The following is a 111,902-nucleotide window of genomic DNA, read 5'->3' on the forward strand; positions in this document are numbered from 1 at the left end:
AGTAAAGCCAGGCGGCGCCGGTGCCGAGCGCCACCAGAGTATCCATGGTGGCGCTGCCGTTCATCAGCGCGCGCCAGGCGTTGCGGTAGAAGTGTCCGCCGGCGAACACCATCACCGCCAGGGTGATGACGCCGACCAGCAGCCAGGGGCGCTGGGTTTCCGGCGTCAGCGTCATGCTGCCGCCGAACAGCCCCCAGGCCATCAGCGGGATCCCCAGCGCCAGACCGAGCGCCGCCTGCCAGCTAAAGCGCTTCATGTTGGCGCGAGCGGTCTGCTGCTGGCGTTCGCGACGTTCGGTTTCGTCCTGGATCATCTCGGCGCCGTAGCCGGCTTTTTCCACCGCCGCCACCAGCGCTTGCGCATCGGCGGCGCCGGTCACCAGCGCGCTGCGCTCCGCCAGGTTGACGCGGGCGTGCTCCACGCCGGGGACGCTTTGCAGCGCCTGCTGCACTTTATTGACGCAGCTGGCGCAGGTCATGCCGCTGAGCAGCAGCTGTACGCTGTCGTCCGCGCTGTCGGTTGCCGGAAGGGAAGGTTGCGCCGCTGGCTGAACGTCCGGCAACGAAGGTGTTGCGTCAGTCAACGGCTCAGTTTTTGGGACGACGGCACCCGCCACGCTGGCGTGATAACCGGCGTGTTCTACTGCGGCGATCAGCGCCTGCGGATCGGCATCGCCGTACACTTTCGCGCTGTCGATCTCGACCTCGGCGGCGAACACGCCCGGCACCGCTTCCAGCGCCTTGCGGGTGGTGCCGACGCAGTGCATGCAGCTCAGGCCGGTCAGCTGCAGTTCGGTATCGGCGTGCGGCGCGACTTCGGCCTGATAACCGGCGGCGATCACGCTGTCGATCAATGCGCTGTCCGGCGCTTCGCCGGTCACTTTGGCGTATTGGACGTTAACCTCGGCCTGTTCGACATCGCTGCGACTTTCCAGGGCTTTTTTCACCCGCTGCGCGCAGTTCATGCAGGACAGCCCCTGCAATGCCAGCATAGTGGTGTGTGACATGATTGGACTCCTTGCTTAAGGGCGGTGTTTAAAGGTTAACCGCCTGACCTGTTTTCACTAAGAAGGGAGCTTAAACCTTCCAGCAAGGGTAAGGTCAAGGCGGTTTTTACTTGCGCGGGCGTGACGGTCGTTTTGTGTTGTATAACAAGGTGTTTTATCGGCGGCAGCGCGGTCGGCTTGCCCGAACCGCGCTGCCGCGTTGGGGTTACAGCACGAAAGGAATGAAACATTTAACCTGACGTTTATAGTTGCGCCAAACCTCACCGTAGCGCTTCTCTGCCATTTTCTCGCTTTTGGGAATGGCGTCGGCGAAATACTGCACCAGGTTAGTCAGCGGTGCGATCAGGCCAAACAGGTTGCCGGCAAGCAGCCCGAAGCTGACGAAAATAAGAAAGTCGCCGAAATAATTCGGATGGCGCGCCAACCCCCAAAAGCCACTGTTCAGCAGCCGGCCTTTATTGTTCGGATCCTGTTTGAAGCGCCGTTTTTGATAATCGCTGCCGAAGTGGAACAGCGTGCCTATCAGGTAGACCCCAATGGCCAGCCATTGCAGCGCGCCCCACGGCCCCTGCAGCTGGCTGGCCCAGTAGAAGGGCAGGCAGTACAGGCCGCCGAAGATCATGACCATCATCACCGCCAGCCATGGCACCTGCTGCGTGGGCATCACGTCCTTGAGTTTGGCCGCGGCGGTGTTGCCGTACCAACGTGTCAGCACGATGTTCATGCGCAGCAGGTACAGGCCGACCATGACAAGGATCAGGGCTTTGTGGCTCAGATCGCCCTCGCCGAAATAGCAATAGACCAGGGTAACCGGCCCCATGGCGTTGAACCCCCACAGAAACATCGGGCGAGTGTCCTGAGCGCCGCGGCTGGTAATAAACGCCAGCAGGGCAAGGATCAACAAAACAGCGGCCAAAGCAATCCATACGTTCATTGTGTTCTCCTCAGCGGATTAGGGGAAATCGTTCCCCGGGGGCGCGCATTCGCCGGATGGCGGCGCGGTCAAAATGCTTTGCCAGCTGCGTCTGGGTGCTGCGCTGCCCCATTGTTGCAGGTGGCCGAAGCGGGCAAAAAACACCGGGGGAGCGCTGAGCGCCAGGGTTGCTGCGAGCTCGCGACGCGCCTCGGCGTGTTGCACCAGAACGCTGATCGGATGCAATCCCCAACCCCAGTGTTGCAGCGTGAGCCACAGACGTCCAAGCCGCATGCCGGTGGCGAACAGGTGCTCGGCACTTTCGTCGTTCAGACACAGCGCCAGGTATTGCGGGCCTTCCGCGACGCGTTGCGCCAGCCCTTGCGCCATATAAGCCGGCAAGCGCAGCCCGGTCGCCAGCCGGCTTAAGCGAGGATGAAACGCCACTTGGAAGAAGCGCTTGAATGCTGGGGATACCGGGCCAAACAGGTGGTGCAGGTGAAAACCGTCGTCGGTAGGCTGCCGTTCGTTGAAGCGGATGTATTGATAGGTTTCGCGCCAGGCTTGGCGATCCGAGAAATCGAGCGCGGCGTGACGAGCGGTGAGCTGCGCGACCCGACGGCGAGCGCGTTCGTCACCTGCGATACTGAGCGAACTCGCCGTTCCGTCGAACAGGGTCTGCAGCTGCATCCGCTGCGCTTCATTGATTGGCGTAGGCTGATAGGCCGCTCGTGCGGTATGCCGCTCGCCGATCAGCTGCGCCAATTGGCGATGGGCGGCGCGATCGGGCGCGGCAGGCGCGGCGGGGGCAAAGCTCAGTAAATGCGTGGGGCCATGCTCCCAACGCCAGGCGAGAGGCGAGCCTGCACAGTTGAGCAGCGCGCTGAGGTACTCGAAGAAAATCCCGCAGCTCATCAGCATCTCGCGTTCCAGCGAAGGCAGGCTCTGCAAGGCGCGACGGCGGTCGATAGCCAACCGGCCACATCGGGCGGCGGCGTTATAGTGGAGAGACCAGGGTTGGCAGTTGTGTGAAGAGGGCGCCTGCCGCGCGATGTCCACGGCCTGTTGCAGCGCCGCGGCGAAAAGGTCTTGGGTCATGATAAGGCTCCGAAAGCGGAAGGGGCGGGCAGGGAAAATACGGTAACGTTCGCTCTGAACGACATGCTCTCCTCCGCCGGAAAGCAGAGTGCGCATGCCCAGTCCAGGCTGCGCCACAGCCAGAAGCGTCTGCTCGCCAAACTGCCGTCGGCGCTTGAGACCAACCCGGTGTGCCAGTCGATGCCGATCGTCCGCAATTCGTAGGGCAGGCCGCGGCCGTGGCTTTTTAAAAATGCTTCGCGAATGGCCCAGACGGCGCAGGCCTGTATGCGTCCCAATCGCTGTTCCGCCTCGCCAAAGGCCCAGCGCAGCGCCGCGCCGGAGAAGGGGCGATAATGCTGCAGATCGATGCCGAGCGGGATATCGCCGGTGGCGCTGGCGTACCAGGCATGCGAATGGCTGAGAGAAACGTGGCGGCGTCCCAGCAGGAGGTGTTCGCCGAACGGTTGTCCACTCGCCTCATGGCGCAGCGTAAAGCCGGTCGCGTCCCCCCGGCACCATGTCCGGTTCAGCAGCGCGATGGCCTGTGCCCGCGCGTGGTTTTTCACCGCCGACAGATGCCGCAATCCCCGAACGGCGGCGCAGCGGTGGGAGCCGCCCAGCGCGATGACGATACGTGGCGCCACGCTAAGCTCGATAACCATCGGCGATGCGTTCTCCGCTGATTTCGTCAACGACTTCCGCCAACTGATTAAAGCGTTCAACCAGGCTTTGAAACAGCGGGGTTTGCATCTCGCGCTCGAACATTTTCAGCGAGTTCAGCTGAATGATTTCGATAAAGTGAAACGGCGCCTCCGCCGAAGGGCTGACTTCGATGACATCGAAGGCGCGTACCGCATCGAGGTGGCGGCAAGCCTGGTAATCGGTCGTCTCCACCCAGTCGCGAAACGCGGCGCGGTGGGCGATGTCTTTTAGCCGAATCTTATGGACGATAATGTGCATCTGGGCGGCCTTTTTAAATGGGTTGATGGATAAGCAAATGGTAATTGATGCCACCGGTGCCAAAGCCGTTGATCGCCGCCCGACGCCCGTCTTCACCCTGTGGCCAGTCGAGCGCGATTTGTGGGATTTCGGCCGGGATCGCCGCCAGCGGCAGTTCGGCATTCAATGTCGCCACCGGCGTGGGCGGGATTTGACCGTGTTCGAAAGCGCTCAGCACTTTACACAGGCTGAGCGCACCGGCGCCGGCGAAACAGTGGCCGAAGTTGTACTTCACCGAACCGATGTACAAAGGGGCGCGTGCGGCGCGGTGATACCCCTGATGCAATGACGCGACTTCTGCCCGATCGCCCAGTTCGGTGCCGGTGCCGTGCGCTTCGAGATACTGTATCTGGCGCGCTTCGACGGCGCTCAGGCTCTGGGTTTTTTCGATTGCCAACGCCTGGCCCTCGGGATCGGGCGCGGTCATGGAATAGCTGTCGCAAGATCCCGATATCGCTTCGATGGTGGCGATGGCCCGCGATGTCGCCTGGCCGGTCAGAATGAAGAAGCCGCCACCGTCGCCGGGAGTAAAACCGTCGGCTTGTCGGGCGAAAGGTCGCATACGCGAAGCGGAAAGCATCATTTGCGCGCTGCACAGCACCATATCGCGTTCGAGCGTCGCCGTTTCTATGCCGCCGACGAGCACCGCATCGTAGCGGCCGGCCTGTAACGCCCTGACCGCATTGTGCAAGGCGGCCAGCGAACTGGCGCAGGCCGCCTCGACCGCGTAGCAGTCCGCCTCGACGCCGAGCTGTTGCGCCAACAGCTGCGCGGTGCCGAGGCCGCAGGCGCCATGCCAGCTCCAGCGGTTGATCGCGGGTTGGGGCGGTGGCGAAAGGGGGACGTCGGCGGAAGGCAATGCCGGCCACAGCGCGCTCATGGCCTGTTGTCGATCGGCGCTCAAAGACAGGTTGCTGGCGACGATAATGGCGATGCGTTCAAAGCGTCGCAGGCTGTCGGGCCACGCCGCGCAGCCGTTGAGGGCGTGCAGTTGTGTGACGTCGAGGCGCTGCTTTTTGGCCGGCATCATAGGCCGCGTCAGCTCAAGCCGCACCGGATCGTGCGTTGGGAAGCACATGGCATGAGCGGTGTAGGCGCTGAGCTTTTGCGGCGTGGGTCGCACGAAGGCGCCGGGGTGCAACTGCTCGGGGCTGTGATCGCGCAGGGCGTCCTCACCGTTGCGCAAGGCCTGCCAGAAACGCGCTTTATCCAGCCCCTGCGCGGTGATGGGCTGATAGTCGATGATGCTGATGCGTGGCGAAGCCGTCGGTTTTAATGAGGGGGGAGACGCCGCGTCAATCCGCCAGCGGTAGCCGGTGAACGAGTGGCCGGCGCACGTCTGTTGCCGTTGCAACAGCATGTCGAGGAGATGGCAGAAAACCTGATTGGCGCCGGCAAAATAGCCGGCGCTCGGCGCGGCATCCTGTCGTTCGGCGATCAGGGTCGACAATTGCGCTATCGCTGGCCATCCCTGTTCCTGAGCGACGTCCAGCGGGCAAACGACCAGGCTGATCGCCCCCTCCAGCCAACAGGCCGAAGAGGAAACGCCCTGCGCCAACAGCATGTCCGCCTGGGGTTGATGGTGGAAGCATTGTACGGCGGTCAGCACCGCCATGCGGCTGTCGGCATGGCGAAAACAGTCTTGCGCCAACTGCAGCAAGCGCAGGCCGCCCAGATCGGCGCCGTCGAGGGTTTGGCATTTACCGCGCGTGCGGGCGAAATGGGCGATGCGCGCGGGAATGCTGGAGGCCATTTCCCCTACGCGATCGTGGGATGAACTGCCGAACGCCTGGGCCAGCGGCTGTTTGTAATCGTCAATCCGGCGCATGACCGCTGCCGGTGAGAGCCCCTGAGCGTCAAGCCGTTCGGCCAGCCTGCGCAGCGCGCCGATTTTGGTGGCGTTGCGATAGGCCGCATCACTGCCCAAATGGGTGGCGCAAAATTGATCGCAGCGGTCGCGCAACGCGTCGGATAACGTCAGATGCTGCATGGCGGCGGAGGCGGCCTGCAGCGCCAGGCGGGTCTCGCGGCTGACCGCCAGTCGAAACAGCGGCGGGATGGCGAATTTTTTGAAATCAAACGCGGCGTCGTCGATCTGGCGACCGCGGATCGGCGCGGCCGCATCGCTCCACGGCATCGGCGGCGGGGCGTCGAACAGCGCCGGCCAGGCGGCGCCGTTGGACAGATCGATACGATCGATGCCGGGCAGTGCGCAGCCGATGCCGACCAGCGCCAGCGGCGCGGCATGAATTTCCTGGTTCATCGCGCGTTCACCTCGGACAAACGTCCTCTGTCCACCTTGCCGTTGGCATTGGTGGGCAGACTGTCGGCGACCACCAGTTGGCTGGGGAGCATATAGGCGGGCAGCCTGGGCTGCAGGAACTGCTTGAGCTCCAGCAGGTTGGGGCGGAGCGCGCCGGGATGGAGGGTGATCACGGCGATCAGTCTTTGCTTCAGCTCGCCGAGCTCGACATACAGTGCGGCCTGGCTGACCGAGGGATGGTGATGAAGGATCGATTCAATCTCACCCAATTCCACCCGGTAGCCGTTGATTTTCACCATGTCGTCCAGCCGGCCGCGGTAGACCAGCCCATTCGCCGTCGTCTCCACCCAGTCGCCGGTCGCGTGACATTGGCGCGGATGCCATTGCGCTTGCCGCGATGAGGCGACGTTGCTGTAGCCGGGGGTAACGCACGGCCCGCCGATCAGCAATTCTCCGCGTCGGCCCGGCGTACCGTCAATCGGCTGCAGGCGCCCCTGTTCATCGACCAACTGCGCCGTCAAGCCGGGCAACGGATGGCCGATGGGGATCTGCTCCAGCGTCGCCAACTGCGTTCGATCCAGCGCGTAGGCGGTGCAGACATTGGTTTCCGTCGGGCCATACCAGTTGCTGACGCGGCACCGGGCCGGCAGATGCGCAACCAGACGCCTCAGCGCGGCGGCCGGATAAGGCTCACCGGCGAACGTGACCTGGCGCAGCGTTTTCACCGTCGATGGCGCCAGCAACGCGCTCTTTTCCAGCATGGCTAAAATCGAAGGCACGCTGTACCACAGAGTGACGCCGTGCGTTTGCAATCCGCGAACGAGAGCCTGGCAATCTTTCTGTTCATCTTCGCGCACGATCCAGGTCGCGGCGCCGGCGCAAACGCCGGCGAACAGATCGAAGGTGCTCAGATCAAAGGCGAAACTGGCATGATTGGCCAGCACGTCGCGCGCCGTCAGTTGTGTATCGCTGACGGCCCAGCCGATGAAAAACGTCAGCATGTCATGGGTGATTTGCACCCCTTTCGGGGTGCCTGTGGAGCCTGAAGTATAGAGAATGGCGGCGAGGGGGGAGCCGAGCGCGGCGATCGCTTCCGGCCAGGCGCCATCGAGATCGGTGCGGCCATCGAGCGCGCTCAACCAGCCCTCATCGACGATCAGCGCGGGTGAGGCGGCAGCGATAATGCGTTCGATGCGCGCCGTCGGTTGGCTGAAATCGATAGGGACATAGTGGTTGCCGCTCAGCCAACATGCGTACATGGCGGCGACGGCGTCGGGCCCTTTCTGCAGGTTGAGCAGCACGGCCTGCTGCTTTAACCCGGCATGTCGCAGCGCCGCCGCCATCATGCAGGCGCGATCGGCCAGGCGACGATAGCTCCAGCGCCGATCGCCGCACAGCAGAGCGGTGCTTTCCGGCGCTTGGCGGGCGTGCCGGAACAGGGCCTCCAGTATCGGTGAAATGAAGGTTGCCATGATGTCAGACCTCGGCGGCGCGTGCGCGCTCTTCCCGTCGGACATCGCCGTTGACCGGCACGCCGGTCTCCAGCGCCGCCGCCACCAAAATGGCGTAGGCTTCATCCAGATCTTCACGCGTGTGTTCACTGGTCACGCTGATGCGTAAGCGGGCGTCACCCACGCTGACGCCCGGGAAGACCACGGTCTGGCAGAATAGCCCGCGCGCCCGGACGGCGCGGCCGAACAGCAGCGTTTTGGCGTCGTCGCCCACCACCACCGGAATGATGGCCGAGTCGGAATGCTCAAGGTCAAAACCGGCGTTAAGCAGCAGCGTGCGGAAGTAGTAGATGTTGTCCCACAGCTTGGCCAGTCGCTCGGGTTCACGCAGCATCACGTCGATGGAGGCGATCACGCCGGCGGCGACTGCGGCGGGGATGGTGGCGGCGAAAACATAGGAGTTGGAGTAGAAACGCAGGTATTCGACCACTTCGCCATCGGCGCAAACGAAGCCGCCTAACCCCGACAGCGCCTTGCTCATGGTGCCCAGCTCGAGATCCACCCGGCCTTTCATATTGAAGTGTTCCGCCGTGCCCGAGCCGGTTTTGCCCAAGACGCCGGTCGCGTGCGCGTCGTCGACCAATACGCGTGCGCCGTAGCGTTCGGCCAGCTTCATCAGGCGCGGCAGATCGACGATATCGCCGTGCATGCTGAAAACGCCATCGGTGACGATCAGCTTGCCGCCGGGGTGATCGGCGTATTTGGCCAGCGATTTCTCAAGGCTGGTCAAAGAGTGGTCATAAATTTTCCGCTGCGCGCCCGCCAACTTGCAGCCGTCCTGGATGCTCATGTGGTTGATGGCGTCGGTGAACACCAGGTCGTGTCGGCTGGTCAGAGCCGAGATGCATCCCAGGTTGGCCGAGTAGCCGGACGGATAGACGATGCAGTCTTCGCGCCCTTTGAGCTTGGCCAGTTTGCGCTCCAATTCCAGATGCAGCACGTTGCTGCCGGCGATGATGCGGCACCCGGTATTGGTGGCGCCGTACAGGCCGGCGGCGTCCTGGATGGCGTGGATCACTTCCGGATGGTTCGACAATCCCAGATAGCTGTTGGAGCCGAACATCAGAAATTCGCGGCTTTTGCCGGTGATCTCGTCGAACATGACCGCGCGGTTTTTGCACGGCGTTTCAAGCGGCATGCCGTACCAGTAAAGCTGACGCTGTTTTTTATCGCGATAAAAAGCGCCAAACTCACGCGTTTTATGGAACAAATCCGGGTGCTCGATGCCGACGAAGTCCCGCATGGTGCGCGGATCGCCGAGCTCATCGCGCGCGTCCGGCGACGCGGGCGCTTTGGTGGGCTGCGGCGCAGCGGACGCGGGGGTGTGCTGGCCAAAGCGGCTGAACCACGCTTCGCCCTGTTCCTGAACCAGCCGCGCCGCCAGGTTGTGCTCCAGCTCAGCCAACGTGCGGCACTCCGCCAGCGCTGCGTTATCGTCCAGGCCCAGCGTTTTGAGCAGCTCGTTGCGCGCCATCACCACCGCGACGGAGTCGATGCCCAGGTCGCCTTCGATGGCGGCGTCGGGGGACAGATCACGCACTTCATATCCGCTGTGGGTGGCGAACACCTGGCGCACGAGAGCACTCAACCAGGCCTGAGGCGTCTCGGGGGCAGGTTGCGCGGCGGCGTTCGGCGTCGGCAGCGTGAAACCGCGCTGCAAAATACCGTCGAGCGCATCCTGAATGGTTTTGATCTCCTGGATCTCCAGCGGCGTATTTAATTGAAACTGACGGTTCAGCACCATGGCAATTTCCGCCAGCGCGATGGAGTCGACGCCCAAATCGTTTTCCAGATGGCTGGTCAGGGCCAGTGCCGACGGTTCATACTCGGTCAGCCGGGCGAAGGTGTGCAGCACCGACTGCCGGACGGCTTCATGCGCGTTTGCGGCGCTATCGACGGCGTGAACGCTCATGCGACACCCCCTGCGGCGACTTGCGCTTGCAACCGTTGCACCAGCGCGACCATCGCCTGCACCGAGGCGAAGTTCGCCGGATGGATCTCATGCATGCCGATGGCGACATGAGACTCCTGACGCAGAAAATCCACCAGATCGAAAATGGAGGCGGAATCGACGACGTTCAGTTCAAACAGCGGGGTTTGAGCGTTCAGGCCGTCGTGATCGCCATCCAGATACTGGGTGGCGATATGCTGGATCAATTTGCTTTCTAACATTGCGAGCTCCCGTTGCTAACTGGTTATTTTTCGCCGACGATCAGGGTGCGTGGGCCGGCAATTTTCATGATGCGCGCGTTGCTGAACCCCGCCAGACGGAATCTGTCCAGGTATTCCTGCGCGCTGCTCTCTATGCCACCGTCGGTGGAGACCAGCATGTTCAGCGACAGCAGGGCGGTAAATTCCGGCCCTGATTTGTCTTCGTTCAGCGGCGTTTCGGAAGCGATGAAGCGGCCGCCGGCCGGCATCGCCCGATAGATGTTGCGCAGGATGGTCAGTTGGGTTTCCGGGGCGTAGTCGTGCAGCATCCATCCCAGGTGGATCAGGTCATAGCCGCCGATCGGCAGATCGCCGCTGATGACATCGCCCTCCACGACGTCAATGCGTTCGCCATAGCCTTGCAGCGTCAGCTTGTCGCGCAAAAACGCCGAGGCCTGCGGCAGTTCGCAGATCGCCAGTGCGATCCCCGGATAAGCGTCGGCGATCGCCATCGGCAGGCTGCCGATCCCGCTGCCGATATCCAAAAACGCACGGTGTTGCGAGAAGTCGTAATCGCGAACAAAGCCGGCGATAAAGGGCGCGGCGAATTTACCGAGAAACTCCTGGAAGTCCGCCACGTCGTCCGGATTTTGGTACAGGATGTCGAACCAACTGCGGTCATCGCCGAATACCGTGCGGCGCTGGTGGGCATCGTTTCGCACCGCCGTTTTCAGCTCGCCCCACAGCGGATACAGGAAGGTATCGATGTGGCGGCCCAGCCATCCCAGCCACTGCGGTTCGTCGCTCAACAGAAAAGCCCGGTGGGCGGCGGGCAGATGATAAAGGCCGTCTCGTTGGTCGAGATACCCCATGGCCCGCAGCGCGATGAGCAACTGCTCGGTCGAACGCGCCGGGCAGTCAAGCCGCGCGGCGATGTGCGCCGCGTCGGCGTCCCGATCGCGCAGCTGATCGAACAGCTTCAGCGCCAGCGCGGCGGTCAGCGCCTTGGCCTGGAAAAAGCCCATCATCTGATTGACGGCATCTTGCTTGGTTAAAGGCATTGCTGGCTCCCTAGTCTAAAAAGGTGGAGAGTTCCTCGCACACCGTGGCAAAGGCGCCGACGAAACGGTCGATCTCGGCTTTGCTGATGATGAGCGGGGGTTGAATACGGATCACCGTCGAGCTGTTGGCGGTAATGAAGGTCAGGATCTTGTGGTCCTGGCACAGCTTGGTGACGAATTTCATGCAGAACATTTCGCCGAGCGCCTGTTCCATGCGATCCATCGCCGCCCGCAGATGGGCTTGCACCGGATCGGGCAAGAATTTCCAGGTGGTGTGCCAATCGCCCGGCAGCCGGGTGGCGAATTCGCGGGCGGAGGCGTTGACCGCGCCGGTGAACGCCTGGTCGAACTGGATCCCCAGCATCAGGCCGCGGCCGCGCACCTCGCTGACGAACGGATAGCGGGCGGCGATCTCGCTCAGTGCCTGCTTAAAGTAGGCGCCCATCCGTTCGGCATGGCCGACCAAATCCTGCGCCAGGATCTCGCGCAGCGCGCTGAGGGCGACGACCGAGGCGAGGTTGCCGCCGCCGTAGGTGGAGCTGTGCACCAGGAAGCGATCCGCCGTGCCATAGGCTTTTTGCCAAAGATCGGCTCGGCACAGCGTGGCGCCGATGGGGATCAGGCCGCCGGACAGGGATTTCGACAGCATCAGCACGTCCGGCTCGATACCGTCCCATTCGCAGGCGAAAAGTTTGCCGGTGCGCCCAAGCCCGGTTTGCACTTCGTCCACCATCAGCAGCACGCCGGTCTCGCGGCAGAGCTGCTGCACCGCCTGCAGGTAACCGGCGGGCGGGATATGCACGCCGCCTTCGCCCTGGATCGGTTCGATCATCAGCGCGCCGACGTCTTCACGGTTCAGCGTTTCCCGCAGCGCGGCGAGATCGCCGAACGGCACTTCCACCATCGCGTCCAGCAGCGGTGTGAAATAGCGGCGGTGTTTGTCTCGTCCGGTGATGGACAACGCGCCCAGCGTTTTACCGTGGTAACTGTTGCGCAGATAGGCGATGCCCGGCTTGCCCGTCGAGGCCTTGGCGATCTTCATCGCGGCCTCGACGGCTTCGGTGCCGGAGTTGCTGAAGAACACCCGGCCCATGTTGCCCGGCGCCAGACGACAGAGCACTTCGGCCAGCTTGGCGGTCTGTTCGGGAATGGAAATGTATTGAATGAAGTTGGGGCCTTGAGCGTCGAGGTAGTTTTTCAGCGCGTTGACCACTGGCTGCGGGTTGTGGCCCAGGTTTAGGCACCCGTAGCCCGCCACCATGTCCAGGAAAGCCTCGCCCGCATCGTCATACAACTGGGTGCCGGCGGCGCTGCGGAAAACGTTGTCGCAGCGCTGCAACTTGAGGAAGTCCACCATCATGGGGTTGATGTATTGATGATAGCGGTCGAGGGTGTCTTCCCTGGCCGGCGTTTGGGCGATGACCGCGTCGATAAACGCCAGGCGCGATGCGGGCAACGCCGCATCAGCCGATTCCACGGCATAGATGTCATGGTGGTAGTAGCGCTTGAGATTGGTCACGCTCTGCCGATCGATGCGCTCGCCGTACGAGGCCAGCGGATAGGCGAAGAACCCGTGGCGCTCGGCGATTTCACCGATCTCCAGCACTTTTTCCGGCGCCAGATAGCGGCCCAGCGAAAAGTTTTCCCGCCGGTTTTCCAGCGCCAGCACAATGGTTTCCGCCATGCAGCCGTTCAATTGTTGCTTGATGGTGACGTTGAGCGATTCTCCACCCAACTTGACCGCATCGGTGGCGGTGACGCAGCCGCCGTCGATGATCAGAATGTCATCCCGCGCCGGGCGCGTTTCCGAAGCGATATCGCGCGGCAGCGCCACGTCGATGAAGATCGAGCCGGGTTGCAGTCTGGCGGGGTCGATCACGCCGCCGGCGGAGGTCGCGGCGGCAAACAGTTTGCAGCGCGGGTAGAGATCTTCGGGATCGCTGGTCAGGGTAACGCGCGAGTGATACTCCTCGGGCAAATGGCTGAGCAGTTCGCTGCGATCATGGTTGCCGGCGCGGTGCAGCAAATGGAGAGAGAAACCGTGCGCCAGCAGCAGACGGCTTAGCGCCAGGCAGATCGATCCCGGATAGCCGACGATGGCGACGGGTTCCTCCTCCGGGCGGATTTCCAGCCAGGACTGGATCTGCATCAAGGCCTTGTAGCCGGCGTAGGTGGTCAGCGAGTTGCCGGAGGTGACCGGCACCGGCGACTTTTCCGCAGTGGCTTCGCCGCGTCGCCCAACGATAGAGGTAAAACCGCCGAGACCGACCAGTTCGGCGCCATCGCCGGCCAGCTCTTCGATGCCTTGGACCACCCTGGCGGCGATACCGCGTGCGTCGGCCAGCATTTCATCCGCCACCAGCGGCATGTATTTGATCACCCCTTCGCAAGTGGCGCCGGTCGCCGAGGTGATCCTGGCGAAGTTCATAAAGGGAACCAGGTTTTGTCGTTCCCACAGTTCACGCGTATAGCCGCTGTGCTGCTCGGTCGAGTTGCGTTGCAGCAGATCGAGCATTTTGACGTAACGTTTCAACCCCAGCGAGGTGGGATGAGCGATGAATCCGAATTTCATGAGGTGGCTTCCTGTGTAGGATCTTGGTCGAAGGCGGTGCTGGTCGATTCGGGCTGTTGGGCCGCCCAGGCTTTGCGCTCCTGCAGGGCGTCGTGGTCGCTCGGATCGCGCTGCCAGCCTTTGGCGGTGGCCAGCGAGATACCGTCGCCTTCATTGTTGTGCCCCAGCACCACGGAGAACAGATTGAGTCGGTGCGGCGTGGTCAGCGCCTGGCGAATGACGTCTTCGTCGAAATGCGTAAGCGTTTTGCTCTGGATATGGAAGTTATTGACCGTTTGTTCGACGTCCGGCTGTTCGACGTTCACCAACCGCATTTGCCGTGAGGTGCGGTTGAACAGAATGCGTTCCTGATAGGTATTGATGACGGACAGCCCGCCGTTGCATAAATAGAAGACGGTGATGCTTTTATTCAGCAACTGTGGATGGGTAAGAATGTTGTCGATAAAAGCCGGCAGGATGTCCGGTACGATCCCTTTAGCGCCGTCGCCGATAAACGCCATCACGTGGCTTGGGCTGGTGTAAGCCAGGTAGCCGGTGGCCAGCAGAGCGTCGCCCATCAGGGCGCGGCCATACCAGCCGGAAAAGCCGCGGCGCGTTTTGGCGACGTTGCGCGCGGCGGAGATGCCGCACCGGCCGACGTCATATACGCCGGTAAAATCGAACCCCTCCGTTTCGATCAGCTCTTCAATCACTCGGTTCAACTGGCAGAAGAAGTAGTTGGCCGACATGGGCAGACTGGGAAGCTGGCTGACCACGTCGGAAGGCGAATCGAGATAGGCGGCGATCAGCGCGCGGCGTCTTTCCCGCAATGCCGGATCGACGTCGAGATGCGCTTTCACCGTGCGCAGGAACGCCAGACAGTTCATGTGCAGGTGCAGATCGGCATAGGGCGACAGATGGCGCTCATCGTGCGTAAGCTGCACCAGGTGAACCTTGCGCTCCAGCCTGCCGTCGGAGAAGGGGGTGGTGATCTGAGCGACGCGGCTTTTGATCATAAACAGGCTCTGCTCGCTCATGGCGTTGAGCTTGTCGTTGGTGTGCAGGAAGTTGTAGACGCGCGGGCTGTAGCCGTAAATCGCCAGGGTGCCCAGGTAGTGGGGATTGCGCCGACCCTGATAATATTTCGGCGCCGAGCCTGGATGGGCCAACGAGTCCACCAGGGCGATGCCGGCGGCGTCGGCGATGTCATGGATCAGGGCGTATTCGTCGTCGCTGACCGGGCCCAACTGCCACACCAGCCGTTCCGGCCCGCGGTTGATCAGCGCTATCGCCTGGGCCAGGCTTTCGCTCATCGGCAGCGGATCGTCCGCCGACAGAACCGGGATCGGCGAGGGATCGCAGACGGCGCCCTCCAGCGACAGGGTCGACTCCAGCACGTTTTGCGTCGCCAGAATCACCACCGGCCCCTGGCCTTGATGATAAAGGCGGAAGGCTTCCGTCAAACCGGTGCCGATCGTTTCGACGTCATCGATATAAACGAACGGGATGCGGCGGGCGACGAGCACTTCACGCATGTCTTCCGTCGGCGTCAGCGTTCCCTGGAAGCTGTACCATTGATTGCCGCGGTTTTCCGCCGCGACGATGATGCCCTGGGCGGCGGTTTCCTTGAGGTTGGCCAGCGTCCCCTTGAATTCATCCATCATTCCGGAGGTCACTACGCCGAGGAACGGCATGCGATACAGCTGCCAGTTGGCCATGGCGCCGCAGGCGATGGCGTGTTCGTTAGGGCCGCGCAGGATCAGCGCGCCGCGCGCCTCCGCATGCCGATCCAGATAGCCGATCAGATTGGAGATGATCGACCCGGTGTAATAGGACACCAGCCAGCGTTCGGCGGCGGTACGCTCGAAAAATTGAATCAACTGCTCACCCAGCGTGTTGTGCAGCGCCAGCGCGCCGATCGGCTTGACCCGGCGGTTGGTGTAGTTCATCTCGAAGAAGTCCATCCACAGGCACAACAGCTCGGTTTGGAAGATCGCCGGATCTTCGCTGCGCACGATTTCGCGGTATTGCTGCGGCAGGTAGCGGAAGGGCGATCGCAGCTGGCGAATGAACGCAACGGTGGAGAAGGTGGTGTAAAACGCGGGAATGCCGCTGCGCTGCAAGGCGCTGTAAAAGGCGTCCAGATCGCGATCGATCTGTTCGATGCTGTCATCGACGCCGGCCGGCGTGGTCTGATCGTAGAACAGCATGCCCAAATGAAATTCGGGACGCTGTTCCAGCGCATGGGTATAGATGATCTTGCCGGTGGCTTCGGCCAGGCTGGCGCATTGGATGATGCGAACGTTGATAGCCTTGTTTTGGCCTTTGAGAAAGTGCAGCGCCTTTTCGCGCGCGGCCTGATAAAGCGAGTCCGCCGCCAGATCCAACAGTTTCAGCGGCATCTCGGACTGGATATGCACGCGGTTGAAAACATAATCGCGGATATCGTTCAGTACGCTGAGCCCGGTTTGGAAAAACGCCGGGTTGCGCGTCACCACCACCACGCCGACCGTCAGAGTGTCGGGATCTGCGTCGGTGCGGCAGGCCTGGCGCTCCGCTTGCCACACTTGCTCGTAGGCGGCGGAGTTGGTGAGTCTTGCTTGTCCTGTCAGGGTCGTCATGATGAGTTCCTTGTGCAGCCAAAATGGAGTGACGGCTTCAGCCAGGCGGGCAAATTCGGCACGACAAAGCCCGCGACGGTCTCTGCAGGCGGCGGTTGCCGCGCGCATCACCTTCGTTGAATTGTGCTGTTTTCAGGCGGATGGTTTACCTTCGCCGGATGTGGTGCTGACTAGCCATCGGCACGTTCTCCGCGTTGAATAATGACCGTCCCGCTGTCGCCGTCGAGAATCAAGGTGTCGCCGCTGTTGATCAGCTGGGTGGCGTTCTTGAGATTGACCGCCGCGGGGATGCCGAATTCGCGTGCGACGATGCAGCTGTGGGACAGCGCGGAGCCGATATCGGTGACGATGCCCGCCGCCAGCGCGAAGAGCGGGGTCCAACTGGCGTCGGTAAAGCGCGCCACCAGGATTTCGTTGGGCTGCAGCTCGCCGGCCTGCGCCAGCAGATCGGTGATGACGCGCGCCTTCGCCACCACTTTGCCAGGGCTGGCCGCCAGGCCGGACAGCATGCCGGCGGCGTTTTCCGCCGTGGGGGCTTTCATCCTGGGCTGATACCCCCCGACGATCGCCATCGGCGGCTCTTCCGCATGCAGGTTCAGCAGATGCTGGTGGCGATTGCGCTCGATCAGATCGGCGGCGAACGCCTCCTGCGCCGACTGTTCCCCCGCCATAAACGCGCGGAAGCGCTCGAAGTCCACATAGGGCAGATCGGCCTGTTTGACCAGGCCTTGCGCCTCCAGGCGCCGCAGCACTTCCAACATGATGCGGCGGTAGAACCAGGTTTCGGTGACGAAGGTTGGCCGGGTCGCTTCGCGGCGTTCGGCCATCACGCCATACAGTTTGGTGATGAACTTCAGCTTCATCCGGCCAAACCAGGGCATCGCTTTAAGCAGCGTCGCGCTGTCTTCATGGCGCAGCCGCTCTGTTTCCCGCAGTTTCGTGTGCAGATCCACCGGATGTTGCAGATACATTTTCATCACTTGCAGCAGGTAGCTGGGATCGTCGTTCCAGCGCGGAAGACTCAATTCGAACTCCTGGCGGCCACGGGCGCCGAACTCGAACAGGAAGGCGCTGAAGTCGCTTTGCCAGAAGGCGCGCGATTCGGGATCGGTGGGCAGGACGGTGACCAGTTCCTGTGCGCTGTGTCGCTCGAACACGGCCTTCAACGCCGGTTGACGATTGACCGTCTCCACCAGGCTGAGAATGCCCAGCGTGACTTCGATGGTGCGCAGGTTGTTCATCGACGCCTTGATGCGATTTTGCAATCCGTTGCCGCGGCCTTTGAGGTAACGTTCGCAGGTCAGCGCCAGCGCATCGTAGAGCGCGAACGACTGAAGGAAGAAGGGCATATAGGCGGCGCAGCTGTCGAGGAAGTAATCGTCGATGCGGCTGAGTTCCCGCTCCAGCCCCTGATGCGTCATGGTGGTCAGATCCAGCGCCAGAAAGCGGCGCGTCTCGCGCTGGCGCAGTGCGATCATGGCATCGACGGTCGCGCCGGCGCTGCGCAGGTTATGCCTCTGCTGTTTCAGCCAATGCCAGGCGCTCTTGAGATAAGCCCATCCCTGTACGCCGGGGCCATAGGGGTTTTTGTACCCGCTGAAATCGATATCGGCGGTGGCGTAGCGGGTCGTGAACTTCATTTCGTCGCGGGTGGGCGGGCATTGGCGGAGCATGTAGGCCGATCCGGAGATATTCAGATAGACGTAGCCTTGCAAATACCCCATATAAATCTGCCAATCGCCGATATCCGCCAGCCCCATGGTTTTGATCGCCGGGCCATGAATATGCTTTTGGTAGAACTGGCAAAACGACAGCCCCAGCGGCGTCATCAAGCCGGTGACGATCTCGCCGGTGTCCATTCGGGAGAAAAAGGCCCGTTCCTTGATCGTCGGATCGCTTTCCCACGGGTTAGCGTAAAGCATCTGAACCGGTTTGGCCTGCGTGGTGATCGGCCGCGCCTGCAGGAGCCACACGCGATCGTCTTTCACCGCCCATTCGATATCCAGTTCCGCGCCGTAAATCATCCGCGTTTGCCTGGCCAGCCTGGCAAGCTGTTGCAGCTGTTCCGGGGTTAGGCTGGGAGCGTCTCGCCTGGCTTCAGGCGTTTGCAGCAGCGTGACCTGTCCCTGCGGATCGCGTTGGCAATAGTGCGGTTTGTGACGAATTTGCTGCTCGCGGATCTCGCCGCTCGCCTTATCCAAAATGAAGCTGTCGGTGGTGACCTGTCCGGAGACCACGCCTTCCCCCAGTCCCCAGCAGCTGTCGATGACGATGTGGTTGGCATCGCCTGTCAGCGGATCTTGGGTAAACATGACGCCGGCGGCGTCTGCATCCACCATGATTTGCAAGACGACGGCGATATCGCTCTGCGCCGCCGATGTCCGGCTATACTGGGCGGCGCGTTCCGCCCAGAGCGACGCCCAGCAGGATTGCACCTTGCGCACCACCTCGTCATCCCCGCGCACGTGCAGGTAAGTGTCGTATTGCCCGGCGAAAGAGTGGGTCAGGCCGTCTTCTTCCAGCGCCGAAGAGCGCACGGCGAGCGAGGCGCCGTCGCCCAACTGTTTGCAGGCGTGACGGATCGCCAGATCGAGCGGGGCGGGGATGGCGGCGCTCAAAATCATATCGCGCACGTTGCCCGGCGCGCCCGTGTCGAGCAGCGCTCCCGGCACGGCGAATTCGATAAACTGCCGGTAAGCCTGCGCGGTGATGCAAAACGCCGGCGGCACCGGCAAGCCCGCCTGAATCAAATGATTCAACGAATGGGCTTTGCCGCCCAGGCGATGGGGTTCCAGCGTTTTATCGCCGGAAAGTTCAACCACCAGGGTAGGATTCATGACATCACCTCCGCAGGCGTAACGGGCATTGCGAGGCGTTCTCTCACCGCTTTGGCGGCGTTCAGCCCGGCTAACACCGCGCTTTCGATATTACCGATGCCCACGCTGTCCTGATTGGCGAAGTGAATATTCTCAAACGGCATGCTGGCCTGGTGAAACACGCCCTGAGCCTGTTGTCCGGCGACCGAGGTCACCAGACCCGCGGGCCAGAACCAGATTTGAATGTCTTCAATGATGTCGGCGTCAATGCCCATGTTGCCCAGCACTTTGGCGATTTCGACATAGGTCTGTTGCTGCAGCGCCGGGAACTCGTTCTGCGCGGTGCGACCTTGCCGCTCTGGGCGAGTGGTCGGTTTGAGCAGGGTTAATACCCCGGTTTCCGCGCTGAGGTGATTGTCCATCCAATTGGCGATCAGGCAGGTGCCGGCTTTGCTCCAATAGTAAGGTGTGCGGGTGTTTTCCGGCTCGATCAGATAGCCGCCGAACGAGTGTTCGAGGATCGGTTTTTTCAACAGCACGTTCGCCAGGTAGTAATCTTCATGGCGGATCTGACGGATCGCCGCCAATTGCTCTTTGGGCAGGGTGGGCAACCAGGTGGGCACATGCGTTTTGGGGGCTGCCCAGATCACTTGTTTGGCTCTGATTTCGCTGGCCGCGCCATTGACGCTGAACCGGATCACCGTTTCGTCGCCGCCGGGTGTGATGCTTTGAAGCTGTACGCGGCTTTGCAGCCTGACGTTGTTTTGCTCCTCAAGATAGTCGAGCAGCCCGGCGCTGATGCTGCCGTTACCGCCCGGCAGCGTGACCAGATTGCCGCGTAAATACCCCACCAGGAAGTGCAATCCGACATAGGCGGAGACTTCGCGAATATCGAGACATTCCACGCGCAGCGTGGTGCTGACGGCATTCTCTACCAGCTTGCCGAATTTTCTCGGTGGCCGCAGATCCGCCGGGATCTGATCCAGTTTGTGCGGTTCGAACAGATAAGTGTACAGCGGGATAGTGTCGAGCAGCGCCATATTCGCCTTGCTCCAGGCGCTCTGCGGCGTCCAGGGCAGGCTGGGGTACCGCTCGCCGCGCGGCGAGAAGGTATCGAGGAAGGCGTACAGATCGGCAAAGATCGGATCGCCCAGCTGTTTTGCCGCGATAACATAAGGTTTACCGATCAAGGCATGCAGGAATAGTTGTCCCGTCAGGCGCCAGACGGCGGGTTTCAGCAGGTAGACCGGCTGTTTGAGAAAACCAACGACGACTTCACCCAGGCATCGGAGCAGCAAGAAGGTATCGAAAAACACCAGCGTGTCCTTTTCATTGGACTTGTAGGCGCCGCTCAGACCGATTTTCTTCAGCAGTTGCAACATGAACGAACCCGGCAATGGCTCCTGGAAGCAGACGCCGGCGATGGGAAACTTCAGGCGATTCACCGCGCGGTAGCGCGCGTTGCCGCCAAAGGAAGCGCTTTTTTCCAGCACCAGAACCCGGCGTTCGGTCAGTTCGCTGGCCGCGGCCAAACCGGAGACGCCGCCGCCGATGATCACCACGTCATACTCGCCGTCCAGCGTGGGGGTTACCGAGCCGGCTGACGCCGGCGTGGGCGTGGAAAAGTCGCGCGTGGGGAACGTGCGTGGCTTGGGTTTGCGGTGGTGTTGCTGCCGCAGCATGTACAGCGCCGCCAGCGCGAAAATCGCATCGAGCAATATGACCTGCGGCTGGGCGCGGTGCAGGATCGTGACAAATCCCGCCATCATCAGCAGCTGGCAGTAGATGATCAATGTCGTCCAACGCGGGTTGAACATCAAGACCGCACCGGAGGCAAACAGCGCCACGCCGATCAGCGCGTTAACCGCTGTACCCTGCGCCGCCAGCCAAGCCGTCGCCCCGGCGTACCAGGTGCCCTGGTTCGCCACGGCCGCCTGCTGCAGAATATCGGCGACGTTTTCCAACTGAGGGAAGGCTTTCGCCAGGCCGGCCAACATATAGAGCACGGCAAAAACGCGTTGAACGATCATCATGCGCCTCCCCGCAGACCCAGCTTGCGGGCGACAATTTCTTTTTGTATCTCGTTGGTGCCGGAGAAGATCCGGCTGGGGATCACGTTCAGCAAGTGGCGCACCAGACCGAGTTCTTGATCCATGCCGGCTCCGCCGAAGATTTGAATCGCGTCCAGCGCGGACTGCACGGCATATTCGGAAATCAACAGTTTGCTCATGGCGATGTCGATCTCGGCATCCTGGCCCCGATCGTGTTTCCAACAGGCGCGGTAGAGCATTAGCCGACACTGTTCCAGACGCAGTTTCATCTCGATGATGCGGTTGGAGACGGACTGAAATTGGCCAATCGCTTTGCCGAATTGTCGGCGTTGTTTGGCATAGTCCAGCGCGCTGTCGAACACGCGCTCCATTGCGCCGATAAACAGAGCCGACAGGCAGCCTTTTTCCCAGATCATTGAATCGTGGAAGATGGCGCCGCCGGCGCCCGGCATGCCGAGCCGTTGGGCCTCTGGAATGAAGACGTCGTTGAAGGTCAGTTCGCTCCACGGGCAGTTGGAGAGGCAATCTTTCGGGCTGACGGCGCCTACGTTTAAGCCTGGCATCCCTTTCTCGAGCACAAATGCGGACACGCCCATAAAGCCATGTTCGGGATGGGTTTTCGCATAGACGATGAAGATGTCGGCAATCGGCGCGTTGGTGATGAAAATTTTGTTTCCGTTGAGCCGGTAGCCGCCTTCACAGGGTTGAGCGGTTGATTTCATGGCATAAATATCGGAACCGGCGTCCGGCTCCGTCGCCGCATTCGCCGCGATCAGTTTTCCGGCCGCCAACGCTTCGAGATACTGCGCTTTTAATGCCTCGGAACCGAAGCGGGAAAGCGGGATCACGCAGGCGCACAGATGGGCGCAGAGCGAAAAGGACATGCCGATGTCGCGGCTGCCTTTACCCAGCGCCTCAATCATCAGCGCAGTATCGAGCGCGCTCATGCCCAATCCGCCGAACGCGGTCGCCACGGGGGCTCGGGTAAAACCATAGGCGGCGGCTTGTCGCCACAAATCCAGGCTTAATACCTGCCGTGAAAGCCGATCATGCGCATCCTGATCCAGCACCTCGCGGGCAAAACGCTGAGCGGATTCGCTTAGAGCCTGCTGCTCGCTTGATAAGTTAAAATCCATGACGAACTCCGCCATCGGGTTGAGAGATTAAATTAGCTAATATTTCTAGTTTGGAGGTGGCCAAAACTCAAACAGGCGCAGTAATGGCAAATGTAAATAAATGTTTATTTATGTGGTCTATTATTACAATTTTGTTAACTTGTGTTTTTATCTTGTTGTTTTAATTGTGTTTTATTTTGTGTTATTTATACACAAAAATTTACATATAATAAAAATCTTAATTTGATCAAATTTTAATAGGTTAGATTGTCTATTGTTTTTTGATGAATACTTTGCAAGTGAAGTATCTATCTTTTGGCTGTGGCTATCGGTTTCTCATCGCTATCGACGGTAGGGCGTTGAGGCTTGGTGAGTGGCGGAAAGCGGCTTAAGATAGGAGGTGAGCAGGAGCATTCCGGAGGAAAAAATGAATATTAGCGACGTCGCGAAAAAGACCGGGTTAACCAGCAAGACGATTCGTTTTTACGAGGAGAAAGCGCTGATTACCGCCCCGATCCGCAGCGATAACGGTTATCGCCATTATTCCGCCAGGCACGTTGAAGAGCTGACGCTGCTGCGCCAGGCGCGGCAGGTGGGCTTCAACCTGGACGAGTGCCGTGAGCTGGTGGCGTTGTTCAACGATCCGGCCCGCCACAGCGCCGACGTGAAGGCGCGCACGCTGCAGAAGGTGGCGGAGATCGAAAGGCACATCAGCGAACTGGGAGAAATGCGCCAACGCCTGTTGACGCTGGCGGAACAATGTCCGGGCGACGAGGGGGCCGAGTGCCCCATCATCAATAATCTGGCGGGATGCTGTCGTTCGAATTAACGGCTGATGGCGCGGATCACCAGTGTGACCCCTTCCACCGCCACCACTTCCACTTCGGTGCCGGCGGGCAGATCTTCCGCCGCCTGCGCGCGCCAGCTGCTGTCGCCGATATTGATGCGCCCCATGCCGTTGTGCATCGGCTCCGTCAGCGTGGCGCGGGTGCCGATCAGCTGACGGTTGCGCTGGTTGAGCACCGGTGAACCGCCGGACGCGGCCGCCGGGCGCCGGCGCAGCCAGTACCACCACAGGTAGGCGACGACGACGGTCAGGACGGCGAAGATCACGCCTTGCCATTCCCAGGTGAGCGTCGGCAGCAGCCAGATCAAGGCGCCGACCAACAGCGCCGCCACGCCGCTCCACAGCAGGTAGCCGCCGGCGCCGAGCATTTCCGCCGCCAGCAACACGCCCCCGAGGGAGAGCCAGAACCACAGCGGATTCGCCGCGATCAGTTCGAGCATGATTATTTGCCTTTGCTTTCTTTCAGCAGTTCGGTAATGCCGCCGATCGAGCCGAGCAGGCTGCTGGCGTCCAGCGGCATCATCACCACTTTGCTGTTGTTGGAGGAACCGATCTTCTGCAGCGCGTCGGTGTATTTCTGCGCCACGAAGTAGTTCACCGCCTGAATGTTGCCGCTGGCGATGGCGTCGGACACCAGCTGGGTGGCGCGCGCCTCGGCCTCGGCGGCGCGCTCACGCGCTTCCGCCTGCAGGAACGCCGACTGGCGTTCGCCCTCGGCCTTCAGGATTTGCGATTGTTTCTCACCCTCGGCGCGCAGAATGGCCGCCTGGCGCACCCCTTCCGCCTCCAGGATGTCGGCGCGCTTGGTTCGCTCGGCCTTCATCTGGGCGTTCATCGAGGCGATCAGTTCCGCCGGTGGGCGCACGTCGCGGATCTCGATACGGGTGATCTTCACCCCCCAAGGGTTGGTCGCTTCATCGACGATGTGCAGCAGGCGGCTGTTGATGCTGTCGCGCTGCGACAGCATTTCGTCCAGCTCCATCGAGCCGAGCACGGTGCGGAAGTTGGTCATGGTGAGGTTGACGATCGCCTGTTCGAGGTTGCTGACCTCGTAAGCGGCGCGCGCCGGATCGACCACCTGGATAAAGCACACCGCATCGATGGCCACGTTGGCGTTATCGCGGGAAATCACTTCCTGCGAAGGGATGTCCAGCACCTGCTCCATCATATTGATTTTACGGCCGATGCGGTCCATGAACGGCACCACCAGGTTCAGGCCCGGCATCAGCGTTTTGGTGTAGCGGCCGAAGCGTTCTACCGTCCATTGGAACCCCTGCGGCACAATTTTGACGCCGGCGAACACCACAATCAGCGCGACGACGATCACGATGGGAATAAAAGTAAGCATGCAAACCTCCTGTCAGACATATGTAAACAGATATTACGCCAGCGCAGGAAAAATGCCTACCGATACCGCGACTTAATCCAGGGCGCTGACCAAACCCGCGATTAACGGATCCCGCGTCTGGAACAGGCTGATCAGGGTGCGCACCGCTTCGCCGCCGCGAGCATCGGACCAGGCCAGCGACAGGGGTGAAGGTTGGCGCGGATATCTGAGCTGCTTGGCCACCAATTCGCCGCTATCAAGATAAGTTTGGCACAGCTGGCGCGGAAGGAAACCGATCCCGAGACCGCGCAGATGGCATTCCAGCTTGGTGCGCAGATCCGGCACCTTGATCTCCTGCTGGCCGGACAGCAACCAGGCGGTACGCTTGGCCAGATGGCGCGCGGTATCTTCGACGTTGATTGCGGCATAAGGGCGCAGCTGCGTTTCGTTCAACGGATCGGCGGCAGCGGCCAGCGGATGCGTCGGCGAAATGGCGAACACCCAATCGATCTTGCCGAGCGGCAGCACCTTGATGCTGTTTTCCAGCGATTCATTGCCCGCCGCGCCGATCGCCAGATGGCAATCCTCATTCAGCAGCGCGTCCCACACGCCCATGTACACCTGGCGGGAAATGTGGAATTGGGTGAACGGGTATTTGTCGTGCAGGTGAGTCAACAGCCCGGCTACGGCGGCGGCGTCGTACAGCAGGTTGTTGATCACGATATTCACCTGATGCTCTACGCCATCGTTGATTTGCCGCAGTTCGCCCGGCATGGCGTCCAGCCAGGTGTGCCACTGGCGGCAGCGCTCCAGCAAATACTCCCCGGCCGGCGTCAGGTTGACGGTGCGGGTGGTGCGGATAAACAGCTGCGTGCCGATGCTCTCTTCCAGCGTTTTAATGCGGTAGCTGATGGTGGCGGTGGTTTTATGCAGCAACTCTGCCGCGCGCGAGAAGCTTTGGCACTCGGCAACTTTGATAAACGAACGAATGGTTTCGTGATCCAGCATGTGGGGTCCTTGGCTGACACCGCCTTTTCGGTTATCGGTGAGAAGAATCTACTGATGTTGCGACACGATAGGCAGCGGCAAAGCCCAACCCCACGATCCCGGTCACAGAATCACCGGATAGCGATGAGCATACGCAGCCCTATTCTTGTCGATCGTGGATCAGGTGTTTTTTTAATTCATTGATTTCAAGCAATTAATATGGGCTTCCGATCGTGAAATGTGCGGACGATCTTGTTATGGAAAAATTTTCCAAAAAATTGCTGTCAAATTTGCCATGCGCTGTCTAGAGTGAAGGCGTTGGGTGAAATATCGCCGTTTAATCGTCGTCTGGGTCATGCGCTTTGGAGAATCACATGGATTTAGTCATCGAAGAATTAACGCCGGCGGCCTTTGCGCCTTATGGCGATGTATTGCAGATAGAAGGTTCGCGTTTCTTTCATATCAATGACGGAAAGACCGAGCGTTATCACGATCTCGCCAAGATTGAGGTGTCGGACGGCAACCGGGTGCTGGCCAGCATCAACCGGGCGGAACCCTGCGAGCTGCCGATGACCTTTTCCCTGCTGGAAAAGCATCCGCTCTCGTCGCAGGCCTTTGTGCCGATGAACGGCGAACGCTTCGTGGTGATCGTCGCCGAACCGGGCGAAACGATCCCCGTTGGCACGTTGCGCGCCTTTATCACCAACGGCAAACAGGGGATCAACTATCATCGTAACGTCTGGCATCACCCGCTGTTCGCCTATGCGAAAGTCACCGACTTTTTCACCATCGATCGTGCAGGCGCCGACAACTGCGTAGTCAGCCGCTTGCCGGAGCCGTATCGCATAGTTTTGGCATAGCGCTGGCCGCACGCCGCGCAGGGCGTTTATCATAGCGTCACCCATGCCGTCACTGACAAAGGAAGCTTGAATGACCGAATTACGCAGGAAAGGACGACCCGCCACCGAAGCCGGCGCGACCAAAGGGGCGCAGGCGTTGGATCGCGGGCTGGAGATCCTCCAGTATCTGGCCAACGCCGGGGGAAGCTCGTCGGTTTCCGTGCTGTCCGAAAAGCTGGAGTTGCCGCTGTCCACCACCTTCAGATTGTTGAAAGTGCTGGAGAAATCGGAATTCGTCTTTCAGGATCCGCAGCTGGGCTGGTGGCATATCGGCATTCAGTCGTTCACCGTCGGCTCCGCTTACATGAACGATCGCGACGTGGTATCGGTAGCCGGGCCGTTCATGCGGCGGCTGATGCTGTTGTCCGGCGAGACCGCCAACCTGGCGATCCGCAACAATTTCGATGCGGTGCTGATTCGCCAATGCGAATGCCAGGCGATGGTGCGCATGTGCGCGCCGCTGGGCAGCCGCTTGCCGCTGCACGCATCGGGCGCCGGCAAGGCGCTGCTGTATCCGCTGGCGGAAGAAGAGATGCTGGATCTGATCGTGCGTTCGGGGCTGCAATCCTATACGCCGAAAACCCTGACCAGCGTGAACCTGCTGCGCAAGGATCTGCATCAGTCGCTGGAGCAGGGCTACACCATCGACGATGAAGAGCACGCGCTGGGCCTGAACTGCCTGGCTTCGGCGATTTTCGATCGCAACAACAACGTGATCGCCGCTATTTCCATTTCCGGGCCCAGTTCGCGGGTCGGTAAAGAGCGGTTCAAAGAGCTGGGTGAACTGGTGGGGGAAGTGGCCAGAGATATCAGCGCCGCGCTGGGTGAATCGCGCAGCAAGGCGTAATCGTCGCGTGCCGGGGTGAGCCGGCGCGGAACAAGACTCCCCGTTTGATGAGCAGACGGGTTTTTTTGACGGCATTTCAAAGTTGGAAAAATTTTCCAATAAATTAAGGAGAGCATCACATGGCAATTATGCGAGCGGTAGACGCGGCAATGCACGTGCTGGAAAAAGAAGGGATCACCACCGCGTTCGGCGTGCCCGGCGCGGCGATTAACCCGTTCTACGATGCGATGCGGCGACACGGCGGCATCAAACACTATCTGGCGCGGCACGTGGAAGGGGCCTCGCACATGGCGGAAGGTTATACCCGCGCCGCCGCCGGCAACATCGGTGTGTGCATCGGCACCTCCGGCCCGGCGGGCACTGACATGATCACCGGCCTTTACTCCGCCTCCGCCGATTCGATTCCGATCCTGTGCATCACCGGCCAGGCGCCGCGCGCGCGTTTGCACAAGGAAGATTTTCAGGCGGTGGACATCGAGTCGATCGCCAAGCCGGTGACCAAGATGGCGGTCACCGTGCAGGAACCGGCGCTGGTGCCGCGCGTGCTGCAGCAGGCGTTCCATCTGATGCGTTCCGGCCGGCCGGGCCCGGTGTTGATCGACCTGCCTTTCGACGTGCAGATGGCGGAGATCGAGTTCGATCCGGACACCTACTCGTCGCTGCCCGCCTATAAGCCGGCGGCCACCCAGGCGCAGATCGACAAAGCGCTGGATCTGTTGTGCGCGGCGAAAAAGCCGTTGATCATCGCCGGCGGCGGCATTCACAACGCCGATGCGGCGGATCTGCTGCAACGGCTGGCGGAGATCTGCAATGTGCCGGTGATCCCGACGCTGATGGGCTGGGGCGCCATTCCGGACGATCACCCGCTGATGGCGGGCATGGCGGGCCTGCAAACCTCGCACCGCTACGGCAACGCCAACCTGCTGGACTCGGATCTGGTGTTCGGCATCGGCAACCGCTGGGCCAACCGCCACACCGGTTCGGTGGATAAGTACACCGCCGGGCGCAAGGTGGTGCATATTGATATCGAGCCGACGCAGATTGGCCGGGTGATCTGCCCGGACCTGGGCATCGTTTCCGACGCGCGCATCGCGCTGCAAATGCTGGTGGACACGGCGCAGCGCCGTTTCGAACGCGGCGAGTTGCCGAATCGCGACGCCTGGTGCGCCGCCTGCCTGCAGCGCAAGCAAACGCTGCTGCGCAAGACCCATTTCGACAACGTACCGGTCAAGCCGCAGCGGGTGTATGAAGAGATGAACCGCGCCTTCGGCCGCGACGCCTGCTACGTCACCACCATCGGGCTGTCGCAGATCGCCGCCGCACAAATGCTGCACGTTTTCGAACCGCGTCACTGGATCAATGCCGGTCAGGCCGGCCCGCTGGGTTGGACGCTGCCTGCGGCGCTGGGCGTATGCGCCGCCGATCCGCAGCGCAAGGTGGTCGCGCTGTCGGGCGACTATGATTTCCAGTTCATGATCGAAGAGCTGGCGGTCGGCGCGCAGTTCAAGCTGCCGTATATCCATGTGCTGGTGAACAACGCCTATCTGGGGCTGATCCGTCAGGCACAGCGCGGGTTCGATATGGATTACTGCGTGCAGCTGTCGTTTGAAAACATCAACAACGCGGAAATTGGCGAGTACGGCGTCGATCACGTCAAGGTGGCGGAAGGCCTGGGTTGCAAGGCGCTGCGGGTGTTCAAACCGGAAGAGATCGCGCCGGCGTTCCGTCAGGCCCAGGAACTGATGCGGCAGCACCGGGTGCCGGTGGTGGTGGAAATCATCCTGGAGCGCGTCACCAATATTTCCATGGGCACCGAGCTGGATAACGTCAACGAGTTCGAGCCGGTGGCGGCAACGCCGGAAGACGCGCCGACCTCGGTCAACTTCTTTGATTACCGCTGAGGAGCCTTACCATGCCGAAATTTTCAGCCAACCTGTCGATGCTGTTCACTGAAGTCGATTTTATGCAGCGTTTCCGCCGGGCGAAGGAGCAGGGCTTCAGCGCAGTGGAATACATGTTCCCTTACGACTATCCGATCGCGGCGCTGCGTGATGCGCGGCGCGATAAATGTGGGGAAAAATGCGTGATAAATTGGGGTTGCGAAAATTTCACAATGTGGAAATGAATTACAAAAATGAGCCTCCATGCTCTTTTTCTTATCCTGGAAATATTATGCCCTGCGAGTTAGGAGCTGACTTTGGTTTATGCTGATCCAATCATGTACGATTTGATATCAGTGCAGCGGCAATATCGTTACAGATAGAAAACGCACGAACCCTGCCAATTCCGCCATACGCAATCTTCTCGCCAGCCTCTTCATTAGAATATCGAGCACCGAGGGTAATTGTTGCCCTGATCCCCGAAATATCCGGCGGTGGGAACGTTGAGGATTCTGAACTGAACAGGCCGTGGTCGTATGCTGTCAGCTTTTTGTCAGCATGGCTAACCAGTGCGGCCGATTTACCTATTGTTCCATTCCACGTGCCGGACGCGCTGGCACCACCCGCGCCAGTAGGGGGATTAAATTGGTCACATGAGTAGAACCAATTAAATTTTTGGTTATTACGATAAACGCTCCAGTAGATGAAATGTGGCCAGTTTGGGCCATTGAAACGCATGGCAATGCCCTGATTATCGGTAGTGTCATAGTCCAGGCCACGGATAGAAACCAGATACGGTAACTCTGAGGCCGCTTGCAATACCAGGTCTCCGCTGACGAGTTGACTACCCCCGCCGTCGAGCCGAATAACGGCCAGCGGGATTTCTTTTGTGGTATCCAGGATAACGGGGTGAATAGCCGTGCCTACTTGTGTCGCCCTGTAATCTGGCGTTTTACCCAATCCATAGATTTTTACAACATTGCCCAAGCCATCTTGCTTAACCCCCCACTCAGGGGCTGCAACAGATGCCATCGAATCCCACAATCCCACGCTGATGATGAATGCAATTTCATCACGGCACGATGACTCGTTGAGTATTTTCCCTCCATCTGCGAGTACACGTGCTTTGTGGGCATCAAACAGTCTATCTGCATCTAAATACGCGGTTGATAGATCGATTGCAGAACGTGAACCTGAGTAAGGTCTCATAGTGTTTAACGCTAAGTTGGACATTTTTACTTTCCTTTTACGCAGGAATGAAGATGCGAGAGAGAACGCACCAATTTGTTAATTTCAGTCCAGAGACATACTCACTTTGAACCTGTGAGTCATCGCTAATATTGACGAGTGGGTGAATGAAAGTGACGCCGTTAATCGTTCTTTCATCCGTAGCATTAAACCCGAATCGGAACCAGTCGCCAGCAGCCGGAGGGGCATCAGTGACAACTCGAAATACTTTGTCAGCACGTTGTGTGACTGATGTTACGTTAACTGATGCCAGCCCCAGATCTATGCCGCTGTTGGGTGCACTGCCAACGGAGGTGTTAAAACGCAATGCTCCTCCAAATGGAGAGTGGAAACCGATGTCGAACGTATTTTCGTTGATTCGCGTGATTGTTTCCGGCTGAACAGGCTTCCATCGAGACCCCGCTGGGTCATAAATGGTAAAGTCCCTGGCTTGGCCTTGATATTCCCCCTGCAAGGCATAACCAATATTTGTCAGATGTTGAAAGTCCAGCGGGAACATCCGATTCAACGGGAATTGGGTGTGCGACATAATTACGTCTGGTCGGGATAGTGAAAATTCCCACTGATCGATTGATACGATATCACCATAAACTGTACGGCCAGTCGGTGGCCAAACAGTACGTATCCAACCACCCATTTGGTCGATATCCCAAATAATCGTTTCTGTCTGCCCGGTAATAGCCATGAAGTCTTCGTTCGAATCATTCACCCACTCTTCGAGCATGGCAAAATAATCCCCGAACTCTGTTACTGTTCCACTCCCGGCATCATCCTGCCCATGTGTAATACCCCTACATTTCACGATAGGTTTCTTTCCTATCGCACGTGCACGGTTCACGAATGCTTGGCACGACGTCAAACCATCAATATAAGGCTGTGTGCCGCGTTTGAGTCCTGCATACCCCGTTCCAGAACGCGCATCCATACGTGTTACCATAATTGGCAGGTTCTCAGGTAAAACTCCGCGCTCGAGGTGACGTTTGGCGATATGGTAAAGCGCCGGGGCCATGCAGCTTTGCCTATAGGGCAATGGTTCGGCATCCATAAACCCAGCGAGTGTAGAGTCCGACACAGGCCCATCAGACGGAACCCCAGCGCCACGGTCTTGCCCTGCACCAGAAAATGTCAGTACATGCCCCGCATACACAGGATTAAACTCTGATACCCGCTCCCCTCCGCCAACAACCAGCGACTGCCCTAGGCTGTGAGTTAGATGCATTTCATCACCTGATACGGGAATTTCTCGCAGCTCGCCGTACACTCTATTCGCCGGATATCGGACAGGGATCAGCCCTGTTTTTAAACTCGTATTTTCGTCAAAAATAAACACTACTCCATCGCGAGTAATGGGTGTTGCACTCACGACTGGTGTACGATCCCAGATCGGCGTTGCCGCGTTGCTATCCGCAAACAGCGCCGGGACACCATTATAGGGACGTATTAACGCAGGCCCTGTCGCACCAATCGCATCTTGTACCGGCTCGCTCATACCCGGTAGCCAGCAACCGCCATCATCATCAATTGCGAATAATGCAGTTTTTAAATCTTGGGCAAAAATAACGACTTGATAGCCTGATATTTTCCCGGAAAACGATGACGAGACAAGGTTATTTAAATAACTTTGTAATTCACCTTGCATTCCGGCAACTTCAATGCCTCCGTCGTCGTTCATTCCGAGCAGGCCCTTCTTACCACTAACATCGGTTATCATAAATTGATAACCACTCAATTTGTTGGCTTGCTCCTGAGGGAAGATGAACTTTAAGAAGCGCAGTTCTTTGTCCACTTTTTCAATGTACGCCCCAGATGGCAATGTTTCTCCAGTCGGCGTAGCAATACCGTTAACGTTCTCGTATTTTTCAGTCCAAAACTGTGAAAGAGATGACCACACAGTAAAGAATCGACGAGTTTCAATACCCGCATCAATTGCCTGCTGCGCCTTCTCCCGGCTTTCATATGTCGCTGTCGCACTCATCGTGAGATCATTCAGACGACTGATTTCATATTTTAAATATTGAGTGCGGTTTGCAAGCTGCTGCGCCTGCCAGTTGTCAGGACCGTTATCGCCGCCCAACACTGGAGTGTCCAGCTCAACCTGGACGATGTTATCTACCCACGTAGGTGACTCGGGTAATGACTTTGCCATAATTAATTTCCACCGTGTTGATAGCGACCATCATGATAAATTTCGCCGTTGTGTGTAATACCACTGAGTTCTGATATTGTGACGACCTTTCCGAACTGACCTAAAACGTCATCTCTCGCTTTCGTCGCGTCATACAACAACTCAGCATTCGTTGCTACTCCAGCCAATGAGGTGTCGTTATTTATTAGTTGCAGCGTGGTTAAAGGGTCAAATGACAATCGATAAATCTCAACCAATGTCTTTTTCTTGCTCTCAGCCAAATTTATGCCTTCAAATCGAAACGCAAACTCACGGGGTGATTGAGAGAAAATACCGACACTGACAAGTCCCGTCCGGCAATAATCTGCGAATACGGGTTGGTTAGCCGGTGTCGTAATAAATTCAATCGCGCCCCACAACGCATCAACGCGATAATCTATTCCCTTGGTCAAACCTGACAGCTCAACTCCCCACACATTCTGAAATGCCAGAGCGATACGGTCTCCTGCCTTTATATTGGGAGGAAGTTCTTCATGCTCTATGATTTTTGCTCCATCAGTGACGGGCGATGAGTCAAGAAGTAACGCCAAGTTTTCAGGCGAAAAATCATGCCATGTTGATGTCAGGGCTCCGCCACTAGAGATTAAGTGGCGTCGAGTTTTTACCAGTCTTCCAGACCGAGATAATTTACCTTCCTTTTGTTCGAACGCTAGCGTGACTACCAATTGAGAAACATCCCCAACCCAGCGCCATGCACCGGGTCGTCCATTTTCATCACGACGAGCCAAATAAACTTTACCTTGGCCATAATAGTACGTTTCATTCATGAGGCGGTACTCCGTTCACGCAGCGTCAGCGATATTTTGCCCTCGTTCAAAACAACGCCGGACGATGTAAATAATGTCATGTCATCAGCGGCGCGATAAATTCCAGCTGACCAGACTACCGGCGCAGCCGTTCCCGTGACGGACTCAATCGCAAACGCGCTGGCATCACCGGCCAGCGCCAGCACGGTCAGTGACGGTTCTTCGGCGTAACTGGCCAACATCAGTACCTGATGCGTACCAAAGATGTAGGGTGAATCGGGCCAGGTTCCCGCAGGGTAATTGATGTCATCCGCTGGGATGGACAGCCCGTGGGCCACAAACGCCGGGGCTGCGCCGTCGGTAGCTCCCGCAACTTCAGCCAATGCGATAAATTCAGGTACTGCGCCGGTGGTGGTATCCGACGGTGTCGACGCAGCCCAGTCAGCGCCCGAAACGATATCCAACTCAGGAATAATGACCGATATAGGCGGTGGAACCGGAATATAGCGACCGGCCGGAAGAATGGCATGGTAGCGATACAGCGATTCTATGCCGCTGCGTGTACTGCTGAGCGTCAGAATATGCACAGCAGCATCCACGCCATCTGTGTGATACGGCAGCTCGGCTGTATCAGCGCTGGTGTTATGTGTCCAGACAACCTCGGACGTGTCCTGGCGCATGAGCGTGACTTTATATTCCACCCCTGGCTCCGGGCCGATGCTCGCTTCAGTACAATCAATCAGACGGTCCGCCTGCAACACGCGGTCACGATGTGCGAACGTCAGCGTGTAGCCCGCTGCAGGGGCCACTTCAGCAGGATATGGAACACCGTTCACCCGAATGTTGCCTGGCAGGTACGGGCGATATTGGCGCTGGGCCATAGTGATGTTGATGACAGGGGCCAAATTTGCGGCCAGCGTCTCGGTGCCGGTCCGCGTCAGCAGACGCACATCCACGTTCTCGCCGCCCAGGTACTCCTGGCCATCGGATTCGATGGCATCCCGGTAGAATCGGATCTGTGTCCCTGCAGCATGTTCAGCGGGCAGCGTGTCAGCACAGGCGCGCCCCACTGATAGGGTGCCAGCAGACACATTCACCTGGTCAATTCGGACAATCTCGTTGCCCACTATCGCGCCGTCGCCTACGGCGGGCGGGAACGGCATCACCACGCGCAATGTGCGATTCAGCGGACCGACGGCCGCCAGCAAACTGCCGGATGGCGTCCAGTCACCTTGGTTGCGATCGACAAATCCGGCACCGGCGGCGCGGCTTTGGATCTGGTAGTTGATTGAGAGCGACGTCGGTGCGCTGGCCATGATCCCAATAAACCCGGAGCCAGGCTTAACATAGGCCAGTTCAGACTCGGATAGCGTGCCCGCCAGCACCACATAGGGCAGCTCAATCAGCTGCATATCCGTCACCGGCCGCGCGGTCTGGTCGGGTGGCGTCCAGCCGCCGGGCTGCTCGCCGGTGCTGTAGGATGTCGACGGTAGTCCGAACACATCCTGCACCACAGTGATTTTCAGGGAACCATCATCGCCTTCGCTGATCTGGCCAACACGCAGTACCATGCTCGCGATATTTCTGTCGGGCAGGCTCACGCGGAATACGCCGCCTGGCTTCAGAATGCCGCCGCGTCGGTCGACGTTGATCACGAGCCGCGTCAGCCCGGATGTCCCCATTTCCAAATCGCGCTGCGCGACGCGAGCACCCAGGTCATGGGTCGGAATAGCGCGGTATTCGACCGTGCTGCTGATAAGCCCCACGGCCTGAATCGACCCCAGGTTTTGGGCCTTGACCTCGCCATCGCTGTTGGTGACCGGATCGTGATAGGTCACGACCACTTCATTCGGTGCCGTGTCTGCGCTGCTGCTGTCATCATCCTGTACACTGATGATGCCGTTGTCATACGTGAACAGCGGCAGATCATCGACTGCATAGTCATCACGCAGCAGCTTCAGTGCCATCTTGCCGGTTTCCAGGTCGCCATATTGCACAGCACCGATGTGATCGAGCACCTGCTGTACAAACGTATCCAGGCTGTCCTGGCGGTTATAACGGAAACAGAGGCCGAACTGCTCGTCGTAGAGACGGTCGGCGGCGATACGATAACTGTCAAGGTCCAGATCATCGGCCAGCGACAAACCGCGTCCCCAATCCCGATTCGTTGCGCACTCGACCAGAATATGCGCCGGGTTCATCGCGTGAATACGGCGCAGGTTCGCGACCTGCTCCGGGGAGAGCTTCGACTCGTCATCGAGCTGGCCGACGGTGTTCTCCAGCAGAATCAGCATTTTCTCGGGATACCAGACTGCGTTGTTGTCCCAACCAGCGGTCGTGCGCCGTACGCGAAACGACCACGGCTTCGGGCTGGCGCTGTAGCAACTGACCAGGCCCGAGAAAAACGTTGTCACCACGCCGCGAAACCCCGGCACCAGACCGGTTAGCAGATTCAGCAGTGACGGGGGCGGTACCTGGTCCGGGCCGCCCATCATCACGTCGAGCGTGCCCTGGATACCGCCTTCGCCGCCGGTATCCTCGCCGCCAAACAGGTTTGGCTGGTCGATGTAAACGGAGGTATTTCCCGAAAGTTGTCCCTCAGTGCCTGCGAACACGGTCTTTTTATCGGCGCTGATTGCGACGATCTCGTTAACCGGACCACGTCCCAACCCGGAGTGGATGTCCCAGGAGTAGCGATAGCCAACCGTGACTTTTTTTGACCCTTTACCGCCGCCACCCATTTATTGGTGCTCCTCGTTTTTTTCCGCCAGGCGGACGATGTTGATTGCCAGTGCATCCCCGGTGGCCAGGAATTTTTCAGAGTCGATGCCACCCTCGCGGAGGAATGCCTCTAAGTCCAGCTGGTAGCGAGCGAAGAAGGTTCGCAGGCCCCAGGCACAGCCGCCACCGGCGCGAATATGTTCCATCGTGATTTTCATGATGCGCTCCTATTTTTTGATGGCGTCATAGCGGTAGTTGCCGTAACCGAGCACGAACCAGTCATCAGTCCAGCAGTCGCCGAAAAATACACACTGTGGCGTGCCTTCGGTCGGCTGGGGTAACTGCCAACTTTCTTCCGTCGCCGCTTCCGGCGTGTTGTTTTTCGGCCGAGGGGCCAGAGCCTGGTTAACCAGGTATGACGCGACGATGACCGCGACATATTTAGCGATGGCGAACCACACGATGACCTCCTAGAACAATTTGATGATTTGATACGGGGATTTACCCGGCATGTGCGGCATCCCCCCGTAGTTCAAGTGATTGCGGAATTTGCTGTCGCACTGGGCAATCGTGCGGTTGCAGCCTGGATATAGCGTCACCACCTGGCCAACGGCAAAACCGGCCGAGCCGCCAAACAGGTTCATCTGATTGCCGTTTTGCGCCCGCAGGCCGCGCAGCTCAGTGATGCCATCCACAGCCCACTCGACATAACCGCCGGAGAACCAGTCCGCCGCAGTGCCATCGGGCAGATTGACCGTGATGCTGACGCCATCCATCGCAGTCACGACCAGACCGCCAACACCGAACGCCAGCGGATCAACTTTGCAGTTATGGTCATACAACGCATAGGGGCAGGCGCGGCCGTAAGTCAGGCGTAGGCCGACGCGGGAAAACGTGCTGGCCAGGCTGGAAGTCATCAGTTTGGTGCGTTCGATCGCCTCTCGCTTGGCCTCGGTCACCGTACCTACCCAGACCGTGCGAAACTCGGCGGCGGCATCCTCGGCATGCAGGCGGTAAACGCGGATGCGCACCGGGCTGGACGGAGGAACACCACGAAACAGCATGGCGACGGCATTGTTGGCTGGCACTGTGATATCCATGCCGTCGCCGTTCCCGGCGCTGAGCCCGCTGTCGCTGATGGCCACCGCCTGCCAGTCGGCGTCAGCAAAATGGATATCGCGGTCGGCGTTGGTATAGCGGTAATGCGCGACGTCTCCGCGAATAAACTCATACAGAGTCAACGGTTGGCCGTTGGCCACCGAATATTCAAACTCACTCCAGCTCATCACGAACTCCTATAAACGAGGTGGCCACACTGGCGAAACCGTCAGCATCAGTGGTGTGCTGCCAGGTGATTGCATCGCTGTTTTGCCGGGCGAGTGTCATGAATGCCACGGCGACAATTTGTTGCTGCGGTACGGTGACCGGCTCACCATCCAGCGCCAACAGTTCTGTCGCACCACTGATAGCCACGCCAGTCACTCGCCTGTAGAGCATGCGGCCGTCGCCCAGCAGGATGCGCAGATCACGCCGCCCAGGAACGACGCCCATTTCGCTGTAGCCGCAGCGGATCACCGGCAACGTGTTCCCGGCCAGCGCACCCGTCGGGGTCAGATCATCATTCTGGCTCGGTACCCATAACCCGCGCTGGCGGCCGCGCAGGTAGTACATCAGTTGGCGTAGCGCGAATTGCTCGGTGCGTCCCATCAATGACCAGGTGTGACGCTGCAGATAAAATGGGCGGCGCGCAGTGTCCAGGCGTGCAGGGATACCGCTGCTATTATCAAGCTCGATCAGCAGGCGCTGATATTCGCCGGTCAGGCTCTCCGACCAGTCTGCCTCCGGCTCCAGCACCGGATGACCACGGTACAGCGCGAGGTTGGTTGCTGCGGAGAATGGGTTATGTTCGGCGATACGGAAACGCACTTGAGCGCTGGCCAGACCGCCGGTGATGCGTGTAAACGCAGGAGGGTCAGTTAACACCGCCGGGCGAACGGGATACACCGCCGTGCCAGCAAGCCAGCCTGCCGCCAGCGGCTGGGACAGGGTCAGCGAATCAGCTCCGATCGCGCTGACGGTCACGAGCGCGGCAGGTGATGCGATAGCCTCGGCATTTTTCAGCAACACTGTTCCACCCACTGAAAAATCGCGGCAGCGCGTATCGACCTGCAACTGAGAGGCTCCGGCCGTGACCGACGCCTGCAATTCGGTCACATCAGGGAATACCGGCATCGCCCATGTGCTGCCGCCAGCTTGCCACACCGCGTTCTCCAGCCACTGGCGATCGACGTCTCCCGCCAGGATGCCGAACTCAAACATGCGGCGCGGCGACAACCGGCGAGAAATGCGCTGTTCGGCACCACTCGGCGACTGCAATACGTCGGTTTTCCACTCGAGCGTTTCGGCGATGCCGCCGGTCCAGTCGGGCTCCATCAGCCAGGGAAATAATGCCGTCATGATTTCACCCCCAGCATTTGCTTGAGGGTGGGAACATTGGCGCGCAGTACTGTCATGATGCCGCGTTCGCCCTGAACACTCCCGGCCCCTTTAGTGAAAACATCAACAGCATCAATTAACAACGTTTGCTGCAGAGGCTGCAGCATCGTGACACCAGGTGCTGGACTGCCTGGTGCAGCTTCCGGTACGGTTTGCGGCATCGGCGCGGCAGGCGCAGGAATACCAGCCAGGCCACCAGTCGCATGGCGAGCACGCGGCAGCCAGGCGTTCAATGCGGCCATACCATGCCTGTTGAAGCTGTGCAGGAAGTCCAGCGCGCCAGGCTGCTGAACCACGGCCGCGCGGGTAACGAATTCATAGTCAGAAAGCATGGAGGGGATGGAGTCGCTGGTCGTGGTGCCAGGCCCGCGGACGTGGCCACCGTCGGCGGCGAATACACTGGCGAACAGGCCGCCCATGCCGCCACCGCTGCCAACCAGGCTGGAAGTCGCCATTTGTGCCAGCTGCTGCGCCGCGATTTGCGCCATGCTGTTGACGATACTGAGCGCCAAGTTCTTCACCGCATCACTCAGGTTCATCGTGCCTTTTGCCAGGCCGACGAGTGAGCTTTCTATCCCGCCCTGCAGGCCATCACGAAATGCGATGGTCAGTTCATTGCCTGCCTGATTCAGCTTGCCGAGCTGCTCTTCGAGCTGCCGGATCATGTCCCTGATTTTGTCTCCGGCTTCGCCAGGCGCGTTGGCCAGCTCTTTGAGCTGCGGCAGGTAGCCTTTAACCTTGTCACCGACTTCCTGATGCAGTTCCACCAGGCGCTGCCGCCCCTGAATTTCGGACAGCAGCCCACCCTGGACCTGCGCCTGAATGCTGGTTTCCTGCTGCGCCTGGTAGGTGAACAGATCTTCAATCTGTTTCTTCATGTCATCGACACGAATTTTTGTTTCAGCGACCGGCAACAGCTTATCAATCAGACTGAGCCCCTCGGTATTGCCGCTGGCCTCAAACTCGCGGCGCATATCGGCAAATTTGGATTGGGTCTCCAGCAGACTGGCTCCGGCCGTGTTGCCGGTATCGCGCATGAGCTGCAGTTGCAACTGCAGGTTCTGCCCCTTGAATTCCTGAGCCGTGATGGCCGCGTTTGCCGCCTCTGCCTGGCGTCGCTGCTCTGCTGTGAGGTTGCGGGTCGCAATTTCCTGCGCACGCGTAGCGGCAGCCCCCTCGACGCGCTTGGAGGCTTGCTTCTCGAGCTGGTCGACAAAGCGTTGGTTTTCCGCTGCAGACTGTTTGGCCGCCGATGCGCCAGCCTTGGCGGATTTGTTGGCCGCTTCCTGGGCATCAATCTGCCTGGCCGTAGCGCGGGCCTTATCCTGTTCGACTTTGCTGGCATCCTTCAGCGACCCGTTCGTGATATCCGCTTCTACGCGTGCAAGCTGAGTGATCGCCTTTTTCTGGTTCAGCGTCTGTTGCAGCTGTTTGTTGTACTGCTCGGCTTTCTTACCCGATTGATCGAGTGCTTTAACATCAGCATCCCACTGACCGCCAGAGAAGTTCTGACCGTCGGTGGATGATACGCCTAGGTCGCGCAATTTTTCTCGGCCACCTGCAGCCGCCCACATGTCCGTATAGCGTTTTTTCAGCGAATCCAGAGCATCGGCTTCTTTCTCTACCGCTGTACGGTTACTCGCCCAGGTCTTTTCAAGCTCTTTAGAGGCAGCATTACTCTTGTCTTCAATTTGTTGGCGCTTAGTCGCTTCTGCAGCAATTTTTTGTTGTGCTGCGGCTTGTGCCTCAAGAGAAGATAAGCGCGATTTTTGTTCTTTGACCCATTCACCGTAAGCTGGCCCACGAGTCGCAATATCCAGTTCATCTCCAGCATTGGCTAACTGTTCTTTTATGTTCTGGATCTCTTTCGCGCGCGCTTCATCGGGCGCATCGAGGTTAAGAGCCGAACTGGTACCGCTTTTAAGCCCCTGCCAGGCTTCCGCTGCCGCGTTTTTGACATCGTCCCACCCACGCGCAACCCAGTTCAGTTGAGTCTTGATTTCCCCTAGACGTTCGACGGCGGCTTTTTTGTAAGCCTGAGACGCCAGCTCGATGGCGTCCTCTTTTAGTCCCTGGTCTTCCAGTGCGCGAATGCGTTGATAGGTCTCGGAGTCCAGCCAGTGATACTGCTCGCTGCTGTTGACTGCCCAATCCGATACGCTGTTGGTCATCTTGACGAACTCAGCCACAACCTGATCAGCAGAGTCGCCGGTCAGTTCGGCCATTGCAGACGCGGCCTGGGAAACGCTGTCCAGCGTCTCACCGGTAAACTTGCCGCTGCTGACCAGTCCGTTGAGAATATCCCGCACCTGGCTGTAGTTGCTGCTCATCTGGCCACCGGCCTGCGTCAGCCGCTGCAGCTGGCCAACGCTGACACCGGCGAAGTTGCCGGTTTGCTGAATGCTATTGTTGAATTCATCCTGATCATTAGCCGCGCTGAATGCCGCAATACCCACAGCAGCAACACCGCCCGCGATGCCGCCGATGGCCAAACGGGCCGGGGTGATCAGGCTGGTGAGCGCACGGAATGTGTTGCCGACACCACCGAACGAGTCCTTGATCTGGCCACCTTGCTGAATGGCCACAAGCCACACCGGCATACCACTGGCCAACGACGTCACGACGTCGGTGATCTGCATTGGCAGGATACGCATGGCCTGGGAATACTGCCCGGCACTGATACCGCCGTGGCCCATTGCCGTGGCTTGCTCATTGATGCGCTGAATAAATGGCGCGGCTTCAGCCGTAATACCGAGCTGAGCGGCCTTATACTGCAGCAGCTCAGTGGTCGTCATGTTCAGCGTTTCGGCCTGCTCACGCAGCCGCGTGATGAAGGCTTCTTTCGCCGTCGCCGCCTGTACTTCGGCCTGGGCAGTTTCACGGGCGGTCTGGATCTCACGGCGTCCAGCCTCCGTTGCGGCATAGGCGGCTTTTTCCACCTGCAGACGCATGCCGTCGACTTTGGCGGCATACAAGTCGAGCTCTTCACCCGGAAGCAGCCCAGCTGCATTAAAGCCCTTGAGCTGCTCCTCCATCGCATCCAGGCGTTCATAGGCACCGACCACGGGATCAATGCGGCCGACCAATGCGGCCAATGCCGCCTGTTGGGTTGCCAGGTCAGTCGTCAGGTCTTCGATGGTGTTTTGCGCGGCGTTGGCTGCTTCACGGGTTTGGTTCAGCGCGCGCTGATATCCGTGGTAGCTTTCTGCCGTTTGCTGTGCGACATCGCCGGTCGCTCGCGTAGAATCAGCAGCGCTTTTTTCTGCCTGGGCATGCTCACGCGCTGCAGCTGCAGCGCCTTCCACGGCATTGGCATGGTCAGCCCATTTCCGGCTGCTGTTGTCAGCGGCGGTACCGGTCGCGGTGATATCGCTGGTGAGGGTTCCGAGCGCCTGTTTGGCATCGTTCAGATCGGCAGTAATGCGTAGCGCCAGATTGAGGGTAGAGTTTCCTGCAGCCATAACAGCACCCTATATAAAGAAGAGAGATGCCCCGATTATTTCAGGGCATTGATTCGTGTTGTCGCCGCTTGGCCACCGGCGTGCCCGGCAATCACATCCAATATCCGGTGGATACTGTCTTGCTTTTGCAACTGCAGCGCCTCCCGGTAGTAGAGTGTCAACTGGCGGGCGGTGTAGTGTCCGAGGCGGTCTGGGTTGTGGCCTGCCCGGATGAGGGTTGCGAAGATGCAGCCGAATCCGACAGTGTCTTCGCCCTGGCCAGTTGCAGCTGCAGGATGCGGGTGGCAGCGCCCATAAAAAAACGCCGATTCACAGCCCACCACCAGTCCATCAGCGCCAGCCCCTCACTCCCCGGCAATGTCTGAACCCACTCAACCGACTGGTCAGTACAATGGGCGATCAGCACCGGCAGCACGGTGGCATGTTTCGCCAGCACCTGCTGTACCTCCTCAAACCGTGGGTATTCGGTCTGCATGACGGCGGCCAGGCTGGCCACCATCGGTGCCAGTGAGTCATGCAGCACCAGTGAATCGACCAGGGTTACCTCGCGGACGGTGATGGGTTTGCCCGCGATAGTGATATCGCGGGTAGACAGCAAAACGTCCAGGTCGTTTTCCGGCTCTGCAGCCGGTTTGGGTGCTGCCTTTTTCATGCAACCGGCTCCCCGACATCGATGACACGGCCAAACCGACCCAGCGTTGGATCTGCAGGTTGGGCGTTATCGAACAGTACCCCGGCAGTGGTCTCCAGACCGGCCAGTGAAGTGTCGCCCTGGATCAATGCCAGCGTTGAAACCGGGTCGAACGACAGCTTGTACAGCTCCAGGATTTTTGCCGCGCCGCCTTCAGCCAGGTTGATCCCCTCAAAGCGCAACGCGAGATTCTCCGGCTGTGAGGTAAACAGCGTGGTGTTAACGCTGCTGGCGTACTTGTAGTTGACCGACGGTGCGGTGGTTTGGTCGGTCAGGAACAAAATGGCACCGTAGGTGTAGTCCACTTCATAATCCGTGCCTTCAACCAACGTGCCGATCACAACATCACTGATGCGCTGATGGGCCAGGGAATAACGCTCACCTGCAGTGATACCGGCGGGCAGCAGTTCCGCCGTGACAGTGCCGCCGGGAATAGTTACCCGATCGCCGTACAGTACGATGGACAGATTCTCCGCTGAGAGCTCATGCCAGGTACTGGTCACGGTGCCATCTTTGCTTGTTGGGAAGCTGCGCACCGTGGTGCGCTGACCGGAGTACGACTCTTTGTGCGACAATTTCTCTACTGTTAGCGCGAGCGCCAGTGCGGAAACGTCGCCAATCCAGCGCCAGGCTCCCGGACGGCCGTTCGGTAAACGGCGAGCGAGGAACACCTTGCCCTGGCCGTAGTAATAGGTTTCAACTTGCTGCGCCATTATCCGCCTCCAGTTTGTTGTTACGGCGACCACCCTGGTTGTCGTTGTTCACGACGGGTAACGCCACCTCGATAATTTTTTGACCCCGGAGCCAGTCGGCCTCGGCGTCAGTTACGGTGATGGTTTCACCGGCTGCAACGGCTTTACCCTCGTGGGTATGCGGCTGCAGGAGTTTCACTTCAGGCATCGTCGCCCCCCGATCACATGTTGAACCTGGAACGTGTCCATCCAGAGCAGCATTCCGCCATCAAAATCCAGGACATCGCCGCGCAACCACTGCATACCCGTGGCACTGGCGGGCGTCGGACGCCAGCCAATCAGGTGGTCGCGAACTTGCCCGATGAGTGGATTAACCTCATGGGTCAGCCCCTCAGCACCCATTCCATAATTGCGCACGGATATCGCAATCCCGATCACTGCCTCGGCCATCTGAGCGCGGGCACCGTTACCCGGAATGCCGCGCTCTGGCCCCATCAACACATACGCACCCGGCATCGCAAACCCCGACAGGTCGGTGACTTTGCTGTACTCGACGATGGTGCCGATTTGGCTGAATGGCTGTGGGTCGAGCTCCTGCAGCCGCGCGACAACCAGGTTGATATCGAACGGTCCGCTGCTCATTTGCCGTAGTCCCGTAATGTATCCATGCTGAAGGTGCGGCCCGGTCCGGTGATTTGCGGGGTGCCACCTGCAGCGGGCAGCGAATCCCCCAGCCCGAGGCTGAACTTACCGGCGGCCACTTGTTCCAGGAACTTCAGCGCATCGCGGTAGTCACGGACAATCGGATCAGTTTTCTCTTCGGACACGCGGTGCGAATGCAGCTTGTACCGGGTGATGGCGCGCGCCCAACCGGTCAGGATCGACGGCACCTTCGCGAGCGGCAGCTTATAACCGCGTTTTAGCAGGTAGCCATCAACCAGCCCCTGGGTCTCCTCAACGGCATCGCCGATCTTCGCTACTGCAGCCAGTGCGACTTCCACCTCGGCCGGTGGCCAGGACGATGTCTCTTCGCCGCGTAGCAGCGCATCCAATATTTCCGGGCGCGGCATGGGTTTCCCCATCCCGGCGAACGTTTGAGACAACTCAACCGCACCGGGGCGCTCCGCTAATTCAGCCAGCGAGATGTACCAGGTCAGCGCCATAACTCTCTTCCTCAAAACCACTCTCCCGCATGGCCAGCGTTCAAACTGGCCATGCGTATCGATGCAAACCGAATGGGCTTACGCGGCTGCGACGGCGTTCTGGAAGAAATAGCCGCAGTCAGGCGCCACAATCAGCTCGCGAACACGTTCGCCCACACGCACGCGCTGTCCGCCGGTCAACCCCATATCCGGATCGGGAATAGAGCCTGACACGCGGTTGCCGAATTGCGCGGTAAAGCCAAAGGTGACGCCACCCTGGGTATCCGCCAGCTTGTTGCGGTAGATGAACGCGGCATGGTTCGCCCAGGCACGTACTAGCACCGGCTTTTGACCAGGGCGGGAAATGTTGACGAACGCACTGCCGATCAGAATGTCGTCCAGTTCAAGCAGGTCGCGCAGGAACTGCAGTGGCACCAGGCCGTCTTCGCCCATCGTGCCGTTGTACGCCTTCACTACCGACGGGTTCTGCCGCAATGCGGTTGCCGTTGCACGGCCAAACACGGCCACGTTCGGGCGCATGATCATCTTGTCGAGCGCAGTGGTAATTTTCTTGATTGGCTTGCTGGTGTCGTTGCTCCACTGGTCAGCGGCAGCCAACGTTTCCTTATTACCGGTCGCATAGTTCGCTGCGTTGAAGACTTCTTTACTGGTACGCACTTCACGGTCCAGCAGGATCAAATCGGAGGTGCGCTCTGCAGCACGCCCCAATGGATCGTAATTCGCCGGCGCATTATCAATGTCCGACTGCGGCACCGGCGCATCCAGGCCATAATCGTTGGTCGACGAGGTTTCTTCTTCCGCATTGAATTCGACCTGGTTGGGCTGCGAAGTGCGACCCACGTTGGTGTTCGGTACGGTAAAGCCCTGACCGAGGTCGTACTTCCACCACTTGAACTCAGCTTTACCTACCGGGACGCGAGGCAAAACTTCATCGGCGATCATGCTGGTGTTGCGGTACGCGATGGCGATGGCCGTCAGGTGCGGGTCAATAGGAAACGGTGCTTTTGACATACTGTCACTCTCCAAAAAAGGGATTAGATGCCGGTGTTACCCGGCGAAAACATTCGGTTTGAACGACGTTAACCGCCTGCAGCGGCTGCCGCCATTTGCCCCGGCGCAATCCACACCGAACCGAAGTCGTCTTCCGCACCGGCGTATTCAGCAAAACCGATGTAAAAGTTACCCGCAGCAGCAGGAACGGCACGGCCTTCGTCATCGGCCGTCAGCGGTTGCCCGACGGTGACGTCAGCGCCATAACGAACAATCGCCAGGCCGGAGCGGATCACGTCCGCCGCTTCACCGATATCGTTGCCGATAGCGCTGGTGACACCGATGATGAGTTTGCTGCCGTCAACGGCCGGGGTGATTTCGTCATCCACGGTACCGTGCATGACCAACTGGCGCGGCAGCGTTGCTGCCTCTACCTTGTGCGCGGTGATCAGAACCGGAATATTCATTGCTGAGCTCCTTTCTTCACGTGATTGACGGCATCGGTATAGGAAACCGTGCGACCCTTTTGTGCCTGTTCAGCGACATAAGCGTTGGCGGCGTCTGCCACGACGGTAACGTCGGCAAAATCCAGCGCGGCACCGTCTTCCTGACGCGTTTTCTCGCTGAAATCCACCACCTTGGGCTTTTCATTCAGCACATCGCGCAGCAGCTCTTCCGGCGTTTTGTTCACCGTGGTTTCACCGTCAGCGAAAGACAGTGGCGCGCTGTCCAGGCTGAGCAGAACCTCAACCACACCCGTTTTTTGGCGCGGCAGAATGGAACCGGCTTTCACCAGGCCATCGGCATAGCTGACGATCGCTTCGCGACGTGCTTTCGCTTCGCGTTCCTTCGCAGCTTCTTCATCTTTGCGTAATTTGGCTTCACGCTCTGCCAGCTCTGTTTCGCGCTGGGCGAGTGTCTCCGCCGTAACGGGGGTCTTTTTGTTCGGGTCCACATTGGTCTCCTCGGCATACGCCAATGGTGAGATACGAGAGTCATCCACCGCATTGGCTGCGATCTCTTCGAGGGTTCGCAGACGCCACTGCGGCATCAGTTGGTCGGCACGTTCAGCGCCATCTTTTTCCACGATGTAATCACGCACACCGCGCAATAAGTCGGTCAGGACTTCGGTTTCCCAGGGAATGGCGAACGACACCGGGGCATCGTCACCTTCGGCATATTCTGCGAACTCGGCATCCGGCAAGCCTTTTACGCCGGGAGGAACAGCCCCCAGGAAGCCAACGTGGCGCGGATAAAAGTGGCCCGGCTTAGGGTTGCCTGGTGTGTTCGGAAGGTAAAACGACAGCGAACGTTTTTTATAGCTGCCCGCATTGAAAGCTTCGGCAAACGCCGGGTTCACCTGGTGCGGCTCGGTATACAAGAAACCGTCGCGATACTCGAAACGGCGAGACCAGCCGTAGGACGGCGCGGTCAGTTTGGGATGCCCGATCACAAAAGGGGCTTCAGACAGGGTCGGATCATAGCTGTTGGCCATGTCGATGCAGTCTTCGGCCGTTAGCGTCATGGTGCGCCCATCCATCGCGGTATGGGTACCTGGCGCAAAAACAGCGAGTGTGGCGGTAGAGTTTTGGGTGGTCATCGTTATCATCCGTCAGACGTGCAAGAACGTTACGGAGTGATAATGGCGAATTACAGCGCGGGGGTAATCTGCCCTCGGACAGATAATAATGGGGGTGGAAGCGAAAGTCGGGGTTAGCGCGGAAGAGGAACTGCGCCGATAGCCGTATTAGAACGTATTATAATACGGCTCGGCAACAGGATTGGTGCCATCATGCCACAGAACGTCTCTGAGGCCGTTACAGCGCGTTTGCGGCGGTCACGGATTTAATTGCCGTTGCAGGTAATTCTTCGCCAATTCGACCAGGCGATCACCTTGCTCGGCAGATACCCCCAACCAGGGGCGGGCCGGAATGGTGACCGTGTGCGCCGGGAGAGTATGCCACTTGGCCAGATTGGACTTCGACTTGCGAACGAATCGGTTATCGACCTTGCCGTTCTTCTTCTGCCGATAGTACGCCTGCTGGCTCCGCGCTGCGATTTCGATGGTGCCGCCAAACTGATGGATGGCACCGTACACCCTGTCGGTACCGAACAACAGCTCCTCGGCGTTGATCTGCCACCGCAGCGTATTACGCAAAGGGCCATCCAGCGTCAGGATTTTGTCCTTGTTCTTGCGCTTGCGCTTTTTGTAACGCGGCGATAGATCCGCCCAGGGCTCCCCGTCCGGGGACTTTTGCTCTTTGAACCGCTGCTGGTGAAACTCCAGCAGCTTCTCGCCCATACCAGCCAGCAACGGCGCGGGGTCAGCCAGCGCCGCCTGGGTGCTGAGCAGCGTATTCAGCGCATCCTGATAGTCAAACGTCAGCGTTGCACCGGCCATCACTCGTCTCCTCGCTGATACAGCATCACGCCCTGGCGCATTGACTGCAGCAGGGCATCGTCGGTGGAGACATTTCCGGCCCAGCCGTCAGTGCCGGTCTCGAATATCACCGACACAGGATCAGGCTGGCCAGCAACCTCAACACGCGCCAGGTAGCGACGATGCACCACGGCTTGCTGTATGGCGGGTTGCCAAACCACTTGCGCCCAAATCTCATCAGGCGCATGGATAGCCTGAGCCAATAGCAACAGTTGGTCTGCAGCGTCGTTTACCTGACCCGCACCGTCACGGGCAGCAAACATCTCGGCACCGATGGCGATACGCTGGCCAGCGGCATCACGGAAGACAACAGGCTGTGTGGCTGTCGCGCCAAAGGAACTGAGAAATGCCTCTGCTCCATCCCCTGTTGGAGCTGGATCACGCGCTGGACGTGGCGAAAGTAGCGGCGGCGCTGGCGGCGTTTCATCGGGTGCTGCAGGCGCAGTGGGTGAACCGTCTCGTGGTGATGGCACCTGGCTGAAATATTTGCTGCGGCCCGGCGTATGCTCGAAGCCGGGGTCAATACCCTCCGGCACAAACACCGTGCGCGGCCCGCCTGGGCTGCGTTGCCCGATGGTCCACTGCACGAACTTGATGGTCGGTGCGGTATCCGGCCCGGCTTTCCCCATGCGTTTAAGGTCGTCATCCGTGCGGGCAATCACGCTGCACTGACAACCCCAGGCGTTGATCGGGAAATGATACACCCACCAAGGGTCGTCCCAGCGCAGCACCATACCATTCCAGGCCAGATGTTCCTCGCGAGGCTCCTCGACGGCGTCGCTGTGGACATACTCCCAGTAGGGGTGGGAATCCCGCATGGCCATCAGTTGCTGGTAGCGACCGGCCATATACGATGACCGGAGATTGGTTTCGTAAATGACGCGGGAACGCCATTCAAAGCCGCCGTTGTAGCTCCAGCCGTAACGCGCAACGATGCTGGAAAATTCTTTACGGAAGTCTGCCAGCGTACGCCCGTCGGCGATGGCGCGTTCAATCGCCTGGCGAAAGTCCGCCAGCAGATCGTCGCGGTTGGCACCGGCCACCATAAACTCGTTGTCATGCTCGGCACCGTAAACATCCGTCCAGGCATCGGTCTTGGTGTTCAACTTGCGCTGGAAAAAGGCAAGCTGTTCGCGGAACGGCAGCGAGTTGTAGGCAACATTAGCGGCCATTTATTTCCTCCAGCAATTCATAGCGTCCCGCCAGTGCGGCGGCAGACATCGCCTGGGCCATGACCTCGGCATACTGCTCCAGGCTCATATCCGGCAACAGTTTATCCAGGCCATCGCGCAGCGTCTCCAGTGACTCGGCGTTATCGACCAACTGCTGCAGCTGCGCCATCCAGCCATCGGTGACCGGTGCCAGCTCACGATTAAGGCGGTTGGCCATCGCGGCCGGAGCGTCAGGTTGATGACTGTGTTCAGCGAATTCGACGTTGGCTTTCGCACCTGCGGGGAGTGGCGTTTCAACAGCCGGTTTCGGTTCCCACTCCCCGCCATAGGTTTCCTGGGTGCTGGCCAGCGTTGGGCGGAACCCGGTGGTTTCGCTGACGGCTTTGTCACGCTCTGCACGCGCGGCCAGGTCTTCCGGATCATCAAACACGCGAGAGACTACCGGTACGGCAGCGCCGGGGAAGTTGAACTCGGTCAGCCATTTGCCTGGACCACGGTTCCACGACTCGCAGATCACATCCGCATCGGATTTGGCGATCGACGTAAGGATTTTATCCTGCAGAGACTCGTCACCGCCGATGCCTTTTGATGCACCGCCGGAACTGGAAATCTGTCCGACCACCACACGTCGGATGGCCTCATTCATGGCGTTATACATAGCCTGGTAATCGGCAGCGCCCGAGCGCGATGCGCCCAACATTTCTATCGCCATGCCCTCCGGCATGATGACGCCACTGTCTGTGGAGATCGCGCGCGTCAGCGCCAACAGGTTACGTTTCTGCTCTGGTGTCGCACCTTCCGGGTGCTTGCCCGCGACTGTCGGCATACCGAACTTGTCCAGGAAGATCAGCCAGAACTTGATGTCGTTGCGTTTGAAGAACGTTGGCCAGTAGAGCCAGTGCGCCAGGCCCATACCGTAGGGCTCGTCATCGTGGTCAGCGCCGGTCGCGAACGACCAGAAATACGGTGCCGGGCACGGTTCGCCAACGGTCATATTCTGCGGTGTCAGCAACCGCAACTCACCTGTCGGGCTGAATCGGAAGCGCCGACGGTCACGGACTTTGACCTCATCGAACCACAACAGATTGTCGCGCACGCCGTAAATCAGCTCGGCAACGGCATAGCCGTAAAACACGCCGTAGTGCATCAGACGGGTGATACGGTCAAAGCCCAGGCTCTCAATCTGCTGGCGCATGGCGTCGGCAGCTTCGATATCAATCGGCCGTTCGCCACCAGCTTCGACCTTGATCTCGCGGGAGATCAACGCATCCTGGCGCTGGGTGAACGCGGATTTTACCTCCTCGTCGCTCAGCACCTCACGGTAAATCTTGAGGTCCGGCGCTCCACGGCTCTGCAGAACGCTGTCCTCTGCGAGCGCCAGTGCACCGACCCACGGACGGGTAATGTCGCGGCCGTCGCCGGTGGACGCAAACTCCTGGCCCAGCTGTGGACGAGGCATGGCTGGTGTCGCCTGGCTTGAGCGGCGACGGTTCTTACGGCTCATATAAATCCTCCAAAGTCATTCAATCCACGCACCGTACCGAAGCCGGTATCCGTCAACTCGCCGCCTCCTGTAGAGCCATAGCCCGACAGCACCTGATAAACCGGCCGAGCGCCGGTGGATTCAAAGGCGATCTCCGCCGCCAGGTTGAGCGCCGCATAGTTGCCCAGGCAACCGGCAATCGCCGAGTCACCGTGGCGCACCAGTTCGGCATCCTTCAGGTCTTTTTTCTCCAGGCGTGACACCATCGGTATGCCGTCGATGTTCTCCACGGTTCGCAGATCCTGCGCGACGTTTTCATCGCGAGGCAGGGTTATCATGCTGTCCTCAAACAAGCTGGTGAATTTAGGCATCCAGATGCCGTACCACTGACGGCTCAGGGTTATCTCGGCAATACGCGGGCGGCCGTAACGGTCAGCAGTATATTCAGCCAGTACCATACCCGGTCCGGTGGCATCAATCGCACCGCCGGATTGCCGTGGAAGATGGTCGATGAACCAGAACAATATCTGCTGCTGGAGTGCGGACGGGACATTGTTCAGCTCTAGGAGGAACGGGACATCGCGACGCAAGTTTTGTGTGATGGCCACGGGCATGATGGAGGAAAAGTGCCTGTGACGGGCAAAGTCCATGCCGAATACATGCCGCCATTCGGGGTTCAGTGTTGCTACCATCACGGGGCGCAACTCACGGTCAATCCATTCGTTACCCCATGCGGTTCGGTCAGTCTCGGTCATATTGATAAATTCATCATCCAACGCGAGACGTATTACCGGCCGCTCTTCCGGCATAGCCCGCTCAATCCAGACCCCAGGAATACACACACCATTACCGTCACGAGGGATCGCGTCGAGCTCCTCGCGCATCGCCGCTTTACGCGGACTATAGGCGTTGCGGATGCGGTTATACCAGGCTTCTTTCCCCTCAATAGTGGCGACTTCACCTTTCATGGCGCATGATCGCTCGTAGAGGCCATTGGCCACAGCATCGTCGAACGTGACGGTAAACACCGCCGCATCCTTGCCATAGCGCCCGGCTTCAATGTCAGTACATAACTGATTGAACGCGTTATTTTTGCCGTTATGTGAACTGATGATGACGATACGCCCGCCCCAGATCAGCAGTGCGGTCGCTGCATCCAGCACGCCCTGAACGTCTTGGTGGAATGCCGCCTCGTCGATAATGACCACCCCCTGCAGGCCGCGAATATTGGCTGGACGAGAGGACAGCGCCGCCACCTGAAACCCGCTGGCGAATCGCACACGGTAGGCCGTGATTTGGCGCGTGGTGCCTTTATCGTCCTGGTCTTCGAATAAAAACTCCTCGATAGACGACACAGATTCGGCCTGTTGAGCGGCAATCACGCGCGCGAATTTGGCCACGTAGCCGATAAACTCCAGGCCTTTCTCTTTGGTGTCACCGATGTAGTAGACGTTGTCGCCGCCAGCGGCTTTCTGCGCACCGGCAATCAGCGTCGAGTTGAGCCCCCAGGCGAAAGTGATGCCGGTGCGTCGGCCCTTGGGAATAGCCAGGATAGAGACATCGAATTTGAGGCATTCCACCTGGTGTGCCATTAGCACGCCGTCGGCGAAGGGGTTGAACGCGAACGGAATATCTCGGGCTCTGGCGGGCAGCTCGTCCCACTCAACATTACGAACGGTAGATGCCAGCGGTTTCATCACTTGATCCCCAGGAATTTTTCACGCCAGAACTGCACCTGGTCTTCGCTCAAACCTTGTGCGGTTGCGACTTTCTCCAGATTGGCCTCCTGCTCCTGCAGCAGACGTTCGCGCGCGGCACGTTCGATTTGCTGGCGCTCCTGCAGCGACTCCTTACGCGCCTGCAGAACGTCTTTCGCTGCCCGCGCCAGGTGGCGCACGGTATCGATATCCGTCTCCGGCTGTTCCAGTGCAGCAAATGTGGCGTGAGAGGTGAGCGTCGTGACAGCCTGAACCATCAGCGCCCCGGCACGTTCGTCCGGGTTCTCACCCAGCTCGCTCACCAGCAGGCGCGCCATCTGGTCCTGCTCGCGCATGCGGCCGACCATCTCGCCGAACGATTGTTTATAGCGGCCCAGTGCGCTGCGGCTCGGGGTTTCGTCCGCATCAGGGAAGTGTTGGCGAATATCATCCAGCAGCCCATCCAGCGTCAGCTGGTCTTCACGCAGACGGCGCTCAATGTGCGCCCGGACGTCGGTCGGCAACTTGTGAATGGTCGATTTACGGCCCATCTCAGCCCCCCGCGCCAGGACGTTTGACGCCGTGGACAATGGCGCGACCGGCAGCGACATCGGCACCGCGTTCGGTGAGGCGGGCAACCAGCACGGTCTCGATATCGTCGATACGTACCAGCCCCTGTTCCTCGAGCCAGCGCAGCTCTGACTTGACCTGGTCACGGCTCGGAGCGTGACCATAGCGAGTCAGTGCCTGGTAAATCACTGAGCTATTGGAACTGTAGCTCGGCATCTCGGCCAGAAAGCGCAACATGACCAGGCGCTGGTCTTCGCGCAGGAAGTCGGCAAAACTCATGGTGTCCTCCGTTATTTCTTCTGCAGCAGATAAGCTTCGATGTTTTCGGTACGACGATACGTCGCCGCCATCTGCTCTTGCATCCCATGCATCTGGGCCTCAGCCCGGCTCAGCTTGCTGATGAGCTCGGTGATTTGTGACTGTGTTGGCACCGATTTAATCTGCGCTTCAACGGTGGTAATGCGGGTGCGTAACTCCAGCAGTTCTTTCTGGCTGGCCGACTGGCGGCCAATCAACCAGGTATATACCCCGACGACGGCCATCACTGCCCACTGCAGAAATGCCCAGTCGAACCTCAATTCATTAATTCCCACAACTACCCCCTTGAACACATTGAATAATATTGGCCAGCCGACCGGCGCAGACGCCGTACTGGTCGTAAACCGTTTTCAGCGCGACGACGGCGGCGTCGGCGCTGTTATCGTCCGGCAGCGCCGGTGGCGGGCACCGTACCGTCAATTCGGCTGGCAATACCGCTGGTTGTGGCGGCTGCAGCACGCTGCTGGGCGGCGGTGAGTTGCTGCATGACGCCAGCGTCAAACTCGCAATTAACGCGACGGTCAGCGGTTTTTTTGAGGGCATCGCGGATCTCTCGAGTGGATTGATTATCAGCGGCAGTACGGGCGGCGATCTGTTGCGCCAGTTGTTGGCTGGCCGCGTTCGCCTGAGCCGTCAGTAACTTTGTACCGGCAATGAACTGGTTCAGGGCGTCGGCGGCTTGCTGAGTCTGGCCTCGGGAGCACTCCAGGCGCGCATCTGCCATCCCTTGCTTGTGGCCTGCCTCGAATCCCCCCCAAACGATCACGCCCCAGACGGCATAGCGAGCAATGAATTTCAGCCAGTCACTCATGGCAGACCCCCGAGCCCCAGCCAGCCCGCTCATAGAGCGGTTGCCATGCGTAAATGATGCGAGTCGGGTAGCCCCGGTTCTCGCGGAAATTGGCGGCGGAGCGCCCGGCGTTCACGTTCTCGACCCCGTTCCAGTAGCGTCCGGCGTCCAGACCACGGGCGGCGGCAAGCTTGCGATCACGCTGCACCCAGCCCAGTCCGCCGTTGTAAGCCGATAGCACGTAGGCCCATCGGTCACATTCGGTCGCGGCAGTGATACGGTCATAGTGCCAACGGTCATATGTAACCAGCGCCCGCATCGCCCAGGCTGGGTTCAGTGGCTGGTTATCACCGAGGCTTTGGGGGTAGATGCCCGCAATCCAGCCCGCTGTCGCAGGCATAAACTGCGCCAGTCCCAGCGCACCGACAGGCGATTTTGCCGTGGCGCGCCAGGTCGACTCCTGATGGATTTGACCGGCGAACGTCGCCACCGGCGCATCCAGCCCCCAGACCACGCGGGCGTTGCGGGTCAGTTCGCGCTGATATTGCCGGGCATCCTCAGGGATAGCAGCAGCCACCGGATGACAGGCGCTAAGCAGCAGAAACAGGCAAGAGAGCAGGCATCGCATGCTTATAACCCCATCGTGACGCCGATACAGATGGCGGAGACAATCAGCGCCCGGCGCAGCAACACAGCGGTGAACACCAGCTCGTAGCCGGTCGCGACAGGGAACTCCGGCTCGTTGCGGCCTGACGGGATTGGTGGCTTACCCTGGGTTTCTTTCCAATCGTCAATCAGGTAGCTGCCGGGGCTGGCGTACGGGAATAGCGCGCGGTCGAGGTGATAGCCGAGAATGGCTGCGATGGACACCAGCGACAACTTGTACAGCGTAACGCCGAGCTGCATCGGCGAAACGATAGCGATGGCGAGCAGCAGAACGACGGCGAGGATGATCCAATTGCGCAGGCGCTGGTGACGGACTTTGAGCATTAGCGACATAATAAGGCTTCCTGATATGAAATTAATCTGCCCGAGGGCAATAGACAACAGGAAGTAATTATGCAGTGGGGGCTGCAGAGAGTAGTTTGCCCTCGGGCAGATTAAACATTAGGGGGAGTAGCTCAAAATGGGCACAGAGATTTATTAAACGCGGTGCCCATCGAGAGGTAATAACATGCAGCAGAATAAAGCAGAAAAAGTTGTTTCACAAACCGCCGTTACGGCCCATGAGAGTACGTCGACCAATACTCTGGAAGGAAGGGGAGCTATCGGGCTCAACTTGAGCACCATGCTTACAGACCGGACAGAACCAGTATCCCTCTCCGTTACCAGTCAAGAGAACCTTTTTGCCAGCATCGAAACACGGTTGGCACAGGAAGTGCTCGACCTCACTGACGCCCTCCAACGATTCGGCATCGGTACGCAACGAATACACGAAGAACTCCCTGCGACTGCCCAGTTTGGCAAGTTGATAACGAGCTTTTTCAGTATGGTCAGCTTCCAGTTCGCGTATGCGTTGCTCAAGGACAGGGATAAGCCGCTGTTGCTCGACGACGGTGCCCAACAATTGCAAGAGTTGGGCTTGACTCTCAATGATTTTATTCGAGAGATCGATTTGGAGGGTCGCAAGTTTTTGGCGGTCGCGCTCATCGATAAGCGCCTTCCCAATGGAACCGATCGAAGTGAGGCTACTGATTAATGCGTTAATATCCATATCGTTCACCTTAACTGAAGCCAGTAAACACTGGCTTCCAATCTATTGTTCAAGCAGTAATATGCACTATTTACTTTGTTTTGAATTCTTTTTAAGTACATCCACAGCCAAATCGACGAAACTGTCCCACTGTTTAATCGAGCCTACTACGTTGAACTCATAAGCCTTAGATAGCTCTTCTCTTATTTGCCCATTACCTTCATTAAACTTTTTGATTAAATTATCTTCGAACCCTGACTTGGTAAAGTCATCCCAAAGAAGTTTCAATTTATCAACAGAATCACTGCTTATCACTTGAAAAGAAAGGAAATTCATCATCACATCCTCTCTTGCTCTCTGTCCAACCACATACTCTTCGAGAGTTCTGACCCTTTGGATCAGCGCATCATAAGCTTCTTGTAAACTCATTTCCTGCTGCATGCTTTAGCCTTTCACTGTTTTTATAAGCCCGAGGGCAGATGACGGTCATTGCTAAATAGACAAACAATAATACCGCTCCTGAATAAAAGAGCGACCCGCCGGGTGGTGGAACACCCGGCGGGCCATCAACACCACAGCATGTACCTGTGAGTCGACCCAGGGCTCAGTCCGTCTCGCGAGACAGATTAAGCCTACTGCATTTTCATCATATGAAAAAGGCTTACAGTTTATGAAATCGACCCCGATCATACCTTGGGTGGGTGGCAAGCGCCGCCTGGCGAAAAAAATCTTACCTCTGTTCCCCGCACACACCTGCTATGTTGAGCCGTTCTGCGGCGCAGCAGCACTGTATTTTATGAAGCCGCCCAGCCAGGCCGAGGTGATCAACGACATCAACGGCGAACTGGTGAATCTGTATCGGGTGATCCAGCATCACCTGGAAGCGTTCATTCAGCAGTTCAAGTGGTCACTGGTGAGCAGGCAGATGTTCGAATGGTTGCAGATAACGCCAGAGGTAACGCTCACTGATATTCAGCGCGCTGCACGGTTCTACTACCTGCAGAAACAGGCGTTCGGCGGCAAAATCGAGGGGCAAACCTTCGGCACGGCAACAACGTCACCGCCGCGTTTCAACCTGTTGCGGATTGAGGAGGACTTATCACAGGCCCATATGCGGCTGGCGCGTACCTGTATTGAGCACATGGACTGGGCCAAATGTATCCAGCGCTATGACCGGCCCCATACTCTGTTCTATTGCGACCCGCCGTACTGGCAGACCGAAGGGTATGGGGTGCAATTTGGGTTCGAGAACTACGTAGTGATGGCTGAGTTGGCCAGGTCGATTGTGGGAAAAATGCTGATCTCGGTGAACGACATCCCTGAAATGCGTGACGTTTTTGCAGGGCTTCATATGGAGAGCGTTGGTATTCACTACACACTCCAGGGGGCCGGTAGAGCAGCCACACAACAGAGAGAACTCGTGATAAAGAATTGGTAACAACTGCCGGTGCTAAGCACCGGCGAGTTTGACCTAGATTTTTGTGCCTGAGCAGTGTTTGTTCCAATATGCTGTTGGAGCATTACTGTTTGGCTCCTCCAGCGTTTTATAGATTAATTCCTGTTTGTCCCCATCAAGGAAACTGACAACAAAGCGGCTGTTGCCAGTATAGGCTCCGAAATTATTCTTTGCGTTAACAAGACCACATACGTGAACCATGTCGGGATAACCTTTCCCTTGTGAAATTATTTGAGTGGTAAAGGAAGAATATTTTGCAGTGTATGGATCTTTCAGGCTTGAGCCGATTACACTCACAGCATATTTCTCAGCGCGTTTTGATGCATTATCACAGCCAGATAACAGCACGAAAATCATAGCCAAGTATAAAACCTTCATGCCTTTCTCCGTTTTAAAATTGTACTGATGTACTCAATGTTTGCCTGGCTTTCAGCAATAATTCTATCTTCTACTTTCCTTATACGCGCATACCAAAATCCAAACAGAGACAGCGCCACCCCAAAGGTCGCAATGTAAACAGGTTGTTTAGCTACAACCTCTGCGCTTTGCAACAGTAAGGTAAAATCCCGGTGAGTGAGCGCTGAAAGGATTGCAAATGCGACATATAGAGCAAAGCCAAGCAGGACTAAATGTATAACGACTGATGGTACGCTTAGCCATTTACGCCCTCGTGCAGCATTGATTTGCCTCTTGTTTTCTGTCATCGCTTCCCGCAGCCATGCTGTCGGCCTTTCATGGTCAGGAATATCACGAGGCATAGGGGGATTGATAATCACCTGAGACCCCAAAACAACAGTTCCATCACCGGTTTGAGTAACTGTAATTTGTCTAGGATTACCATCATCTGGTAAAGCGCTTAATTTCTCAGCGATTTGATTGCTTAGCTCAAACAACTCTTGCTCACGATTATCCATAATTCCCCCAGATTTAATTGTTTACTACTAGCTTTAACAATCTGTCAATCTTTCCTGAATCAACCATTTCCTCTTTTATCAAGAAGTTATATACCTTTATGGCCGTGCTTGCTAGGTCCTCACTCGGCCACTTTCGTCTGCTTTTTAATGCAGTTTTTTCTAATGCTGCAATGACCTGTAAAAATAATTCCTCATCAATTGGTTCTCGATCATGAACCTTTTCACTTATCTTTCCAGTAACAACATATTGAATATCAACACCATGCGTAAAAATCGCAGCCAAATAGTCCGCACTAGGGGAGCGGCTACCATTCTCATAGTTGATCTGTGTCGTTTTACCCACTCCTGCCAGGGCTCCGAAGTCTGTTTGATTCAACCCAAGACGGTTTCGTTCTTCTCTTAAGCGTTCACTCATGGTAGTCAAAACATCACCCAAATATCCTTGACTGGTCCACAATCGTGAACCATAATCTTACGCATAAATTACACATTTATTCGACGATAAGGAGCCACACAATGAAGACCCCAGATCAAGTCAAACAGCAGTTTCGCCAAAATGGCTGGACCTTCAACCAGTGGGCTAAAGAAAACGGTTATTCACCCACTGATGTTTACCGTGTTCTCAATGGCTTAACTAAAGCCAAGTACGGCAAAGGCCATGAAATTGCAGTGAAGCTCGGATTGAAAACAGCCACTGCTATTTGAATTTTATAGCACCTATTCAAAAAGTGTAAAAGCGTTACCAATACTAAAAGGAGTTCACATTCATGGCCAAGAAACCCGGCACCTCATCATCAGCAACACGCACGTTGCGTGTGCTGATTGCCCTCAAAGGTCACACGATGACTGGCCTTTCAAACGGCGAACTGGCCAAGGCACTGAACGTCTCACCGGCCAATATCAGTCGCGACTTAGCCACCCTGGTGGACGTCGGCCTCGTAATTCAACTCGACAACGGTCGCTACGCACACAGCATCCAAATGCTGCAAATCGCCACGGCTCACGCCGAGCACATGTCCCGCATGCAGGCCCGCATGAATGAAACCACCCAGCGCATCATGGCTGGAACACGTTAGGAGATAGAGACAAATGGCCAGACCTAAAAACGAACCGGCACCAATGGTAGGCGACACCTTTTTACCCGCAGACCTGAGCGAAAATCAGAACCAGATGGCACTGCACCAGCAGCAGATCATGGAGCAATTTGGTGATGGTCTGCCATATGAGCAGTCCCGCATCGTCAATGAGACCCGGTTTTATATGGCGCAAAGCGCAGAGGCCATGCTGGAAGCTGGCAAGCGCTTGGTAATTCTTAAAGAAAATGAACCACATGGCGAGTTTTGTCAGATTATTACTGAACAGCTTGGTATGGCTGAGCGAACAGCACGCCTGGTGATGCAGGCCGCACTTAAATACTGTTCGCCACAGCTGGAATCAAAACGGCAAGCGCTTGCCGTTTTGGGGAAAACCAAACTATTCGAGCTGATGACTGAGGATGATGACGAACTGGCGGAACTCGCCGAAGGCGGCACCATCGCAGGTCTGAATATTGACGATATTGACCGCATGACCAGCCGCGAGCTGAAAGCCGCACTGCGTGAAGCGCGCGAAGATGCCGACGCCCAGCGCCGCGTGTTGTCCGACAAGAACACCAAGATAGACAACCTGACAACCAAGCTGCAGAAACAGTCGAAGATCAAGCCGCCCGCACCGGACGTCGAGGCTGAAAAGCTGCGTAAAGAAGTCAGCGCCATCGCCTATGAGGCAGAAGCGGTTCTGAGCGGCAAGCTCCGCGAGGCGTTCTCTGTTCTCACCACCCATTGTTCAGACCATGAGGTCGACCCACCATACGATTTTATGGCCGGGCTGTTGTGTCAGGTCGAACGCGCGGTCAACCAGTTACGCGATACCTATGACCTGGAAGTGGCACCCACAGGTAATGACCGCCCAAGCTGGGTAGACCTGCCGGACAACGAGGAGAACGAAAATGCCTAACACCCCTATCGTCGATAGCGTCGAGTCTCTGTCTCATGCCCTGAAACACCAGGTGCCTGACATGTTGTGCGGCTTCACCATCAAAACCTACTTTGGTGAAATCACCGTTCATGACACGGATGCAGTACCGTTTTTTGAGGAAATGAAACGCCTCCTGAAAGAAAAAGTTCAGCAAATTCAACAGCAGGAACAGTGATATGAGCGCAGCCCTGACCGAACGACTGGTTGCGATAGCGCAGGCTGCCCGCAATGCCGGGCACGGTGAGCGCGGCGCTATCTATGAAAAAGCCTGCGTTGAGCTGGGTATGTCCCGCGCAACGTTGTTACGAAAAATCAAGGAGGTCGCGATGACAGACACACGCAAACGCCGCACGGATGCGGGCACCAGTGCGCTGACGCGCGAGGATGCCATGATGATCTCCGCATTGTTGACTAAATCCACCCGTAAGAACGGCAAACGTCTCTACGCTGTCGCCGACGCGGCGGCTGAACTGCGGGCCAACGGCATGATTACGGCCGAGGTGGTTGATGAAAGCACGGGCGAGGTCCGCCCATTGTCCGAGAGCGCTATTGTCCGCGCCATGCGTTCCTACGGTGTGCATCCCGACCAGTTGATGGCACCGGAACCCAGCACCCGGCTGGCCAGCCTGCACCCTAACCATGTTTGGCAGGTCGACGCTTCGCTCTGCACTCTCTACTACCTGCAGAACGGCAAGAAAACCACCGGCTTGCAGGTGATGGACAGCGCTGAGTTCTACAAGAACAAGCCGAAGAATCTGGCGCGTATCGCCCATGACCGCGTCTGGAGCTATGAAATCACCGATCACACCAGCGGCTGGATCTACGTCGAATACGTCCTTGGTGCTGAATCCGGCGAGAACCTGTGCTCGGTGCTGATTAACGCCATGCAAGAGCGCGGCGGCGCGGATGTGCTGCACGGTGTGCCGAAAATTCTGTTCATGGACCCCGGCTCTGCCAACACCGCCGCCATGACAAAAAACCTGTGCCGGGCACTGAGCATCGAGATGATCGCCCACAAGGCGGGGAACGCCCGCGCTACCGGCCAGGTCGAGAAAGCCCGCGACATCATCGAGCGCAAGTTCGAACCGGGCCTGAAATTCGTCACAGTCAACAGCCTGGACGAGCTGAACGCGATGGCGAAGAAGTGGCGCAGCCATTTTAACGCCACGGCTATCCATAGCCGCCACGGCAGCAGCCGCAACGATATCTGGCTGCGCATTACCGCTGAACAGTTGATTAAAGCCCCCTCGGTGGAGGTCTGTCGCGAACTGGCCGTCGCCGCACCGGTACGCCGTAAGGTGCAGTCCACACTGGAAATTCCATTCCAAAGCCGCAAGTACGACGTATCAAGCGTACCAGGCGTGATGATTGGCGAGTATGTGATGGTGACCCGTAACCCCTGGCGCACCGATGTCGCTCAGATTGTGCTGACCGGCGAGGATGGTCACGAGGTGTTCCACCTGGTGGATGAGGTGCCGGAGAACGAGTTTGGGTTTGCAACCAACGCCGCGATTATTGGCGAGAGCTACCGCAAACCGGCGGATACCGTCACCCAGCAGGTCAATCAGGAGATTGAGCAGATTGTCACGGGCACCGACTCTGCCGACGCCGCAGCGGCGGCGCGTAAAGCCAAAGCACTGCCATTTGGTGGGCGGTTTGACCCGTATCGCACGATTGACGACACCGAGCTGCCGTCCTACCTGCCGAAACGCGGCCAGGAATCGGATGTGCGCGGCCCACGCATAGAACAGCGCCCTTTGACGCACGTTGAGGCAGCAAAAGCACTGCGTGAGGTATTCACGGCGCAGGGCCGGGAATGGCAGGCACAGCACTATAACCAGTTGGTTCAGCGTTTCCCGGACGGCGTTCCGGCGGACGATATCGACACGATTGCCGGTGACCTGGCTGGCAAGCACACCGTGACGCTGAGCGTCGTTAACGGCCAATAGGAGGCAGCATGTTGGTACTGAAGGCGCTGATGCAGGAACACGGTATTGATCAGCAGATGGTCGCTGACGCTGCCCAGGTCTCTCAACCGACCATTTCGCAGATAGTGAACCACGGCATCTGGCCAAAACGCCGCACTAAAGAGGTGCGGGAAAGCATCAGCCAATTTTTAGCAGCGCGCGGGCTGGATACAGCTGGCGCATTTGAAGAGGTGCAGGCGGCGGACACCGCCCGCACCAGTATCTCACCACACGCCCCAACGGAGGGAGACGACAATATGTTACTCGCAAAACAGGTACTACATCCAGCAACGAAAAAGCACTTCGGTTTATTCCGCGACCCGTTCGCCGACGACGCCCTGCAGGGCTCTGAGGATGTGTTCACGACCCCGGACATTCGTTACGTCCGTGAGGCATTGTTCCAGACGGCGCGCCACGGCGGGTTCCTGGCTGTGGTCGGTGAGTCCGGTGCGGGCAAGTCCACGCTGCGCCGCGACCTGATTGAACGCATCAACCGCGAAAATGCGCCGGTGGTTGTAATTGAGCCATACATCATCGCGATGGAAGACAACGACAACAAGGGCAAGACCCTGAAAGCGGCGTCGATCGCCGAGGCGATCATCAATACCATCGCGCCGCTGGAGGGCGTCAAACGCAGTCAGGAGGCCAGGTTCCGCCAACTCCACCGCGTGCTGAAAGACAGCAGCAACGCCGGTTACAGCCATGTTCTGGTGATTGAGGAGGCCCACTCGCTGCCGCTGCCGACGCTGAAGCACCTCAAACGCTTCTTTGAGCTGGAGAACGGGTTTAAAAAACTGCTCTCCATTGTGCTGGTCGGCCAGCCGGAACTGGCGATGAAGCTGTCAGAACGCAATCAGGAGGTCCGCGAGGTGGTACAGCGCTGTGAAGTTGTCGAGCTGCTGCCGCTGGATACCCAGTTGGAGGCGTTTTTGACGTTTAAGTTTGACCGCGCCGGTAAATCGGTAAAAGAGGTTCTGGACGCCAGCGCCACCGACGCTATTCGCGCCAGGCTCAGCAATAACATCGGCGGCCGCAAAGGTGTTGTTAGCCTGTTATACCCGCTGGCCGTCAGCAATTTAACCATCGCGGCAATGAACCTCGCCGCCCAAATCGGCGTTCCAGTGGTTAATGCCGACGTAATTAAAGGCATTTAACTATTAATTAATGAGGTCGGAGGGATTATGCGTACTACTCATAAATTATCGTTGGTGGTGGAAAGCGAGGGAATTCAAATAGCCATTATCACCACAAGCAAAGCGGTTACCACATTATCTGCCCAGGGAATTACGGTTAAACGTATCGACATCGAAGAAGGCCGCCGACCGACGGTGGTCATTCATCCGAACGCCACCACACGCAGAATGGTAGCACTGGGTAAAGCGGTTCGATATTCAACTGGAGTCGATGACCAGGGGCGTTATCAAAAATTCCAGTATCAGCTGGATAAGTGTCGAGTCGTATGGGAGGAAAGAGCGTAAATCATGGCAGTTAAAATAGAGACCATCATAGCGATTCTGCCAAGTGGGGCAATGGGCTTGAAGATGGTAGCAGGCAACACTAAAGACGCCACCGAAACCGAATTAAAACTACTGGAGGAATTAAAACCAATTTTTCAGGAACTGGCGCTGAAAGAGTTAATCGACAGAGGATTTAAACCTGCCATTAACTTTCCCAGCAAAGACAAAACCCATCACTAATTAAGGCAGTTAAAAATGGCAAAAGGTAAAAAGCGGCTTAAAGCTGCGGCGGTCCCGTACGCCGCGCAAACGAAAACTGAGGTAATTGACGGTATTAAATCCCTCGGTGATTTACAGCGTCAATTAACCCGTATCGAAACGGAAATGAATGACCAGATTGCAGCGGTAACGCAATACCATTCGCCGGAGATTGAACGACTGAAGGCCGAGATAAGCGGTCTGCAGCAAGGTATCCAGACCTGGTGCGAGGCCAATCGCACCGAACTGACCCAGGACGGAAAAACAAAGACCGTCAATTTGACTACCGGCGAGGTGATTTGGCGTAACCGGCCGCCGAGCTGCACGATACGCGGTGCCGAGGCAGTTATTGCTGCCTTGAAAAGACTCAAGCTGACTCGGTTTATTCGTTCCAAGGAGGAAATTAATAAGGACGCAATATTAAACGAACAGGCGGCAGTAAAAGATATTCCAGGCATCACCATTAATCGCAACCTGGAAGATTTCGCCATAGTGCCATTTGAACAGGAGATCGCCCAATGAGCCTGCAATGCAAAACCTGTAGCGAAGACGTTGATGAGCTCGATTCCGAGCAGGCAACCATTATGCAGGGGCAGGACGGCACCTGGTGTGTGGACCTTATCCTGGCCTGCCCGCATTGCGGGCAGACCTACAACGCGTTTGTGCCCACCAGCGAGCTCCAGCCATTACCTCACGATGATTATTCGGAGGGGATATGTCTATAGCGACTAACCGTTCGACTTTGTACCGCTTGGCCATGAAACGCTTTGGCCCAGACTCTCAACTCCTGAAGCTGGCCGAGGAGGCCAGCGAACTGAGTACTGAGGTGTCGCGCAACCTGAACGGCCTTAGCGACGAAATGAAGCTGGCCAGCGAAATGGCCGACGTGGAGATCATGATCGAGCAATTTCGCCTGAACGGCCTCGATACGGCCATCGATTTTCACAAGCGGCAAAAACTCATGCGGCTGGCAGAACGCCTGGGAGTTAACTATGACCCACAACAATGAAAAGTATCTGGCGAAGATCAAGAAGCTGCTTAACCTGGCCAGACGCAGTACCAACAGCAATGAAGCTGCTAATGCACTGAGCCAGGCCCAGGCATTAATGCGCAAGCATAGTCTCACTGAGACGGATATTGACCTGATGGAAATTGGTCGCGCCAGCAGTAAAGGCGCACCATCACAGGCGCAGAAAATCCCGGCATATATGAATAGCCTGGCCAACATGATTTGCCGCGCATTTGGTGTTGATTGCTATTACCAATATAAGCGTGACTTTCTTTCGAGCGGCCAACGGACTGTCGTATTCTTCGGCCCTAATGAAAGGCCGGAAATCGCGGCATATGCATTTGATGTTTTGTCACGCCAATTAGTAAAGGCGCGTCGTGAGTTTACGGCAAAAATGCGGCGTAATATAAAGCCCAGCACAAAAGTCGCCCGAGCGGATCAGTTCTGTGAAGGCTGGGTTGACGGTGCATATGCCGTTATCGATATTTACAAGGTGGCTGCATCTGAGAAAACACTTATGGCTGCGTATTACAGCCGCCTTAAAGAAGAAATGGAATTTAAAGAGTCCACCTTTCGGGCTGCGAAAAAATGTCGCGGTGGTGAGGACGCTGCCGATGCCGGTTACAGGGCTGGCAAACAGGCGCAACTACACCAAGCTGTACATGGCCAGGGAGGTTCTTTGACAGGTATAGGAGTAAAACCATGACCATTTCACGAGGAGGAACGTGGCTATTAATGGCGTTATTCTGCGCTGTATTCTGGTCAGTGAGTATTTGGGGCAGTTATTTATTAATTGAATGGGTGGTGTCGCTAATAAAACACACGCGGGGGTAATGTGATGAACCGTATTAACCTGGTAAAATTAATTCATGTCGCCAAACGTGACCGTCGCCTGGATGACGATACCTACCGCCAACTGCTCGATAGCTATACGGGTTTAAGCTCAACGAAAGAAATGACCATCAAGCAATTAGAATCTGTGATGGACGCGTTTTATGGTCTGGGGTTCAGGCCGGTATTTAAAAGACCTGGAAAGATTACGGCGACAGACGAGCAATCGAAAAAAATCCGGTCATTGTGGCTGGAGATGTTTGAAGCGGGGTTTGTCCGTGATAGTTCGGAGCGTGCGATCAATGCGTATGCTCACCGTATAACAGGTGTAGGTCGGCTGGAGTGGCTGGGAACGGATCAGGCCAGTCGCGTTATCGAGACGTTGAAGAAGTGGCAGAAACGCGAGCTGAAGGCTCAAGCCGCATTGCAATAACGGGGGGGCAGATCATGATTACGCCAATGGAAGAAAAGCGCCATAAGCTGTTATCTGAGGTTGCTGACCATGTCGCCGAGACAGCATCTGACTATGGGTGTTCAACTGAGCAGGCCGAGCATCTGGGGCTGGCGGTGGCAAATTTCCTGGCAGAGCATTTCGGTGGGCAGAATTTCACGTTTCCTCGTGATTACGTTTATAAGCTGGCCGTTCGTGATCTGCAGATTTACAACGAGTTCAAAGGCAATAACTGGGCCGACCTGAGTTCCCGATATGGCATTACCGAGCGAGGGCTGCGCAAGCTGATTCACCGAGTACATAAACGAGTGATGAAGCACAAGCAGCCGATGCTGGATTTGTTCGGTGGCGGGGAGTAAAATTTGGGGCAGAGGACTGAAGTTTTCTGCCCTGTTTTATCTTTCACATACTGGAAATGATTTACAGACCTTGTCCCACTATATCCTCTAAAGAATCACTATATCCCCTAATTATCTCGCAGACTCAGTTCCATTTATCTCACTTCTAATCAGCTGCGCAGCGAACTGGAGGCGCACCGTCTGAGCCAGGTGCTGTTCAACCTGCCGGCCGGCGACTGGGCGGCCGGCGAACGGGGCATCGCCTGCTTGCCGGGGCGCGAAGCGGAGTTCCGCGACGGCGTCGGGCGCGCGATCGAGTATGCGCAGGCCCTGGGCTGCGATCGCATCAACTGCCTGATCGGTAATCCGGATCCAGCCGTCAGCCGCCGCACCACCGACGAACGGGTGAAGGAGAACCTGAGCTACGCCGCCGACACCCTGGCGCGGCAAAATATTCGCCTGCTGATCGAACCGATCAACCGCTACGACATGCCGCAGTTCTACCTGCAAACCTCCCGGCAGGCGATCGAACTGATCGAGGCGATCGGCAGCCCCAACCTGTATCTGCAGTACGACCTCTACCACATGCAGCGCATGGAAGGAGAGCTGACGCAGACCCTCGAGCGCCTGCTGGTGAGGATCGACCACATCCAGGTCGCCGATAACCCGGGGCGGCACGAGCCCGGCACCGGCGAAATCAACTGCGAGTTTATCTTCGCGCAGCTGGATCGCATGGGGTATCGCGGCTGGATCGGCTGTGAATACAAACCGCTCACCACCACGGAAAGCGGCCTGTCATGGATTAAAAAATACCTGTCTTGAGGAGATGAAAATGAAAGTGGGATTTATCGGTCTGGGCATCATGGGCGCGCCGATGGCGGAAAAGCTGCTGGCGGGCGGGCACACGCTTTACGCCCACACCCGACATGAGGTGCCGGCAACGTTACTGCAACAGGGGGCCATCGCCTGCCGCGATCCGCAGCAGGTGGCGGATGAGGCGGACGTGATCTTCATCATGGTGCCGGATACGCCGCAGGTGGAGGAGGTGCTGTTTGGTGAACGCGGCTGCGCCGCCGGCAAGCTGAACGGCAAAGTAGTGGTGGACATGAGCTCCATTTCACCGCTGGAGACCAAAGCGTTTGCGCAGCGCATCAACCAGCTGGGCGCCCAGTACCTGGACGCGCCGGTTTCCGGCGGCGAAGTGGGCGCCAAACAGGGCACGCTGACCATCATGGTGGGCGGCGAGCAAGCGACCTTCGAACGGGTGCAACCGCTGCTGGCGCTGATGGGCAAGAACATCACGTTGATCGGCGGCAACGGCGACGGGCAAACCTGCAAGGTCGCCAATCAGATCATCGTGGCGTTGACCATCGAAGCGGTCAGTGAAGCGTTGGTGTTCGCCTCGCGCGCCGGCGCCGATCCGGCCCGGGTGCGTGAAGCCCTGATGGGCGGCTTCGCCTCGTCGCGCATCCTCGAGGTGCACGGCGAGCGGATGATCAAGCGGGCGTTCGCGCCGGGGTTCCGCATCTCGCTGCACCAGAAGGATCTCAATCTGGCGCTGCAGGGCGCGAAGGCGCTGGCGCTCAGCCTGCCGAATACCGCCACCTGCCAGGAGTTGTTCAACGTCTGCGCCGCCAATGGCGACGGCGAACTGGATCACTCCGCGCTGGTGCGGGCGCTGGAAATCATGGGCAACCACCGGGTAGCCGGCTAAGGCGCCCGCCGGCGTTTCATTCGCCGGCTTATCATTAGAATCAGAGATGTTCGACATTAATAACGCCCTCTTTATGATAAATAAAGAGGGTCACCGCCAATCCAATAAAAAATGATTCAGCACAATAAAAAGTAAAAAGCAGGATGCCAACCCAAGGAGACACTGAATATGGCAACCGATAATGCTGTTATTGACAAAGATATTCTTACCGCCCCTGACAAAAATCGTTTATATCGAAAAATCGCCTGGCGCATTATGCCCATTCTATTAGTGAGCTATATCGTCGGTTATCTCGATCGGGTGGGGATTTCGTTTTCGAAATTCCAAATGATGCCCGATATTCTGAACGGCAATGTCTCGATGGCCGAAGCCGTTTACGGGCTGGGGGCCGGGGTATTTTTCATCGGCTATATCATCGCCGGGGTGCCCAGCAATATTCTGCTGAGCCGCTACGGCGCCAGAAAGATCATCGCGCTGCTGATGGTGGTGTGGGGGGCGATTTCGATGCTGAGCATCTTCATCACCAACCCCTGGCAATTCTACCTGGCGCGTTTTCTGCTGGGGCTGGCGGAAGCCGGCTTTTACCCCGGCGTGATCCTCTACCTGACGCTGTGGTTCCCCTCCAGCCAGCGCGCCAAGATGACGGCGCTGTTCGTGTGCGGCATCCCGGTCAGCAACATCATCGGCGGCCCGCTGTGCGGCTGGATCATCGAACACATGAACGGCCTGATGAACCTCTCCGGCTGGCAATGGCTGTTCTTTATCAGCGGCCCGCGCGCGCTGTTGATCGCCATCGTCATTTTTTGCTTCCTGGATAATACCTATCAGAGCGCCAAGTGGCTCAGCCCGCAGGAGAAGGCGCTGATCAAAGAGGATATGGCGCAGAGCGCGCCGCGTCAGGGCGCCGCCGGCGGGCAGGAGTGGACGATGAAAAGCATGCTGAGGTCGTCCGCGTTCACCAAAATGTGGCTGATTTGCTTCTGTACCGTGATGGGGCAAGGCGGGTTGGCGTTTTGGGTGCCCACCATCATTCGCGACACCGGCGTGACCTCGGTGATGGATATCGGGCTGCTGACCATGCTGCCGTATATGCTGGCGGTGGTGGCGATGCTGGTGGCCGCGCGCAGTTCGGACAAGCATCGCGAGCGGCGCTGGCACATTATCGTGCCGTTCTGCATCGCGGCGGTGTCGCTGATCTTTATCGGCCTGTTCCCGGACAACAAGCACGTGGTGATGGCGGCGCTGTGCGTGGCGGTGGCGTCGAGCCTGGTGCCGTCGCCGCTGTTCTGGAGCCTGCCGAATGCCATCTTTACCGGCACCTGCGCCGCAGCGGGCATTGCGCTCATCAATTCCATCGCCAATATCGGCGGATTTATTTCACCTTACATTATCGGCTATTTCAAACAGCTGACCCACAGTAACTTGGCGGCGATGTGCGTTTTGTCGGCGATGATGATCGTGGGCGCATTATTGACCTACAGCGTGCCGGCGAAATGGGTCAATAAATAACACTTTTCTTCATCTCAATTAAATAGTCGGCAACAGTTTTATTTTATTCCGCCATGCGTTCTTCATCTGATTAATTCAGCGGGGGAAGGCATGGCCGTTTTTATTTCCGTTCGAATAAAGGATGCGTCATGAAAATTGTTATTGCACCGGATTCATTTAAAGAAAGCGTCAGCGCGGAATTGGCGGCGCGGGCGATCGCGCGCGGCTTTCACGAGGTTTATCCCGATGCCGAGTGCGTTTGCCTGCCGATCGCCGACGGCGGCGAAGGCACGGTGGACGCGCTGGTGGCCGCCACCGGCGGGCGCAAGGTGAGTGTGACCGCCACGGGCCCGCTGGGGGAACGGGTGGCGGCGTTTTACGGCGTCAGCGGCGACGGCAAGACGGCGGTGATCGAGATGGCGGCGGCCAGCGGATTGATGCTGACGCCGGCGGAACGCCGTAACCCGCTGCTGGCCACCAGCTACGGCACCGGCGAACTGATCCTGCATGCGCTGGATCAGGGCATTCGCCACCTGATCCTCGGCATCGGCGGCAGCGCCACGGTGGATGGCGGCGTCGGCATGGTGCAGGCGTTGGGCGGCCGTTTTTATCGTCCGGACGGCAGGGCGCTGCCGTGGGGCGGCGGCGAGTTGGCGACGCTGAACGGTATCGATCTCAGCAGGCTGGACGTGCGCCTGCGGCAGTGTCGGATTGAGGTCGCCTGTGACGTAGACAACCCGCTGGTGGGGCCGCGCGGCGCGGCGACGGTGTTCGGCCCGCAGAAGGGCGCGACGGCGGCGATGGTGGCGCAGTTGGAGCAGGGCCTGGCGCAGTACGCCGAGGTGATCCGTCAGAGCACCGGACGCGACGTGCGGCAGGTCGCCGGCGGCGGGGCGGCGGGCGGAATGGGGATCGCCTGCCAGGTATTTCTCGGCGCAACGCTGAAGCCGGGTATCGAGATCGTGATGGCGGCGCTGGGCCTGGAGCAGGCGTTGGCGGAGGCCGATCTGCTGGTCACCGGCGAAGGGCGCATCGACAGCCAAACGCTGGGCGGCAAGGCGCTGTCCGGCGTCGCCCGTCTGGCGCGGGCGCGCGGCCTGCCGGTCATCGCATTGGCCGGCGTGGTGGAGGAAGGGGCGGAGGCGCTGCACGCGCAGGGGATCGACGCGATGTTCAGCATTTTGCCGCGTCTGAGTACGCTGGAGGTTGCGCTGTCGCAAGGCGAGCTTAACCTGCAGCACAGCGCCGCCAACGTCGCCCGCGCGATGCGCGTCGGCCAGCGATTGGGATAAAAAAGAAGGCCACGCTGCGCGGGCAGGTGGCCTGGGTTTTGGCGGCGAAGCGCTTACGGCTCGACGTCGCGGTTGCAATCCTTGGAGTAGATGTAGCTGAAGGTTTCCTGGCCCACCGCATAGCCCGCCTGCTGCACATAGGCGCCCATGAAGATGTAGTCGCCTTGCTTCACCGGCATCCATTCATTGTCCAGGTTGTACACGCCGGCGCCGCTGAGAATATAGGCACCATGCTCCTGCACGTGGGTCTCGATGTAGCCGTGGCTGGCGCCGGGGGCGAAGGAGAGGATGTGCATATTCATGTCGAAGCCCAGATCTTTCGGCAGCAGATCCTGCAGGATCACCTCGCTCATGCCCTCGTAGTGGATCTGCTCCAGGTTGGCGACGTTGTTGCTGACCACGTGCGCCTCGTAGCCCTTGATGCGCTGGTAGCGGCGCTTGTAGAGGAACAGGCGGCTGGATTGGCCGCCGTTGGCGTTTTCCAGCCGCATCGTGACGCCCGCCGGGCAGTAAAGGTAGCCGCCGGCGCTCAGCGGGTAATCGGTGGCGTCGGCGGAAGCGGTGATGGCGCCGTCGATGACGTACACGAAGGTTTCGATCTCTTCGCCGCCAAAGCCTTTGGTGTTGCGGCCGCAGTCGTGCAGCGTCACCAGATAATCGACGAAGGTGGCGCCCAGTTTCGGCGTCGACAAGATGGTGACGTCGCAGTTTTCAAAACCGGGAATGACGTTGCGCACCAGGCCGTTCGGCGGGATCAGCGCATAGTTGCCGCGTTTGATGATGGCGCGCGTTGACAGAATGTCGGTTGGATAACCGGTTTGATTGTTGAAGTAACCCACGTTGATTCTCCTGATCGTTGAAAGGGCGCCGCGGCGGCGCCCGGTAAAAAAGCGCCGTCAGGCCTCGGTGGCCGTTCGGGTTGGCGTAGTGCGTTTCATCAAGACATTGACGGTGAAGAAAATGGCGGTGCCCACCAGCAGGATGGCGGCGGAGATGTAAAAGCCCATCACCTTGGAGCCGGTGCTGTCGGAGATCACGCCGGTGAGGAAGGGGGCGATCACCGACGAGGACATGCCGAAGAAGTTGAACACGCCGAAGCTGGTGCCATAGCCTTTCTTCGGCGCGTTGTCGGCGACGAAGGAGATCATGATCGGATCGACCGCCAGCTTACCCAACAGCCCGTACAGGATCAGGCTGATCAGCAGCATGGTGGAGTCCGGCGAAATGACGGTGCAGACCAGCATTACCGCCGCGCACAGCTCGAGGAAGATGATCAGCTGCACCTTCTTGTTGCGGAAACGGTCGGACATGCGGCTGAAGAACAGCGCGCCCGGCACCGACGCGAAGGCCACCAGGGCGGAGGAGAAGCCGATGGCTACCCCTTCAAAGCCGCGCTCTTGCTGCAGGAACGAGGGCAGCCAGGTGACTATCATGTAGTAGCCGTAGCAGGTGGCGAAGTACATCGCGTAGGCGGAGATCATGCGCAGGCTGAACAGGCCGCTGGCCTGACCGTCTTCTTCGGGCGCGAGCGCCGCCGGCGCAACGGTCTGGCTGACGGCTGCCGGCGCTTGAGGCTGCGAACCTTTGATGACCACGGCGAATACCAGCGTCATCACCACCAGCAGGCCGGTGATGATGAACAGCATGATCTGCCAGTTCATGTTGAAGCTTTTCACCAGCAGGCTGGAGGCGATCAGGCCGATGGCCATGCCGAGCGCCGAGCCGCTGTTGATCACCGCGGTCGCCAGGCCACGGCGCTCCAGGGGGATATTCTCCGACGACAGGGAGTAGGCCGAGCCGTAATAAGAGCCGCAGCCCATGCCCGCCAGCAGGCTGCCGGCATAGACCATGGTCAGGCTGGTGGCGTTGCCGATCAGCAAGGTGGCGATGATGAACAGACAGAAGCCCGGGATCAACACCACCTTCTTGCCGAATTTGTCCACCAGGATGCCCGCCGGGATCTGCATGCCGGTATAGGCGAAGAAGTAGAAGCTGGCGATCAGCCCCATTTCCGCATTGGAGTGCGCGCCGATGGTCTGTTGGATCTCGGGAAAGATCGGCGTCAGAACGGTGCGGTAGATCCAGATCACCGCCCAGCCCAGGCAGAGCACGACGACGATCTTTTTCCAGTAGCGCGGGTCGATGTCGTTGCTCATGCCTCGGCCCCCTGTTCGGTGTAGGCCAGCTGATACAGCGTCTGCGCCAGGATTTTCACCCCTTCGTTCAGATCGGCGACGGCGGTTTTTTCCGCCGGGTTATGGCTGATGCCGGCGATGCTCGGCACGAACATCATCACCGTCGGCACGCGCGGGGCGAAAATTTGCGAGTCGTGCCCGGCGCCACTGTGCATCATGCGGTAATTCAGCCGCTGCGTTTCACACAGGCGGCTGACGCAGGCCACCAGCTGTTCGTTCATCGGGATCGGCGCTTCGTCCATCCACAGATCGATCTCGGCCTCGATGCCCATCTCGGCGCAGATGCGCTGGATATCCTGCTCGATCTCCTGCGTGAAGCGCAGCAGCGCGGCCTGATCGGTATGGCGGCAGTCGAGGGTGAAGTGGGTGAAGCCCGGCACCACGTTGACGGTGTTCGGCTTCGGCTCCACCTTGCCGAAGGTCAGCACCAGCGGATCGCCCTCGGCGCGCGCCTTGGCGATCGATTCGCAGCAGATGCGGCTGAAGGCGTGCACGGTATCCCGGCGGTAGCTCATCGGGGTGGTGCCGGCGTGGTTGGCTTCGCCCTGCAGACGCACGTCATAGCGCCGTTGGCCGACGATGCTGGTCACCACGCCGATGGTTTTGCCTTCGGTTTCCAGCACTTTGCCCTGCTCGATATGGATCTCGACGAAGGCCGTGATATCACTGCGCAGCGGCTGATGCGGCGGCGGGAAATCGAAACCGGCGTCGCGCATGGCGTTGACGAAGCCGACGCCCTTGGCGTCCGTAATGTGCTGCACATCTTCCCGCCGGGCCAGGCCGACGATGTTCTTGCTGCCCCAGAACACATAGGGGAAGCGGCTGCCTTCTTCTTCCGCCAGCGCGATGACTTCCAGACTGCGCAGCGGCGGGCCGTAGGTATCCTTGAGGTATTTGATCGCCATAAAGGCGGCTTCAATGCCGAACTGGCCGTCGAGGTTGCCGCCGTTGACCACCGTGTCGATGTGCGAACCGGAGAGAATTACCTGGTCGGGGTATTTGCTGCCCTCCAGCCGGCCGAACAGGTTGCCGACCGCATCAAAATGGGTGCTCAGCCCGGCGGCGTCGAAGGCGTTTTTCAACGCGTGCTGCGCCTCGATCCATTCCGGGGTATAAAGCAGACGCGTCATGCCGCCGCTGGGGTCGGCGCCGATTTTCGATAACCAGCCGGAAATATCACGGATTTCTTGTTGGAAGTCTTTCATGTTTACCTGCCCGCATGTTATGTCTCAGCGGCGATGCGGCCAGGGCGAATGATATTCGCCGCCGGCCGACCTATTGCGCTGAGCGCGCTGATGAAGGTTTTCTTTTTTCTCCCCGGCTCTGAAATATCAACCGCGAGCCGCGGCGTAAAAAGCCCACGATAATAAGATTGCGTTAACTGGCGAAAGGGTCTTTGTGGTCGTAAGAACGCTGGTAAATAGCATTTGAAATTAAGTATTGATAAATATCGTCGACGATTTCGATACCGTTTTTCTCGCTTTCCATTTCACGCGCATGGCTGTTCTGTCCCGGGTAAAGCACTTTACTGACGCCCGGCGCCGGTTTAACGGCGTTCAACTCTTTCATGACCTGGCTGATATTTTTACGGAACGCCGATTCGTTGGTGAAATAACCTGGGTTCAGGACGATATGCAATTGGCCCAATTCCCGGCCGGCGCTGAGATCGTGATACATCGAGCTGACGTGTTTGCCGAACGGCAGGCCGAGCAAAATGCCCGACAGCACGTCGACCATCATCATCAGGCCGTAGCCTTTCGGCCCGGCGATCGGCAGCAGCCCGCTGACGGCGAACGGATCGGTGGTGTGCTTGCCCTCGGCGTCCACCGCCCAGGTGTCGGGAATGGCGGCGTTGCGCGAGCGGGCGTCCAGCACTTTCCCCCAGGCTTGCACGGTGGTGGCCATATCGAAGGTGATCAGCTCGTCGCCTTCGCCTGGTGCGGAGAAGGCGATAGGGTTGGTGCCGTAGTAGACCTCGGCGCCGCCGTACGGCACCACCATCGGATCGGATTGGCACAGCGAGATGCCGACCATGCCGGCGCGCGCCGCCTGCTGCACGAAGTACGACAGCGCGCCGCTGTGGCCGATGCGGCGAACACCCACCACCGCAACGCCGTTCTCTTTCGCCATCTCGATGGCGCGATCCATGCTCAGCTTGGCCGCCACGTGCCCGGCGCCGTTGTCGCCGTCGAAAATGGCGCTGCAGGGGCCGGTTTTTTCAAAGGTGAAATGGGGATGATTGTTGGTGCCGCCCTTGCTGATGCGTTCGGAATAGTATTCGACCCTGACCGCGCCGTGGGAGTGGATGCCGCGCGCATCGGCATGAACCAGCACGTCGGCGACGATGCCGGCGTGCTCCTGGCTCAGGCCGGCGGCGTGAATTTTTTGCTGGATAAGCTGATGCAATTGTTGTTTAGAGACCTTCATATACAGTCCTTTTATCACTACGGTTTATTTAATTCGCCTCTGCGTTGTAATGTATAAATACCGGGGGGGAATAATGTGATCCAGATGCGTTTTACTCTATTGAATTAAAAATTCGTTGAATTAAATCGTCATTGTTAGAAGTTTTTTATAAATGATTTTCTCGCGTCTGGATTAACTAATATTCAGACGATTAAGTTATTTTTTCTAACAATGAATAAAGTGTGACCGCACTCACCTCTGGGCGTGATTTTAATTTGTAGCTTGATAATTAACCTTTTCGCTGGATTCAATGCATCGCCGCGCCGCCGGTGCGGGAAATATTGCCGATATTATTAAATGCTGTCGTAAGGATATCACCATGATCCATGCTTTTATTAAAAAGGGGAGCTTTCAGGATTCCGTCAGCCTGATGTTGATCTCCCGCAAACTCAGTGAGTCTCCCAAGGTTGAGGAAATATCCGTCATGATGGGGACGCCGGCCAATAAATCCTTATTGGAGGTGACCGGTTTCTGGCATCCGCAGTTTAGCCAAGCGACGCCGAACGATATTTGCGTGGCGATCAAAGCGGAGTCCGCCGACGAGTCGATCGCCGAGGAGATCGGCGCGGCGCTGGAGGCGGCGCTCAAGGCGATTGCGCAGGGCGGCCAGGGCGGTAAAAAACTGCTGCGGGCGCGCAGCTGGCGCACCGCCCGGCAGAAGCTGCCGGCCGCCAATCTGGCACTGATCTCGATCGCCGGCGAATACGCGGCGGAGTTGGCGGATCGGGCGCTGGAAGACGGCTGCAACGTGATGATGTTCTCCGACAACGTCAGCCCGGCGCAGGAAGTGGCGCTGAAAACCAAGGCGCGCGAGCGTGGGCTGATCGTGATGGGGCCGGACTGCGGCACTGCCTGCATCGCCGGCGCGCCGCTGGCGTTCGCCAACGTGGCGCCCGCCGGATCCATCGGCGTGGTCGGCGCCTCCGGTACCGGCATTCAGGAGCTGATCTCGCAAATTACCCTGGCGGGACAGGGCATCTCGCACGCTATCGGCCTGGGCGGGCGGGATCTGACGGCGGAGATCGGCGGCATCAGCGCCATCAGCGCGCTACGCATGCTGGCGGCGGATCCGCAGAGCCAGGTGCTGGCGTTCGTGTCCAAACCGCCGGCGCCCGAGGTGCGTCAGCGGGTGATCGACGAAATGAAAGCGCTCGGCAAGCCGGTGGTGGCGCTGTTCCTCGGCGCGCAGTCCGCCGTGCGTCAGGATGGCAACATCACGTTCGCCGCCACGCTGGATGAAGCGGCGCGGCTGGCGGCGATGCTGGGCTGCGTGCAGCAACAGGCGGCGCAACAGCCCGCGGTGCCCGGCGGCAAAATCGCCGGACTGTACGCCGGCGGCACGCTGGCGGCCGAATGCGCGATGTTGCTGGCGGAAAAACTGCGCTTGCCGGTGGATAGCGAACACCCGCGCGGCGCCATGCTGGTGGCCGACGGCCATCGCATCATCGACATGGGCGATGACTTTTATACCCAGGGGCGCCCGCACCCGATGATTGATCCGACCGCCCGCAATCAAGAGATCGCCCGCCTGGCGCAGCAGCCGCAGACCGGCGTGTTGCTGCTGGACGTGGTGATCGGCTTTGGCGCCCAGGACGATCCGGCGGCGTCGCTGGCGGACGAGGTGGCCAACGTGCGCGCGGCGCGCGGCGCGGCCCACCCGCTGGCGGCGATCGCTACCGTCACCGGCACCGAACAGGATCCGCAGCAGCGCTCGCGGCAAATCGCCACCCTGCAGGAGGCCGGCATCGCGGTGATGCCGTCGCTGCCGGCGGCGGTCGCGTTGGCGCATCAGCTGATTACCCCCGTCTTACCCGCACCTGAACGTGAACGGCCGACCTTGCTGGACGGCGTCGCGGTGATCAACGCCGGGCTGCGCAGCTTCGCCGATGACCTGCAAACCAGCGACATCCCGGTGGTGCATTACCAGTGGGCGCCGGTGGCCGGCGGCGATCAACGATTAGCCAACATCTTGAAAAAATTAAAGTAAGGAACCGCTATGTACGCAACGATTGAGCAAGCAAACGCCGCCGTTATCGCCCGTATCCGCGAGGCGCGCCCGCACTGGCAGGATGTGGATCTGGCGCATCGGTTGATCCCGCAGCTGGCTGAAGGACGCAAGCTGCTGCACGCCGGGCCACCGGTCACCTGGCAAGAGATGAGCGGTCCGGTGCGCGGTGCCTGCATCGGCGCCTGCCTGTTCGAAGGCTGGGCGCAGGATGAACAGCAGGCGCTGGCGCTGCTGGAGCAAGGGGAAATCGAGTTCATCCCATGCCACAGCGTGAGCGCGGTGGGGCCGATGGGCGGCATCACCTCGGCCCACATGCCGATGGTGGTGGTCAGGAACACCGTCCACGGCAACTACGCCTACTGCAACATGAACGAAGGCATCGGTAAGGTGATGCGCTTCGGCGCCTATGGCGAGGATGTGCAGCAGCGTCTGCGCTGGATGCGCGACTCTTTGGCTCCGGTGCTGAAAGCGGTGCTGGCGACGCTGGAGGAGGGGATCGATCTGACCGCGCTGATGGCGCAGGCGATCAGCATGGGGGACGAATTCCACCAGCGCAATATCGCAGCCTCAGCGCTATTGATGCGCAGATTGGCGCCGGAGATTAGCCTGCTGCCTCGCGATAAGGCGGAGCTGGCGCAGGTGATGCAGTTCCTCAGCATCACCGATCAGTTCTTCCTCAATCTGGCGATGGCTTACTGCAAGGCGGCGATGGATGCGGGAGCAGAAATTGAGCAGGGCACTATCGTCACGGTAATGACCCGCAACGGCAAGAACTTTGGCATCAAGATCAGCGGCATGGGCGATCGTTGGTTCACCGCGCCGGTCAATACGCCGGAAGGGCTGTTCTTCTCCGGCTTCAGCCAGGCGGACGCCAACCCGGACATCGGCGACAGCGCGATCACCGAAACCTTCGGCATTGGTGGGGCGGCGATGGTCGCGGCCCCGGGCGTGACGCGTTTCGTCGGGGCTTCCGGCGGCATGAGCGCCGCCACCGACATCTCCGAGGAAATGGCGGAGATCTATCTTGAGCGCAACATGATGCTGCAGATCCCGACCTGGGACTTCCAGGGCGCCTGCCTGGGGCTGGATGCCCGGCGGGTGGTGGAAACCGGCATCACGCCGCTGATCAACACCGGCATCGCCCACCGCGAAGCCGGGGTCGGGCAGATCGGCGCCGGCACGGTGCGCGCGCCGCTCGGTTGTTTCGAGAAGGCGATCGAAGCGCTGGCCGATAAGCTCGGCATCACGGCGTAAGTGAACGGAGGGGCGTATGGACATTGTCGCGCTGGCCGGCAGCCGCCATGTGACGCAGGACTATGGCGCGCTGCGCTGCGTCGGCAGCTTCAACAACGCGATCAATTTCCTGACGGAAAACGCGCGGTTGCTGACGCTACACCGCGCCGGCAGCGGCCTGAGTCCGATGGGATGGCAGCTCGGCGCGCGGGATTTCGACCGCGTGCGTCATGCGATGCCGTCCGTACGGCACTGCGCTTTCTCCACCACTGGCATTTTGCTGGATGCGCTTCTTGTCCGGCCCGCCGCGACGGCGCGGGATCTGGGGCTGGCGCAGCGGGCGGCCATTGCCGATCGGCCGCTGGCGGCGGTATTGCAGCGCTGCACGGCGCAGTGCGGGTTGCACGGCGAAATCGGTCGGCTGGTGAAGCGGCCGTTAACGCCGGAGCCGGCCGGGCTGGCGCGGGATTTCTCCCGTTGGTTGCGGGGCGGCGCGGTCGACTGGCGCCATACGCTGGGCAAAGGGCCGGGGCTGACGCCGAGCAACGACGACACCTTGCTCGGTCTGTTGCTGAGCGCGCACCTTGACAGCCGCATCCAGGTCGCCGGGCTGACGCCGTTTTTCGCCCAGACGCCACCGCTGGAAGCGTTGACCACGCTGGTGAGCGCGCACTACCTGCATTACGCCGAGCGGGGCGTGTTCGCCACGCCGCTGCATATGCTGGCGCAGGGGCTGCAGGTACCTAACGGTGTATCGGCGGCGGTGGCGGCGGTGCTGAACCTGGGGCATTTCTCGGGGGCGGACACGCTGCTGGGCGTATGGCTGGGGGTGACGACGATTAACGCACTGTGCGGCGCGCGGTGTGAACATGAGGGCCGGATCGCGGATCCGGCCGGGACGGTATGATTTCAACTACGGGTGCAAACCATGAAAACCTTGGTCATTGCGTTGGGCGGCAACGCCTTGTTGCAACGCGGAGCCGTGCTCTCTGCGGAAAATCAGTATAAGAGCATCGCCCTCATCGCCGACGCCATCGGCAAGCTGGCGCAGAAATACCGCATCGCCATCGTGCACGGCAACGGCCCGCAGGTGGGGTTGCTGGCGTTGCAAAATCTGGCGTACCGCGATGTGCCGCCCTATCCGCTGGATATTCTGGTGGCCGAAAGCCAGGGCATGATCGGCTATATGCTGGCGCAGCAGCTGAATGCCAGCCATCCGCAGCAGCCGGTGTCCACGCTGCTGACGCGGGTGCTGGTGGATGCGCAGGATGCGGATTATCAGGCGCCGAGCAAGTTCATCGGGCCGGTGTATGCGCCGGAACAGCGGCAGGCGCTGGAGGCCAAGTTCGGCTGGACGCTGAAGGCGGACGGCAACTATATCCGCCGGGTGGTGCCTTCGCCGGCGCCGCAAAAGATCCTCGACATCGAGGCGATCACCTTGCTGCTGTCGCAGCGGCATATCGTGATCTGCAACGGCGGCGGCGGCATCCCGATGATCGCCGGCGAGCATGGGCTGACGGGCAGCGAAGCGGTGATCGACAAAGATCTGGCGGCGGCGCTGTTGGCGGAACAGGTGGGGGCCGATCATCTGGTGATCCTCACCGACGCCGACGCGGTGTACCAGGAGTGGGGCACGCCGCGCCAGCGCGCCATTCGTCGCGCCACCACGCAGGAGCTGGCGCCGATGGCGGTGGCGGACGGCGCCATGGGGCCGAAGATCATGGCGGTCAGCCGCTTCGTCGATCGCACCGGGCGGACGGCGCATATCGGTGGCCTGCAGGATATCGACGCGGTGCTGGCGGGCCAGGCCGGCACCTCTATTTTACCTTAGCTGCCTTCGGTTTATCCGCGCCCGCGTTGGCGCGGATAAGTATGCCTAAATGGCATGATTTCAATAATTTTTATTCATTTCATGATGTTGCTCGCCTTGGCTAGAGTAAAAACACCCCCGTGTTTACCGTCAAAAATTTGTCATTTTTATTTGCGACTATGCTTTTTGAAATGACATTTCGGCCAAGGATTGTTATGGATTCGCTCAGTGTTGATGAACTCGCCCAGAAGAAAGACCGCTGGTATCGCATTGTAGAGGAGATGCTGGCCGAAGCCGGCGTCGCCATCAACGGCCCGCGCGCCTGGGATATCCGGGTGCATAACCCGGCGCTGTTCAAACGCATTTTGCAGGAAGGCTCGCTCGGCTTCGGCGAGAGCTATATGGACGGCTCGTGGGAATGCGAACGGCTGGACATGCTGTTTACCCGCATTCTGCAGGCCGGCGTCGATGAGCGGCTGCCGAAAAGCCTGAGCGACATCGCGCGCATCGCCTATGCCCGGCTGTTCAACCGCCAATCGCGCAAGCGCGCCTGGCAGGTGGGCAAAGGGCATTACGACATCGGCAACGACCTGTTCCGGGCGATGCTCGATCCTTACATGCAATACTCCTGCGGCTACTGGAAAGAAGCGCAAACGTTGGAGCAAGCGCAGCAGGCCAAGCTCAGGATGATCTGCGAGAAGCTGCAGCTGAAACCGGGCATGACGCTGCTGGATATCGGCTGCGGCTGGGGCGGGTTGGCGCAGTTTGCGGCGCAAAACTACGGCGTCTCGGTGCACGGCGTGACCATTTCAGCCGAGCAGCAGAAGCTGGCGCAGGCACGCTGCGCCGGGCTGGACGTCGAGATCTTGCTGCAGGATTACCGCGATCTGGATCGTCAGTTCGATCGCATCGTGTCGGTCGGCATGTTCGAGCACGTCGGGCCGAAAAACTACGAGACCTATTTCAGCGTCGCGGCGCGTAACCTGAAGCCCGACGGCCTGTTTTTGCTGCACACCATCGGTTCCAATCAAACCGACCTTAACGTCGACGCCTGGATAGACAAATACATCTTCCCCAACGGCTGCCTGCCTTCGGTGCGGCATATCGCCGAGGCCAGCGAAGGGCGTTTCGTGATGGAGGATTGGCACAACTTCGGCGCCGATTACGATCGCACGCTGATGGCCTGGCTGGAGAATTTCAAACGGGCGTGGCCGGAATTGGCGGGCGGTTATTCCGAGCGCTTCGAGCGCATGTTCACTTATTACCTGAACGCCTGCGCCGGCGCGTTCCGTTCGCGCAACATTCAGCTGTGGCAGGTGTTGTTCAGCCCGGCGGGCGTGGAGGGCGGGGTGCGGGTCTATCGTTGATATCCCTGCGTCTTTTCCGCCGCATCGTTGTTGGCTGCACGTTCGATCCCCTGGTCACTTAGTTATCTAAGCTCCCAGGGCTTCTCACGTTTGCCGCCTGGATGCAGCTTCAGGTATGACGGATATCAGTACAGCAGGGAGTATAGCTGGCGGCGATATTTAGCGGCCAGCGCGTCGCCGGTGCCGAGTGCGGCCAGAATGTCCATCAGGGTCTTGCGCGCGTTGCCGTTGGCGGCGGCCAGATCTTTCTTCAGATGCCCCATCAGCAGTTCCAGCGCTTCTTCGTTACGCCCGACCTGATGCAGTTGCAGCGCCAGCTGCACCGCCAGCTCGACGTTGTCCGGCTCTTGCTGCACCTGCTGTTGCAGCTGTTGGATTTCCGGCGTGTCCGCCGCCTGCTTCAACAGTTCAATCTGCGCCACCAGGCCCTGATAGCGCGTATCGCGATCCTGCAGCGGGATAGTCGCCAGCACCGCTTCAGCGTCTTCGCTGCGGCTGAGCGCGATCTGCGTTTCGGCCAGCGTCAGGCCGATGTCGCTGCGCTGCTGGCTGCTCTGCCAGGCGTCTTTCAGCAGCGGCAGCGCTTCGGCGGCGTTGCCGGCGGCCAGCAGTTCCTGCGCCTGCGCCAGTTTCAGATCTTCTTCCTTCGGCAGGAAACGCTGCAGCAGGTCACGGATCGCTTCTTCCGGCTGCGGGCCCTGGAAGCCGTCGACCGGTTGGCCGTCTTTAAACAGGTAGACCGTCGGAATGGAACGCAGCCCGAATTGGGAGGCGATCATCTGTTCGGCGTCGCAGTCCACCTTGGCCAGAATGAACTGACCGGCGTATTCCGCCGCCAGCTTGTCCAGCACCGGCGTGAGCTGCAGGCAGTGTTGGCTGCGCTCGGACCAGAAGTAGAACAGCACCGGAATGGACATCGACTGTTCCAGCGTCTGGTGCAGGTTAGTTTCGTTAATATCAACAACAGCTTGAGCTAGCATCTTTTTTCTCTCTGATCGTGCGGAGCCATGGGGTGTAAATGGGGGCGCGCCGCCATTCTTCAACCCCGTCGGGCGAATTAAGCGTTGCTGCGCAGCAGCCAATCCAGACAGCGGCCCGGCAAAATGCGGCGCAGCACGCTCATCGCGTGCGCCAGCAGGGTGACCGGGTAGCGCAGTTTGGCGCGCGGGCTTTCCAGCGCGTGGCGCAGTTTGGGCAGAATGGCCTCCGGCGGCAGCGTCAGGCGCTTGGCGATGCCGGGGTTGTGCACCGGCTTATCGCTCTGCGCCTGGTTGACGTTCTGGCTAAAGTGGGTGGAGATCGGCCCCGGTTCGATCAGGCTGACCTGAATGCCGCTGCCGTGCAGCTCCATGCGCAGCGCGTCCGACCAGGCTTCCAGCGCGAACTTGCTGGCGGCGTAAGCGCCGCGCCCGGCGCTGGAGACCAGGCCCATCACCGAGCTGGTCTGAATAATACGCCCTTCGCCGTGCGGCAACATCGCCGGCAACAGCAGCTGGGTTAGCTGGTGGGTGCCGAACAGGTTGGTGGCGAACTGCCGCTCCAGTTGGCTGCGCGAAATGCGGCTGAGCGGGCCGTAAACGCCGAACCCCCCGTTATTGAACAGGCCGTACAGGCGGCCGTCGGTCAGCGCGATCACCTCGGCGGCGGCGCGCTCGACGCTGGCGCTGTCGTCCAGATCCAGCTCGATGCCTTCCAGCCCGAGCTGGCGCATGTTTTCCACGTCCTGCGGCTTACGGCAGGCGGCCAGCACCCGGTAGCCGCGGTTGCGCAGATCCTGCGCCGCAATCAATCCAATCCCGCTCGAACAGCCGGTTATTAATACCGCTTTTTGCATAACTTTACCTAGTGTACGACCCTAATTTAGTGAGACTCATGCTTTACTAGCGGTTCCAGGCGCTCCGCCATCCAGGTGGCGATAAACGGCTGAGCGTCCCCATTGGGGTGCAATCCGTCATCCTGCATCCATTCCGGCTTCACCACCACCTGTTCCATATAGAACGGCAGCAGCGGAATGTTGAACTGTTTGGCCAACGCCGGATAGACGGCGCTGAACGCCTCAGTATAGCGGCGGCCGTAGTTCGGCGGGATGCGGATCTGCATCAGCAGCGGCTGTGCGCCGGCCTGCTGCACCCGCGTGATGATTTGGCCGAGATCGCGCTGTACGTCCTGCGCCGGGAACCCGCGTAGGCCGTCGTTGGCGCCCAGCTCGATCAGCACCCAGCGCGGCCGATGTTGTTTCAGCAGCGCGGGCAGGCGTGCCAGCCCCTGCGCGGCGGTGTCACCGCTGATGCTGGCGTTGACCAGCTGTGGCGCGCCCGGCTTTTTTTGCCACTGTTCGGCCAACAGCGTCGGCCAGGCCCGCTCGATCGGCAGGCGGTAGCCGGCGCTTAAACTGTCGCCCAAAATCAACAAGGTATCGGCGGCGGCAGCGCGTAAACTGAATAATCCCAACAGCAAAAGGAAGGGAAGATGCCAGCGGAAAACGTTCTTGAAGTTCATCATCTTAGTAAACACGTTGGTCAGGGTGAGCATCAGCTCACCATCCTTACCGGAGTCGAGCTGCTTGTCAAACCCGCGCAGACGATCGCCCTGATCGGGGAATCCGGCTCGGGCAAGTCGACCTTACTGGGCATATTGGCCGGGCTGGATGACGGCAGCGAAGGCGAAGTGCGTTTGCTGGGCGAGTCGCTGACCGCGCTGGACGAAGAGGGGCGCGCCGCGCTGCGCGCCAGGAACGTCGGCTTCGTGTTTCAGTCGTTCATGTTGGTGCCGACGCTGAACGCGCTGGAGAACGTGCAGCTGCCGGCGCTGCTGCGCGGCGAGAGCGACAGGCAGAGTCGCGAGCAGGCGGTGCAGTTACTGGAACAGTTGGGGCTGGGCAAACGTCTCGATCACCTGCCGGCGCAGCTGTCCGGCGGCGAGCAGCAGCGCGTGGCGCTGGCGCGCGCCTTCAGCGGCCGGCCGCGGGTGCTGTTCGCCGATGAACCGACCGGCAACCTCGATCGTCAGACCGGCGATCGCATCGCCGACCTGCTGTTCTCTCTCAACCGCGATTTTGACACCACCCTGATCCTGGTGACCCATGACGAAACCCTGGCGGCGCGCTGCCAGCGGCGGTTGCGGCTGCGTGAAGGCAAGCTGTGGGAGGAAGCATGATCCGGCGCTGGTTCTGGCGCGAATGGCGCTCGCCGTCGTTGCTGATCGTGTGGCTGGCGCTGACGCTCTCCGTCGCCTGCGTGCTGGCGCTGGGCAGCATCAGCGATCGCATGGACAAAGGGCTCAGCCAGCAGAGCCGCGATTTTATCGCCGGCGATCGGGTGCTGCGCAGCGCGCATCCGGTGCCGGAAGGCTGGCTGCTGGACGCGCAGCAGCAGGGGCTGAAGGTGAGCCGTCAGCTGTCGTTCACCACCATGACCTATGCCGGCGATCGGCCGCAGCTGGCGGACGTGAAAGCCACCGATTTGGCCTATCCGCTGTACGGCAAGCTGGAAACGCGCCCGGCCAACATCAAACCCGAACCGGGCAGCGTGCTGGTGGCGCCGCGTTTGTTGGCGCTGCTGAACGTGAAAGTGGGGGATTCGCTGGAGGTGGGCGACACCACGCTGCGCATCGCCGGTGAAATCATTCAGGAGCCGGACGCCGGCTTCAATCCATTCCAGACCGCGCCGCGCATCATGATCAACCTGGCGGACGTCGATAAGACCGGCGCGGTGCAGCCGGGCAGTCGCCTGACCTACCGTTATATGTTCGCCGGGGCCGAGCCGGATATTCAGCGTTACGAGGAACGGCTGGCGCCGCAGTTGACGCCGGATCAGCGCTGGTTCGGGCTGCAGGAATCCGGCAGCGCGCTCGGCAAGTCGCTGCAGCGCTCCCAACAGTTCCTGCTGCTGTCGGCGCTGCTGACGCTGCTGTTGTCGATCGCCGCCGTGGCGGTGGCGATGAGCCACTATTGCCGCAGCCGTTACGATCTGATCGCGGTGCTGAAAACCCTTGGCGCCGGGCGTGGCGCGCTGCGCAAATTGATCGTCGGCCAGTGGCTGGCGGTGATGACGCTGGCGGCGGCGTGCGGCGGGGCGATCGGGCTGGCGTTTGAGGCGTTGCTGATCCGCCTGCTGAAGCCGGTATTACCGGCTGCATTGCCTGCCGCCGGCGCCTGGCCGTGGCTGTGGGCGCTCGGCGCGCTGGTGCTGATCTCGCTGCTGGTCGGGCTGCGGCCGTATCGCCAGCTGTTGGCCACCCAGCCGCTGCGGGTGCTGCGCCGCGACGTGACGGCCAACGTCTGGCCACTGCGCTACTTCCTGCCGGTGACGGCGGCGATCGTGGTGGCGCTGTTGGTGGCGCTGATGGGGGCCAGCACGCTGCTGTGGGCGATCCTGGCTGGCATGGCGGTGCTGGCGCTGCTGCTGGGCGGCATCGGCTGGGGCAGCCTGCTGTTGCTGCGCCGCATCACGCTCAAGAGCCTGGCGCTGCGGCTGGCGGTCAACCGCCTGCTGCACCAGCCGTGGGTGACCATCAGCCAACTGGCGGCGTTCTCGCTGTCGTTCATGCTGTTGGCGCTGCTGTTGGTGCTGCGCGGCGATCTGCTCGAACGCTGGCAGCAACAGCTGCCGCCGGACAGCCCGAACTATTTCCTGCTCAATATGACCGAGGCGCAGGTGCCGCAGGTGAAAACCTTCCTGCAGCAGCACCAGATCAAGCCGGAAACCTATTACCCGATCGTGCGGGTGCGCCTGACCGAGATAAACCAGCAGGTGGCGACCGAGCGGGTGCATGAAGACGATCCGGGCGGCGAGGCGGTGAACCGTGAGCTGAACCTGACCTGGCTGGCTGAACTGCCGGATCACAATCCGCTGGTGGCGGGCAATTGGCCGCCGAAAACCGGCGAGGTTTCGATGGATGAAGGCATCGCCGGGCGGCTGAAGATCAAGCTGGGCGACACGCTGACCTTCAGCGGCGATACCCAGGCGTTCAGCGCCAAAGTCACCAGCCTGCGCCAGGTGGATTGGGAGAGCCTGAAGCCGAACTTTTACTTTATCTTCCCGCCGGGCGCATTGGACGGCCAGCCGCAGACCTGGCTCACCAGCTTCCGCTACGACGGCGACGGCCAGATGCTGACCCAGCTCAACCGTCAGTTCCCGACGCTCAGTCTGCTGGACATCGGTGCGATCCTGCAACAGGTCGGCGGCGTGCTGCAGCAGGTCAGCCGCGCGCTGGAGGTGATGGTGGTGCTGGTGGTGCTGTGTGGCGGCCTATTGCTGCTGGCGCAGGTGCAGGTCGGCATGCGTCAACGCCGCCAGGAGCTGGTGGTGTACCGTACGCTGGGGGCCGGCAAACGGCTGCTGCGCCGCACGCTGTGGTGCGAGTTCGCCCTGCTGGGGCTGGTGGCGGGCATCGCGGCGGCGGTGGGCGCCGAGGCGGCGCTGTGGCTGTTGCAGAGCCGGGTGTTCGACTTCCCGTGGACGCCAACGCCGGTGCTGTGGTGGGCGCTGCCGCTGGCCAGCGCGCTGCTGTTGTCGCTGTGCGGCGGCTGGCTGGGTGTGCGCCTGCTGCGCGGCAAGGCGCTGTTCCGCAGTTATGAGGGGTGATGCGGCTATTTATAACGCCGGATGTGATAAGCACCCGGCTTGGCAGAAAAGAGAGGCGTCGTCTTTAAACTGTATTATTTTCGTGTTTTATAATGTGTGATCTGCGGGTTACCACCAGGAACGAAGGGAATGAAAATCTACTGGTCACTTAAAAGTATCCCGGAATTAAAAAATTTGCCTTTGCGCGAACGTCTCGGACGTTGGCAGCGTGGCCTTGCTTCAGCGGGATTCTTTAACGGAACGGGCATATTGCTGGTTGCATTGTTGCCGTGGTTTTCGATTCTTATCGCTAACGATCTGACCCTTAATTACCCTTTCTTGCGCAATCATATCGTCACAGCGCTTGGATATGGCATCAGTGGTTTTTTGGGTATGAATCTGATGATAAGAAGTATGCTAAGGAAAAATAAGAATATTTTTTCTGATTAAGCGCAGCGGTTTAAAATTGTCGTCATAAAAAAGGGGTTAGCCTTGGGCTAACCCCTTTTACTTTCGGCGGCGTGCGCTTTAGGCCAGCTTCTGCTGTGCCCAGGCCAGCCCGCTTTGGTATTCGCCCGGCAGCAGCGGTGCCAGCGTCTGCAGCGCCTGGCGCAGATCGGCGGCGCTCGGGTCGTTCAGATTGAGGTGGCCGACCTTGCGGCCAGGGCGCACCTCTTTCTCATACCAGTGCAGGTGCACCAGCGGCAGCGACAGCCACTGTTCGTTGACGGCGGTGCCGATCAGGTTGACCATCACCGATGGCGTGCTCACCACCGGCTGCGGCAGCGGCAGGCCGAGGATGGCGCGCAGGTGCAGCTCGAACTGACTGATGGACGCGCCGTTTTGCGTCCAGTGGCCGCTGTTGTGCACGCGCGGCGCCAGTTCGTTGATCAGCAGCCGATCGCCGACGATAAAGCACTCCATCGCCATCACGCCGACGTAGTTCAGCTCGTTCAGGATCGCCGCCAGCATCTGCTCGGCCTGTTGCTGCAGCGCCGGGTTGGGCTGCGGCAGCGCCACGCTGGTGCGCAGGATGCCGTCTTCATGCAGGTTATGGGTCAGCGGGTAGAATACCGAACGGCCGTCGTGGCCGCGCGCGCCCACCAGCGACACTTCGCCGGAGAAATTGATGCCTTGCTCGACGATGCACTCGCCATAGGCGTCGGCCGGCAGTTCGGCTTCCTGGCCGGGGCGCAAGCGCCACTGGCCGCGGCCGTCATAGCCACCGACCCGGCGTTTGACGATCGCCAGTTCGCCCAGCGAAGCGAATACCTGCGGCCATTCGGCGGCGCTCGCCAGCAGCTGCCACGGCGCGGTCGCCAGGCCGAGCTGGTCGAGCAGCTGTTTTTGCGTCAGGCGATCGGCCAGACGCGGGAAGATGTCGCGGTTGACGAAGGCGCTGTGGGTCGCCAGTTCGCGCGTCAGCGCGGTTTCCGGCCAGCGTTCGATCTCGGCGGTAATGACGCTGTTCTGATACGGCACCGCCTCGGGTTCGGCATCGATGCCGATGGGGTAGACGGCGATGCCCAGCGGTTCGCCGGCCTGGCGCAGCATGCGCCCCAGCTGGCCGTTGCCCAGTACGCAAACCGGCTTCATGCGTCCTCCCGCGGATCGGGGTGGTTCAAAACGTCTTCAGTCTGCGCCTGACGCCAGTCCGCCAAACGCTGCGCCAGCGCGGCGTCGTGCAGCGCCAGGATCTGCATCGCCAGCAGCCCGGCGTTGGCGGCGCCGGCTTTGCCGATCGCCAGCGTCCCCACCGGAATGCCGCGCGGCATCTGCACGATGGAGTAGAGGCTGTCTACGCCGCTCAGCGCGGCACTTTGCACCGGCACACCCAGCACCGGCACCAGGGTTTTCGCCGCCAGCATGCCCGGCAGATGCGCCGCACCGCCGGCGCCGGCGATGATCACGTCAAAGCCGTTGGCGGCAGCCTGCTCGGCGAAGCTGAACAGCTTGTCCGGCGTGCGGTGAGCGGAAACGACTTCGACATGGAAGGGGACATCGAGCTGGGTCAGGACTTCGGCGGCGAACTGCATGGTGGCCCAGTCACTTTTCGATCCCATTACAATTGCGATTTTAGCCCCGGCATTGGCGGCTGAAGCGGCGTTGGCTCCCATGGGTGTAAGGCTCCTGTGATTTGTCTGGCGTCGGCTGAGGGCCGAATGAGGGCGTAGAGCATACCATGAGCGCACGGCGAGGAAAACGGTTGCGTCGCCGGTTTTCACCGGCGAAAGCGCGAATTTTCACTCGCGCGCCTGCGCGGAACTCAGAATGGGAATTGGATCAGCTCGACGGCGTCGGCGCTGACTTTGATCATCGATCCTTCGACGTGCCAGGCGCCCAGCACCGCGCGATGGGCTTCGCCGTTGCTCAGCGCCAGCCGGTGCACCGCCGGGCGATGGGTATGGCCGTGGATCATCCAGTGCACGTCGTGGCGCAGCATCGTTTGCTCGACCGCCTGCGGGTTGACGTCCATGATGGCTTCCGACTTGTACTGGTTGGATTGCTGGCTGCGGGCGCGCATGTTGGCGGCGATCTTCAGTCGCCAGCGCAGCGGCAGCGCGAGGAACAATTTTTGAATCAGCGGGTTGTGCACTTTACGGCGGAATTGCTGATAGGCTTGATCGTCGGTGCACAGGGTGTCGCCGTGCAGGATCAGGATCCTGCGGCCGTACAGCTCCAGCACTTTTTCTTCCGGCAGCAGCTGCATGCCGCTGGCGCGGGCGAAGCGCTTGCCGAGCAGAAAATCGCGGTTGCCGTGGATGAAATAGCAGGGCACGCCGGCCTGTTGCAGCGCTTTGAGCGCCGCGGCGATCTCCGCGTGCAGCGGCTCGGGATCGTCGTCGCCGATCCAGGCTTCAAACAGGTCGCCGAGGATGTACAGCGCGTCGGCGTGCACCGCTTCGCGCCGTAAAAAACGCAGAAAACCGGCAGTGATTGCCGGTTCCTGTGCGCACAAGTGCAGATCTGCGATGAACAGCGTACTCATGCAGCCGCGATTACTCGCTGACGGTCACGCTGTTGATGACGACGTCTTCTACCGGTACGTCCTGGTGCATGCCGCTGCGGCCGGTTTTCACGCCTTTGATCTTGTTGACCACGTCCATGCCTTCAACCACTTCAGCGAACACGCAGTAGCCCCAGCCCTGCACGTTTTCGCCGCGGAAGTTCAGGAAGTCGTTGTCAGCCACGTTGATGAAGAACTGTGCGGTGGCGGAGTGCGGATCGTTGGTGCGCGCCATTGCCAGGGTGCCGATGGTGTTTTTCAGACCGTTGTTGGCTTCGTTCTTGATGGTCGCGTTAGTCGCTTTCTGGTTCATGCCCGGCTCGAAACCGCCGCCCTGGATCATGAAGCCGTTGATCACACGGTGGAAGATGGTGTTGTCGTAGAAACCGGCGCGGCAGTAGTTCAGGAAGTTTTCAACGGTAACCGGCGCTTTGTCAGCAAAGGTCTTGATAACGATATCGCCGTGATTGGTGTGGAAAGTAACCATAGTTTTAATCCTAACAAGGTGAAGTGAGACGTCACGTAAAGCGAGTGAACATTCAGACCGCCCTTATAACATATCCGCCCCAGCGAGTCAGCAGCGGCTCAACCGCGCACTGTCTGTGGTAATTGCATTTGTGTTATATTATAACAATTGCGCCGGCCGGCGAATTTCGCGCATTTTATTCGCGTGAAGTCAGCAAAGCTTGGCCTTAACCTTGCAATAGATCAGGCTTCAGGTTTCAATACGCTACCGGGCGTAAAACCTGAAGCCCGGTTATCTTTTTTGTTATCACGCACACCACGGAATCTCCCGATGCTAAAGATTTTTAATACCCTGAGTCGTCAAAAAGAGGAATTCAAACCCATTCATGCCGGGAAAGTGGGCATGTACGTGTGCGGGGTAACCATCTATGACCTGTGTCACATCGGCCACGGTCGTACCTTTGTCGCTTTCGACGTGGTGGCGCGTTATCTGCGCTATCTCGGCTATTCGCTGAACTACGTGCGCAACGTCACCGACGTAGACGACAAAATCATTCGCCGCGCGGCGGAAAATCATGAGACCTGCGACCAGCTGACCGAACGCATGCTGGCGGAAATGCATGCCGACTTCGACGCGCTGCTGATCGATCGCCCGGATCAAGAGCCGCGCGCAACCCAGCACATCGCCGAGATCATCGAGATCACGCAGCGTCTTATCGATCGCGATCACGCTTACGTGGCCAGCAACGGCGACGTGATGTTCTCCATCGACAGCGATCCGCAATACGGCCTGCTGTCGCGTCAGGATCTGGATCAGCTGCAGGCCGGCGCGCGCGTGGAGATCGACGACGTGAAGCGTAACCCGATGGACTTCGTGCTGTGGAAAATGTCCAAGCCGGGCGAGCCGAGCTGGCAGTCGCCGTGGGGGCCGGGCCGTCCGGGCTGGCATATCGAATGCTCCGCCATGAACTGCAAACAGCTGGGCACCCACTTCGACATCCACGGCGGCGGTTCCGATCTGATGTTCCCGCACCACGAGAACGAGATCGCGCAGTCGAGCTGCGCCCACGACGGCCCGTACGTCAATTACTGGATGCACTCCGGCATGGTGATGATCGACAAAGAGAAGATGTCCAAATCGCTGGATAACTTCTTCACCATCCGCGACGTGCTCGGCCATTACGATGCGGAGACGGTGCGTTACTTCCTGATGTCCGGGCACTATCGCAGCCAGCTGAACTACAGCGAAGAGAACCTTAAGCAGGCGCGCACCGCGCTGGAGCGCCTCTATACCGCGCTGCGCGGCACCGACGCCGATGCCGCGCCGGCCGGCGGTGAAGCGTTCGAAGCCCGCTTCCGCGAAGCGATGGACGACGACTTCAACACTCCGGAAGCCTACTCGGCGCTGTTCGATCTGGCGCGCGAAGTTAACCGCCTGAAGAGCGAAGACATGGCGGCGGCCAACGGCATGGCGGCGGAGCTGCGCAAGCTGGCGAAAGTGCTCGGCCTGCTGCAGCAAGAGCCGGAGCAGTTCCTGCAAGGGGGCGCACAGGTTGACGACGGTGAAGTGGCGGAGATCGAAGCGCTGATCAAACAGCGTAACGAAGCGCGTGCCGCCAAGGACTGGGCGCTGGCGGACGCCGCTCGCGATCGCTTGAACGAGATGAACATCGTGCTGGAAGACGGGCCGCAGGGCACCACCTGGCGCCGTAAGTAAGCCGGCCGAAGTGAAAACAAAAAAGGCGCTGAATTCAGCGCCTTTTTCTATGGCTGCAGGTTAGGGTTTAACCATGACCTTGCCGCCGTTGAACTCCACCACCTGATCGGCGACGATCTTGCAGCGCTTGCGGGTTTCGACCTTGCCGTCGACTTTCACCAGCCCTTCGGCGATGACTTCTTTGGCGGCGCCGCCGCTTTCACACCAGCCCTGGAACTTCAGCAGATCGCACAGTTCGACGTGGGGATGATTGTCCAGATTGAAAATTTCCATACTGCCTTACTTATTTAGGTTGAACGTCGTGATATTCCTCGCAGGCCTGCAAGGTATTTTGGATCAGTGTAGCCACGGTCATCGGGCCAACGCCACCCGGCACCGGGGTGATGTAGGCGGCGCGCTCGCTGGCGGCGTCAAAATCGACATCGCCCACCACTTTACCGCTTTCCAGACGGTTGATGCCGACGTCCACCACGATGGCGCCCGGTTTGATCCAGTCGCCCGGGATGAAGCCCGGTTTGCCGACCGCCACCACCAGCAGATCGGCGTTCTCGACGTGGTGACGCAGATTTTTGGTGAAACGGTGGGTGACGGTGGTGGTGCAGCCGGCCAGCAGCAGCTCCATGCTCATCGGGCGGCCGACGATGTTGGAGGCGCCGACCACCACGGCGTTCAGGCCGTAGGTATCGATGTTATAACGCTCCAGCAGGGTGACGATGCCGCGCGGCGTGCACGGGCGCAGCTTGGGCGCGCGCTGGCACAGGCGGCCGACGTTGTAGGGGTGGAAGCCGTCGACGTCTTTATCCGGATGGATGCGCTCCAGCACCTTGACGTTATCGATGCCGGCCGGCAACGGCAGCTGCACCAGAATGCCGTCGATTTCCTCATCGGCGTTCAACTGGTCGATCAACGCCAGCAGCTCGGCTTCACTGGTGGCAGCGGGCAGGTCGTAGGAGCGGGAGAGGAAGCCGACTTCATCGCAGGCGCGGCGCTTGCTGGCGACGTAAATTTGCGAGGCCGGGTTCTCGCCGACCAGCACAACCGCCAGGCCTGGGGCGCGTTTGCCGGCCGCCAGACGTTGTTTCACTTGCTCAGCCACTTCGTTTCTAACCTGCTGCGCAATCGTTTTACCATCAATAATCTTTGCTGACATCAGTGTGGAAATCCATCAATTAAGAAAAGCGGGGATGCCGCTATTCTGTCAGAAGCTGAGCGCGCTGTCAGGCGCAGAATCACCCTCGCCGCCGTTGCCGAGGCCGATTTACGCTTTTTTTATGCCGGCTTCAGGAACCTCTACGCCATTTTTACCGGCATTTGCATACGCTGGGGCCATACACAGGGCGAAAGAGGGCAGGATCATGAGAGCGATAACCCGGCTTTATCCGTTGCATCACCAGCCTGGCGAGCAACCGGCGCAGCCTAAACATGTGGGGGAGACGGTGTTCGATTCTTCGCTGCATCCGGCGGACAGTGAGCAACTCACCGCGCTGCATCAGCTCGGCAAGCATGAGGCGGCGCCGTTGTGGCGGGCACGCCTGAATGCGCTGTGGCGGAAGTTATGCGTATGAAGGGCTGCGCCTGGGCAGGCTGCACGCTGTTGCTGGTTTGGGCATCGGGGAGCCAGGCTTCTTTAAACAGCGCACGCGCTGACGCCGCATGGGTTGAAAACGTGGCGGCGACTTGCAACACACGGGTGATTGAGCATGCCGATTGGGGGGACATTGCCGCAGTGGTTATGTCTGCTCGCCTCTGCCAGCGGCGGGACAACGGGCGGCAAGGGCGTGAGCACGCGCCGATTTACGTAGGCGCCGGGCTGGCTCAGCGTAACGGCGCCCGTTGACGAGAACCCTCGCCGCGCGGGCGCTGGTGGAAAAAACGCCATAAAGCACGGCCGCCGTCGTAACGTCATGAAAAGGCATTGACTCGCTAACCTCTGACCGTATAATCGCAACCCGCAGCCGCAGGTTGCCGCATCTCAATGCGCCCTTAGCTCAGTTGGATAGAGCAACGGCCTTCTAAGCCGTAGGTCATAGGTTCGAATCCTATAGGGCGTGCCATTAAGTATCAATGAGTTATGCTCATTCCCCCACTGCAAGATTTTCCAAAAGTGCCAGGTTAGTGACATTGCCCGCCAAGACTTCGTCAATTTTTCTCGCATGTTCGGTTAGATGAGTTGGGGATAGGTGAGCATATCTCTGTACCATCTCGATGCTCTCCCATCCTCCCATTTCTTGCAGTGCCGAAAGTGGCACGCCTGCCTGAACCAACCAGCTCGCCCACGTATGCCGCCGTTTTTGCTTCATGTGAGCGCGATATGAGAAAGGCATAAAAATGGCCACGCCAAAGGATAGGCTATTTGATAGAACGGCAATTAATACGCGAAAAGGATTAAAGGCGCTGAAGTGAATTAAAGAATTTTCCCTTCCATCACGTAAAAATCTCCATTCATCGTTGTGTAGTAAGCATAAGAAATGTGTTTTTCGAAGTTATCGCAGTGAACAACGGTATTTTTATCGGATTCTTGCCAGGAAATCATGAAATAGCCGTCAGCCAATGAACGCCACTGGAAAGGCACATTCATAATGGTTCCGCGAAGTTCTCCGTTTAGAAACTCAACGGTAATGGTGTTTTCACTGGCATGGTAGGCGTTTTTAACTTCGAGACCATTGTCCATCTTGATGGTAAAAGATTGGCCTGCATAAGGAAATTTTACAGCCATTGTCGCAACTCCTTTAATGTGTCGTAGCTGAAAAGCGGCGGTGAAGCACGCTGCTATCCCGAATCACTCATGCCTAAGGCGGTAGTGAGGTCAGCCAGCTGAGCGTTAAGCGGCTGGATAGGTCCAATAGTAGAGAGGGCGCATCGGTGGAAAAAGGGAGCGGCGGGCAATTCACTTTTCTCTTTTTGTTCATAAAGGGGATGGGCGGCAGGTTACTGTTCATTGCGGGGGGGATTAAGTGACGGGACTTTGTCTGACACCGAGCGCGGTCACAGGAAACGGCAAGCGGCATTGAACCTTCGTTTATTTTGCCGCGTTACAATAGGTGAAAATTTACCCATGGAGCCTATCGTGCGCAAATCCAGATTCTTTCTCGTGACCTTGCTGTGTCTGTGCGCCGCCGCCGTGCTGTACGTCATGGCATACCGGGCGCTGGGGCATTACCTCAGCGACGGCGAGAAGGCCTACCCGGATATCAGCGTTGAAATTCGCTGAGGGCCGGTCGGCGCGGTGGTGATCGCGCCGACTTTTTTGCACTGATTTACCCGCCATTTACCCGCCGTCGGCAATGATGACGCAGCGTCTCCACATTGTGTGGTTCTCTTGGGCGGAATGCGGTTATGTCACTGCAACAGGTTTCGAATGTCTCGTTGAGCAACAACGGCTTAAAGGGCATCGGTTACAAACATTATGCGTTGGCGATCGTGGCGTTTTCGGCGCTCGTACGGTCTATATCCTTAACCGACAGGTATTTTTGGTGCGATGAGGCCTCCAGCGTGCTGACCAGCCGCTATGACGTAGGCGCTTTGCTGTACCACGCTTCCTTCGATGTTCACCCGCCGCTGTATTACCTGTTGCTGCATGGCTGGATGGTGCTGTTTGGCGACGGCATTCTGGCCGCCCGTTCGCTGAGCCTGGTGCTCGGCGTGGCGACAGTGGCGCTGGCGATGCGCTTTACCCGTTGGCTGGCCAACGAGCGGGCGGCGCTGATAGCGGGCTGGCTGATGGCGATCATGCCGATGGCGGTGCGTTACAGCCAGGAGGCGCGCATGTATGCGCTGATGGGGCTGCTGGCGATCGCCGCCGCCATGGCGTTGGCGAAGTGGCTGAAAACGCCGGATAACCGCCGTTATCTGGCGCTGTATGCGCTGTTGATGACGCTGAGCTTTTATACCCATTACTTCACGATTTTCACGCTGATCGCGCATTGGCTGGTGGTGTTGGCGCTGTCGTGCCGCCGCGAAGGCGAGTGTTATATCAAGCAACCGGCATGGTGGCTGGCCAATGCGGCGATCGGGGTGGCCTACATTCCCTGGCTGCTGGTGTTGTTCAATCTGCTGGCGCATATCGCCGAGCTGAGGGTCGGCGGCGACGTCGGTTGGATCCCTCAGGTTTCCTGGAGCGATCTGCCGGCGATGTTCTGGCGTTTTCTCACCGGCCATGATGGCAGCAACTATCCCACGATCATTCTCTGGCTGTTGCCGGCGATGTTTGTCGCTTTATGTTCACTGCTGCTGTGGCGGCGCCAGATGCCGAGAAAATACGCTCTGCTGCTGCTCTGCGGCATGCTGATCCCGGTGATGCTGGTATTCGCCATTTCCTGGCGCTCGCCGCTGTTTGTCGACCGCTATCTCTATTCCGCCGCGCTCGGCATTCCGCTGGTGTTGGGCGTGCTGATCGCCGGAACGAAAAACCGAGTGCGCGGGATCTCTTTGCTGCTGTTCTTCAGTTTGTTGTTCGGCTGCGGCGTGCGTAACGATTACCCGGCCGAGAAAGATGAGTTCAAGGTGATGGTGCACTATATCAACAGCCACTATCAGCCTAACGATGCGGTAGTGGTCAGCAACATGTTCAACTACCTGAGCTATGTGTATTACAACAAACAGGGCTACCGCGCCTTGCTGTATACCCCGGCCAGGCCCAACGGCATCTCGGGTAAGCCCAATGCCTATGGTTTCGGCACCTTTTTCCACGATCGGGCGGCGCAGACCTACGTCGATAAGCTCAGCGCCTTATCGAAGGGCCATCGCCGGATTTGGCTGGTCAGCGGCGGCGATTTCAACCAGGACTTCGGCCGTTCGCCGCCGGGGTGGGTCAACACCGTTACCTTCAAGAGCGGCGGGTTCGAGTCGCGCCTGTTCGTGGTGCGTTGAGCAAAATGTCATATTTCCCATTCGGCGTTACATCTGGCCGAGCAAACTTACGCGGGGATGACAGTTCTATACATTGAGATTGATACTGTAGCTCTACCCGATGATGTTGTGTGTTATCCATTCCCTGTAGTGTATTACCCCATCCCTGTTAAGTTTATCCCGCCTTGTGCGGGATTTTTTTTATCTGCGCGGGGCGAGATGCAGGCCGCCGGTCATGATGTTGCGGGTGGCCGGCAGGGCGAGAAAATCGTGTGGGAATCCCAGCTCGATGGCACTGAGATCGTCCAATCGCCGCCAATGATCTTCCGTCAGCGCCACCTTCAATGCACCGAGGTTATCTTCCAATTGCGCCAGGGTTCGGGCGCCGACGATCGGCGCGGTGACCGTCGGCTGGCGCAACGTCCAGGCCAGCGCGATTTGTGATGGGGTATACCCGGTCTCGTGAGCGATCAGGTTGACGGTATCGGCGATACCGAGATTGCGTGCGTTCAATGTCCCCTTGGCGCGTACGGCTTCGCGCCGAGTGCCCGCTTCATCTGGCGATGGCTGCAGATCCTGTCGCCGGTATTTGCCGCTCAGCACGCCGCCGGCCAGCGGCGACCAAGGGATAACGCCCATCCCCAATTCTTGCGCCATCGGCAGCAGTTCGCGCTCGACGGTGCGTTCCAGCAGGCTGTACTCGATTTGCAAGGCGATAAGCGGCGACCAGCCGCGCAGGTCCGCCAGCGTTTGCATCCTGGACGCCTGCCAGGCAGGGAGATCAGACACCGCCACATACAGCACTTTTCCGGCGCGCACCAGGTCGTCCAGGGCGCGCATGATCTCTTCCACCGACGTGGTGAAATCCCAGGCGTGCAGATAGAGCAGATCGATGTAATCGGTATTGAGCCGTTGCAGGCTTGCTTCAACCGATCGCAGCATGCTTTTGCGATGGTTGCCGCCGGAATTGGGATCGTCTGGCTGCATCGGCAGGGTGTATTTGGTGGCGATCACCAACCGATCGCGGCGCCCGGCGGCGAACTCACCCACGAAAAGTTCGGCGCTGCCCTCGGTATAGCGGTTGGCGGTATCGATAAAGTTGCCGCCGCGTTCGACATAAACGTCAAACAGACGTCGAGCCTCGGCCAGTTCGGCGCCCCAGCCCCAGTCGGTGCCGAAGGTCATGGTGCCGAGCGCCAACGGTGAAACGCGCAGACCGGAACGGCCCAGCAGGCGATAGTGATCCAGTGAAAGTGTGGTGTTCATAGGCATTCTCCCGTGTAGATGCCGTCCACGATAGCGCCCGTAGGTTGTTTAAGGAATGGGCTATAATCTTCATGAATTATTAAGTAGGGAGAGCATAATGAGGGGCAGTGATTTCGCCGAATTGCGCGCCTTTGCCGCTATTGTCGAGCACGGTGGCTTCGCCCGCGCAGCCGCACATTTGGGTATATCCGCTTCGGCGCTCAGCCAAACGCTGCGCAACCTGGAGGCGCGTCTGGGTGTGCGTTTACTGAATCGCACCACTCGCAGCGTGGCGCCGACTGAAGCCGGAAGACTGATGTTGGCGCGCCTGACGCCCGCGATGGCCGAGATCGACGCGGCGGTGGCGCAGGCGGTAGAGCAACGCCAGAACCCCTCGGGTCTTTTGCGGCTTAACGTAACCCGCGTGGCGGCGTTGCATTTTCTGGCACCCTTGATCGCGCCGTTTCATCATCAATACCCCGATATTACGCTCGATCTCAATGTTGAGGAGCGGCTGGTGGATATCGTTGCCGGCGGTTTTGATGCCGGCGTGCGGCTGCACGAGAAACTGGCGAAAGATATGGTGGCGGTCAAGCTGGGCGGGGAGGTGCGGATGCGTGTCGTTGCTTCGCCGGCGTATTTGGCGCGTCACGGCCGGCCGTTAACACCGGGCGATCTGCATCGGCATCGGTGTTTGAATTACCGCTGGCCGACCAACGGCAATGTGTATCGCTGGGAGTTTGAGTGTGACGGTGAAAAGCAGGAGATCGCCGTGAAAGGGCCGGTGACAGTCGATGAGCCGGAAATATTGGTGAGGGCTGCGATGGATGGGGTAGGCATTGCCTACCTGTTTGAGCAACAGGTTGCCACCGGCCTGGCCGAGGGGAGGCTGTTACCGCTGCTCGATGCCTGGACCCCTCCGTTCCCCGGTTTCTATCTGTACTATCCGGCAAACCGCCAAACGCCGCGCCCGCTACGCGCTTTTATCGACTTCGCCCGTCAACAGGCAGAACAGGGCGCGTAACGCGATTTTTTTGAATAACACCGTCAGTTTTATTCGGTATTCAGTCGCTGTGCGCTTGATTAGATTGAACGCGAGAGGGGCGCCGTCGGCGCCTTTGTGCAATGAGTGGAGAATTTCTATGGCGAAGACAGTAGTGGTGTTTCATTCCGGCTACGGCCATACCGAGCGTTTGGCGAAAGTGGTGGCGGAAGGCGCCGGGGCGGAACTGATCGCCATCGATCAGAACGGCGATATCAGCGACGAAGCCTGGCAGACGCTGGATGAGGCGGACGCCATCATCTTTGGTTCGCCGACCTATATGGGCGGCCCATCCTGGCAGTTCAAGAAATTCGCCGACGCCAGCTCCAAAGCCTGGTTCGGCCGCAAGTGGCAGGATAAAGTGTTCGGCGGTTTTACCAACAGCGCCAGCCTGAACGGCGACAAGCAGGTGACGCTGATCGCGCTGCAGACGCTGGCTTCGCAACATGGCGGCCTGTGGGTCAGCCTGGGGCTGTTGCCGGCCAACACCAAATCGGCGCAGCGCACCGACGTCAATAACCTGGGCGGTTCGGTGGGGCTGCTGGTGCAGACCCCGGCGGATGCCGGCGTGGATGAGATGTTGTCGGGCGATCTGGCGACCGCCAAGCTCTATGGTCAGCGCGTAGCGGGCTTTGCCGCCAAACTGGCGTAAGACCTATCGTGTAGATGGGACGGCGGTGCGGTTGAACGGATGCCGCGTTCATTTTCTCTGCACAATTGGCGTGTAATCTGCGAAATGTTATTAGCCTGCTTGGGCTAACACTGCATTTCGTACAAATATTCCCGGTTCCTAGGCCGGGTTTTTTGTTGCTAAGGTCTGCTTAAGCTTTCACCGCTATACTGCGCGTCAGCACGGTCATGCAATGCATGGCCGTGTCGTAACTGTCGATTTGCTGTTGTTCAAGCAAGCCCGCTTCATGCGGGCTTTTTTTGGGTTGTTATTGCACAGGCGGCCCAGTTGCAGGAAAATAATCGCACAGTGATTCAAACATCATTTAATGACCAATAACCACAAGTTTATTAATGTAATTAACGCTCTCGGCGGCCTATTACGCTATGCGCTATGCTGACAGCAGAGCGGGCATTATTTGCTGACGCTGTGCGGGGAGTTACGCCGCGGCCGCATCAGGCTAAGAAAATTCTGTTAATTAAATGTTAATGTTTTTTATTATTGATTTGTCTGGCTTTTTTGGTTGAAATTCGGATTGACTATCCCTCACTGGCCGGGCGAGAGAGTATGCATATTATTATTCTGGTTATTAGCAAAATATGGGCGAGGCGATGAGCGCCAGAATAAACGCCAGGCATGGCCTGCCGCTAACGGTGCAGCTGATCAATCTTTTCATGCTGGCCTTTTTACTCTCCCTGGTGGGTATTCTTAGCCGGCCGATAGGTTCACTTTCTTTATTTTGGCCGGTCAACGCGATTCTGCTTGGGCTGCTGCTGCGCAAACCCGTTTACGCTACGCCGCTCGGCTGGCTCACCACTTATCTGGGCATGGTCGCCGCCGATCTCAGTACCGGCGAGGGCTGGTCCCTGGCGCTGTGGCTGAACGCCTGCAACATGTCGCTGATCGCCGTCGGTTACGGCATCATGCTGATGCTGCCGCAATCTCAACGGCGCATGGGCAAACCCCAGGCGATACTCTATATGTTCAGCGCCAGTCTGGCCGGATCGGCGGTGGCGTCGACGCTGTCGGTGCTGCGTAACGACAGCCTGTACAACAATACGGTGGTGGTCGCCTGGTTGGCCTGGTTCAGTGAGCAGTTCTCGACGACCTTGTTGCTGTTGCCGGTGCTGATGGCGGCGCCGCGGTTGAAACAGCTGTTTCGCATGCAGGTGCGTTGGCGCCTGAAAGGCTGCCTGCCGCTATTGGCGCTACTGCTGTCGCTGGCGTTCAGCGTCTATATCGGCGGGCCGGGCGCCATCGCTTTCCCGATCCCGGCGCTGCTGTGGTGCGCAGTGCGCTACCAGTTGTTCCCCGTGACGTTGCTGACCTTGTTGACCGGCATGACCGAGATCAGCAACATTTCAGCCAACCTGGTGCTGTATGAAACGCCGAACAATCACAACGCCTTCCTCGACACCCTGATGTCCGCCCGCTTGGGCATCGCCATGCTGGTGATGGGGCCGCTGATCCTCGCCAGCTCTATCGCCGCCAATCGCAAGCTGATGCGGCGTCTGGAGCACAGCGCCAACCACGATTTCCTGACCGGGGTGCTGGCGCGCAGCGCGATGACGCGCAAAGCGGGCGAGCTGCTTGAGCACAAGCACCGCTCGAAAGAGGCGGTGTCGCTACTGCTGATCGACATCGATCATTTCAAGCAGATCAACGATACGCACGGCCACAGCGCCGGCGATCAGGTGTTGGCGTCGTTCGCGCATATCGTGCGGCGCGAGCTGCGGCACGATCAGCTGTTCGGCCGCCTGGGCGGGGAAGAGTTCGCCATCATGCTGCCGCGCGCGCTGGCGGCGCAGGGCGTGGCGCTGGGGGAGCATCTGCGCCGGTTGGTGGAGCAGGCGGAACTGCAGGCGGAAGGCAAACAGACGCTGAAAATCACCATCAGCGTCGGCGTCGCCAGCCTGGCGATGAACGAGGTGAAATCGCTGGAGCAGCTGATGAATATGGCGGATATCGCGCTGTATCGCGCCAAATCGCAGGGGCGGAATCGGGTGGAGTCGTTCAACGTGGTGAACGGCAACAGCGTCGAGCATATTCTGTTCCGTTAAGCTCGACGCTGGGTGAGCGGCGCTTACAGGCTTTTCAACGCCTTGATGGTTTCATCCATGTCGATCTCGTGCTCGGAGAAGGTATGGGTGGTGTTCTGGAAGGTGGTGATGGTCAGCATGCGCAGCGTTTGCATGGCCTGCGCCTGGTCTTCGGACTGCGGGCGAATGCGGTTCATCAGCAGGCCGACCGACAGCACGGTGTTCTCTTTATCCACATCGGCTTTGACCGGCACTTCCTTGGTGAAGGTATTGAAAGACTTGATGCTGGCGATCTTGATTCTTTCATTGGCGATGATGATGTATTTGCTGGGCGCCAACACTTTGACCGCATAAGCCGACGGGCCTTTGGTGTTGTTGGTCGGTTCGAAGGTCACCGCCGCGTTTTTCTTAATCAGCTCCGGATTTTGCACTTTAATCACGTGAAAATAACGATTTTCTCCGTTCTCGTCGGTAATAAAGCCGAAGCCTTTGTCTTCAAAAAAAGTCGTTATCTTGCCGTTCATCGTTATTCTCACAAAAGGGATCAATACAGCGCTTATGATAGCGCGGAATGCCTTGCAGCGACAGATTGCGCGGGCGGCATTTAGTCATGCGATAACGGCATTTAGCGGCTTTTCCTCCACATGCTATGTTCATGCTGACTTCATTCAATGCGAAAAAGGAATATCGATGGGTATCAAACGTCTCAATCACGCCGTGCTGTATGTCAGCGACGTGCGGCAGAGCGCCGACTTTTATCATCAGGTATTGGGCTTCAAGCTGAAGCCGTCCGACAGCCCCGACCGGGCGGTATTTACCCAGGCCGCCGATTCGGACAACGATCACGATTTGGCGTTGTTCAGCAAGAACCTGGGCCAGCAGCGCGCCGGGGTGTTTCGCGCCAACGGCGAGCCGCCGGCGGAGCATGAGCCGCCGGCCGGGCTGTACCATCTGGCCTGGGAAGTGGACAGCCTGGAAGAGCTGGAGCGCATTCGCCATCAGCTGGCCGAACGCGGCATTCTCGGGTTGGAAGAGGATCACGGCGTGCACAAAAGCATTTATGGCCACGATCCGGACGGGCTGCTGTTTGAGGTGACCTGGTTTATTCCGCCGGCGCTGCTGACCGAAGAGGATAAAAACCAGCAGGGAATTCGCCCGCTGGATTTCGCCGCCGAGAAGCGGCGTTTCGCCGGTCTTTAACCTGCTCCTGCGCGGGGCGCTGCGGCGCCCCGACGCTCACAGCACTTTGTTGAGGAAGTTAACGGTGCGCGGGTGCTGCGGCTGAGCCAGCACCTGTCTGGCATCGCCCTGCTCGACGATCTGCCCGTCGACCATAAACACCACCCGATCCGCCGCTTCGCGCGCAAAGCCGATTTCATGCGTGACGACCACCAGCGTGACGCCCAGATCCGCCAATCCCTTAATCACGTCCAGCACTTCGCCGACCAGCTCGGGATCGAGCGCGGAGGTCGGCTCATCGAACAGGATCACCTTCGGGTTCAGCGCCAGCGCGCGCGCGATGGCGATGCGCTGCTGTTGGCCGCCGGAGAGGTGGCGCGGATAGGCATCCGCCTTGTGGCGCAGCCCGACGGTATCCAGCAGCTCATAGGCCACCGCTTTCGCCCGTTCGCGGGAGTGAATTTTGTGCACCACCGGCGCTTCGATGATGTTTTCCAGCACCGTCAGGTGCGGGAACAGGTTGAAGTTTTGGAACACGTAGCCGACGTTGATGCGCTGCCGGAGAATGGCCTTTTCCTTCAGCTCGTACAGCCGGTTGCCCTTGCGGCGGTAACCGACGTAGTCGCCGTCGATGCGGATAAAGCCCTCGTCCACGCGCTCCAGATGGTTGATCGCCCGCAGCAGCGTCGATTTGCCCGAGCCGGAAGGGCCGAGGATCACGGTCACGGTGCCCGGCTGCAGCGTCAGGCTGACGTCGTCCAGCGCCTTGTGTTTGCCGAAGAACTTGCTGACGTTGCTGATTTCGATCAGGCCGCGCGCCGGCACCGGGGTGAGGTTGCGTGCCGGCTGTTCGGGCAAGGCGTAATAATCAATGGCTTCAGACATGCGGGTCTCCTAACGTTTTAGCCAGCCGGCCAGTTTCTGCCAGGGCGTCGGCGGCAGTTCGCGCACCGCGCCCCGGGCGAAATAGCGTTCGATGTAGTATTGGATCACCGACAGGGCGGTGGTGATGAACAGATACCAGACGGTGGCCACCATCAGCAGCGGTATCACCTGCTGGGTGCGGTTATAGATCACCTGGATGGTGTAAAACAGCTCCGGCAGCGCCAGCACATACACGATCGAGGTGCCTTTCGCCAGGCTGATGATCTCGTTGAAACCGGTCGGAATAATGGATCGCAGCGCCTGCGGCAGAATGATGCGGAAGGTGCGGCGATAGCCCGGCAGGCCCAGCGCCGCCGCCGCTTCGTGCTGGCCGTAATCCACGCCCAGGATGCCGCCGCGGATGATCTCGGCGGTATAGGCGGACTGCACCAGCGTCAGGCCCAGCACCGCCACGGCGAACTGGCCGAGGATATCGATGGTCGGGTAGCTGGCGAACACCACCGAGGTAAAGGGAATGCCCAGCGAGATGGCGTCGTACAGATAGGAAAAGTTATACAGGATGATCAGCACCAGGATCAGCGGCAGCGAACGAAACAGCCAGATATACCCCCAGGCCAGCGACGCCAACAGGTAAGAGCGCGACAGCCGCGCCAGCGCCAGCAGGGTGCCGAACAGGATGCTGAACAACGTGCCGAGCAGCGTCAGCAGCAGGGTCTGCCCCAGCCCTGCCAGCACCGCCGGGGCGAAGAACCACTCGGCGAACACGCCCCATTCCCAGCGCGCGTTGCCCGCCACCGATTGCACGATGGCGGCCAGAATAAACAGCGAGAACAGGGCGCCGATCAGCCGCAGCGGATAGCGGGCGGGCACCACTTTCAAGACTTCTTGTTTGGACATGTCATGTCTCCTGACTACAGATAAAGGGGGGTTAGGCGATTTTCCTTTCCGACGCGCAACAACACGCGTCCTCTGCAATCAGGCTTTTGCGGAACGGCAGGCGGCCATCGTAGGGCGGGCGGCTGTAAACCTCGCTGTCAACGGTGGGATCGAACTGCGGCTGATAACCGTTGCTCAGGTACAGGCCCACCGCTTCGGGCTGGCGAAAGCCGGTGGTCAGGTAGAGCCGGCGATACCCCTGCGCCAGCGCCAGCGTTTCCAACTGCTGCAACACCCGCTGCGCCAGGCCCTGGCGGCGCAGATCGCCCCGGGTCCAGATGCGCTTCAGCTCGGCGGTTTGCGCGTCATAGCGTTTGAAGGCGCCCATGGCGATCGGCGCACCGGCGCGCAGCAGTACGATGAAGGCCCCTTGCGGCGGTGCATACAGGTCCAGCGGTTCCGGTTCCTGGTCACCAAAATAGTCGCCGTAACGCTGGCGATATTCACCGAACAGCCCCTCGATCACCGGGGCGATCAGCGGGTCGGTCGGCAACGTCTGAATGAAGGTGTCTTGCGTCATTGCGCGCTCCTAATCGCCCAGGCCGGGCGGGTTGATTTCCGACTGCGCAAGGCGTTCGACGCTCTCGCCCCAGCGATTGAGCACCTGATCGTACTGTCCGCCGCGGATCGCGCCGTTCAGCGCTTCATTCACCGCCTGCACCAGCCCGTTGCCTTTACGGGTGGTGACGGCGATGTGCGCCGCCTTGGGCCAACCGCCTTCCACCGTGCCCGCCAGCCGGGTGCGGCCGTTCAGCGCCGCTTTATAGGCGCCCAGCACGTTCGGCCCGAAATAGGCGTCGGCCCGGCCGGACTGGATCGCCAGCGTGGCGGCCGCATCGTCGGTCACGTAGATCGGCTGGAAGGGTTTGAGCCCCTGCTGCCGGTTCTGTTTGTCCCACGCCAGCAAGATGGCTTCCTGATTGGTGCCGGAGCCGACGATGATCTTTAATCCGGCGATATCGGCAGGCTGTTTGATCGTTGCGATCTTGCCGCCGGTTTTGACGTAAAAGCCGAGCGAGTCGATGCGGTAGGTGGCGAAGTCGAAGCGGGTTTTGCGCTCTTTGGTCACGGTGACGTTGGTGATGGCCGCGTCATACTTGCCGGAAACCACCCCCAGCGGCCAGTCTTCCCACGACGTTTGCACTACGTTCAGCTCCAGGCCCAGGCTGTCGGCCACCAGCTGCGCGATATCCACTTCGCTGCCGATAAGCCGCCGGTTGTCGGCAGCGAACAGCGCCAGCGGCGGCGTGTTGAGCGCGGCGATTGCAACGGTGAATTGGCCCGGCTTCACGAAGTGGAAATCGGCCGGCAGTTTGGCGATCGCCTGCGGGTTTTTCGGCGCGTGGATCGGGGTTTCATTGGCCTGTAAATCGATGCCGGTGCCCGCCTGCGCGGCGCCGGTCAGGCTCAGCAAGGCCGCCACGAGAGCGGCGGTAACGGTTTTCTGCATAGCGGGTATCCCTGAAAACGATCTTATTATTGGGTGAATCTGTTCAACGGGCGCGTGAGGCCCAGGTGTTCGCGCAGCGTATCGCCGTGGTACGCCCGGCGGAACAGGCCACGTTGTTGCAGGATGGGCACCACCCGATCGACGAAGTGCCCGAAGGCGTTGGGCGTACCGCCGCTGATGATGAAGCCGTCGGCGGCTTCGCCGTCGAACCAGCGTTGCAGGCCGTCCGCCACCGCTTCCGGCGTGCCGCTGAACACCGGGCGTGGCGAGGCGGCTTCCAGCGCCACCTGGCGCAGCGTGAGGTTCCGCTCACGGGCGTTGCGCTTGATGGCGTCGGTGGTGCTGCGGAAGCTGTTTTGCCCCAGATCGCCGATGTCCGGGAAGGGGGCGTCCAACGGATGGCGGGAAAAGTCGTAATGTTCGAAGTAGCGGCCAAGGTAGTTGAGGGCGTTCTCGATGCTGACCAGACGGGCGGTCTCCTGGTACTGACGCTCGACGTCCGCATCGTCGTCGCCGACGATCACGCTGACACCCTGGAAGATGCGCAGGTCGTCCGGTTCGCGCCCCTGTTCCACCAACTGCCGCTTCACGTCCTGGTAGAAATCCTGCGCCTGCTCCAGCGTGTCGTGATGGGTGAAGATCGCATCGGCGTGTTTGGCCGCCAGCCGTTTGCCGTCTTCAGAGGCGCCGGCCTGGAACAGGATCGGGCGGCCCTGCGGCGTGCGGCCGATGTTCAACGGCCCCTGCACCGAGAAGAACTCCCCCTGGTGATTGAGGGTGTGCAGTTTCCCGGCGCGGAAAAATTCGCCGCTGGCCTTATTGCGCACGAAGGCATCGTCTTCCCAGGAGTCCCACAGTCCTTTGGCGACGTCGAGAAACTCGCCGGCAATGCGGTAACGCAGGCTGTGCTCCGGGTGTTCTTTGCGCGAGAAGTTTTTGGCCGACCCCTCCAGCGGCGATGTCACCACGTTCCAGCCCGCGCGCCCGCCGCTCAGGTGATCGAGGCTGGCGAACTGGCGGGCGACGGTGAACGGATCGCTGTAGGAGGTGGAGAGCGTGCCCACCAGGCCAATTTTGTCGGTGGCGGCGGACAGTGCGGCCAATAAAGTCAACGGCTCGAAACGGTTAAGAAAATGCGGAATGGACTTTTCGTTGATATATAAGCCATCGGCGACGAAGACGAAATCGAATTTCCCTTGTTCGGCTTTTTTCGCCGAGGCGATATTAAATTCGAGGTTAATGCTGGCGTCGGCGGTGGCATCCGGGTGGCGCCAGGCGGACATATTTCCCGATGCGCCGTGCAGAATGGCGCCCAGCCGTAATTGCCGTTGATTATTCGCGTTGTCGCTCATCGTGATTATCCTGTCATGCGCCGAAAGGCGCGCGGTGTCTGATGCGTCCACTATTGATGAGCGGCAACGGGATGTAAAACAACAAAACAGCATATTCAAATGTTGAAAACTGCAAATATCACGGCGAGCGAAAATAATAATCCCCGACGCGGCATCAGCGGCGTCGGGGAAATACTATTTCACGTTATTCAGGCGTTGCTGAGGGCTTTTTTCGCTGCGGTGGTTAATTGTTGCAGCGTGCGCTCCGCCAGCAGCGAAAAATAGTGGGCGGCAGGGAGGAGGGCGCGTTCATCGGGATTGAAACGCGGATGATGCAGGCCGAATTTGCTGGCGGAGCCGATGCTGACGAACGCGCCCGGCACGTGATGCAGATACAGCGCGAAATCCTCGCCGCCCATCTGCAGCTCCGCCTCTTCGACCCGGTAGCCGGCTTCGGCGGCGACGGTTTTGCTGAACGCCGCCCAATGGGCGTCGTTGATCACCGCCGGCGGCCCCGGCTGCCAGTGGAGTTCGGCCTGCGCGCCGAGCGCGGCGGCGACGCCGTCGATCACCTGGCGAATTTTATCCGGCACCTGGCGGCGCACCGCGTCGCTGTGGGTGCGCACCGTGCCTTCCAGCTCCACGGTTTGCGGCAGCACGTTCCAGGTATTGCCGCCTTCGATGCGCGTCACGCTCACCACCAGCGATTCCAGCGAGCTGAAGCTGCGGCTGGGCAGTGTCTGCAGCGCGCCGACGATCTGGCTGGCGGTGACGATGGTATCGACGCCCTGTTCCGGTTTGGCGGCGTGGGCGCCTTTGCCGGTGATGCGGATCTGGAAGCGATCGACGTTGGCGTAAAACGGCCCGGCGCGGGTGGCGAAGGTGCCGGTGGGCAGCTCCGGCGCGTTATGCAGACCAAATACCGCCGCGACGTTATCCAGCGCGCCGGCGTCGATCAGGTGCCGGGCGCCGTTGAAGGTCTCTTCCGCCGGCTGGAAGAAGATGCGCACCGTGCCGGGCAGCTCGGCCTCACGCGCTTTGAGCAGGTGCGCGGCGCCGAGCATCACCGAGGTGTGGAAGTCGTGGCCGCAGGCGTGCATCACGCCGCTGTTTTGCGAGCTGAAAGGCACGTCGGCGATTTCGTCGATTGGCAGGGCGTCGATGTCGCCGCGCAGGGCGATGATCGGCCCCTTGCCGCTGCCGATCTCCGCCACGACGCCGGTTTTCAGCGCCAACGGCAGAATACGAATGCCCGCCTCTTGCAGCCAGCGGGTCAGGCGGGCGGTGGTGGCAAATTCGTGATTGGAAAGCTCCGGGTTTTGGTGCAGTTCACGCCGATAGGCGATGATCTTGTCTGCCAACTGGCTGGTCATAGGCTTGGCTCACAGTGGGAAATAAACCCTAACCCTAGTGCAGGGGCCGCCGAAGCAAAAAGACCATCTGGTTATATTTCATAGCGATTGTGTCTGCTCGACGCGTCAACGATGGGGGAAAGGGCAGGTTTAGGCGTTCGCGCGTTGTTCGCCGGCGCAGGGAGAGGATTGGCCTGGAACGGTAACGTATCGCAACCGGTGCAATGCATTTACACCGGGCAACACGGATTTTTTCACTCTTTATCGGATTTCTGTGATCGCGGTGGTGGACAAAATCCTGCCTGCTTGCTGTACTGTAATCGACACAGGTTTTGTGTCTTTCATTCACGTTAAAGGTAAGTTTGATGTCTAAGATTAAAGGTAGCGTTAAGTGGTTTAATGAATCCAAGGGCTTCGGTTTCATTACTCCGGAAGATGGTAGCAAGGACGTTTTCGTTCACTTCTCTGCCATCGTTAGCAACGGTTTCAAAACGCTTGCTGAAGGCCAGCGTGTAGAATTTGAAATCACGAACGGTGCCAAAGGCCCATCTGCCGCTAACGTTACTGCTATCTAAGCTGCGTAGCTGAATTTCTTAAAACCCGCTCATTGAGCGGGTTTTTTATTGGGCGCATTATGCTTCGCTGCGGCGGGCCAACAGGCTGAACAGCAGGATGGCGACGGCGTAACAGCCGACGATGGTCAGCGCCATCGACAGGCCTGAGGTGCCGCCCAGCCCGGTGAGCGGCACGGCGCAGGCGCCGAGCGCGAACATGCACACGCCGATCAAGGCCGACGCGCTGCCGGCTTTGTCCCCCTGGCTTTGCATCGCCAGCGACGAGGCGGTCGGGCCGACGATGCCGATCACCGCCACCGAGAAGAACAGCGGCACCAGCAACACGACCAGCGGCGCATGCAGCGCGGCGGCCAACAGCAGCAACAGCGACGCGACGGCCGCCAGCGTTAACCCGCCCCTCAACACCCGGCGTTCCCCCCAACGTGAACTGAGACGGCTGGCCAGCTGCGCCGCAATGATCAGCCCGACGCCGTTAATGGCGAAGCACAGGCTGAACATCTGCGGGCTGAGGCCGTAGATCTGCTGCAAGACGAAAGGCGAAGCGCCGATATAGGCGAACATGCCGGCCATTACGAAGCCCTGCGTCAGGCACAGGCCCATGAAATAGCGCTGGGTCAGCAACCCGCCGAGCGACATCAGCATCGCCAGAATGCCGCCCTGGCTGCGGCGCTCGACCGGCAGGGATTCGCGCAGCTTCAGCGCCGACAGGCTGAACAGCAGCACGGCGATGGCCGCCAGCACGCCGAAGATGCCGCGCCAGTTCATCACCTGCAGCATCACGCCGCCCAGCACCGGCGCGACGATCGGCGCCAGGCCGTTAACCAGCATCAGCAAGGCGAAGAAACGGGTCAGCTCATGGCCGGCGTACAGATCGCGAGCAATGGCGCGAGAAATCACCGCGCCGCCGGCGCCGGCGATGCCCTGCAGCAGGCGAGCGATCAGCAACTGGTCGATGGTGGGCGCCAGCGCGCACCACAGCGAAGCGCCCAGCAGCAGGATCAGCGACAGCAGGAGCGGGCGCATGCGGCCCAGCTTGTCGCTGTAAGGGCCGAAAATCAGCTGGCCGACGCCCAGGCCTAGCAGCCCGGCGGTCAGGCTGAGCTGCGCGGCGGCGGTGGAGGTATTCAGCTCGCCCGCCATTTCCGGCAGGGCGGGCAGATAGAGATCGGTGCACAGCGGCCCCAGCGCGGCCAGCAGGCCAAGCACGACGGCGTACACCAGACGTTGTCTGGCTAAGTGTTTGGTCATGGGAGATTAAGATTTCCTGAACAGGTGAGAAATGGCCTGCTGATACAGATCGCGCAGCAGGGACGCATCGGCTTTTTGCGTGGTAAGGATCCGGTAACCGGTGCCTTCGCTCATGACGGCGATAAACTCCACCCGGGCGGCGATCTCTTCCGCGCTGAAATCGGGATACAGCCGCTGCAGGTTGTGGCACACGTGGCGAAACAGCCGCGCTTCCGCATCGCTGAGCAATTTGGCCACCACCGGGTTGCGCGTGGCCTCGGCGGTCACTTCCAGCATCAGCATGTGATCGGTTTCGCTCTCGCCCGGTTGCTGAAACAGCGTGCGCGCCGCCAGCGTACCGGCGATCAGGTTGATGTGATCGCCAAGGTTTTCCAGGCGCTGCATCTTGCTGGTGATGATGCGGTTGACGATCTCTTCGATGATCGCGTCTTTATTGGCGAAATAGCGATAGATTTGCCCGACGCTAAGCTGCGAGCCTTGGGCGATCTCCGCCATGCTGGCGGCATGGAAGCCGTGGCGGCGGAAGCTGGTTTTCGCCGCTTCGACGATCTGATCGCGGCGAGCCTGCACTTTGGCCTGTTTACTGTCGTTGGGGGGG

At 59.2% G+C, this 111,902-nt stretch carries 115 protein-coding genes, 1 tRNA gene and 1 pseudogene (2 of these 117 cut by a window edge); 43 read left to right on the forward strand and 74 right to left on the reverse strand.

Features of this window, described 5'->3' with window-relative positions; translation table 11 throughout:
- From copA to GT753_RS00890, 15 genes are all read right to left on the reverse strand, one after another.
- Nucleotides 1-1,006 carry the beginning of a copper-exporting P-type ATPase CopA gene (gene copA / locus GT753_RS00820; RefSeq protein ID WP_160125154.1) on the reverse strand. Its footprint begins 1,706 nt before the window's first position, so the window shows 1,006 of its 2,712 coding nt (coding positions 1-1,006); the start codon lies at nt 1,004-1,006; its stop codon lies off the left edge, out of view.
- 205 nt (nt 1,007-1,211) lie between these two features.
- Complete coding sequence (locus GT753_RS00825; RefSeq protein WP_021504656.1) at nt 1,212-1,940, reverse strand: DUF1295 domain-containing protein; 729 nt, start codon at nt 1,938-1,940, stop codon at nt 1,212-1,214.
- Nucleotides 1,941-1,958: 18 nt separating this feature from the next.
- Nucleotides 1,959-3,017 (reverse strand): hypothetical protein, encoded by a 1,059-nt coding sequence (locus GT753_RS00830; RefSeq protein WP_021504655.1) that lies wholly within the window; start codon nt 3,015-3,017, stop codon nt 1,959-1,961.
- The gene (locus tag GT753_RS00835) at nt 3,014-3,661 is read right to left on the reverse strand and encodes a 4'-phosphopantetheinyl transferase superfamily protein (RefSeq protein ID WP_049188601.1); all 648 of its coding nucleotides are present in this window, start codon (nt 3,659-3,661) and stop codon (nt 3,014-3,016) included. Before GT753_RS00835 ends, GT753_RS00830 begins: the two co-directional genes overlap by 4 nt.
- The gene (locus tag GT753_RS00840) at nt 3,645-3,959 is read right to left on the reverse strand and encodes a RedY-like protein (RefSeq protein WP_004940233.1); all 315 of its coding nucleotides are present in this window, start codon (nt 3,957-3,959) and stop codon (nt 3,645-3,647) included. Before GT753_RS00840 ends, GT753_RS00835 begins: the two co-directional genes overlap by 17 nt.
- Before the next feature lie 13 nt (nt 3,960-3,972).
- The gene (locus tag GT753_RS00845; RefSeq protein ID WP_160125155.1) at nt 3,973-6,261 is read right to left on the reverse strand and encodes a polyketide synthase; all 2,289 of its coding nucleotides are present in this window, start codon (nt 6,259-6,261) and stop codon (nt 3,973-3,975) included.
- Nucleotides 6,258-7,733 carry a D-alanine--poly(phosphoribitol) ligase gene (locus GT753_RS00850; protein ID WP_226882938.1) on the reverse strand — a complete coding sequence of 492 codons (1,476 nt, stop codon included), beginning with the start codon at nt 7,731-7,733 and terminating at the stop codon, nt 6,258-6,260. The genes GT753_RS00845 and GT753_RS00850 overlap by 4 nt, the downstream gene beginning before the upstream one ends.
- A 4-nt stretch (nt 7,734-7,737) precedes the next feature.
- Nucleotides 7,738-9,684: an aminotransferase class I/II-fold pyridoxal phosphate-dependent enzyme gene (locus tag GT753_RS00855; RefSeq protein ID WP_075685313.1), complete on the reverse strand. Its 1,947-nt coding sequence runs from the start codon at nt 9,682-9,684 to the stop codon at nt 7,738-7,740.
- On the reverse strand, nt 9,681-9,944 hold the full coding sequence (locus GT753_RS00860) for an acyl carrier protein (RefSeq protein WP_004940224.1): 264 nt from the start codon (nt 9,942-9,944) through the stop codon (nt 9,681-9,683). The genes GT753_RS00855 and GT753_RS00860 overlap by 4 nt, the downstream gene beginning before the upstream one ends.
- Before the next feature lie 23 nt (nt 9,945-9,967).
- Nucleotides 9,968-10,984, reverse strand: coding sequence for a methyltransferase (locus GT753_RS00865; RefSeq protein ID WP_004940222.1), 1,017 nt, complete (start codon nt 10,982-10,984; stop codon nt 9,968-9,970).
- 10 nt (nt 10,985-10,994) lie between these two features.
- Nucleotides 10,995-13,556: an aminotransferase class III-fold pyridoxal phosphate-dependent enzyme gene (locus tag GT753_RS00870; RefSeq protein ID WP_088381305.1), complete on the reverse strand. Its 2,562-nt coding sequence runs from the start codon at nt 13,554-13,556 to the stop codon at nt 10,995-10,997.
- A complete protein-coding gene (locus tag GT753_RS00875) occupies nt 13,553-16,156 on the reverse strand; it encodes a hypothetical protein (protein WP_021504653.1) in 2,604 nt (867 codons plus the stop codon). Before GT753_RS00875 ends, GT753_RS00870 begins: the two co-directional genes overlap by 4 nt.
- Before the next feature lie 170 nt (nt 16,157-16,326).
- Nucleotides 16,327-18,993 carry a PEP/pyruvate-binding domain-containing protein gene (locus GT753_RS00880; protein ID WP_160125156.1) on the reverse strand — a complete coding sequence of 889 codons (2,667 nt, stop codon included), beginning with the start codon at nt 18,991-18,993 and terminating at the stop codon, nt 16,327-16,329.
- Nucleotides 18,990-21,005 (reverse strand): FAD-dependent oxidoreductase, encoded by a 2,016-nt coding sequence (locus tag GT753_RS00885; protein ID WP_230857975.1) that lies wholly within the window; start codon nt 21,003-21,005, stop codon nt 18,990-18,992. Before GT753_RS00885 ends, GT753_RS00880 begins: the two co-directional genes overlap by 4 nt.
- A complete protein-coding gene (locus GT753_RS00890) occupies nt 21,002-22,159 on the reverse strand; it encodes an acyl-CoA dehydrogenase family protein (protein WP_160125157.1) in 1,158 nt (385 codons plus the stop codon). Before GT753_RS00890 ends, GT753_RS00885 begins: the two co-directional genes overlap by 4 nt.
- 406 nt (nt 22,160-22,565) lie before the next feature.
- On the opposite strand from GT753_RS00890, the gene cueR reads away from it, so the two are divergent.
- Nucleotides 22,566-22,967: a Cu(I)-responsive transcriptional regulator gene (gene cueR, locus GT753_RS00895; RefSeq protein ID WP_015376888.1), complete on the forward strand. Its 402-nt coding sequence runs from the start codon at nt 22,566-22,568 to the stop codon at nt 22,965-22,967.
- Here the strand turns inward: cueR and GT753_RS00900 are convergent.
- The 3 genes from GT753_RS00900 to allS form a co-directional block, all read right to left on the reverse strand.
- Nucleotides 22,964-23,425, reverse strand: a complete 462-nt coding sequence (locus GT753_RS00900; protein WP_015376889.1) for an NfeD family protein — start codon at nt 23,423-23,425, stop codon at nt 22,964-22,966. The two genes, cueR and GT753_RS00900, sit on opposite strands and share 4 nt — an antisense overlap.
- A 2-nt stretch (nt 23,426-23,427) precedes the next feature.
- Complete coding sequence (locus tag GT753_RS00905) at nt 23,428-24,333, reverse strand: SPFH domain-containing protein (RefSeq protein WP_004940203.1); 906 nt, start codon at nt 24,331-24,333, stop codon at nt 23,428-23,430.
- Between the two features lie 72 nt (nt 24,334-24,405).
- Entirely contained in the window at nt 24,406-25,320 is a 915-nt protein-coding gene (allS, locus tag GT753_RS00910) for an HTH-type transcriptional activator AllS (protein ID WP_044031807.1), read from the reverse strand.
- A gap of 353 nt (nt 25,321-25,673) precedes the next feature.
- On the opposite strand from allS, the gene GT753_RS00915 reads away from it, so the two are divergent.
- The 4 genes from GT753_RS00915 to GT753_RS25950 all read left to right on the forward strand — a co-directional run bounded on the left by GT753_RS00915 (nt 25,674) and on the right by GT753_RS25950 (nt 29,170).
- Nucleotides 25,674-26,159, forward strand: coding sequence for an ureidoglycolate lyase (locus GT753_RS00915; RefSeq protein WP_015376891.1), 486 nt, complete (start codon nt 25,674-25,676; stop codon nt 26,157-26,159).
- 70 nt (nt 26,160-26,229) lie between these two features.
- On the forward strand, nt 26,230-27,045 hold the full coding sequence (gene allR / locus GT753_RS00920; protein WP_015376892.1) for an HTH-type transcriptional repressor AllR: 816 nt from the start codon (nt 26,230-26,232) through the stop codon (nt 27,043-27,045).
- Between the two features lie 119 nt (nt 27,046-27,164).
- Entirely contained in the window at nt 27,165-28,946 is a 1,782-nt protein-coding gene (gcl, locus tag GT753_RS00925) for a glyoxylate carboligase (protein WP_015376893.1), read from the forward strand.
- A gap of 11 nt (nt 28,947-28,957) precedes the next feature.
- Nucleotides 28,958-29,170, forward strand: a complete 213-nt coding sequence (locus GT753_RS25950; protein WP_371732128.1) for a hypothetical protein — start codon at nt 28,958-28,960, stop codon at nt 29,168-29,170.
- A gap of 91 nt (nt 29,171-29,261) precedes the next feature.
- Here GT753_RS25950 and GT753_RS00935 read toward each other — a convergent pair whose 3' ends face one another.
- From GT753_RS00935 to GT753_RS01065, 27 genes are all read right to left on the reverse strand, one after another.
- Nucleotides 29,262-30,158 carry a hypothetical protein gene (locus tag GT753_RS00935; RefSeq protein WP_160125158.1) on the reverse strand — a complete coding sequence of 299 codons (897 nt, stop codon included), beginning with the start codon at nt 30,156-30,158 and terminating at the stop codon, nt 29,262-29,264.
- A 13-nt stretch (nt 30,159-30,171) separates the two neighbouring features.
- Nucleotides 30,172-32,319 (reverse strand): hypothetical protein, encoded by a 2,148-nt coding sequence (locus tag GT753_RS00940; protein WP_160125159.1) that lies wholly within the window; start codon nt 32,317-32,319, stop codon nt 30,172-30,174.
- A 2-nt stretch (nt 32,320-32,321) separates the two neighbouring features.
- Complete coding sequence (locus tag GT753_RS00945) at nt 32,322-33,125, reverse strand: hypothetical protein (protein ID WP_160125160.1); 804 nt, start codon at nt 33,123-33,125, stop codon at nt 32,322-32,324.
- Nucleotides 33,122-35,845, reverse strand: a complete 2,724-nt coding sequence (locus GT753_RS00950) for a phage tail protein (protein WP_160125161.1) — start codon at nt 35,843-35,845, stop codon at nt 33,122-33,124. Before GT753_RS00950 ends, GT753_RS00945 begins: the two co-directional genes overlap by 4 nt.
- Nucleotides 35,846-36,043, reverse strand: a complete 198-nt coding sequence (locus GT753_RS00955) for a hypothetical protein (RefSeq protein ID WP_141998829.1) — start codon at nt 36,041-36,043, stop codon at nt 35,846-35,848.
- Between the two features lie 9 nt (nt 36,044-36,052).
- Nucleotides 36,053-36,286: a hypothetical protein gene (locus GT753_RS00960; RefSeq protein ID WP_041033394.1), complete on the reverse strand. Its 234-nt coding sequence runs from the start codon at nt 36,284-36,286 to the stop codon at nt 36,053-36,055.
- A gap of 9 nt (nt 36,287-36,295) precedes the next feature.
- Nucleotides 36,296-37,111 carry a phage BR0599 family protein gene (locus GT753_RS00965; protein ID WP_160125162.1) on the reverse strand — a complete coding sequence of 272 codons (816 nt, stop codon included), beginning with the start codon at nt 37,109-37,111 and terminating at the stop codon, nt 36,296-36,298.
- Entirely contained in the window at nt 37,098-38,282 is a 1,185-nt protein-coding gene (locus GT753_RS00970; RefSeq protein ID WP_160125163.1) for a phage tail protein, read from the reverse strand. The genes GT753_RS00965 and GT753_RS00970 overlap by 14 nt, the downstream gene beginning before the upstream one ends.
- Nucleotides 38,279-41,782 carry a phage tail length tape measure family protein gene (locus GT753_RS00975; RefSeq protein WP_160125164.1) on the reverse strand — a complete coding sequence of 1,168 codons (3,504 nt, stop codon included), beginning with the start codon at nt 41,780-41,782 and terminating at the stop codon, nt 38,279-38,281. Before GT753_RS00975 ends, GT753_RS00970 begins: the two co-directional genes overlap by 4 nt.
- 157 nt (nt 41,783-41,939) lie before the next feature.
- A complete protein-coding gene (locus tag GT753_RS00980) occupies nt 41,940-42,434 on the reverse strand; it encodes a DUF6631 family protein (RefSeq protein ID WP_160125165.1) in 495 nt (164 codons plus the stop codon).
- Nucleotides 42,431-43,186: a hypothetical protein gene (locus GT753_RS00985; protein ID WP_060424466.1), complete on the reverse strand. Its 756-nt coding sequence runs from the start codon at nt 43,184-43,186 to the stop codon at nt 42,431-42,433. The genes GT753_RS00980 and GT753_RS00985 overlap by 4 nt, the downstream gene beginning before the upstream one ends.
- Nucleotides 43,170-43,373 carry a hypothetical protein gene (locus GT753_RS00990; RefSeq protein WP_160125166.1) on the reverse strand — a complete coding sequence of 68 codons (204 nt, stop codon included), beginning with the start codon at nt 43,371-43,373 and terminating at the stop codon, nt 43,170-43,172. The genes GT753_RS00985 and GT753_RS00990 overlap by 17 nt, the downstream gene beginning before the upstream one ends.
- A complete protein-coding gene (locus GT753_RS00995) occupies nt 43,361-43,807 on the reverse strand; it encodes a hypothetical protein (RefSeq protein WP_060424470.1) in 447 nt (148 codons plus the stop codon). The genes GT753_RS00990 and GT753_RS00995 overlap by 13 nt, the downstream gene beginning before the upstream one ends.
- On the reverse strand, nt 43,804-44,328 hold the full coding sequence (locus tag GT753_RS01000) for a gp436 family protein (RefSeq protein ID WP_060424472.1): 525 nt from the start codon (nt 44,326-44,328) through the stop codon (nt 43,804-43,806). Before GT753_RS01000 ends, GT753_RS00995 begins: the two co-directional genes overlap by 4 nt.
- Before the next feature lie 78 nt (nt 44,329-44,406).
- The gene (locus GT753_RS01005) at nt 44,407-45,339 is read right to left on the reverse strand and encodes a major capsid protein (RefSeq protein WP_160125167.1); all 933 of its coding nucleotides are present in this window, start codon (nt 45,337-45,339) and stop codon (nt 44,407-44,409) included.
- Nucleotides 45,340-45,407: 68 nt separating this feature from the next.
- On the reverse strand, nt 45,408-45,785 hold the full coding sequence (locus tag GT753_RS01010; protein ID WP_160125168.1) for a capsid cement protein: 378 nt from the start codon (nt 45,783-45,785) through the stop codon (nt 45,408-45,410).
- Nucleotides 45,782-46,918, reverse strand: a complete 1,137-nt coding sequence (locus tag GT753_RS01015) for a hypothetical protein (RefSeq protein WP_204280863.1) — start codon at nt 46,916-46,918, stop codon at nt 45,782-45,784. The genes GT753_RS01010 and GT753_RS01015 overlap by 4 nt, the downstream gene beginning before the upstream one ends.
- A gap of 237 nt (nt 46,919-47,155) precedes the next feature.
- Nucleotides 47,156-47,719: a phage virion morphogenesis protein gene (locus GT753_RS01020; protein WP_160125169.1), complete on the reverse strand. Its 564-nt coding sequence runs from the start codon at nt 47,717-47,719 to the stop codon at nt 47,156-47,158.
- A complete protein-coding gene (locus tag GT753_RS01025) occupies nt 47,719-48,930 on the reverse strand; it encodes a PBECR2 nuclease fold domain-containing protein (RefSeq protein WP_160125170.1) in 1,212 nt (403 codons plus the stop codon). Before GT753_RS01025 ends, GT753_RS01020 begins: the two co-directional genes overlap by 1 nt.
- The gene (locus GT753_RS01030; protein WP_160125171.1) at nt 48,920-50,434 is read right to left on the reverse strand and encodes a DUF935 domain-containing protein; all 1,515 of its coding nucleotides are present in this window, start codon (nt 50,432-50,434) and stop codon (nt 48,920-48,922) included. Before GT753_RS01030 ends, GT753_RS01025 begins: the two co-directional genes overlap by 11 nt.
- Entirely contained in the window at nt 50,431-52,110 is a 1,680-nt protein-coding gene (locus GT753_RS01035) for a hypothetical protein (protein ID WP_160125172.1), read from the reverse strand. Before GT753_RS01035 ends, GT753_RS01030 begins: the two co-directional genes overlap by 4 nt.
- Nucleotides 52,110-52,661 carry a phage protein Gp27 family protein gene (locus GT753_RS01040; RefSeq protein ID WP_160125173.1) on the reverse strand — a complete coding sequence of 184 codons (552 nt, stop codon included), beginning with the start codon at nt 52,659-52,661 and terminating at the stop codon, nt 52,110-52,112. Before GT753_RS01040 ends, GT753_RS01035 begins: the two co-directional genes overlap by 1 nt.
- A 1-nt stretch (nt 52,662) precedes the next feature.
- Nucleotides 52,663-52,959 carry an ArsR family transcriptional regulator gene (locus tag GT753_RS01045; protein ID WP_160125174.1) on the reverse strand — a complete coding sequence of 99 codons (297 nt, stop codon included), beginning with the start codon at nt 52,957-52,959 and terminating at the stop codon, nt 52,663-52,665.
- Nucleotides 52,960-52,970: 11 nt separating this feature from the next.
- Nucleotides 52,971-53,273, reverse strand: a complete 303-nt coding sequence (locus GT753_RS01050; protein WP_160125175.1) for a DUF2730 family protein — start codon at nt 53,271-53,273, stop codon at nt 52,971-52,973.
- A 104-nt stretch (nt 53,274-53,377) separates the two neighbouring features.
- Entirely contained in the window at nt 53,378-53,809 is a 432-nt protein-coding gene (locus GT753_RS01055; protein ID WP_160125176.1) for a hypothetical protein, read from the reverse strand.
- Nucleotides 53,802-54,416, reverse strand: coding sequence for a transglycosylase SLT domain-containing protein (locus tag GT753_RS01060; RefSeq protein ID WP_160125177.1), 615 nt, complete (start codon nt 54,414-54,416; stop codon nt 53,802-53,804). The genes GT753_RS01055 and GT753_RS01060 overlap by 8 nt, the downstream gene beginning before the upstream one ends.
- A gap of 2 nt (nt 54,417-54,418) precedes the next feature.
- The gene (locus tag GT753_RS01065; protein WP_160125463.1) at nt 54,419-54,778 is read right to left on the reverse strand and encodes a putative holin; all 360 of its coding nucleotides are present in this window, start codon (nt 54,776-54,778) and stop codon (nt 54,419-54,421) included.
- Between the two features lie 184 nt (nt 54,779-54,962).
- Between GT753_RS01065 and GT753_RS01070 the strand changes: the two genes are divergently transcribed.
- Entirely contained in the window at nt 54,963-55,487 is a 525-nt protein-coding gene (locus GT753_RS01070) for a hypothetical protein (protein ID WP_160125178.1), read from the forward strand.
- A gap of 81 nt (nt 55,488-55,568) precedes the next feature.
- Here GT753_RS01070 and GT753_RS01075 read toward each other — a convergent pair whose 3' ends face one another.
- Nucleotides 55,569-55,922, reverse strand: a complete 354-nt coding sequence (locus tag GT753_RS01075) for a hypothetical protein (RefSeq protein ID WP_060446701.1) — start codon at nt 55,920-55,922, stop codon at nt 55,569-55,571.
- 229 nt (nt 55,923-56,151) lie between these two features.
- On the opposite strand from GT753_RS01075, the gene GT753_RS01080 reads away from it, so the two are divergent.
- The gene (locus GT753_RS01080) at nt 56,152-56,919 is read left to right on the forward strand and encodes a DNA adenine methylase (RefSeq protein WP_160125179.1); all 768 of its coding nucleotides are present in this window, start codon (nt 56,152-56,154) and stop codon (nt 56,917-56,919) included.
- 33 nt (nt 56,920-56,952) lie between these two features.
- Here GT753_RS01080 and GT753_RS01085 read toward each other — a convergent pair whose 3' ends face one another.
- The 3 genes from GT753_RS01085 to GT753_RS01095 are packed head-to-tail and all read right to left on the reverse strand — an operon-like array spanning nt 56,953 to nt 58,266.
- Nucleotides 56,953-57,315, reverse strand: a complete 363-nt coding sequence (locus GT753_RS01085; protein WP_160125180.1) for a hypothetical protein — start codon at nt 57,313-57,315, stop codon at nt 56,953-56,955.
- Nucleotides 57,312-57,851: a hypothetical protein gene (locus GT753_RS01090; protein ID WP_160125181.1), complete on the reverse strand. Its 540-nt coding sequence runs from the start codon at nt 57,849-57,851 to the stop codon at nt 57,312-57,314. The genes GT753_RS01085 and GT753_RS01090 overlap by 4 nt, the downstream gene beginning before the upstream one ends.
- Nucleotides 57,852-57,864: 13 nt before the next feature.
- Nucleotides 57,865-58,266: a helix-turn-helix domain-containing protein gene (locus GT753_RS01095; RefSeq protein ID WP_216842807.1), complete on the reverse strand. Its 402-nt coding sequence runs from the start codon at nt 58,264-58,266 to the stop codon at nt 57,865-57,867.
- Nucleotides 58,267-58,367: 101 nt separating this feature from the next.
- Between GT753_RS01095 and GT753_RS01100 the strand changes: the two genes are divergently transcribed.
- From GT753_RS01100 to GT753_RS01185, 18 genes are all read left to right on the forward strand, one after another.
- Nucleotides 58,368-58,556: a DNA-binding protein gene (locus GT753_RS01100; protein ID WP_160125182.1), complete on the forward strand. Its 189-nt coding sequence runs from the start codon at nt 58,368-58,370 to the stop codon at nt 58,554-58,556.
- A gap of 62 nt (nt 58,557-58,618) precedes the next feature.
- A complete protein-coding gene (locus GT753_RS01105) occupies nt 58,619-58,927 on the forward strand; it encodes a helix-turn-helix domain-containing protein (protein ID WP_160125183.1) in 309 nt (102 codons plus the stop codon).
- A 13-nt stretch (nt 58,928-58,940) separates the two neighbouring features.
- On the forward strand, nt 58,941-59,846 hold the full coding sequence (locus GT753_RS01110; protein WP_160125184.1) for a DUF3102 domain-containing protein: 906 nt from the start codon (nt 58,941-58,943) through the stop codon (nt 59,844-59,846).
- Entirely contained in the window at nt 59,839-60,042 is a 204-nt protein-coding gene (locus tag GT753_RS01115; RefSeq protein WP_160125185.1) for a hypothetical protein, read from the forward strand. Before GT753_RS01110 ends, GT753_RS01115 begins: the two co-directional genes overlap by 8 nt.
- A 1-nt stretch (nt 60,043) precedes the next feature.
- The gene (locus tag GT753_RS01120; RefSeq protein WP_160125186.1) at nt 60,044-61,816 is read left to right on the forward strand and encodes a DDE-type integrase/transposase/recombinase; all 1,773 of its coding nucleotides are present in this window, start codon (nt 60,044-60,046) and stop codon (nt 61,814-61,816) included.
- Nucleotides 61,817-61,824: 8 nt separating this feature from the next.
- Entirely contained in the window at nt 61,825-62,988 is a 1,164-nt protein-coding gene (locus GT753_RS01125; RefSeq protein WP_160125187.1) for an AAA family ATPase, read from the forward strand.
- 27 nt (nt 62,989-63,015) lie between these two features.
- Entirely contained in the window at nt 63,016-63,312 is a 297-nt protein-coding gene (locus GT753_RS01130) for a hypothetical protein (RefSeq protein ID WP_115376070.1), read from the forward strand.
- 3 nt (nt 63,313-63,315) lie between these two features.
- On the forward strand, nt 63,316-63,531 hold the full coding sequence (locus tag GT753_RS01135) for a hypothetical protein (RefSeq protein ID WP_160125188.1): 216 nt from the start codon (nt 63,316-63,318) through the stop codon (nt 63,529-63,531).
- A 15-nt stretch (nt 63,532-63,546) separates the two neighbouring features.
- Entirely contained in the window at nt 63,547-64,071 is a 525-nt protein-coding gene (locus tag GT753_RS01140; protein WP_060424512.1) for a host-nuclease inhibitor Gam family protein, read from the forward strand.
- Nucleotides 64,068-64,274 carry a hypothetical protein gene (locus tag GT753_RS01145; protein ID WP_160125189.1) on the forward strand — a complete coding sequence of 69 codons (207 nt, stop codon included), beginning with the start codon at nt 64,068-64,070 and terminating at the stop codon, nt 64,272-64,274. Before GT753_RS01140 ends, GT753_RS01145 begins: the two co-directional genes overlap by 4 nt.
- Nucleotides 64,265-64,558 (forward strand): hypothetical protein, encoded by a 294-nt coding sequence (locus tag GT753_RS01150; protein ID WP_041033454.1) that lies wholly within the window; start codon nt 64,265-64,267, stop codon nt 64,556-64,558. Before GT753_RS01145 ends, GT753_RS01150 begins: the two co-directional genes overlap by 10 nt.
- Nucleotides 64,542-65,264: a DUF2786 domain-containing protein gene (locus tag GT753_RS01155; protein ID WP_041033456.1), complete on the forward strand. Its 723-nt coding sequence runs from the start codon at nt 64,542-64,544 to the stop codon at nt 65,262-65,264. Before GT753_RS01150 ends, GT753_RS01155 begins: the two co-directional genes overlap by 17 nt.
- Nucleotides 65,265-65,396: 132 nt before the next feature.
- The gene (locus GT753_RS01160; protein ID WP_052475384.1) at nt 65,397-65,822 is read left to right on the forward strand and encodes a gp16 family protein; all 426 of its coding nucleotides are present in this window, start codon (nt 65,397-65,399) and stop codon (nt 65,820-65,822) included.
- Between the two features lie 14 nt (nt 65,823-65,836).
- Entirely contained in the window at nt 65,837-66,199 is a 363-nt protein-coding gene (locus GT753_RS01165; protein WP_041033460.1) for a Mor transcription activator family protein, read from the forward strand.
- A 153-nt stretch (nt 66,200-66,352) separates the two neighbouring features.
- A complete protein-coding gene (locus tag GT753_RS01170; RefSeq protein ID WP_256365836.1) occupies nt 66,353-67,000 on the forward strand; it encodes a TIM barrel protein in 648 nt (215 codons plus the stop codon).
- A 10-nt stretch (nt 67,001-67,010) separates the two neighbouring features.
- Nucleotides 67,011-67,892, forward strand: coding sequence for a 2-hydroxy-3-oxopropionate reductase (glxR, locus tag GT753_RS01175; protein WP_015376895.1), 882 nt, complete (start codon nt 67,011-67,013; stop codon nt 67,890-67,892).
- 255 nt (nt 67,893-68,147) lie between these two features.
- Nucleotides 68,148-69,401 (forward strand): MFS transporter, encoded by a 1,254-nt coding sequence (locus GT753_RS01180; protein ID WP_226882941.1) that lies wholly within the window; start codon nt 68,148-68,150, stop codon nt 69,399-69,401.
- A gap of 128 nt (nt 69,402-69,529) precedes the next feature.
- The gene (locus GT753_RS01185; RefSeq protein ID WP_160125190.1) at nt 69,530-70,672 is read left to right on the forward strand and encodes a glycerate kinase; all 1,143 of its coding nucleotides are present in this window, start codon (nt 69,530-69,532) and stop codon (nt 70,670-70,672) included.
- 53 nt (nt 70,673-70,725) lie between these two features.
- On the opposite strand, the gene allE is transcribed toward GT753_RS01185, so the two are convergent.
- From allE to allD, 4 genes are all read right to left on the reverse strand, one after another.
- The gene (allE, locus tag GT753_RS01190) at nt 70,726-71,511 is read right to left on the reverse strand and encodes a (S)-ureidoglycine aminohydrolase (protein ID WP_015376898.1); all 786 of its coding nucleotides are present in this window, start codon (nt 71,509-71,511) and stop codon (nt 70,726-70,728) included.
- Nucleotides 71,512-71,568: 57 nt separating this feature from the next.
- A complete protein-coding gene (locus tag GT753_RS01195; RefSeq protein ID WP_021504646.1) occupies nt 71,569-72,828 on the reverse strand; it encodes an MFS transporter in 1,260 nt (419 codons plus the stop codon).
- Nucleotides 72,825-74,072, reverse strand: coding sequence for an allantoate deiminase (gene allC / locus GT753_RS01200; RefSeq protein WP_015376900.1), 1,248 nt, complete (start codon nt 74,070-74,072; stop codon nt 72,825-72,827). The genes GT753_RS01195 and allC overlap by 4 nt, the downstream gene beginning before the upstream one ends.
- 172 nt (nt 74,073-74,244) lie before the next feature.
- On the reverse strand, nt 74,245-75,294 hold the full coding sequence (gene allD / locus GT753_RS01205; protein WP_015376901.1) for an ureidoglycolate dehydrogenase: 1,050 nt from the start codon (nt 75,292-75,294) through the stop codon (nt 74,245-74,247).
- A gap of 358 nt (nt 75,295-75,652) precedes the next feature.
- Between allD and GT753_RS01210 the strand changes: the two genes are divergently transcribed.
- The 5 genes from GT753_RS01210 to cfa all read left to right on the forward strand — a co-directional run bounded on the left by GT753_RS01210 (nt 75,653) and on the right by cfa (nt 81,751).
- Nucleotides 75,653-77,320, forward strand: a complete 1,668-nt coding sequence (locus tag GT753_RS01210) for an acyl-CoA synthetase FdrA (RefSeq protein ID WP_015376902.1) — start codon at nt 75,653-75,655, stop codon at nt 77,318-77,320.
- Nucleotides 77,321-77,329: 9 nt separating this feature from the next.
- Nucleotides 77,330-78,595, forward strand: coding sequence for a DUF1116 domain-containing protein (locus tag GT753_RS01215; RefSeq protein WP_015376903.1), 1,266 nt, complete (start codon nt 77,330-77,332; stop codon nt 78,593-78,595).
- 16 nt (nt 78,596-78,611) lie between these two features.
- Complete coding sequence (locus GT753_RS01220; RefSeq protein WP_015376904.1) at nt 78,612-79,481, forward strand: DUF2877 domain-containing protein; 870 nt, start codon at nt 78,612-78,614, stop codon at nt 79,479-79,481.
- Between the two features lie 21 nt (nt 79,482-79,502).
- Entirely contained in the window at nt 79,503-80,405 is a 903-nt protein-coding gene (locus tag GT753_RS01225; RefSeq protein ID WP_015376905.1) for a carbamate kinase, read from the forward strand.
- 194 nt (nt 80,406-80,599) lie between these two features.
- Nucleotides 80,600-81,751, forward strand: a complete 1,152-nt coding sequence (gene cfa, locus GT753_RS01230; protein WP_160125191.1) for a cyclopropane fatty acyl phospholipid synthase — start codon at nt 80,600-80,602, stop codon at nt 81,749-81,751.
- A gap of 125 nt (nt 81,752-81,876) precedes the next feature.
- Here cfa and GT753_RS01235 read toward each other — a convergent pair whose 3' ends face one another.
- The 3 genes from GT753_RS01235 to tesA form a co-directional block, all read right to left on the reverse strand.
- Nucleotides 81,877-82,731: a co-chaperone YbbN gene (locus GT753_RS01235; protein WP_004940198.1), complete on the reverse strand. Its 855-nt coding sequence runs from the start codon at nt 82,729-82,731 to the stop codon at nt 81,877-81,879.
- Between the two features lie 77 nt (nt 82,732-82,808).
- Nucleotides 82,809-83,585, reverse strand: coding sequence for an SDR family oxidoreductase (locus GT753_RS01240; RefSeq protein ID WP_004940195.1), 777 nt, complete (start codon nt 83,583-83,585; stop codon nt 82,809-82,811).
- A 26-nt stretch (nt 83,586-83,611) separates the two neighbouring features.
- Entirely contained in the window at nt 83,612-84,250 is a 639-nt protein-coding gene (gene tesA, locus GT753_RS01245; protein ID WP_162138959.1) for a multifunctional acyl-CoA thioesterase I/protease I/lysophospholipase L1, read from the reverse strand.
- On the opposite strand from tesA, the gene ybbA reads away from it, so the two are divergent.
- The 3 genes from ybbA (at nt 84,221) to GT753_RS01260 (ending at nt 87,765) form a co-directional block, all read left to right on the forward strand.
- Nucleotides 84,221-84,907 (forward strand): putative ABC transporter ATP-binding protein YbbA, encoded by a 687-nt coding sequence (gene ybbA, locus GT753_RS01250; RefSeq protein ID WP_004940192.1) that lies wholly within the window; start codon nt 84,221-84,223, stop codon nt 84,905-84,907. The two genes, tesA and ybbA, sit on opposite strands and share 30 nt — an antisense overlap.
- Nucleotides 84,904-87,336, forward strand: coding sequence for a putative ABC transporter permease subunit YbbP (gene ybbP / locus GT753_RS01255; RefSeq protein WP_160125192.1), 2,433 nt, complete (start codon nt 84,904-84,906; stop codon nt 87,334-87,336). Before ybbA ends, ybbP begins: the two co-directional genes overlap by 4 nt.
- 129 nt (nt 87,337-87,465) lie before the next feature.
- Nucleotides 87,466-87,765 carry a hypothetical protein gene (locus tag GT753_RS01260; protein WP_015376910.1) on the forward strand — a complete coding sequence of 100 codons (300 nt, stop codon included), beginning with the start codon at nt 87,466-87,468 and terminating at the stop codon, nt 87,763-87,765.
- Between the two features lie 78 nt (nt 87,766-87,843).
- Here the strand turns inward: GT753_RS01260 and purK are convergent, their stop codons facing one another.
- From purK to ppiB, 4 genes are all read right to left on the reverse strand, one after another.
- Nucleotides 87,844-88,911 (reverse strand): 5-(carboxyamino)imidazole ribonucleotide synthase, encoded by a 1,068-nt coding sequence (gene purK / locus GT753_RS01265; RefSeq protein ID WP_021504639.1) that lies wholly within the window; start codon nt 88,909-88,911, stop codon nt 87,844-87,846.
- Nucleotides 88,908-89,432, reverse strand: coding sequence for a 5-(carboxyamino)imidazole ribonucleotide mutase (purE, locus tag GT753_RS01270; protein WP_004940188.1), 525 nt, complete (start codon nt 89,430-89,432; stop codon nt 88,908-88,910). The genes purK and purE overlap by 4 nt, the downstream gene beginning before the upstream one ends.
- A 149-nt stretch (nt 89,433-89,581) precedes the next feature.
- Entirely contained in the window at nt 89,582-90,304 is a 723-nt protein-coding gene (locus GT753_RS01275; RefSeq protein WP_015376912.1) for a UDP-2,3-diacylglucosamine diphosphatase, read from the reverse strand.
- A gap of 10 nt (nt 90,305-90,314) precedes the next feature.
- Entirely contained in the window at nt 90,315-90,809 is a 495-nt protein-coding gene (gene ppiB, locus GT753_RS01280) for a peptidylprolyl isomerase B (protein ID WP_004940183.1), read from the reverse strand.
- 309 nt (nt 90,810-91,118) lie between these two features.
- On the opposite strand from ppiB, the gene cysS reads away from it, so the two are divergent.
- A complete protein-coding gene (gene cysS / locus GT753_RS01285) occupies nt 91,119-92,504 on the forward strand; it encodes a cysteine--tRNA ligase (RefSeq protein ID WP_015376913.1) in 1,386 nt (461 codons plus the stop codon).
- Between the two features lie 60 nt (nt 92,505-92,564).
- Here cysS and ybcJ read toward each other — a convergent pair whose 3' ends face one another.
- Nucleotides 92,565-92,777 (reverse strand): ribosome-associated protein YbcJ, encoded by a 213-nt coding sequence (gene ybcJ, locus GT753_RS01290; protein ID WP_015376914.1) that lies wholly within the window; start codon nt 92,775-92,777, stop codon nt 92,565-92,567.
- A 10-nt stretch (nt 92,778-92,787) separates the two neighbouring features.
- On the reverse strand, nt 92,788-93,654 hold the full coding sequence (folD, locus tag GT753_RS01295; protein ID WP_004940177.1) for a bifunctional methylenetetrahydrofolate dehydrogenase/methenyltetrahydrofolate cyclohydrolase FolD: 867 nt from the start codon (nt 93,652-93,654) through the stop codon (nt 92,788-92,790).
- A 205-nt stretch (nt 93,655-93,859) separates the two neighbouring features.
- On the opposite strand from folD, the gene GT753_RS01300 reads away from it, so the two are divergent.
- Nucleotides 93,860-94,069, forward strand: coding sequence for a hypothetical protein (locus GT753_RS01300; RefSeq protein ID WP_015376915.1), 210 nt, complete (start codon nt 93,860-93,862; stop codon nt 94,067-94,069).
- Between the two features lie 412 nt (nt 94,070-94,481).
- A tRNA-Arg gene (locus GT753_RS01305) sits at nt 94,482-94,558 on the forward strand.
- 21 nt (nt 94,559-94,579) lie between these two features.
- Here the strand turns inward: GT753_RS01305 and GT753_RS01310 are convergent.
- Together GT753_RS01310 and GT753_RS01315 are read right to left on the reverse strand one after the other, a co-directional pair.
- Nucleotides 94,580-94,789, reverse strand: a pseudogene (locus GT753_RS01310) (tyrosine-type recombinase/integrase); the annotation flags it as partial.
- A 119-nt stretch (nt 94,790-94,908) separates the two neighbouring features.
- On the reverse strand, nt 94,909-95,220 hold the full coding sequence (locus GT753_RS01315; RefSeq protein WP_015376916.1) for a hypothetical protein: 312 nt from the start codon (nt 95,218-95,220) through the stop codon (nt 94,909-94,911).
- A 351-nt stretch (nt 95,221-95,571) separates the two neighbouring features.
- Here GT753_RS01315 and GT753_RS25665 point away from each other — a divergent pair, with 351 nt between their 5' ends.
- Complete coding sequence (locus tag GT753_RS25665) at nt 95,572-95,715, forward strand: hypothetical protein (protein ID WP_015376917.1); 144 nt, start codon at nt 95,572-95,574, stop codon at nt 95,713-95,715.
- Nucleotides 95,716-95,840: 125 nt separating this feature from the next.
- Entirely contained in the window at nt 95,841-97,373 is a 1,533-nt protein-coding gene (locus GT753_RS01320) for a glycosyltransferase family 39 protein (protein ID WP_160125193.1), read from the forward strand.
- A gap of 180 nt (nt 97,374-97,553) precedes the next feature.
- Here GT753_RS01320 and GT753_RS01325 read toward each other — a convergent pair whose 3' ends face one another.
- On the reverse strand, nt 97,554-98,618 hold the full coding sequence (locus GT753_RS01325; RefSeq protein ID WP_075685631.1) for an aldo/keto reductase: 1,065 nt from the start codon (nt 98,616-98,618) through the stop codon (nt 97,554-97,556).
- A 97-nt stretch (nt 98,619-98,715) separates the two neighbouring features.
- On the opposite strand from GT753_RS01325, the gene GT753_RS01330 reads away from it, so the two are divergent.
- From GT753_RS01330 to GT753_RS01340, 3 genes are all read left to right on the forward strand, one after another.
- The gene (locus tag GT753_RS01330; protein WP_015376920.1) at nt 98,716-99,621 is read left to right on the forward strand and encodes a LysR family transcriptional regulator; all 906 of its coding nucleotides are present in this window, start codon (nt 98,716-98,718) and stop codon (nt 99,619-99,621) included.
- Nucleotides 99,622-99,739: 118 nt separating this feature from the next.
- The gene (locus GT753_RS01335) at nt 99,740-100,291 is read left to right on the forward strand and encodes a flavodoxin family protein (RefSeq protein WP_004940045.1); all 552 of its coding nucleotides are present in this window, start codon (nt 99,740-99,742) and stop codon (nt 100,289-100,291) included.
- 629 nt (nt 100,292-100,920) lie between these two features.
- The gene (locus GT753_RS01340; RefSeq protein ID WP_033645856.1) at nt 100,921-102,369 is read left to right on the forward strand and encodes a GGDEF domain-containing protein; all 1,449 of its coding nucleotides are present in this window, start codon (nt 100,921-100,923) and stop codon (nt 102,367-102,369) included.
- Between the two features lie 23 nt (nt 102,370-102,392).
- On the opposite strand, the gene GT753_RS01345 is transcribed toward GT753_RS01340, so the two are convergent.
- Nucleotides 102,393-102,872, reverse strand: a complete 480-nt coding sequence (locus GT753_RS01345) for a cold-shock protein (RefSeq protein WP_015376922.1) — start codon at nt 102,870-102,872, stop codon at nt 102,393-102,395.
- A gap of 166 nt (nt 102,873-103,038) precedes the next feature.
- Between GT753_RS01345 and GT753_RS01350 the strand changes: the two genes are divergently transcribed.
- Nucleotides 103,039-103,548 carry a VOC family protein gene (locus GT753_RS01350; RefSeq protein ID WP_015376923.1) on the forward strand — a complete coding sequence of 170 codons (510 nt, stop codon included), beginning with the start codon at nt 103,039-103,041 and terminating at the stop codon, nt 103,546-103,548.
- A gap of 36 nt (nt 103,549-103,584) precedes the next feature.
- Here the strand turns inward: GT753_RS01350 and GT753_RS01355 are convergent, their stop codons facing one another.
- From GT753_RS01355 to GT753_RS01380, 6 genes are all read right to left on the reverse strand, one after another.
- Nucleotides 103,585-104,412 carry an amino acid ABC transporter ATP-binding protein gene (locus GT753_RS01355; RefSeq protein WP_015376924.1) on the reverse strand — a complete coding sequence of 276 codons (828 nt, stop codon included), beginning with the start codon at nt 104,410-104,412 and terminating at the stop codon, nt 103,585-103,587.
- A gap of 9 nt (nt 104,413-104,421) precedes the next feature.
- Entirely contained in the window at nt 104,422-105,309 is an 888-nt protein-coding gene (locus tag GT753_RS01360; protein ID WP_004940038.1) for an amino acid ABC transporter permease, read from the reverse strand.
- A gap of 31 nt (nt 105,310-105,340) precedes the next feature.
- Nucleotides 105,341-105,868 (reverse strand): GNAT family N-acetyltransferase, encoded by a 528-nt coding sequence (locus tag GT753_RS01365; RefSeq protein ID WP_015376925.1) that lies wholly within the window; start codon nt 105,866-105,868, stop codon nt 105,341-105,343.
- A gap of 9 nt (nt 105,869-105,877) precedes the next feature.
- Nucleotides 105,878-106,798: an ABC transporter substrate-binding protein gene (locus GT753_RS01370; protein WP_004940036.1), complete on the reverse strand. Its 921-nt coding sequence runs from the start codon at nt 106,796-106,798 to the stop codon at nt 105,878-105,880.
- Nucleotides 106,799-106,824: 26 nt separating this feature from the next.
- Nucleotides 106,825-108,150, reverse strand: a complete 1,326-nt coding sequence (locus tag GT753_RS01375) for an LLM class flavin-dependent oxidoreductase (protein WP_044031775.1) — start codon at nt 108,148-108,150, stop codon at nt 106,825-106,827.
- Between the two features lie 188 nt (nt 108,151-108,338).
- On the reverse strand, nt 108,339-109,502 hold the full coding sequence (locus GT753_RS01380; protein ID WP_160125194.1) for a M20 peptidase aminoacylase family protein: 1,164 nt from the start codon (nt 109,500-109,502) through the stop codon (nt 108,339-108,341).
- Nucleotides 109,503-109,846: 344 nt separating this feature from the next.
- Here GT753_RS01380 and cspE point away from each other — a divergent pair, with 344 nt between their 5' ends.
- A complete protein-coding gene (cspE, locus tag GT753_RS01385) occupies nt 109,847-110,056 on the forward strand; it encodes a transcription antiterminator/RNA stability regulator CspE (protein ID WP_004940030.1) in 210 nt (69 codons plus the stop codon).
- 57 nt (nt 110,057-110,113) lie between these two features.
- Here cspE and GT753_RS01390 read toward each other — a convergent pair whose 3' ends face one another.
- On the reverse strand, nt 110,114-111,304 hold the full coding sequence (locus GT753_RS01390) for a multidrug effflux MFS transporter (protein ID WP_021504628.1): 1,191 nt from the start codon (nt 111,302-111,304) through the stop codon (nt 110,114-110,116).
- Between the two features lie 6 nt (nt 111,305-111,310).
- Nucleotides 111,311-111,902: the 3' portion of a TetR/AcrR family transcriptional regulator gene (locus tag GT753_RS01395; RefSeq protein ID WP_021504627.1), read on the reverse strand. Its footprint extends 5 nt past the window's final position; the window shows 592 of its 597 coding nt (coding positions 6-597); its start codon lies off the right edge, out of view; its stop codon occupies nt 111,311-111,313.

The sequence above is a fragment of the Serratia sp. Z4 genome (genome assembly GCF_009900725.1).
Classification (GTDB): Bacteria; Pseudomonadota; Gammaproteobacteria; order Enterobacterales; family Enterobacteriaceae; genus Serratia; species Serratia nematodiphila.

Bases quoted from the DNA above. Each gene is read 5' to 3' on its own strand.
- GT753_RS00825 (WP_021504656.1), bottom strand. From the start codon at position 1,940: ATGAACGTATGGATTGCTTTGGCCGCTGTTTTGTTGATCCTTGCCCTG.
- GT753_RS00830 (WP_021504655.1), bottom strand. From the start codon at position 3,017: ATGACCCAAGACCTTTTCGCCGCGGCGCTGCAACAGGCCGTGGACATC.
- GT753_RS00835 (WP_049188601.1), bottom strand. From the start codon at position 3,661: ATGGTTATCGAGCTTAGCGTGGCGCCACGTATCGTCATCGCGCTGGGC.
- GT753_RS00840 (WP_004940233.1), bottom strand. From the start codon at position 3,959: ATGCACATTATCGTCCATAAGATTCGGCTAAAAGACATCGCCCACCGC.
- GT753_RS00845 (WP_160125155.1), bottom strand. From the start codon at position 6,261: ATGAACCAGGAAATTCATGCCGCGCCGCTGGCGCTGGTCGGCATCGGC.
- GT753_RS00850 (WP_226882938.1), bottom strand. From the start codon at position 7,733: ATGGCAACCTTCATTTCACCGATACTGGAGGCCCTGTTCCGGCACGCC.
- GT753_RS00855 (WP_075685313.1), bottom strand. From the start codon at position 9,684: ATGAGCGTTCACGCCGTCGATAGCGCCGCAAACGCGCATGAAGCCGTC.
- GT753_RS00860 (WP_004940224.1), bottom strand. From the start codon at position 9,944: ATGTTAGAAAGCAAATTGATCCAGCATATCGCCACCCAGTATCTGGAT.
- GT753_RS00865 (WP_004940222.1), bottom strand. From the start codon at position 10,984: ATGCCTTTAACCAAGCAAGATGCCGTCAATCAGATGATGGGCTTTTTC.
- GT753_RS00870 (WP_088381305.1), bottom strand. From the start codon at position 13,556: ATGAAATTCGGATTCATCGCTCATCCCACCTCGCTGGGGTTGAAACGT.
- GT753_RS00875 (WP_021504653.1), bottom strand. From the start codon at position 16,156: ATGACGACCCTGACAGGACAAGCAAGACTCACCAACTCCGCCGCCTAC.
- GT753_RS00880 (WP_160125156.1), bottom strand. From the start codon at position 18,993: ATGAATCCTACCCTGGTGGTTGAACTTTCCGGCGATAAAACGCTGGAA.
- GT753_RS00885 (WP_230857975.1), bottom strand. From the start codon at position 21,005: ATGATGATCGTTCAACGCGTTTTTGCCGTGCTCTATATGTTGGCCGGC.
- GT753_RS00890 (WP_160125157.1), bottom strand. From the start codon at position 22,159: ATGGATTTTAACTTATCAAGCGAGCAGCAGGCTCTAAGCGAATCCGCT.
- cueR (WP_015376888.1), top strand. From the start codon at position 22,566: ATGAATATTAGCGACGTCGCGAAAAAGACCGGGTTAACCAGCAAGACG.
- GT753_RS00900 (WP_015376889.1), bottom strand. From the start codon at position 23,425: ATGCTCGAACTGATCGCGGCGAATCCGCTGTGGTTCTGGCTCTCCCTC.
- GT753_RS00905 (WP_004940203.1), bottom strand. From the start codon at position 24,333: ATGCTTACTTTTATTCCCATCGTGATCGTCGTCGCGCTGATTGTGGTG.
- allS (WP_044031807.1), bottom strand. From the start codon at position 25,320: ATGCTGGATCACGAAACCATTCGTTCGTTTATCAAAGTTGCCGAGTGC.
- GT753_RS00915 (WP_015376891.1), top strand. From the start codon at position 25,674: ATGGATTTAGTCATCGAAGAATTAACGCCGGCGGCCTTTGCGCCTTAT.
- allR (WP_015376892.1), top strand. From the start codon at position 26,230: ATGACCGAATTACGCAGGAAAGGACGACCCGCCACCGAAGCCGGCGCG.
- gcl (WP_015376893.1), top strand. From the start codon at position 27,165: ATGGCAATTATGCGAGCGGTAGACGCGGCAATGCACGTGCTGGAAAAA.
- GT753_RS25950 (WP_371732128.1), top strand. From the start codon at position 28,958: ATGCCGAAATTTTCAGCCAACCTGTCGATGCTGTTCACTGAAGTCGAT.
- GT753_RS00935 (WP_160125158.1), bottom strand. From the start codon at position 30,158: ATGTCCAACTTAGCGTTAAACACTATGAGACCTTACTCAGGTTCACGT.
- GT753_RS00940 (WP_160125159.1), bottom strand. From the start codon at position 32,319: ATGGCAAAGTCATTACCCGAGTCACCTACGTGGGTAGATAACATCGTC.
- GT753_RS00945 (WP_160125160.1), bottom strand. From the start codon at position 33,125: ATGAATGAAACGTACTATTATGGCCAAGGTAAAGTTTATTTGGCTCGT.
- GT753_RS00950 (WP_160125161.1), bottom strand. From the start codon at position 35,845: ATGGGTGGCGGCGGTAAAGGGTCAAAAAAAGTCACGGTTGGCTATCGC.
- GT753_RS00955 (WP_141998829.1), bottom strand. From the start codon at position 36,043: ATGAAAATCACGATGGAACATATTCGCGCCGGTGGCGGCTGTGCCTGG.
- GT753_RS00965 (WP_160125162.1), bottom strand. From the start codon at position 37,111: ATGAGCTGGAGTGAGTTTGAATATTCGGTGGCCAACGGCCAACCGTTG.
- GT753_RS00970 (WP_160125163.1), bottom strand. From the start codon at position 38,282: ATGACGGCATTATTTCCCTGGCTGATGGAGCCCGACTGGACCGGCGGC.
- GT753_RS00975 (WP_160125164.1), bottom strand. From the start codon at position 41,782: ATGGCTGCAGGAAACTCTACCCTCAATCTGGCGCTACGCATTACTGCC.
- GT753_RS00980 (WP_160125165.1), bottom strand. From the start codon at position 42,434: ATGAAAAAGGCAGCACCCAAACCGGCTGCAGAGCCGGAAAACGACCTG.
- GT753_RS00985 (WP_060424466.1), bottom strand. From the start codon at position 43,186: ATGGCGCAGCAAGTTGAAACCTATTACTACGGCCAGGGCAAGGTGTTC.
- GT753_RS00990 (WP_160125166.1), bottom strand. From the start codon at position 43,373: ATGCCTGAAGTGAAACTCCTGCAGCCGCATACCCACGAGGGTAAAGCC.
- GT753_RS00995 (WP_060424470.1), bottom strand. From the start codon at position 43,807: ATGAGCAGCGGACCGTTCGATATCAACCTGGTTGTCGCGCGGCTGCAG.
- GT753_RS01000 (WP_060424472.1), bottom strand. From the start codon at position 44,328: ATGGCGCTGACCTGGTACATCTCGCTGGCTGAATTAGCGGAGCGCCCC.
- GT753_RS01005 (WP_160125167.1), bottom strand. From the start codon at position 45,339: ATGTCAAAAGCACCGTTTCCTATTGACCCGCACCTGACGGCCATCGCC.
- GT753_RS01010 (WP_160125168.1), bottom strand. From the start codon at position 45,785: ATGAATATTCCGGTTCTGATCACCGCGCACAAGGTAGAGGCAGCAACG.
- GT753_RS01015 (WP_204280863.1), bottom strand. From the start codon at position 46,918: ATGACCACCCAAAACTCTACCGCCACACTCGCTGTTTTTGCGCCAGGT.
- GT753_RS01020 (WP_160125169.1), bottom strand. From the start codon at position 47,719: ATGGCCGGTGCAACGCTGACGTTTGACTATCAGGATGCGCTGAATACG.
- GT753_RS01025 (WP_160125170.1), bottom strand. From the start codon at position 48,930: ATGGCCGCTAATGTTGCCTACAACTCGCTGCCGTTCCGCGAACAGCTT.
- GT753_RS01030 (WP_160125171.1), bottom strand. From the start codon at position 50,434: ATGAGCCGTAAGAACCGTCGCCGCTCAAGCCAGGCGACACCAGCCATG.
- GT753_RS01035 (WP_160125172.1), bottom strand. From the start codon at position 52,110: ATGAAACCGCTGGCATCTACCGTTCGTAATGTTGAGTGGGACGAGCTG.
- GT753_RS01040 (WP_160125173.1), bottom strand. From the start codon at position 52,661: ATGGGCCGTAAATCGACCATTCACAAGTTGCCGACCGACGTCCGGGCG.
- GT753_RS01045 (WP_160125174.1), bottom strand. From the start codon at position 52,959: ATGAGTTTTGCCGACTTCCTGCGCGAAGACCAGCGCCTGGTCATGTTG.
- GT753_RS01055 (WP_160125176.1), bottom strand. From the start codon at position 53,809: ATGAGTGACTGGCTGAAATTCATTGCTCGCTATGCCGTCTGGGGCGTG.
- GT753_RS01060 (WP_160125177.1), bottom strand. From the start codon at position 54,416: ATGCGATGCCTGCTCTCTTGCCTGTTTCTGCTGCTTAGCGCCTGTCAT.
- GT753_RS01065 (WP_160125463.1), bottom strand. From the start codon at position 54,778: ATGCTCAAAGTCCGTCACCAGCGCCTGCGCAATTGGATCATCCTCGCC.
- GT753_RS01070 (WP_160125178.1), top strand. From the start codon at position 54,963: ATGCAGCAGAATAAAGCAGAAAAAGTTGTTTCACAAACCGCCGTTACG.
- GT753_RS01075 (WP_060446701.1), bottom strand. From the start codon at position 55,922: ATGCAGCAGGAAATGAGTTTACAAGAAGCTTATGATGCGCTGATCCAA.
- GT753_RS01080 (WP_160125179.1), top strand. From the start codon at position 56,152: ATGAAATCGACCCCGATCATACCTTGGGTGGGTGGCAAGCGCCGCCTG.
- GT753_RS01085 (WP_160125180.1), bottom strand. From the start codon at position 57,315: ATGAAGGTTTTATACTTGGCTATGATTTTCGTGCTGTTATCTGGCTGT.
- GT753_RS01090 (WP_160125181.1), bottom strand. From the start codon at position 57,851: ATGGATAATCGTGAGCAAGAGTTGTTTGAGCTAAGCAATCAAATCGCT.
- GT753_RS01095 (WP_216842807.1), bottom strand. From the start codon at position 58,266: ATGAGTGAACGCTTAAGAGAAGAACGAAACCGTCTTGGGTTGAATCAA.
- GT753_RS01100 (WP_160125182.1), top strand. From the start codon at position 58,368: ATGAAGACCCCAGATCAAGTCAAACAGCAGTTTCGCCAAAATGGCTGG.
- GT753_RS01105 (WP_160125183.1), top strand. From the start codon at position 58,619: ATGGCCAAGAAACCCGGCACCTCATCATCAGCAACACGCACGTTGCGT.
- GT753_RS01110 (WP_160125184.1), top strand. From the start codon at position 58,941: ATGGCCAGACCTAAAAACGAACCGGCACCAATGGTAGGCGACACCTTT.
- GT753_RS01115 (WP_160125185.1), top strand. From the start codon at position 59,839: ATGCCTAACACCCCTATCGTCGATAGCGTCGAGTCTCTGTCTCATGCC.
- GT753_RS01120 (WP_160125186.1), top strand. From the start codon at position 60,044: ATGAGCGCAGCCCTGACCGAACGACTGGTTGCGATAGCGCAGGCTGCC.
- GT753_RS01125 (WP_160125187.1), top strand. From the start codon at position 61,825: ATGTTGGTACTGAAGGCGCTGATGCAGGAACACGGTATTGATCAGCAG.
- GT753_RS01130 (WP_115376070.1), top strand. From the start codon at position 63,016: ATGCGTACTACTCATAAATTATCGTTGGTGGTGGAAAGCGAGGGAATT.
- GT753_RS01135 (WP_160125188.1), top strand. From the start codon at position 63,316: ATGGCAGTTAAAATAGAGACCATCATAGCGATTCTGCCAAGTGGGGCA.
- GT753_RS01140 (WP_060424512.1), top strand. From the start codon at position 63,547: ATGGCAAAAGGTAAAAAGCGGCTTAAAGCTGCGGCGGTCCCGTACGCC.
- GT753_RS01145 (WP_160125189.1), top strand. From the start codon at position 64,068: ATGAGCCTGCAATGCAAAACCTGTAGCGAAGACGTTGATGAGCTCGAT.
- GT753_RS01150 (WP_041033454.1), top strand. From the start codon at position 64,265: ATGTCTATAGCGACTAACCGTTCGACTTTGTACCGCTTGGCCATGAAA.
- GT753_RS01155 (WP_041033456.1), top strand. From the start codon at position 64,542: ATGACCCACAACAATGAAAAGTATCTGGCGAAGATCAAGAAGCTGCTT.
- GT753_RS01160 (WP_052475384.1), top strand. From the start codon at position 65,397: ATGAACCGTATTAACCTGGTAAAATTAATTCATGTCGCCAAACGTGAC.
- GT753_RS01165 (WP_041033460.1), top strand. From the start codon at position 65,837: ATGATTACGCCAATGGAAGAAAAGCGCCATAAGCTGTTATCTGAGGTT.
- glxR (WP_015376895.1), top strand. From the start codon at position 67,011: ATGAAAGTGGGATTTATCGGTCTGGGCATCATGGGCGCGCCGATGGCG.
- GT753_RS01180 (WP_226882941.1), top strand. From the start codon at position 68,148: ATGCCCATTCTATTAGTGAGCTATATCGTCGGTTATCTCGATCGGGTG.
- GT753_RS01185 (WP_160125190.1), top strand. From the start codon at position 69,530: ATGAAAATTGTTATTGCACCGGATTCATTTAAAGAAAGCGTCAGCGCG.
- GT753_RS01195 (WP_021504646.1), bottom strand. From the start codon at position 72,828: ATGAGCAACGACATCGACCCGCGCTACTGGAAAAAGATCGTCGTCGTG.
- allC (WP_015376900.1), bottom strand. From the start codon at position 74,072: ATGAAAGACTTCCAACAAGAAATCCGTGATATTTCCGGCTGGTTATCG.
- allD (WP_015376901.1), bottom strand. From the start codon at position 75,294: ATGAAGGTCTCTAAACAACAATTGCATCAGCTTATCCAGCAAAAAATT.
- GT753_RS01210 (WP_015376902.1), top strand. From the start codon at position 75,653: ATGATCCATGCTTTTATTAAAAAGGGGAGCTTTCAGGATTCCGTCAGC.
- GT753_RS01215 (WP_015376903.1), top strand. From the start codon at position 77,330: ATGTACGCAACGATTGAGCAAGCAAACGCCGCCGTTATCGCCCGTATC.
- GT753_RS01220 (WP_015376904.1), top strand. From the start codon at position 78,612: ATGGACATTGTCGCGCTGGCCGGCAGCCGCCATGTGACGCAGGACTAT.
- GT753_RS01225 (WP_015376905.1), top strand. From the start codon at position 79,503: ATGAAAACCTTGGTCATTGCGTTGGGCGGCAACGCCTTGTTGCAACGC.
- cfa (WP_160125191.1), top strand. From the start codon at position 80,600: ATGGATTCGCTCAGTGTTGATGAACTCGCCCAGAAGAAAGACCGCTGG.
- GT753_RS01235 (WP_004940198.1), bottom strand. From the start codon at position 82,731: ATGCTAGCTCAAGCTGTTGTTGATATTAACGAAACTAACCTGCACCAG.
- GT753_RS01240 (WP_004940195.1), bottom strand. From the start codon at position 83,585: ATGCAAAAAGCGGTATTAATAACCGGCTGTTCGAGCGGGATTGGATTG.
- ybbA (WP_004940192.1), top strand. From the start codon at position 84,221: ATGCCAGCGGAAAACGTTCTTGAAGTTCATCATCTTAGTAAACACGTT.
- tesA (WP_162138959.1), bottom strand. From the start codon at position 84,250: ATGAACTTCAAGAACGTTTTCCGCTGGCATCTTCCCTTCCTTTTGCTG.
- ybbP (WP_160125192.1), top strand. From the start codon at position 84,904: ATGATCCGGCGCTGGTTCTGGCGCGAATGGCGCTCGCCGTCGTTGCTG.
- GT753_RS01260 (WP_015376910.1), top strand. From the start codon at position 87,466: ATGAAAATCTACTGGTCACTTAAAAGTATCCCGGAATTAAAAAATTTG.
- purK (WP_021504639.1), bottom strand. From the start codon at position 88,911: ATGAAGCCGGTTTGCGTACTGGGCAACGGCCAGCTGGGGCGCATGCTG.
- purE (WP_004940188.1), bottom strand. From the start codon at position 89,432: ATGGGAGCCAACGCCGCTTCAGCCGCCAATGCCGGGGCTAAAATCGCA.
- GT753_RS01275 (WP_015376912.1), bottom strand. From the start codon at position 90,304: ATGAGTACGCTGTTCATCGCAGATCTGCACTTGTGCGCACAGGAACCG.
- ppiB (WP_004940183.1), bottom strand. From the start codon at position 90,809: ATGGTTACTTTCCACACCAATCACGGCGATATCGTTATCAAGACCTTT.
- cysS (WP_015376913.1), top strand. From the start codon at position 91,119: ATGCTAAAGATTTTTAATACCCTGAGTCGTCAAAAAGAGGAATTCAAA.
- ybcJ (WP_015376914.1), bottom strand. From the start codon at position 92,777: ATGGAAATTTTCAATCTGGACAATCATCCCCACGTCGAACTGTGCGAT.
- folD (WP_004940177.1), bottom strand. From the start codon at position 93,654: ATGTCAGCAAAGATTATTGATGGTAAAACGATTGCGCAGCAGGTTAGA.
- GT753_RS01300 (WP_015376915.1), top strand. From the start codon at position 93,860: ATGAGAGCGATAACCCGGCTTTATCCGTTGCATCACCAGCCTGGCGAG.
- GT753_RS01315 (WP_015376916.1), bottom strand. From the start codon at position 95,220: ATGGCTGTAAAATTTCCTTATGCAGGCCAATCTTTTACCATCAAGATG.
- GT753_RS01320 (WP_160125193.1), top strand. From the start codon at position 95,841: ATGTCACTGCAACAGGTTTCGAATGTCTCGTTGAGCAACAACGGCTTA.
- GT753_RS01325 (WP_075685631.1), bottom strand. From the start codon at position 98,618: ATGAACACCACACTTTCACTGGATCACTATCGCCTGCTGGGCCGTTCC.
- GT753_RS01330 (WP_015376920.1), top strand. From the start codon at position 98,716: ATGAGGGGCAGTGATTTCGCCGAATTGCGCGCCTTTGCCGCTATTGTC.
- GT753_RS01335 (WP_004940045.1), top strand. From the start codon at position 99,740: ATGGCGAAGACAGTAGTGGTGTTTCATTCCGGCTACGGCCATACCGAG.
- GT753_RS01340 (WP_033645856.1), top strand. From the start codon at position 100,921: ATGAGCGCCAGAATAAACGCCAGGCATGGCCTGCCGCTAACGGTGCAG.
- GT753_RS01345 (WP_015376922.1), bottom strand. From the start codon at position 102,872: ATGAACGGCAAGATAACGACTTTTTTTGAAGACAAAGGCTTCGGCTTT.
- GT753_RS01350 (WP_015376923.1), top strand. From the start codon at position 103,039: ATGGGTATCAAACGTCTCAATCACGCCGTGCTGTATGTCAGCGACGTG.
- GT753_RS01355 (WP_015376924.1), bottom strand. From the start codon at position 104,412: ATGTCTGAAGCCATTGATTATTACGCCTTGCCCGAACAGCCGGCACGC.
- GT753_RS01360 (WP_004940038.1), bottom strand. From the start codon at position 105,309: ATGTCCAAACAAGAAGTCTTGAAAGTGGTGCCCGCCCGCTATCCGCTG.
- GT753_RS01365 (WP_015376925.1), bottom strand. From the start codon at position 105,868: ATGACGCAAGACACCTTCATTCAGACGTTGCCGACCGACCCGCTGATC.
- GT753_RS01370 (WP_004940036.1), bottom strand. From the start codon at position 106,798: ATGCAGAAAACCGTTACCGCCGCTCTCGTGGCGGCCTTGCTGAGCCTG.
- GT753_RS01375 (WP_044031775.1), bottom strand. From the start codon at position 108,150: ATGAGCGACAACGCGAATAATCAACGGCAATTACGGCTGGGCGCCATT.
- GT753_RS01380 (WP_160125194.1), bottom strand. From the start codon at position 109,502: ATGACCAGCCAGTTGGCAGACAAGATCATCGCCTATCGGCGTGAACTG.
- cspE (WP_004940030.1), top strand. From the start codon at position 109,847: ATGTCTAAGATTAAAGGTAGCGTTAAGTGGTTTAATGAATCCAAGGGC.
- GT753_RS01390 (WP_021504628.1), bottom strand. From the start codon at position 111,304: ATGACCAAACACTTAGCCAGACAACGTCTGGTGTACGCCGTCGTGCTT.